Source organism: Tropicibacter alexandrii, assembly GCF_003667315.2.
Lineage (GTDB): Bacteria > Pseudomonadota > Alphaproteobacteria > Rhodobacterales > Rhodobacteraceae > Tropicibacter > Tropicibacter alexandrii.
In genome coordinates this window covers 1-113115 of the sequence record NZ_RCTZ02000005.1, presented here as the reverse complement: position 1 = coordinate 113115, position 113115 = coordinate 1, and the positions used below count along the sequence as shown (strand labels likewise).

General features: G+C 63.3%; 107 protein-coding genes and 1 tRNA gene (1 of these 108 only partly in view). 53 read left to right on the top strand and 55 right to left on the bottom strand.

Translation table 11 applies throughout. The features are described from left to right. Positions 1-338, bottom strand: the 5' portion of a protein-coding gene (locus tag D8Z78_RS08310; RefSeq protein ID WP_121629760.1) for an N-acetylmuramoyl-L-alanine amidase. It extends 871 nt beyond the left edge of the window; 338 of the gene's 1209 nt are visible here — the first part of the coding sequence; it begins with the start codon at positions 336-338; its stop codon lies off the left edge, out of view. Positions 339-414: 76 nt separating this feature from the next. Continuing rightward, positions 415-1569: a pyridoxal phosphate-dependent aminotransferase gene (locus tag D8Z78_RS08305; RefSeq protein WP_121629761.1), complete on the bottom strand. Its 1155-nt coding sequence runs from the start codon at positions 1567-1569 to the stop codon at positions 415-417. A 55-nt stretch (positions 1570-1624) separates the two neighbouring features. Between D8Z78_RS08305 and D8Z78_RS08300 the strand changes: the two genes are divergently transcribed. The 3 genes from D8Z78_RS08300 to D8Z78_RS08290 are packed head-to-tail and all read left to right on the top strand — an operon-like array spanning position 1625 to position 4149. Next, on the top strand, positions 1625-2947 hold the full coding sequence (locus D8Z78_RS08300; protein WP_121629762.1) for a M48 family metalloprotease: 1323 nt from the start codon (positions 1625-1627) through the stop codon (positions 2945-2947). A 21-nt stretch (positions 2948-2968) separates the two neighbouring features. Then, complete coding sequence (locus D8Z78_RS08295; protein ID WP_121629763.1) at positions 2969-3748, top strand: DsbA family protein; 780 nt, start codon at positions 2969-2971, stop codon at positions 3746-3748. After that, the gene (locus D8Z78_RS08290; RefSeq protein ID WP_121629764.1) at positions 3745-4149 is read left to right on the top strand and encodes a hypothetical protein; all 405 of its coding nucleotides are present in this window, start codon (positions 3745-3747) and stop codon (positions 4147-4149) included. Before D8Z78_RS08295 ends, D8Z78_RS08290 begins: the two co-directional genes overlap by 4 nt. A 52-nt stretch (positions 4150-4201) precedes the next feature. Here D8Z78_RS08290 and ispG read toward each other — a convergent pair whose 3' ends face one another. From ispG to hemA, 3 genes are all read right to left on the bottom strand, one after another. Further along, positions 4202-5329 carry a flavodoxin-dependent (E)-4-hydroxy-3-methylbut-2-enyl-diphosphate synthase gene (gene ispG / locus D8Z78_RS08285; RefSeq protein ID WP_121629765.1) on the bottom strand — a complete coding sequence of 376 codons (1128 nt, stop codon included), beginning with the start codon at positions 5327-5329 and terminating at the stop codon, positions 4202-4204. Positions 5330-5422: 93 nt separating this feature from the next. Next, a complete protein-coding gene (locus D8Z78_RS08280; RefSeq protein WP_121629766.1) occupies positions 5423-7078 on the bottom strand; it encodes a RodZ domain-containing protein in 1656 nt (551 codons plus the stop codon). A gap of 123 nt (positions 7079-7201) precedes the next feature. Next, the gene (gene hemA / locus D8Z78_RS08275; RefSeq protein ID WP_121629767.1) at positions 7202-8431 is read right to left on the bottom strand and encodes a 5-aminolevulinate synthase; all 1230 of its coding nucleotides are present in this window, start codon (positions 8429-8431) and stop codon (positions 7202-7204) included. A 377-nt stretch (positions 8432-8808) separates the two neighbouring features. Between hemA and D8Z78_RS08270 the strand changes: the two genes are divergently transcribed. The 3 genes from D8Z78_RS08270 (at position 8809) to D8Z78_RS08260 (ending at position 11353) form a co-directional block, all read left to right on the top strand. After that, positions 8809-9141, top strand: coding sequence for a 5-aminolevulinate synthase (locus tag D8Z78_RS08270; RefSeq protein WP_121629768.1), 333 nt, complete (start codon positions 8809-8811; stop codon positions 9139-9141). Between the two features lie 63 nt (positions 9142-9204). Continuing rightward, positions 9205-10575 (top strand): M20/M25/M40 family metallo-hydrolase, encoded by a 1371-nt coding sequence (locus tag D8Z78_RS08265; protein ID WP_121629769.1) that lies wholly within the window; start codon positions 9205-9207, stop codon positions 10573-10575. A 241-nt stretch (positions 10576-10816) separates the two neighbouring features. After that, on the top strand, positions 10817-11353 hold the full coding sequence (locus D8Z78_RS08260) for a hypothetical protein (protein WP_121629770.1): 537 nt from the start codon (positions 10817-10819) through the stop codon (positions 11351-11353). Here D8Z78_RS08260 and D8Z78_RS08255 read toward each other — a convergent pair. Further along, positions 11350-12225: a glycosyltransferase family 2 protein gene (locus D8Z78_RS08255; RefSeq protein WP_121629771.1), complete on the bottom strand. Its 876-nt coding sequence runs from the start codon at positions 12223-12225 to the stop codon at positions 11350-11352. The two genes, D8Z78_RS08260 and D8Z78_RS08255, sit on opposite strands and share 4 nt — an antisense overlap. A gap of 106 nt (positions 12226-12331) precedes the next feature. Between D8Z78_RS08255 and D8Z78_RS08250 the strand changes: the two genes are divergently transcribed. Beyond that, positions 12332-13081: a hypothetical protein gene (locus tag D8Z78_RS08250; protein ID WP_121629772.1), complete on the top strand. Its 750-nt coding sequence runs from the start codon at positions 12332-12334 to the stop codon at positions 13079-13081. Here D8Z78_RS08250 and D8Z78_RS08245 read toward each other — a convergent pair. The 4 genes from D8Z78_RS08245 to D8Z78_RS08230 are packed head-to-tail and all read right to left on the bottom strand — an operon-like array spanning position 13066 to position 16853. Further along, entirely contained in the window at positions 13066-14343 is a 1278-nt protein-coding gene (locus D8Z78_RS08245; RefSeq protein ID WP_121629773.1) for a glycerate kinase type-2 family protein, read from the bottom strand. The two genes, D8Z78_RS08250 and D8Z78_RS08245, sit on opposite strands and share 16 nt — an antisense overlap. Beyond that, positions 14330-15736 (bottom strand): carnitine 3-dehydrogenase, encoded by a 1407-nt coding sequence (locus D8Z78_RS08240; protein WP_121629774.1) that lies wholly within the window; start codon positions 15734-15736, stop codon positions 14330-14332. Before D8Z78_RS08240 ends, D8Z78_RS08245 begins: the two co-directional genes overlap by 14 nt. Positions 15737-15792: 56 nt before the next feature. Further along, on the bottom strand, positions 15793-16224 hold the full coding sequence (locus D8Z78_RS08235; RefSeq protein ID WP_240672051.1) for a lipocalin/fatty-acid binding family protein: 432 nt from the start codon (positions 16222-16224) through the stop codon (positions 15793-15795). Positions 16225-16229: 5 nt separating this feature from the next. Further along, positions 16230-16853 carry a GDSL-type esterase/lipase family protein gene (locus D8Z78_RS08230; RefSeq protein ID WP_121629776.1) on the bottom strand — a complete coding sequence of 208 codons (624 nt, stop codon included), beginning with the start codon at positions 16851-16853 and terminating at the stop codon, positions 16230-16232. 119 nt (positions 16854-16972) lie between these two features. Between D8Z78_RS08230 and D8Z78_RS24565 the strand changes: the two genes are divergently transcribed. Continuing rightward, positions 16973-17143, top strand: coding sequence for a hypothetical protein (locus D8Z78_RS24565; RefSeq protein ID WP_164932920.1), 171 nt, complete (start codon positions 16973-16975; stop codon positions 17141-17143). Here D8Z78_RS24565 and D8Z78_RS08225 read toward each other — a convergent pair. Genes D8Z78_RS08225 through D8Z78_RS08215 form a run of 3 tightly spaced genes read right to left on the bottom strand, consistent with a single transcriptional unit; the run spans position 17140 to position 19736 of the window. After that, positions 17140-17850 (bottom strand): RlmE family RNA methyltransferase, encoded by a 711-nt coding sequence (locus D8Z78_RS08225; protein WP_121629777.1) that lies wholly within the window; start codon positions 17848-17850, stop codon positions 17140-17142. The two genes, D8Z78_RS24565 and D8Z78_RS08225, sit on opposite strands and share 4 nt — an antisense overlap. A gap of 36 nt (positions 17851-17886) precedes the next feature. Beyond that, the gene (locus tag D8Z78_RS08220) at positions 17887-18999 is read right to left on the bottom strand and encodes a Ppx/GppA phosphatase family protein (protein ID WP_121629778.1); all 1113 of its coding nucleotides are present in this window, start codon (positions 18997-18999) and stop codon (positions 17887-17889) included. A gap of 32 nt (positions 19000-19031) precedes the next feature. Beyond that, positions 19032-19736, bottom strand: a complete 705-nt coding sequence (locus D8Z78_RS08215) for a sulfotransferase family 2 domain-containing protein (protein WP_121629779.1) — start codon at positions 19734-19736, stop codon at positions 19032-19034. Between the two features lie 247 nt (positions 19737-19983). On the opposite strand from D8Z78_RS08215, the gene D8Z78_RS08210 reads away from it, so the two are divergent. Genes D8Z78_RS08210 through D8Z78_RS08195 form a run of 4 tightly spaced genes read left to right on the top strand, consistent with a single transcriptional unit; the run spans position 19984 to position 22989 of the window. Continuing rightward, positions 19984-20280: a virulence factor gene (locus tag D8Z78_RS08210; RefSeq protein ID WP_121629780.1), complete on the top strand. Its 297-nt coding sequence runs from the start codon at positions 19984-19986 to the stop codon at positions 20278-20280. A 28-nt stretch (positions 20281-20308) separates the two neighbouring features. After that, positions 20309-21232, top strand: coding sequence for a methylenetetrahydrofolate reductase (locus D8Z78_RS08205; protein WP_121629876.1), 924 nt, complete (start codon positions 20309-20311; stop codon positions 21230-21232). Positions 21233-21241: 9 nt separating this feature from the next. Further along, the gene (locus tag D8Z78_RS08200) at positions 21242-21910 is read left to right on the top strand and encodes an HAD family hydrolase (RefSeq protein ID WP_121629781.1); all 669 of its coding nucleotides are present in this window, start codon (positions 21242-21244) and stop codon (positions 21908-21910) included. After that, positions 21907-22989 carry a methyltetrahydrofolate cobalamin methyltransferase gene (locus D8Z78_RS08195; protein ID WP_121629782.1) on the top strand — a complete coding sequence of 361 codons (1083 nt, stop codon included), beginning with the start codon at positions 21907-21909 and terminating at the stop codon, positions 22987-22989. Before D8Z78_RS08200 ends, D8Z78_RS08195 begins: the two co-directional genes overlap by 4 nt. A gap of 88 nt (positions 22990-23077) precedes the next feature. Here the strand turns inward: D8Z78_RS08195 and D8Z78_RS08190 are convergent, their stop codons facing one another. The 3 genes from D8Z78_RS08190 to D8Z78_RS08180 all read right to left on the bottom strand — a co-directional run bounded on the left by D8Z78_RS08190 (position 23078) and on the right by D8Z78_RS08180 (position 27774). Continuing rightward, positions 23078-23644, bottom strand: a complete 567-nt coding sequence (locus tag D8Z78_RS08190; RefSeq protein ID WP_121629783.1) for a class I SAM-dependent methyltransferase — start codon at positions 23642-23644, stop codon at positions 23078-23080. Positions 23645-23757: 113 nt separating this feature from the next. Further along, positions 23758-27219, bottom strand: coding sequence for a transcription-repair coupling factor (gene mfd, locus D8Z78_RS08185; protein ID WP_121629784.1), 3462 nt, complete (start codon positions 27217-27219; stop codon positions 23758-23760). A gap of 33 nt (positions 27220-27252) precedes the next feature. Continuing rightward, positions 27253-27774, bottom strand: a complete 522-nt coding sequence (locus D8Z78_RS08180) for a component of SufBCD complex (RefSeq protein WP_121629785.1) — start codon at positions 27772-27774, stop codon at positions 27253-27255. 197 nt (positions 27775-27971) lie between these two features. On the opposite strand from D8Z78_RS08180, the gene thpD reads away from it, so the two are divergent. The 3 genes from thpD to D8Z78_RS08165 all read left to right on the top strand — a co-directional run bounded on the left by thpD (position 27972) and on the right by D8Z78_RS08165 (position 30636). After that, positions 27972-28907: an ectoine hydroxylase gene (thpD, locus tag D8Z78_RS08175; protein ID WP_121629786.1), complete on the top strand. Its 936-nt coding sequence runs from the start codon at positions 27972-27974 to the stop codon at positions 28905-28907. A gap of 64 nt (positions 28908-28971) precedes the next feature. After that, on the top strand, positions 28972-29970 hold the full coding sequence (gene hemB / locus D8Z78_RS08170; RefSeq protein WP_121629787.1) for a porphobilinogen synthase: 999 nt from the start codon (positions 28972-28974) through the stop codon (positions 29968-29970). Positions 29971-30081: 111 nt separating this feature from the next. Then, the gene (locus D8Z78_RS08165; protein ID WP_121629788.1) at positions 30082-30636 is read left to right on the top strand and encodes a lipid-binding SYLF domain-containing protein; all 555 of its coding nucleotides are present in this window, start codon (positions 30082-30084) and stop codon (positions 30634-30636) included. A gap of 55 nt (positions 30637-30691) precedes the next feature. Here D8Z78_RS08165 and D8Z78_RS08160 read toward each other — a convergent pair whose 3' ends face one another. Continuing rightward, positions 30692-30961 carry an usg protein gene (locus D8Z78_RS08160; RefSeq protein ID WP_121629789.1) on the bottom strand — a complete coding sequence of 90 codons (270 nt, stop codon included), beginning with the start codon at positions 30959-30961 and terminating at the stop codon, positions 30692-30694. Positions 30962-31149: 188 nt separating this feature from the next. Between D8Z78_RS08160 and gyrA the strand changes: the two genes are divergently transcribed. Both gyrA and D8Z78_RS08150 read left to right on the top strand, forming a co-directional pair. Then, positions 31150-33876 (top strand): DNA gyrase subunit A, encoded by a 2727-nt coding sequence (gene gyrA, locus D8Z78_RS08155; protein ID WP_206169655.1) that lies wholly within the window; start codon positions 31150-31152, stop codon positions 33874-33876. Positions 33877-33977: 101 nt separating this feature from the next. Next, complete coding sequence (locus D8Z78_RS08150) at positions 33978-34328, top strand: DUF6614 family protein (protein ID WP_121629791.1); 351 nt, start codon at positions 33978-33980, stop codon at positions 34326-34328. On the opposite strand, the gene D8Z78_RS08145 is transcribed toward D8Z78_RS08150, so the two are convergent. Beyond that, the gene (locus D8Z78_RS08145) at positions 34325-35800 is read right to left on the bottom strand and encodes a carboxypeptidase M32 (protein ID WP_121629792.1); all 1476 of its coding nucleotides are present in this window, start codon (positions 35798-35800) and stop codon (positions 34325-34327) included. The two genes, D8Z78_RS08150 and D8Z78_RS08145, sit on opposite strands and share 4 nt — an antisense overlap. Further along, a complete protein-coding gene (ctaA, locus tag D8Z78_RS08140; RefSeq protein ID WP_121629877.1) occupies positions 35797-36945 on the bottom strand; it encodes a heme A synthase in 1149 nt (382 codons plus the stop codon). The genes D8Z78_RS08145 and ctaA overlap by 4 nt, the downstream gene beginning before the upstream one ends. A 218-nt stretch (positions 36946-37163) precedes the next feature. On the opposite strand from ctaA, the gene D8Z78_RS08135 reads away from it, so the two are divergent. Then, positions 37164-37490, top strand: a complete 327-nt coding sequence (locus D8Z78_RS08135; RefSeq protein WP_121629794.1) for an SH3 domain-containing protein — start codon at positions 37164-37166, stop codon at positions 37488-37490. Positions 37491-37567: 77 nt separating this feature from the next. Here the strand turns inward: D8Z78_RS08135 and D8Z78_RS08130 are convergent, their stop codons facing one another. Further along, a complete protein-coding gene (locus D8Z78_RS08130; protein ID WP_121629795.1) occupies positions 37568-38311 on the bottom strand; it encodes an RNA methyltransferase in 744 nt (247 codons plus the stop codon). Between the two features lie 177 nt (positions 38312-38488). Between D8Z78_RS08130 and D8Z78_RS08125 the strand changes: the two genes are divergently transcribed. After that, complete coding sequence (locus D8Z78_RS08125; RefSeq protein ID WP_121629796.1) at positions 38489-39106, top strand: thiamine phosphate synthase; 618 nt, start codon at positions 38489-38491, stop codon at positions 39104-39106. A gap of 33 nt (positions 39107-39139) precedes the next feature. Here D8Z78_RS08125 and olsA read toward each other — a convergent pair whose 3' ends face one another. The 3 genes from olsA to D8Z78_RS08110 all read right to left on the bottom strand — a co-directional run bounded on the left by olsA (position 39140) and on the right by D8Z78_RS08110 (position 41021). After that, a complete protein-coding gene (gene olsA / locus D8Z78_RS08120; protein WP_121629797.1) occupies positions 39140-39976 on the bottom strand; it encodes a lyso-ornithine lipid O-acyltransferase in 837 nt (278 codons plus the stop codon). Then, entirely contained in the window at positions 39973-40731 is a 759-nt protein-coding gene (olsB, locus tag D8Z78_RS08115) for an L-ornithine N(alpha)-acyltransferase (RefSeq protein WP_121629798.1), read from the bottom strand. The genes olsA and olsB overlap by 4 nt, the downstream gene beginning before the upstream one ends. Before the next feature lie 107 nt (positions 40732-40838). Next, positions 40839-41021, bottom strand: a complete 183-nt coding sequence (locus tag D8Z78_RS08110; protein WP_121629799.1) for a DUF3553 domain-containing protein — start codon at positions 41019-41021, stop codon at positions 40839-40841. A 25-nt stretch (positions 41022-41046) separates the two neighbouring features. Here D8Z78_RS08110 and D8Z78_RS08105 point away from each other — a divergent pair, with 25 nt between their 5' ends. Next, a complete protein-coding gene (locus D8Z78_RS08105; RefSeq protein ID WP_121629800.1) occupies positions 41047-41655 on the top strand; it encodes a histidine phosphotransferase family protein in 609 nt (202 codons plus the stop codon). Here D8Z78_RS08105 and D8Z78_RS08100 read toward each other — a convergent pair. From D8Z78_RS08100 to D8Z78_RS08070, 7 genes are all read right to left on the bottom strand, one after another. Continuing rightward, positions 41652-42917 carry a glutamate-5-semialdehyde dehydrogenase gene (locus D8Z78_RS08100; RefSeq protein ID WP_121629801.1) on the bottom strand — a complete coding sequence of 422 codons (1266 nt, stop codon included), beginning with the start codon at positions 42915-42917 and terminating at the stop codon, positions 41652-41654. The two genes, D8Z78_RS08105 and D8Z78_RS08100, sit on opposite strands and share 4 nt — an antisense overlap. A gap of 61 nt (positions 42918-42978) precedes the next feature. Next, positions 42979-44082 carry a glutamate 5-kinase gene (proB, locus tag D8Z78_RS08095; protein WP_121629802.1) on the bottom strand — a complete coding sequence of 368 codons (1104 nt, stop codon included), beginning with the start codon at positions 44080-44082 and terminating at the stop codon, positions 42979-42981. Beyond that, a complete protein-coding gene (gene obgE / locus D8Z78_RS08090; RefSeq protein WP_121629803.1) occupies positions 44070-45113 on the bottom strand; it encodes a GTPase ObgE in 1044 nt (347 codons plus the stop codon). The genes proB and obgE overlap by 13 nt, the downstream gene beginning before the upstream one ends. Before the next feature lie 126 nt (positions 45114-45239). Beyond that, positions 45240-45779 carry a GNAT family N-acetyltransferase gene (locus D8Z78_RS08085; protein WP_121629804.1) on the bottom strand — a complete coding sequence of 180 codons (540 nt, stop codon included), beginning with the start codon at positions 45777-45779 and terminating at the stop codon, positions 45240-45242. A 177-nt stretch (positions 45780-45956) separates the two neighbouring features. Then, a complete protein-coding gene (gene rpmA, locus D8Z78_RS08080; RefSeq protein ID WP_121629805.1) occupies positions 45957-46226 on the bottom strand; it encodes a 50S ribosomal protein L27 in 270 nt (89 codons plus the stop codon). Positions 46227-46254: 28 nt separating this feature from the next. Further along, a complete protein-coding gene (locus D8Z78_RS08075) occupies positions 46255-46809 on the bottom strand; it encodes a 50S ribosomal protein L21 (RefSeq protein ID WP_121629806.1) in 555 nt (184 codons plus the stop codon). Positions 46810-47007: 198 nt separating this feature from the next. Continuing rightward, positions 47008-47835, bottom strand: a complete 828-nt coding sequence (locus D8Z78_RS08070) for a DUF2059 domain-containing protein (protein WP_240672050.1) — start codon at positions 47833-47835, stop codon at positions 47008-47010. A gap of 307 nt (positions 47836-48142) precedes the next feature. Here D8Z78_RS08070 and D8Z78_RS08065 point away from each other — a divergent pair. From D8Z78_RS08065 to D8Z78_RS08055, 3 genes are all read left to right on the top strand, one after another. Next, positions 48143-48232: transfer RNA gene (locus D8Z78_RS08065), tRNA-Ser, on the top strand. A gap of 63 nt (positions 48233-48295) precedes the next feature. Continuing rightward, on the top strand, positions 48296-49762 hold the full coding sequence (locus D8Z78_RS08060; protein WP_164932919.1) for a tyrosine-type recombinase/integrase: 1467 nt from the start codon (positions 48296-48298) through the stop codon (positions 49760-49762). 695 nt (positions 49763-50457) lie between these two features. Next, the gene (locus D8Z78_RS08055) at positions 50458-51258 is read left to right on the top strand and encodes a ParB N-terminal domain-containing protein (RefSeq protein ID WP_121629808.1); all 801 of its coding nucleotides are present in this window, start codon (positions 50458-50460) and stop codon (positions 51256-51258) included. Positions 51259-51604: 346 nt separating this feature from the next. Here D8Z78_RS08055 and D8Z78_RS08050 read toward each other — a convergent pair whose 3' ends face one another. Next, entirely contained in the window at positions 51605-52012 is a 408-nt protein-coding gene (locus tag D8Z78_RS08050) for an SMI1/KNR4 family protein (RefSeq protein ID WP_121629809.1), read from the bottom strand. A gap of 680 nt (positions 52013-52692) precedes the next feature. Between D8Z78_RS08050 and D8Z78_RS08045 the strand changes: the two genes are divergently transcribed. Both D8Z78_RS08045 and D8Z78_RS08040 read left to right on the top strand, forming a co-directional pair. After that, positions 52693-53328, top strand: a complete 636-nt coding sequence (locus D8Z78_RS08045) for a recombinase family protein (RefSeq protein WP_121629811.1) — start codon at positions 52693-52695, stop codon at positions 53326-53328. 218 nt (positions 53329-53546) lie between these two features. Beyond that, the gene (locus D8Z78_RS08040; RefSeq protein ID WP_128910750.1) at positions 53547-54440 is read left to right on the top strand and encodes a hypothetical protein; all 894 of its coding nucleotides are present in this window, start codon (positions 53547-53549) and stop codon (positions 54438-54440) included. Positions 54441-54803: 363 nt separating this feature from the next. Here the strand turns inward: D8Z78_RS08040 and D8Z78_RS08035 are convergent, their stop codons facing one another. The 5 genes from D8Z78_RS08035 to D8Z78_RS08015 all read right to left on the bottom strand — a co-directional run bounded on the left by D8Z78_RS08035 (position 54804) and on the right by D8Z78_RS08015 (position 59966). Beyond that, on the bottom strand, positions 54804-55349 hold the full coding sequence (locus D8Z78_RS08035; protein WP_121629813.1) for a recombinase family protein: 546 nt from the start codon (positions 55347-55349) through the stop codon (positions 54804-54806). A 277-nt stretch (positions 55350-55626) separates the two neighbouring features. Next, positions 55627-56085, bottom strand: coding sequence for a hypothetical protein (locus D8Z78_RS08030; RefSeq protein ID WP_128910749.1), 459 nt, complete (start codon positions 56083-56085; stop codon positions 55627-55629). Positions 56086-56488: 403 nt separating this feature from the next. Continuing rightward, positions 56489-59056 (bottom strand): HWE histidine kinase domain-containing protein, encoded by a 2568-nt coding sequence (locus D8Z78_RS08025; RefSeq protein ID WP_121629814.1) that lies wholly within the window; start codon positions 59054-59056, stop codon positions 56489-56491. Then, positions 59049-59615 (bottom strand): biliverdin-producing heme oxygenase, encoded by a 567-nt coding sequence (locus D8Z78_RS08020; RefSeq protein ID WP_121629815.1) that lies wholly within the window; start codon positions 59613-59615, stop codon positions 59049-59051. The genes D8Z78_RS08025 and D8Z78_RS08020 overlap by 8 nt, the downstream gene beginning before the upstream one ends. Before the next feature lie 66 nt (positions 59616-59681). Continuing rightward, entirely contained in the window at positions 59682-59966 is a 285-nt protein-coding gene (locus tag D8Z78_RS08015; RefSeq protein ID WP_128910748.1) for a hypothetical protein, read from the bottom strand. Positions 59967-60330: 364 nt separating this feature from the next. Between D8Z78_RS08015 and D8Z78_RS08010 the strand changes: the two genes are divergently transcribed. From D8Z78_RS08010 to D8Z78_RS07985, 7 genes are all read left to right on the top strand, one after another. Beyond that, positions 60331-61242 carry a LysR substrate-binding domain-containing protein gene (locus tag D8Z78_RS08010; RefSeq protein WP_121629879.1) on the top strand — a complete coding sequence of 304 codons (912 nt, stop codon included), beginning with the start codon at positions 60331-60333 and terminating at the stop codon, positions 61240-61242. A gap of 93 nt (positions 61243-61335) precedes the next feature. Then, positions 61336-63021, top strand: coding sequence for a sulfatase-like hydrolase/transferase (locus tag D8Z78_RS08005; protein ID WP_121629817.1), 1686 nt, complete (start codon positions 61336-61338; stop codon positions 63019-63021). 21 nt (positions 63022-63042) lie between these two features. Then, positions 63043-64098, top strand: a complete 1056-nt coding sequence (locus D8Z78_RS08000) for a TAXI family TRAP transporter solute-binding subunit (protein WP_121629818.1) — start codon at positions 63043-63045, stop codon at positions 64096-64098. Between the two features lie 228 nt (positions 64099-64326). Then, positions 64327-66693 (top strand): TRAP transporter permease, encoded by a 2367-nt coding sequence (locus tag D8Z78_RS07995; RefSeq protein ID WP_121629819.1) that lies wholly within the window; start codon positions 64327-64329, stop codon positions 66691-66693. Between the two features lie 335 nt (positions 66694-67028). After that, positions 67029-67205, top strand: coding sequence for a hypothetical protein (locus D8Z78_RS24560; RefSeq protein WP_164932918.1), 177 nt, complete (start codon positions 67029-67031; stop codon positions 67203-67205). Further along, positions 67202-67438, top strand: a complete 237-nt coding sequence (locus D8Z78_RS07990) for a hypothetical protein (RefSeq protein WP_121629820.1) — start codon at positions 67202-67204, stop codon at positions 67436-67438. The genes D8Z78_RS24560 and D8Z78_RS07990 overlap by 4 nt, the downstream gene beginning before the upstream one ends. A 147-nt stretch (positions 67439-67585) precedes the next feature. Next, positions 67586-67843, top strand: coding sequence for a DUF982 domain-containing protein (locus D8Z78_RS07985; protein ID WP_206169654.1), 258 nt, complete (start codon positions 67586-67588; stop codon positions 67841-67843). Positions 67844-67915: 72 nt separating this feature from the next. Here D8Z78_RS07985 and D8Z78_RS07980 read toward each other — a convergent pair whose 3' ends face one another. Then, positions 67916-69313 carry an NAD-dependent succinate-semialdehyde dehydrogenase gene (locus D8Z78_RS07980; protein ID WP_121629821.1) on the bottom strand — a complete coding sequence of 466 codons (1398 nt, stop codon included), beginning with the start codon at positions 69311-69313 and terminating at the stop codon, positions 67916-67918. 273 nt (positions 69314-69586) lie between these two features. Between D8Z78_RS07980 and D8Z78_RS07975 the strand changes: the two genes are divergently transcribed. Together D8Z78_RS07975 and D8Z78_RS07970 are read left to right on the top strand one after the other, a co-directional pair. Further along, positions 69587-71047, top strand: coding sequence for a GGDEF domain-containing protein (locus D8Z78_RS07975; protein WP_121629822.1), 1461 nt, complete (start codon positions 69587-69589; stop codon positions 71045-71047). Positions 71048-71194: 147 nt separating this feature from the next. Then, positions 71195-72376: an aromatic ring-hydroxylating oxygenase subunit alpha gene (locus tag D8Z78_RS07970; RefSeq protein WP_121629823.1), complete on the top strand. Its 1182-nt coding sequence runs from the start codon at positions 71195-71197 to the stop codon at positions 72374-72376. A gap of 3 nt (positions 72377-72379) precedes the next feature. Here the strand turns inward: D8Z78_RS07970 and D8Z78_RS07965 are convergent, their stop codons facing one another. From D8Z78_RS07965 to D8Z78_RS07945, 5 genes are all read right to left on the bottom strand, one after another. Then, a complete protein-coding gene (locus D8Z78_RS07965) occupies positions 72380-73030 on the bottom strand; it encodes an aspartate/glutamate racemase family protein (protein ID WP_121629824.1) in 651 nt (216 codons plus the stop codon). Continuing rightward, positions 73027-73863 carry an ABC transporter permease gene (locus tag D8Z78_RS07960; RefSeq protein WP_121629825.1) on the bottom strand — a complete coding sequence of 279 codons (837 nt, stop codon included), beginning with the start codon at positions 73861-73863 and terminating at the stop codon, positions 73027-73029. Before D8Z78_RS07960 ends, D8Z78_RS07965 begins: the two co-directional genes overlap by 4 nt. A 104-nt stretch (positions 73864-73967) precedes the next feature. After that, positions 73968-74834, bottom strand: a complete 867-nt coding sequence (locus D8Z78_RS07955; RefSeq protein WP_121629826.1) for an ABC transporter permease — start codon at positions 74832-74834, stop codon at positions 73968-73970. 99 nt (positions 74835-74933) lie between these two features. Further along, on the bottom strand, positions 74934-76205 hold the full coding sequence (locus D8Z78_RS07950) for an ABC transporter substrate-binding protein (protein WP_121629827.1): 1272 nt from the start codon (positions 76203-76205) through the stop codon (positions 74934-74936). Between the two features lie 53 nt (positions 76206-76258). Then, positions 76259-77233, bottom strand: a complete 975-nt coding sequence (locus D8Z78_RS07945) for an ABC transporter ATP-binding protein (protein ID WP_121629828.1) — start codon at positions 77231-77233, stop codon at positions 76259-76261. A 246-nt stretch (positions 77234-77479) separates the two neighbouring features. Here D8Z78_RS07945 and D8Z78_RS07940 point away from each other — a divergent pair, with 246 nt between their 5' ends. The 15 genes from D8Z78_RS07940 (at position 77480) to D8Z78_RS07870 (ending at position 93350) form a co-directional block, all read left to right on the top strand. Then, on the top strand, positions 77480-78166 hold the full coding sequence (locus D8Z78_RS07940) for a GntR family transcriptional regulator (protein WP_121629829.1): 687 nt from the start codon (positions 77480-77482) through the stop codon (positions 78164-78166). Then, positions 78163-78993, top strand: a complete 831-nt coding sequence (locus tag D8Z78_RS07935; RefSeq protein ID WP_121629830.1) for a GNAT family N-acetyltransferase — start codon at positions 78163-78165, stop codon at positions 78991-78993. The genes D8Z78_RS07940 and D8Z78_RS07935 overlap by 4 nt, the downstream gene beginning before the upstream one ends. A gap of 214 nt (positions 78994-79207) precedes the next feature. After that, a complete protein-coding gene (locus tag D8Z78_RS07930; protein ID WP_121629831.1) occupies positions 79208-81130 on the top strand; it encodes a methyl-accepting chemotaxis protein in 1923 nt (640 codons plus the stop codon). A gap of 20 nt (positions 81131-81150) precedes the next feature. Then, on the top strand, positions 81151-82722 hold the full coding sequence (locus D8Z78_RS07925; RefSeq protein WP_121629832.1) for a chemotaxis protein CheW: 1572 nt from the start codon (positions 81151-81153) through the stop codon (positions 82720-82722). A 7-nt stretch (positions 82723-82729) separates the two neighbouring features. Beyond that, entirely contained in the window at positions 82730-83794 is a 1065-nt protein-coding gene (gene cheB, locus D8Z78_RS07920) for a chemotaxis-specific protein-glutamate methyltransferase CheB (protein WP_121629833.1), read from the top strand. After that, positions 83794-84426 (top strand): HEAT repeat domain-containing protein, encoded by a 633-nt coding sequence (locus D8Z78_RS07915; RefSeq protein ID WP_121629834.1) that lies wholly within the window; start codon positions 83794-83796, stop codon positions 84424-84426. The genes cheB and D8Z78_RS07915 overlap by 1 nt, the downstream gene beginning before the upstream one ends. Before the next feature lie 2 nt (positions 84427-84428). Beyond that, a complete protein-coding gene (locus D8Z78_RS07910) occupies positions 84429-85271 on the top strand; it encodes a CheR family methyltransferase (RefSeq protein WP_121629835.1) in 843 nt (280 codons plus the stop codon). Beyond that, positions 85268-85663 (top strand): response regulator, encoded by a 396-nt coding sequence (locus tag D8Z78_RS07905; protein ID WP_121629836.1) that lies wholly within the window; start codon positions 85268-85270, stop codon positions 85661-85663. The genes D8Z78_RS07910 and D8Z78_RS07905 overlap by 4 nt, the downstream gene beginning before the upstream one ends. Further along, positions 85660-87945 (top strand): chemotaxis protein CheA, encoded by a 2286-nt coding sequence (locus tag D8Z78_RS07900; protein ID WP_121629837.1) that lies wholly within the window; start codon positions 85660-85662, stop codon positions 87943-87945. Before D8Z78_RS07905 ends, D8Z78_RS07900 begins: the two co-directional genes overlap by 4 nt. Continuing rightward, entirely contained in the window at positions 87930-88175 is a 246-nt protein-coding gene (locus D8Z78_RS07895) for a hypothetical protein (protein WP_121629838.1), read from the top strand. Before D8Z78_RS07900 ends, D8Z78_RS07895 begins: the two co-directional genes overlap by 16 nt. 11 nt (positions 88176-88186) lie before the next feature. After that, positions 88187-88558, top strand: coding sequence for a response regulator (locus D8Z78_RS07890; RefSeq protein WP_121629839.1), 372 nt, complete (start codon positions 88187-88189; stop codon positions 88556-88558). Between the two features lie 15 nt (positions 88559-88573). Next, positions 88574-89803, top strand: coding sequence for a methyl-accepting chemotaxis protein (locus D8Z78_RS07885; RefSeq protein WP_121629840.1), 1230 nt, complete (start codon positions 88574-88576; stop codon positions 89801-89803). 68 nt (positions 89804-89871) lie between these two features. Beyond that, positions 89872-91029 (top strand): amidohydrolase, encoded by a 1158-nt coding sequence (locus D8Z78_RS07880; protein ID WP_338064675.1) that lies wholly within the window; start codon positions 89872-89874, stop codon positions 91027-91029. Positions 91030-91089: 60 nt separating this feature from the next. Further along, positions 91090-92250: an acyl-CoA dehydrogenase family protein gene (locus D8Z78_RS07875; RefSeq protein ID WP_121629841.1), complete on the top strand. Its 1161-nt coding sequence runs from the start codon at positions 91090-91092 to the stop codon at positions 92248-92250. Then, positions 92250-93350, top strand: coding sequence for a CaiB/BaiF CoA transferase family protein (locus D8Z78_RS07870; protein WP_121629842.1), 1101 nt, complete (start codon positions 92250-92252; stop codon positions 93348-93350). Before D8Z78_RS07875 ends, D8Z78_RS07870 begins: the two co-directional genes overlap by 1 nt. Here the strand turns inward: D8Z78_RS07870 and D8Z78_RS07865 are convergent. Beyond that, entirely contained in the window at positions 93325-94500 is a 1176-nt protein-coding gene (locus tag D8Z78_RS07865; protein ID WP_121629843.1) for a cytochrome P450, read from the bottom strand. The two genes, D8Z78_RS07870 and D8Z78_RS07865, sit on opposite strands and share 26 nt — an antisense overlap. Positions 94501-94589: 89 nt before the next feature. Here D8Z78_RS07865 and D8Z78_RS07860 point away from each other — a divergent pair, with 89 nt between their 5' ends. Continuing rightward, positions 94590-95606, top strand: coding sequence for a LysR family transcriptional regulator (locus D8Z78_RS07860; RefSeq protein WP_121629844.1), 1017 nt, complete (start codon positions 94590-94592; stop codon positions 95604-95606). Here the strand turns inward: D8Z78_RS07860 and D8Z78_RS07855 are convergent. Then, entirely contained in the window at positions 95516-97207 is a 1692-nt protein-coding gene (locus D8Z78_RS07855) for a methyl-accepting chemotaxis protein (RefSeq protein ID WP_164932917.1), read from the bottom strand. The genes D8Z78_RS07860 and D8Z78_RS07855 overlap by 91 nt on opposite strands. 113 nt (positions 97208-97320) lie before the next feature. Then, complete coding sequence (locus tag D8Z78_RS07850) at positions 97321-97893, bottom strand: hypothetical protein (protein WP_121629882.1); 573 nt, start codon at positions 97891-97893, stop codon at positions 97321-97323. A gap of 163 nt (positions 97894-98056) precedes the next feature. Here D8Z78_RS07850 and D8Z78_RS07845 point away from each other — a divergent pair, with 163 nt between their 5' ends. Continuing rightward, entirely contained in the window at positions 98057-98386 is a 330-nt protein-coding gene (locus D8Z78_RS07845) for an SMR family transporter (RefSeq protein ID WP_121629846.1), read from the top strand. Positions 98387-98442: 56 nt separating this feature from the next. On the opposite strand, the gene D8Z78_RS07840 is transcribed toward D8Z78_RS07845, so the two are convergent. Further along, positions 98443-99021 carry an outer membrane protein gene (locus tag D8Z78_RS07840; protein ID WP_121629847.1) on the bottom strand — a complete coding sequence of 193 codons (579 nt, stop codon included), beginning with the start codon at positions 99019-99021 and terminating at the stop codon, positions 98443-98445. Positions 99022-99353: 332 nt separating this feature from the next. Between D8Z78_RS07840 and typA the strand changes: the two genes are divergently transcribed. Beyond that, entirely contained in the window at positions 99354-101171 is a 1818-nt protein-coding gene (gene typA, locus D8Z78_RS07835) for a translational GTPase TypA (RefSeq protein WP_121629848.1), read from the top strand. 150 nt (positions 101172-101321) lie between these two features. Here the strand turns inward: typA and D8Z78_RS07830 are convergent, their stop codons facing one another. The 5 genes from D8Z78_RS07830 to recA all read right to left on the bottom strand — a co-directional run bounded on the left by D8Z78_RS07830 (position 101322) and on the right by recA (position 106701). Next, positions 101322-101591 (bottom strand): hypothetical protein, encoded by a 270-nt coding sequence (locus tag D8Z78_RS07830; RefSeq protein WP_121629849.1) that lies wholly within the window; start codon positions 101589-101591, stop codon positions 101322-101324. Positions 101592-101945: 354 nt separating this feature from the next. Continuing rightward, positions 101946-102365: an MOSC domain-containing protein gene (locus tag D8Z78_RS07825; RefSeq protein WP_420824308.1), complete on the bottom strand. Its 420-nt coding sequence runs from the start codon at positions 102363-102365 to the stop codon at positions 101946-101948. A gap of 44 nt (positions 102366-102409) precedes the next feature. Further along, positions 102410-102697 (bottom strand): DUF1330 domain-containing protein, encoded by a 288-nt coding sequence (locus D8Z78_RS07820; RefSeq protein ID WP_121629851.1) that lies wholly within the window; start codon positions 102695-102697, stop codon positions 102410-102412. Between the two features lie 57 nt (positions 102698-102754). Further along, positions 102755-105427 (bottom strand): alanine--tRNA ligase, encoded by a 2673-nt coding sequence (gene alaS / locus D8Z78_RS07815; RefSeq protein WP_121629852.1) that lies wholly within the window; start codon positions 105425-105427, stop codon positions 102755-102757. A 200-nt stretch (positions 105428-105627) separates the two neighbouring features. Beyond that, positions 105628-106701, bottom strand: coding sequence for a recombinase RecA (gene recA, locus D8Z78_RS07810; RefSeq protein ID WP_121629883.1), 1074 nt, complete (start codon positions 106699-106701; stop codon positions 105628-105630). Positions 106702-106873: 172 nt separating this feature from the next. On the opposite strand from recA, the gene D8Z78_RS07805 reads away from it, so the two are divergent. Next, positions 106874-107467 carry a gamma-glutamyl kinase gene (locus D8Z78_RS07805; RefSeq protein ID WP_121629853.1) on the top strand — a complete coding sequence of 198 codons (594 nt, stop codon included), beginning with the start codon at positions 106874-106876 and terminating at the stop codon, positions 107465-107467. Positions 107468-107510: 43 nt separating this feature from the next. Here D8Z78_RS07805 and D8Z78_RS07800 read toward each other — a convergent pair whose 3' ends face one another. The 4 genes from D8Z78_RS07800 to D8Z78_RS24555 form a co-directional block, all read right to left on the bottom strand. Continuing rightward, positions 107511-109790, bottom strand: a complete 2280-nt coding sequence (locus D8Z78_RS07800) for a hybrid sensor histidine kinase/response regulator (protein WP_121629854.1) — start codon at positions 109788-109790, stop codon at positions 107511-107513. Between the two features lie 109 nt (positions 109791-109899). Then, the gene (locus D8Z78_RS07795) at positions 109900-111069 is read right to left on the bottom strand and encodes an RsmB/NOP family class I SAM-dependent RNA methyltransferase (protein WP_121629855.1); all 1170 of its coding nucleotides are present in this window, start codon (positions 111067-111069) and stop codon (positions 109900-109902) included. Continuing rightward, a complete protein-coding gene (locus tag D8Z78_RS07790; RefSeq protein WP_121629856.1) occupies positions 111066-111845 on the bottom strand; it encodes an MBL fold metallo-hydrolase in 780 nt (259 codons plus the stop codon). Before D8Z78_RS07790 ends, D8Z78_RS07795 begins: the two co-directional genes overlap by 4 nt. Positions 111846-111902: 57 nt before the next feature. Next, positions 111903-113115: site-specific integrase (locus D8Z78_RS24555; RefSeq protein ID WP_164932916.1), on the bottom strand; the 1213-nt coding region annotated here is incomplete at its 5' end.

The following is a 113115-nucleotide window of genomic DNA, read 5'->3' as shown; positions in this document are numbered from 1 at the left end:
TCAATCGCCAAAGGCTCCGACAACTCCGCCACCAGCCGCGACCAGCCGGGACGGAACGCGCCCATGCGCAACCCGTCGATGCGCGCGCTCTGGTCCATCGCCTCGGCATCGGCCCCGGTCCAGTCAACCTCGCGGAAATCCACCACCAGCCGCCGCGGCTCATCTAGGGTAAAGACGCGCCACGGCACACCTTGGCTGAGCGCCAGCCGCAACTCGGTGCCCGAGAACCGCTTGTCCGTGAATCCGCCGCCCTCGAAGCGCGCCAGCCCCGACGCATCCTGCGCGCCAACCTGCGCCGCCCAAAGCGCCGCGCCCACCATCAGCCCAAACCTGCCCATCTGCCCTCACCGTCTTTTGCGCCGACTCTACCTGCAAACCCGGTGCCGCGCATTCACAACATCGCGCAGGCCGGGTTTAAGCCTTCGCACCCCGTTCGGCCATGAAGCGTTCCAGCCGCACCAGCCCCTCGGCGATATCCGCCGACGACCGCGCATAGGAAAAACGCAAGGTGCCCGCCCCGCGCACCGGGTCGAAATCCAGCCCCGGCGTCACCGCAACGCCCGCCTTTTCAAGGATCTCGGCGGCAAAGGCGCGGCTGTCATCGGTCAGGTGGCTGACATCGGCATAGACATAAAACGCCCCGTCCGGCGGCGCGATGCGGTCGAACCCGGCCTTCGGCAGCCCCTCCAGCATCATTTGACGGTTGGCGCGATAGACATCCATGTTGGCCTGCAACTCATCCTCTGCATCCATCGCCGCCAGCGCCGCCACCTGCGCCGCGTGGGGCGCACAGATGAACATGTTCTGCGCAAGCCTTTCCACTTGCCGAACGTTCTCCTCCGGCAGCACCAACCAGCCGACACGCCAGCCGGTCATCGAGAAATACTTGGAGAAGGAATTGATCACACAGACATCGTCGCTGATCTGCAAGGCGGTCACGGTCTTCTTGTCATACTCGATGCCGTGATAGATCTCATCCGACAGGAAGCTGGCCCCCCGCGCATGGCAAGTCTCGACCAGCGCCCGCAGCGCGGGTTCGTCCAGCATCGTTCCGGTGGGATTCGCCGGGCTTGCGACCATCAGACCCTGAAAATCGACGCCCGCAAGGTCCTCTGGCGTGGGTTGCAAGCGGTTCTCGGGCCGTGCCTGCACCTCGACCGGCTCGATATTCATCGCCCGCATGATCTGGCGGTAAGACGGATAACCGGGCGCGCCAAGCGCCACGCGATCGCCCGCATCGAACAGCGCCGAAAACGCGAGGATGAAGCCCCCGGACGAGCCCGGCGTGACCACGACCCGCCCCGGATCGAGGTCCACATCGTACCATTCGCCATAAAGCTGCGCGATCCGGCGCCGAAGCGCTGGCAGTCCCAGCGCGACCGTATAGCCCAAAGCGTCATCCTGCATCGCCTGCGCCAGCGCATCGCGCGCGCGGGCGGGCGCGGGTGTGCCCGGCTGGCCGACCTCCATGTGGATGATGTGCCGACCGGCCTCTTCGGCGGCGCGCGCCGCCTCCATCACATCCATCACGATGAAGGGATCGACCGAACCACGTCTTGAATTCCGCATGAAAGCCTCTCTAGTCTGCTGCCCACAGGCTTATGAGCGAGAGAGGCCGAGTGCAATGATCCTTCCCCGACTGCTGGCCGTGCTGTTGGCCATCGTCCTGCTCATGACGCAGCCGGTGCAGGCCGGGGTCCGGCTGTTGCGCGATGCCGATATCGAATATGCGCTGGGGCAACTGGCCGCGCCGGTGCTGTCGGCGGCAGGGCTCAGCCCCAGTCATGTGAAGATCATCCTGATCGACGACAACACGCTGAACGCCTTCGTCATCGACAGCCAGCACATGTTCATCCATTCCGGCCTGCTGATGAAGCTCGACCGCGCCGCGCAGTTGCAGGCGGTCATGGCACATGAGGCCGCGCATATCGCCAATGGCCATATCACTCGCCGCATGACCAACATGCGCAGCGCCCGTTCGGCCGCAGGTTTGGGTCTTGCGCTGGCCGCCGCCGCCGCCGCGGCCACGGGCAATGCCCGGGCGGGGCTGGGCATCGCGGCGGGCACGCAGGGCTCTGCCTTGCGCCTGTTCCTGTCGCATACCCGCGCCGAAGAAGCCGCCGCCGATGCCTCTTCGGTGCGCTATATGAGCCGGGCCGGGCTGGACGCCTCGGGCGCGGTCGAGGTGCAGGAATTGTTCATCGGCCAAGAGGCTTTGTCGATCAGCCGACAGGACCCCTACATGCTGTCGCACCCCCTGTCGCGCGATAGGTTTCGCGCCTTGCAGGGGCTGGTCGCCGCCGCCCCCGCTGGCAAGCGCGATGCCACGGCGGATTACTGGTTCGCCCGTGCCAAGGGCAAGCTGACCGCGTTCAAGCGCGCCCCCGCATGGACGCTGCGGCGGCTCAAGGAAAGCCCGTCGCAGGATATCGCGCTGATGCGCGAGGCGGTGGCCTATCACCGACAGTCCAACCTGAAAAAGGCGCTGGCCGCCATCGACGGCGCGCTGGCCGTGCGCCCGCGCGATCCGTTCCTGATGGAACTCAAGGGTCAGATCCTGCTGGAATCGCGGCAGTTCAAGGCCGCCGTCGCGGTCTATTCCAACGCCGCGAAGCTGGCCCCGCGCGAACCGCTGATACTCGGCGGGCTCGGCCGCGCGCAACTGGCCGCAGGAAACCCGCGAGGCGCACTTCAGGCGCTGGAAGCCGCGCGCGGGCGCGACAGTTCGGATTCGCGCGTGCTGCGCGATCTGTCCGTCACCTACGCGAAATTGGGCCAGCCCGGGCTGGCCTCGGCTGCCACCGCCGAACGCTACGCCCTTGAGGGACGTCTGAAAGACGCCGCGATCCACGCCAAACGCGCCATAGATCAACTGCCGCGCGGCTCTGCTGCGTGGCAACGCGCCCAGGATGTGCTATCTGCCGCCAAACAGGCAGAGCGCCGATAAGTTCTAACCATTGGAGAGACCATGCTGAAATCCCTTTCGACCCGCGCCACCCTGCGCTCTGCCACCGTTGCGCTTTGCCTGATGGCCGGGTCCGTGTCCGCGCAGGACGCCTTTGACCCCGCCACCATGACCGACACGCAGAAAGAGGCCTTTGGCGCGGCGGTGCGCGCCTACCTGCTGGAAAACCCGCAGGTCATCATGGAAGCGGTCGCCGTGCTGGAACAGCGCGAGCAGGAACAGCAGGTCGCCACCGATGCGCAGCTGGTTCAGACCCACTGGGAGGCGCTGTCGAACGATGGCTATTCCTGGGTCGGCGGCAATCCCGAAGGCGACGTGACCGTGGTCGAGTTCATGGATTATCGCTGCGGCTATTGCCGCAAGGCGCACCCGGAGGTCGAGCAACTGATCGAAAGCGACGGCAATATCCGCTTCATCGTCAAGGAATTCCCGATTCTGGGCGACGCCTCGCTGCTCTCGTCGCAATTCGCCATCGCCACGCAGATCGTCGCGGGCGACGAGGCCTACAAGCAGGTGCATGACGCGCTGGTCGCGCTGGAGGGCAATCCCGGCAAGGGGCCGCTGACCCGTCTGGCCGAGACGCTGGGTCTGGATGCCGAGGCGATCCTCGCAGAGATGGACAGCCCCGAGGTCGCGCGCCGCATCGCCGAGACACGCGCGCTGGCACAGGCGATGCAGATCAACGGCACGCCGAGCTTCGTGTTCGGGGATACCATGGTGCGCGGCTACGCGCCGCTGGCTGCCATGCAGCAGATCGTCGAGGAAGAGCGCGCGACGAATTGATCCGCCTTGCGCTGATCCTGTGCTGTCTGCCCCTCCTCGCCGGGGCAGACAGCCTGCGCGAGCGCCTGCGGGCGCTCGTGCCGCCGCCGGACCCCTACGCGCAGGAGAAGGCCGACGATCTGGCAAGGATCGCGCGAGAGCCTGTCTTGTTCACGGAGGGTCAGGCCATTGCGATGTTCACCCATCCCGATTGTGACCTGTGCGGTCACGCCGAGGCAGAGTTGCAAGCGCTTTCGAAAGCGCTTGGGGTCGGCGTCCAAATCCTGAACACACAAAGCCCCGCCAATGCTGCGCTGATGGAGCGGCTGTCACTGGACCTGCTGCCATCCTACGTCATGCCCGACCGGCTGATCCGCGGCCAGATGCCGAGCTTCGTGCTGGAACGATACCTGACCCGGTAGCACCCAAATTTCTTGAAGGAAATTTACAAGGCGCTTCGAAGCGCCTTGCGCCCTACTCTGCCGCGGCGCTGGCCTCGGCGGCTTCGATCTCGGCGGCCTTCTTCTCGACCTGTTCGACGATGTGATCCACCATCTCGGCATTCGACAGCTTGTGGCTTTGCTTGCCCGCCAGATAGACCATGCCCGCACCATTGCCGCCGCCGGTGAACCCGACATCGGTCATCAGCGCCTCGCCGGGCCCGTTCACCACGCAGCCGATGATCGACAGGCTCATCGGCGTCTTGATATGTTCCAGCCGCGCCTCCAAGGCCTCGACCGTCTTGATCACGTCAAAGCCTTGACGCGCGCAGCTGGGGCAAGAGATGATGTTCACGCCGCGATGGCGCAGACCGAGCGATTTCAGGATCTCGTAGCCGACCTTGACCTCTTGCACAGGGTCCGCCGACAGCGACACGCGGATCGTATCGCCGATGCCCATCCACAGCAGGTTGCCAAGACCGATGGCCGACTTGATCGTGCCCGAGGTCAGCCCACCCGCCTCGGTGATGCCAAGATGGATCGGCTTGTCGGTCGCATCGGCCAGCGCCTGATAGGCGGCGGCCGACAGGAACACGTCAGACGCCTTGACGCTGATCTTGAATTCGTGAAAGTCGTTGTCTTCCAGAAGCTTGATGTGATGCAGGCCGCTTTCGACCATCGCTTCGGGGCACGGCTCGCCGTATTTTTCCAGAAGGTGCTTTTCCAGCGATCCGGCATTCACCCCGATCCGGATCGAGCAACCGTGGTCGCGCGCGGCCTTGATGACCTCGCGCACGCGATCCTCGGAGCCGATATTGCCCGGATTGATGCGTAGGCAGGCAGCGCCTGCCTCGGCGGCCTCGATCCCGCGTTTGTAGTGGAAGTGGATGTCGGCGACGATCGGCACCGGGCTTTCGCGCACGATCTCTTTCAGCGCACGGGCCGAATCCTGATCCGGCACCGACACGCGCACGATATCGGCCCCCGCCTCTGCGGCGGCCTGAACCTGCGCGATGGTCGCCTTGATATCGGTGGTGACGGTGTTGGTCATCGTCTGGACCGAGATCGGTGCATCGCCCCCGACCGGCACATTGCCCACCATGATCTGGCGGGATTTGCGGCGGTAGATGTTGCGCCAGGGGCGGACATGGTTGAGGCTCATCGTGCCCTTCCTTTCACAGCTTACCCGAGACGTAATACGCCCGGGCGGCATTATCCACCCGGGCCATGCCGTGTTTCACCGAATTGTCACGGCTTATTGCCCCGGTGTTTCCGCCTTGAGGTTCAGCTCGGCGACGACCTTGGCCAGTTGCGTGTTCCGGGTCAGGTCCGCGACTTGCATCTTTTGCGTAACGGCATCCGCCGACAGCGCCAGATTGCGCCCGAACTGGCCCGACGGGCCATAGGGGCCGAAGGTCTTGCCGTTCACCGCGAAATAGACCCCGCCCGCATTGCCGGAAAAGATCACCGGCGGCTGGTCGGTCTGCGGGACGTGATAGGTGTCGCCCGCCTGAAGCACCTGCGCCAACAGCTTCTTGCCCGAAGGCGCGGTCACCTCGACCCAAGTTTCGGCGACAGCCACGACCGTCACACCGGGGCGCGCATCGGCAAAGACCTTGGGCGCGCCCGGCCCGGTCTGTGGCTGCGGCGCGTCGGCGACATCGGCCAGTTGCACCGGGGCGGACGGCGCACCGGCCACCGGCGCGGCCTGTGCAGGCCCCGACAGACCCTGCGCCACCATCACGGTGAGCAGGTCGGTGTCGGTGCCAGCCTCTGCGGGTGTGTAGCGCGCGGTCAGCGACTTGGCATCGAGCGGAATGTCGGAGACCGGGAAACCCGCCTTGCCCGCCGGGCCATAGACTGTGCCCGCCACGTTGAAATACAAGGCACCCGCCTCGCCCACGACCATGCGCGGCGCCTGCGCGTTGCGCGGCACCTCGACAACGTCGCCGGGGGCGAGATTGCGGCTGAGGATGACCTGCCCGTCCTGATCCTTGACCTCGACCCAAGCGGCTCGCGCGGCAATCAGCGACACGCCCGATTGCGGAACGGCAGCACCGCCGGACAGGGTCTGGGCCAGCGCGACCGGGTCGCGGCTGCTGTCCTGCACGCGCGGCAAGCCCGCGCTGCCTCGGAAAACACCCACGCTGTCCGGGTCCAACGTCGAAATCGGCGCATCGCGCGCCACCAGCACGGGCACGTCCAGCGCCTGCGGGCGGTAAAGGCGGTCGAATGCCTCGGACGAGGGCGGTGTGAACAGGCCCGCGGTCTGTTCAGCCTCGGCTGTGTCGTCGCGCGGCGCGGTGGCGGCGTCAAGCGGGTCAAGCTGCGACAGCACAACCGGCGTCTGGTCGACCGGGGTGACCTGCACGCGCTGGATTTCCTTCAGAACCGACCAGCCACCATAGCCGATGCCCGCAATCAGGGCGATCAGCACCAGCGACGAGCCCACGGCACCCGGTTCGATCCGCGACAGGAAACTGTCGGATTTCGGGGCAAAGGGCAGTTTCGGGTCAGAGAGCGGGTTGCGCGGACGGGCCGGATCGACCTCGGCCCGGCGCGTTGGCTTGCGCACGACCGATGCGTCCTGAGACATGCCATGGGCGACGGAAAACCCGCTTTCCTTGCAGAACGCGCCAAACGCCTCATCCGGGTCCATGCCAAGATAGCGCGCATAGGAGCGGACGTAACCGGCGATGAAGCCCGGCGTGTCGAAGGCGCCGGGATCGCAATTCTCAATGGCAGAGATGTAGCTGGCCTTGATGCGCAATTCGCGCTGCACGTCGAGCAGGGATTTCCCGAGGGTGGCGCGTTCGCCGCGCATGACATCGCCCAGCTTCAGGGCGAATTCATCCTCCTGATGCGTGGCATCAGTGCCCTCATGCTGATCCTGGGTGATACGCCCGATCATGCGGTCTGCCCCATTTGCCCTATCCCCGTGCCTGCCCGGTGCTCCGGGCCCTCACGATTCGTGTGGCCCGGTTATTGATGGTAGCTTAGCACAAGGCAAGGGATTCGACAGCAATTACAGGGTTTAGCCCGCCAGTTCGGCACGATTCAGCGCACAGTGGCTCCAGAGTTGATCCATGCCGCGGATCAGCGTGTCCATCTCGCTGGGGCCATGCACCGGCGACGGGGTGAAGCGCAAACGCTCTGTCCCGCGGGGCACGGTGGGGAAGTTGATCGGCTGCACGTAGATGCCAAACCCTTCCAGCAGCATGTCCGACAGCTTCTTCGTGTGGACCGGATCGCCGACGATCACGGGCACGATATGGCTGCCATGATCGATGATCGGCAGGCCCATCCCCTTGAGCCGGGTCTTCAGGATCTTTGCCCGTTCCTGATGCAGGTCGCGCAGCTTTTGCCCCTCGGACGTCTTCAGGAAGGCCACCGACGCCTGCGCACCCGCCGCCAAAGCCGGCGACAGCGAGGTCGAGAAGATGAAGCCCGGCGCGTAAGAGCGCACGGCATCACACATTTTTGCCGAGGCGGCGATGTAGCCGCCCATCACGCCATAGGCCTTCGCCAGCGTGCCGTTGATGATGTCGATGCGGTGCATCAGCCGGTCGCGTTCGCACACGCCCGCGCCGCGCGGGCCGTACATGCCCACCGCGTGCACCTCGTCGATATAGGTGAGCGCGCCGAATTCGTCGGCCAGATCGCAGATTTCCTTGATCGGGCCGAAATCGCCGTCCATCGAATAGACCGATTCAAAAGCAATGAGTTTCGGCGCGGCAGGGTCATCCGCCTCCAGCTTGGCGCGTAGATCGGCCACATCGTTATGCTTGAAGATGCGCTTGGCCCCGCCATTGCGGCGCACGCCCTCGATCATGGAGGCATGGTTCAGCGCATCGGAATAGATGATGAGGCCGGGGAAGAGCTTCGGCAGAGTCGACAGCGTCGCGTCGTTGGCGACATAGGCCGAGGTGAACAGCAGCGCCGCCTCCTTGCCGTGCAGATCGGCCAACTCAGCCTCCAGCGCCTTGTGATAGACGGTGGTGCCGGAAATGTTGCGCGTGCCGCCCGAGCCCGCGCCGGTGGCGTCGATCGCCTCGTGCATGGCGGCCAGCACGACCGGGTGCTGCCCCATGCCAAGGTAGTCGTTGCCACACCAGACGGTGATCGGCTGTTCGGAGCCATCGGGTTTGGTCCAGACCGCGTGCGGGAACTGGCCCTTCTTGCGCTCGATATCGATGAAGGTCCGATAGCGGCCTTCCTCATGGAGACGGTTCAGGGCTTCGTCGAGTTTCGCGGTGTAGTCCACCGGGCTCCTCCTTCTTGTCTTTCGGGCCCCTTCCAAAAGCAGCCCCCCGAGCGGTGCAAGTCCGCATTCAATTTTGTGAATAACTATAGCCCGAGGGCGAAGTTGTCCACTGTTTAGAACCGGACCATGCGTCGCGACTTGATCTAGCGCAAAAGATTACTGTGATGCATTCCTATTTTCGTCGCACCCCGCCCCGTGGGCGCCCGCCCCGGACACTATCGGAAACAGGCGAGCGAATCCCTAACATGCGGTCCGCCGCGCGGGTGTGACCCGTATCACCTATCGAAAAGTCGATACATCGTAGGAATACCGTACTGCCCAAACACACGTAAGGCGGGCATATTTCCAGCATTGCCATTCCTCATTTCGGTATCCCCATGTATTCCACCCTGCCCGCCCCATTGGTGGCCCCGGCCCTGATCCTCGCCACCGCCATCGGTTACGCGATCATGACAGTCGGGATGAAGGCCACCTCTTCCGGCCACTTGCATATCGGCATCTTTCTGGCGGTCCTCGGATTCGCCGCTGCATTCCTTGCCGAGATCGTCCTGATGCGCCGCATCGACCTGTCCATGGTCTACGTTCTGATCGTCGCAGCCGAAACCATTCTGGTTCTGGCCTATGCCGCATGGATCGGCGAGGGGCTTGGCGTTCGACAGGCATTGGGGGCCGGCATGGTGCTGCTCGGCCTGATCGCCGTCACCGCCTGATCGTCTGGACAGTCCCGACCTCTCTGCTAGGGTTCCCGTGAACTTCGTCTGAGGGGGCTACTCATGACACTGGACGCCACGCTGGCCCGCATCGATGCAGGCCTGCCCGCCGCGATCGAGCGGCTGTTGGAATTGCTGCGCATTCCGTCGATTTCCACCGATCCGGCTTATGCCGCCGAATGCGACCGCGCCGCCGATTGGCTGGTCGCCGATCTGAACGCGCTCGGGATCGAGGCGGAAAAGCGCAAGACGCCGAAACACCCGATGGTGGTGGGGCATGTGCCGGGCGACGGTCCGCATATCCTGTTCTACGGGCATTATGATGTGCAGCCGGTCGATCCGTTGACCCTGTGGGACCGCGACCCGTTCGACCCGGCCATCGAGGACACCGCCAAGGGCAAGGTCATCCGCGGACGCGGATCGTCGGATGACAAAGGCCAACTGATGACCTTTGTCGAGGCCTGCCGCGCGTGGAAAGAGGTGCATGGCACCCTACCCTGCCGCATCACCTTCTTCTTCGAGGGCGAAGAGGAAAGCGGCTCGCCCTCACTGGTGCCCTTCCTCGAGGCCAACAAGGACGAGTTGAAGGCCGATATCGCGCTGATCTGCGACACCGGCCTGTTCGAATCGCGCGTGCCTGCGATCATGACGCAGCTTCGGGGCCTGTGCGGCGAGGAGATCATCCTGACCGGCCCGGACAAGGACCTGCATTCCGGCATGTATGGCGGCGCGGCGATCAACCCGGCGCGGGTGCTGACGCGCATCCTCGGCAACCTGTTCGACGACACGGGCCGCATCCAGATTCCGCATTTCTATGACGGCGTGCCGGACCTGCCCGAGGATATCGCCGCGCAATGGCAGGCGCTGAACTTCGACCATGGCAGCTTCCTTGGCGATGTGGGCCTGTCGACGCCTGCCGGAGAACAGGGTCGCACCCCGCTGGAGATGCTCTGGTCGCAGCCCACCGCCGAGATCAACGGCATCATCGGCGGCTATACCGGCGACGGGTTCAAAACGGTGCTGCCGTCGCAGGCCTCGGCCAAGGTATCCTTCCGTCTGGTTGGGAGCCAAGACCCGCACGCGATCCGCAAGAATTTCCGCGCATGGGTCGAGGCGCAACTGCCCGACGACATCAAGGTCAGCTATGTCGAACACGGCGCCTCTCCGGCCAGCCAGATGGCGACCGACCACCCTGCCTTTGAACAGGCGCGCGCGGCGCTTGGCGCGGAATGGGGCCATGAGGCGGCGTTCACCGGCTGCGGCGGGTCGATCCCCGTGGCGGGGTACTTCAAGTCGATCCTCGGCATGGACACGATGCTGGTCGGCTGGGCCAAGGATGACGACCAGATCCATTCGCCCAACGAGAAATACGATGTGGAAAGCTTTCACAAGGGCATCCGCAGCTGGGCCCGCATCCTGGACGCGATCCGGTGATCGGACGCAGCCTGTGATCTGGATCACAGACAGCCACCACCGATTCGCATCGCAGCGAGCGGTCCGTCGCCGCATGGCTGGGTGACCCTGCGTCACCTCTCTGGATGGACCGCCCGCCTGCCCCATCGGCCGGGCGGCCTATCCAAAAAGGTTAAAATCATAAGCATTCGAGAGCCGGAATGTGGCGATCTCGCCAGATTCCGTCGCCGTTTGGCCCAAATCCCTATCTAGAAATGAACTCATGCAACGCACGTTTCGAAAACTTTCCCATGCCGACTTTCGCCAGAGAGTTAAGGTTGTCGACCCGGCCTACTACCGTTGGGGGGATGGCGCCAATCGCGTCGATCACACACGCCAGCGCCCGGTGGCCTCGGCGCTCATGGGGTTCGGCTGGGCCTATCTGACGATCACCATCGCCAACAACCGCGAGATGATCGAGTCGTCGTTGCAGCAAGGCAACCTGCCCGTCGAATACCATTCCTGGGTGTTCTCGGGCCTCGCCGCCTTCATGGGGATCACCGGCGTGATGCTGGCCCTGCACTTGGCCCGCTACCTGCTGAAATCCGGCGGGAAAAAGCGCAATTCCGGTGGCATCCTGCTAGGCGCGCTTGGGGCGATGATCCTTGTCTACACGCCCGCAAGCGTCTGGCAGACCGGCATGGGCATGCTCGACGACAATTCGCGCGGGCTGATGATGCAGGCCAGCGCCACCGTCGAAGAGGTCCTGCCGAATGTCGATTTCGGCAAGGTAACCTTCGTCTCGTCGCAGGGCCGCTAAATCGCGCCGATGAACCGATCCGGCAGCCGATACTGGCCCGGATAGTCCGGTCGCTTGAATTCAAAGAACCCGGTTTCCCCCCGCGGGCCAAAGCTGCGCGCCATGCGCTTGCGCACCCAACCCAACTCGAACTCCTCCTGCATCTCCAGATCGGCAAAGGCCTCGAACACCGCGCGGTCCTCGCCGCGCGCCGCTGCGAACCAGTGCCGCCCGATGGCGGTGTCCTGTATGCCGGTGCCGATTTCCTCGGTCACGCGATTGCGGGCGTTCATCACCTCGACATAGTTGCGGAAGTCGCAGAATTTCAGGTGAAACAGGTACAGATCATCGGGCGCGATCAGCTTGTCGAACTGGGTGAAATGACCGCCCCGCGCGATCTTGGCGCCGTGGCTGACGATGCAGGGCTTGGAATAATGCGGCGCAAGGCGAACATGGCGGCGCGGTCCGATGATGGTATCGGTGATCTCCTGGTCCTCGATATCGATGCGGTGGATCACCTCCAGCCCCAGCGGCGTCAGGATGCGCTTGGGCTTGGTCTGGGCAAGATAGTCGAGCAGGGTCAAGCCCCTCTCCGGATCGACCACCACCAGTTCATCGACATCGCCGACGATGACGTGGTTGTAGTAGCAACGCAGCCCCTGAACGATATTGTTCAGCATCCGCCAGCGTTTCATGTCGAAGTTCGGATGCGGGTCGCCGGGAATGCCGATGATGTTGCAGCCCTCGGCAAGCTTGGCGACCTCGGCCCCGCGCCCGTGGTTGACCACGTAGCAATTCTCGCGCCCCAGCATGTCGCCGTAATGACGCAGCCATGCCTTCAGGAAAAACGCGTCATCACGCACCATCGTCAGCGCGGCGGCCACGGTCTGCATCTGCTCTGCCCCTCTTTTTCCATGCAGGATACCGTCAAGCGGCGCCAAGGTGAATCGCATTTTCAGGCGATGCGCCCTAAGATCAGATGAAAAGAGGGTTACGGGCATGATCGGGCAGGATTTTCGCGAAATTGGCTGGCAAGTCGTGCCCGGCCCCGTGCCGCCCACACGCTATCAGGTGTTTGGCGAGCGGTCGTCGGGCACGAATTACGTCAAGCGCCTGCTGGGCCGCAATTCCCCTCTGCGCCCGATGGAGGAATTGGGCTGGAAACACGGCTTTCCCCATATGACGGCCATCCCCGAACATGTTGCGATCGTGGCTTGCGTGCGCGATGCCCGCGCGTGGAGCCTGTCGATGCATGCCAAGCCGTGGCATTGCCCGCCTCAGATGCAAGCCCTTGAATTTTCGGACTTCATTCGCGCAGAATGGGCCACGGTCGCGGACCGCCCGCGCTACTTCCCGCAGGTGGCAGAACTGGGTGGCGCGGGACAACCCTTGCAACACGACCGCCACCCGCTGACCGGCCTGCCGTTTGAGAACCTGTATGCGCTGCGCCGCGCCAAGCTGGCGGCGCTATTGGGGTTCTTCAATCGCGGCTGCACGCTGGTCTTCTGCCGGATGGAGGACGTGATCGCCCGCCCCGAAGCGTTCCTGCAAGATGTGCATGACAGGCTGCAAGTGACTGGCCTCGCACAGGAATATCGCCCCGTCCACAAGCGGCTCGGGTCGAAATTCGCGCCAGCAATCGATCCGCGCCCGGCGACGCCGAAGGCGATGTCAGAGGCCGATCTGGCGTTTCTACGCGCGCAGGTCGACCCGGATCAAGAAGCGATGCTGGGCTACGGCGATGCCTGAGGCCTGACCAGCATCGCCCTGAAATCATTGACATTCGTGCCGGTCGGACCGGGCACGAACAAGTCGCCAAGCGCGTCGAACGCGCCCCACGGATCCTGCGCGCGGGTAAAATCGCCCGGATCGAGGCCAAGCGCGCGCAGCCGGGCAAAACTGCTCCCATCGGCGAAGGCACCGGCATTGTCCTCGGACCCGTCGATCCCATCCGTATCGGCGCCCAGAATGGTGGCGTTCACGCCCTCGATGGCGCCCGCGAGTCCCATCAGGAAAGCCGTGTTCCGCCCGCCGCGACCGGGCGCATCGCCCAGCGTGACAGAGGTCTCGCCGCCCGACAGGACAAGCACCGGCGCCGTAAACGGGCGGTTGCGCAGGGCAATCTCGCGCGCGAGCGCGGCATGCATCAAGCCGATATCCCGGGCCTCGCCCTCGATGCTGTCCGACAGGATCACCGAGCGCAGGCCAAGCGCCTCGGCGCGCGCGGCGGCAGCCTCGAGCGAGAGGCGTGCAGAGGCTACAACATGCACCTCGTTCCGGGCAAAACGCGGATCATTGGGCAATGGCGCGGTAGAGGCATCGTTTGAGATATGCGCCATAACCTGTTCCGGTATCTTGATATTTCGCGCTCGGATCATCGAAAGCGCGTCAACGCGGGTCACCCCGTCGGGCACGGTCGGGCCAGAGGCGACCTGCGCCGGATCGTCGCCCGGCACATCGCTGACCACCAGCGACAAGACCCGCGCCGGATGCGCGGCCAGCGCCAGACGCCCACCTTTGACCCGGCTGAAATGCTTGCGAATGGCGTTCATCACACCGATCGGCGCGCCGCTGGACAACAGGGCCTTGTTCAACGCCTGCTCATCCTCCAACGCGAACCCCTCGGGCGGCGCGGGCAGCAGGGCCGAACCGCCGCCGCAGACCAGCGCAACCACGAGATCGTCCTCCGTCAGGCCCTCGACCGCCCGGAACACCGCCTCGGTCGCCTCCATCCCGGCCGCATCGGGCACTGGGTGCGACGCCTCGATCACCGGCAGGTCCCGGCATGGCACCGCGTAGCCGTAGCGCGTGACGACGACCCCCTCGACGGGGCCGTCCCACAGGGTTTCGAACGCCGCCGCCATCTGGGCCGCGCCCTTGCCGATGGCGACAACCACGGTGCGCCCCTTTGGGCGCGCGGGCAGTGATTGTTTCAAGCATTTCATCGGATCCGCCGCCGCGACAGCCGTGTGAAACAGGTCGGTCAGGAGCGCGCGATCATCCATCGGCATGCGCCTGTGCCAGTGCCTCGATCCGGGTCAGCACCTCTGGGAGTGGCGGACAAGAACGCCGCGTCTCCAGCGAGACATGCAGAAGGAACTGGTCGCAGGTCGCCACGATCTCGCCCGAAGGCCGCTTCATCTCGTGCCACAGGCGCAGCTTCTTGCCCTGCCCCAACATGACCCGCGTTTCGACGATAAAGTCTTCTCCAGCAAGGGTTTCCGAGAGATACTTGATGTTGGTTTCGGCGGTGAAATAGCTGTTGCCCGCATCGATATAGGCGCGGTCCGCACCGACATGCGCCATCAATTCCTCGGAGGCGTCCGAGAAGACCTGCCCATAGCGCCCCTCGTTCATGTGGCCGTTCACATCGGTCCAATCGACCGGCACGGTGCGGCGCACGGTCACCAGCGGCACCCCGTCCGCCAAAGGCCCGCGCAGGCTGTCATCATGGGCTCGGATCAGCGCACCGGCGGCGGCCTCTTGCCCTTTCAAGGCGCGCAGGATCGCGACGAGGTTGTTGTCGCGCAGGCGCTCCAGCTCGCGGATCGAATGCGCGCCGGATTGGGCGTCGGATTGTTCTGTGATCAGGTCGACCAGCTCGTCGGTGAACTCGGGCACATCCGTCAGTTTGGTCCAAGGCCATTGCAGGCACGGACCGAACTGCGCCATGAAATGCCGCATGCCCGCTTCGCCACCGGCCACGCGGTAGGTTTCGAACAGGCCCATCTGCGCCCATCTCAGGCCAAAGCCATAGCGGATCGCGTTATCGATTTCCTCGGTCGTGGCGATGCCGTCCTTGACCAGCCAAAGCGCCTCTCGCCAGACCGCTTCGAGGAACCGGTCGGCGATATGCGCGTCGATCTCGGCCCGGACATGTAGCGGGTACATACCGATGGCCGTCAGGGTTTCTTTCGCTTTTTCAACGATCTGCGCGCCGGTCTTGGGACTGGGTACAAGTTCGGCCAGCGGCAGCAGGTAGACCGGGTTGAAAGGATGCGCGACGAGGATCTGCTCAGGGCGCGCGGCCCCCTCCTGCAATTCCGAGGGCTTGAAGCCGGAGGTCGAGGACGCAATGACGGCATCAGATGAACAATGGGCCTGAAGCTCTTGAAAAACCTTGTGTTTCAACTCAAGGCGCTCGGGCACGCTTTCCTGTATGTAGCTTGCGCTCTCCACCGCCTCAGCCAAGGTTGCACAATGGGTGATCGCCCCGCACGCGGGCATCGGTGCCTCGTAGAGCATCGGCAGCGCGCGGGCCGCATTGGCCATCACTTCGGACATCTTGCGCGCGGCGTCCGGGTCGGGGTCGTACAGGCGCACCTCCCAGCCCATGAGCGCGAACCGCGCCGCCCAGCCGCCGCCGATGACGCCACCGCCGATGATTGCCGCTATTTTTTGCATGATCCCTCCCTGCGCTCGTTTCGCTCAGAGAACCCGGCGCCGTCGGGAAAGGCAAGTCATCCCGCGACGCGGGACAGGTCGTAGCCGTACCATGTCAGGATTTCGCGCGCCGCGCGCAGCCGTTCGCCCGGTTTGCCGGCACGATCCATGATCCAGACCCGTGTACCGTCGGGATTGCCAAGCGCAGCGGTGCGGTTGTCGGCATCGATCCAGTGGACCCAGACCGGTTCCCCCCCGATCGTCAGCCGGCCCGCGGTGGTTTGCGCCACCGACAGGACCGCACCGTCGATGGCGACCCGATCCGGCCCGAACCGCAACCGCGTGCCCGGCCGGATTCCCGCCCCCTGCACCACCACCCAGTCGCCAGACAGGCGCGACAGGTCCGCATCGACCTGCGAGGCAATCGGCGCGGTCGGGTTGCGTACGGGGATCGTGACCGGAGGCAAGGCTGCGGGCGCGGCACAGCCAGCGAGCAGGATCAGCGGCAAGAGCCTCAAAACAGCCCTCGCACGACCTGCGCCATGACGGCGCCAAAGCCGCGCTGCACCTCGGGTTCCCAATGCACGCCATCCTTGTCGGACACCACCACGTGATCGCCCGCCCGCAGGAAGGCACAGCCGTGGCGTGCGGCGATCTCTTCGAGGAACCCATCCAACCCGATCTGCCGCGCCTCGGCCCCGGCAAAGACGTCGGCCAGTGTGCCTGTTTCGCGCACCGGCGCGGGCGTAATCAGCAGGATTCTGTCCACCACCCCCTCGGCGCGCGCCAGCACGATATGCCGCTCGACCGAACGCGCGATCTCATGGGCGGACACGGCGAAGCGCGGCTTGAGGTCGTTGGTCCCCAGCATCAGGATCATCAGGTCAAGCGGCTTGTGGCTGTGCAGGACCGCTGGCAGCACCGCCAGCCCGTTGCGGGCGCCGCCCTCGACATGATCCTCGTGGACGGTGGTGCGGCCCGGCAGGCCCTCGGCGATGACCGTGTGATCCGGCCCCAGATCGGCGGCCAGAACCTCGGTCCAGCGGTCGGCGCGCGCGGCGCGCTCGGACTGGCCCGCAACCCTCATCGGCAAGGTGCCATGCGTGTTGCTGTCGCCGTAGCACAAAATAACAGCCATCTTCCCCCCATCCCCAAGGCAATTTACCGAAAACCTCGGCAAAGCCTTCTCCTTGCACGAAATCCGCCTTAAAGCACGGGCAAAATCAAGTCCTCACCCGCAAACACCCGGACCGATTCATGCTGGATGACAGCCCCTCGACCAACCGCCTTGCCCGCTTGTTCGCCCTGCACCGCACGGAGCAAGAGGCGCTTGAGGAACCCGAACTGCGCACGCGCTTCGACGACGGGCTGAGCGACGAACAGATCGCGCAATGGCAGGCTGCCGCAGTGGCGTCGCTGCGGCGCTAACCCTTGAAGCCGGTGGCGACGACGAATTTTTCCGAGGAGTCCGACCGGCTCGCCGGTGGTTTGAAATTCGCCACCTTTGCGAAACGCTGTTTCAGGATCTGCTGAAGGCTGCCCTCGGCCCCACCGGCCAGAACCTTGGCTACAAAGGTGCCGCCCTCTTCGAGCACGTCAAAGGCCAGTTCCGCCGCCGCTTCGCACAGCGCGATGATCCGCAGGTGGTCGGTCTGCTTGTGGCCCGAAGAGGCCGCCGCCATGTCGGACATGACCACATCGGCCTTGCCGCCCAGCCATGCCTTGACCTGCTCATCGGCCCCGTCGGCCATGAAGTCGAGCTGGTGTAGTTCGCAGCCCGCAATCGGCTCGATCTCTTGAAGGTCGATGCCAAGGATCGTGCCCTGCCGCTTGCCCGGCTTGTCGCCAAGTGCGTTGACCCGCTTCACCGCCACCTGACACCAGCCGCCGGGGGCGCAGCCAAGGTCGACAACCCGCGCGCCGGGCACAAGAAACCGGTACTTGTCGTCGATTTCCAGAATCTTGAAGGCAGCGCGCCCACGATACCCCTCGTCGCGCGCGCGCTTGACATAAGGGTCGTTCAGCTGCCGTTGCAGCCAGCGTGTGGACGACAAAGACCGGCCACGGGCCGTCTTGACCTTGACCTTGAGATCGCGCTGCCCGCGCCCGGAACTGTTCTTGGGTCCCTTTGCCATAGCCTGTTCGTGTCCTTCCTTCGCGGTAGACCGCCCCTATAGCGGGCCATCCTCCAGAACGCCATCCGCCGACATCTGCGCATAGAGCAATCCCTCGCGCAGGCCGCGATCCGCCACGGACAGCCGGTCCGTCGGCCAGATCCGCAAGAGCGCCTGCAAGATCGCCGAGCCCGACATGATCAGCGCATGCCGATCCGGGCCGATGCGCGGGTCGCGGCGACGCCCCGCCGGGCCCATGGTCAGGTATCTCTGGATCACCGCCTCGATCTGGTCCGAGGACATGCGCAGCCCGTCCACCTTGGTTCGGTCATAGCGGCGCAGCCCCAGATGCGAGGCGGCGACCGTGGTCACGGTGCCGGACGTGCCGACGATCTGAAAGCCCTCGCGCGCCTGTTCATCCCGGTAAGGGGCGAAATCGGCGAGATGTTCCTCGAAATACCAGCTCATCAGCGCATAGCGCGCGGCGTCGTCCTGCACGTCGGAGAACTGGTCGCGCAGCGTGGCGACGCCCAAAGGCACCGAAATCCAGTCCACCACCTTGGCCGTCGGGAACGGCGTTTCCGGCGGGTGGAAGCCCGCATGCAGGCGCATGATCGCACGAGGACGTTCGCGTGGCTCGACCTTGGACAGATCGATCCAGACCAGTTCGGTCGAGCCGCCACCGATATCGACGACCAGCAGCTGTTCCGTCTTGGTCGAGACCAGCGGCGCACATGAGATGACCGCAAGGCGCGCCTCTTCCTCGGGCTGGATGATCTCCAGCCTCAGGCCGGTTTCACGGCGCACATGGCGGATGAAGTCGCGGGCGTTGCGCGCGCGGCGGCAGGCCTCGGTGGCCACCAGACGCATGTTATGGACATTGTGGCGGTCGATTTTCTGTTGGCACACGCGCAGGGCCGAGATCGTCCGGATCATGGACGATCGGCTCAGCCGACCTGTCTTTTCCAAGCCATGGCCCAGTTGGACCGACTTGGAAAAACTGTCGATCACATGGAACTGGCTGCCCTTTGGCTGGGCAATCAGCATGCGACAACTATTTGTACCCAGATCCAACGCGGCATACAGCGCATTGGGATCGGGCGGTACAGGCGCGGGGCTCTCGACCGGTTTCGGGAAAGCGCCCGCAGCCTCGGGACGCTTGGGCGCCATGGTTTTCGCGCCTCTCCGATATCAACTTGGGGTCAGGATACGCGCGCCGATGGTATCGCGCAAGCCTCGTGACGCCGCGACCCGAGCGGGTTCTGATAAAACGCCGACAAATGTTCGTATTCCTGTTCGAGAAAGGGCCGGATCGCGTCGATCGTCGCCGGGGCAAGATCGTCCAGCGTCAGCGTTTGGTCCGACCTGTTGCCCCGCGGCATGGTGACGAACTGGCCCGTGCGCTTCGACAGGTCCTGCGCAAGCTGGCCCAGCTCTTCGGTCTTGTAGACGCGGTCGTAATTGCCGAAATCCCGTCCAAGGAAATGCCACGCCCCCATGGCGTGATGCTTGATCGAGGAATTCACCGACTTGTAGTCCGTCAGATTGGCAAAGAACTCATCCGGGCTGGGGTCTGGGTTCAGATGCGACCATTTCGGGTTTTTCCGCAGTCTGCGGCTGTTGGCGACGTCGCCGAATTGCACGACGCGGTTGGTATAGACCGACATGAGGCGCTTCACCGGGTCGCGCACCACGCAAAACCGCCAGTAATCGGAATACCGCGCCCAGCGGAAGCCGCGAAACCGGCGCGTCGGAAAACGGCCGTGCCACGTGTAGATGTCGATCTGGTCCTCGGGCGGAACGGTGAAATCCGGATCGAGCCGCGCCAGCGCCTCCTTGACCGAGGAACAGCCCGCCTTGGGCAGCGCCATATAGGCGATCTTGTACGCGTCGACGGTGATGGCCATGCTCGAGCCCCTTTTCGGTCGCTTTCGATTTCCTGACCTTCGCCGCCGCCCAGTTTTGCGGGCTTGTCTTGGCCGAAGGTTAATCTGCCTCATGATTTTCGTGAAAACTTAGCCGATTGCCCCCCATGGCACAATGATCGCGTTCGACATACCCTGTCGCAAGCGTCACCCCTTGGGTCGAAAAACGACGCAGGCCATGCCCGCATCACCAGTATTGAGTGCGCAGCGAACAAAGGAATCAGGTTTCATGACCGACCTCACCATCGTCTACTGGCGCGACATCCCGGCCCAGGTCATCGTCGGCAAGGGCCGTCGCGGTGCCAAGGCCGTGCTGTCCGAGCGTTTCGAGCAGGCCATCGACCGCGCCGCGATGAAGGTGGGGGCCTCGGATACCGATGCCTACCTTGCCGAATGGCGCAAGGTGGCCTCCGGCACCGTCGAGGGCGACCCGAGCGAGGCCGCACAGGCCGAAATCGCCCGGATCGAGGCCGAGTATGACACCGACCGCCTGAAGGCGCTGATTGCAAACGACGGTTGGGCATGAGCCCCCGATGACCCTGAAGGAGGCCGTGATGGCATTGCTCAATTTCCGCAAGCGCGAAGAAAAGCCCGCGAACGGCAACCAGCACCTGGAGGCTTTCCTCAAGGGCTATTCGATCGAGGTGATGCCGCGCACCGCCGAAAAGGTCGAGGATTTCCGCGCCCTGCTGCCCGACGGCACCCGCGTCTACATCGCCCATATCGAGGGCACGCCGATCGCCGACATGGTGGCCACCGCGCGCCGCCTCTCTGATGCCGGCATGAACGTCATGCCGCATTTCCCCGCCCGGATCATCAAGGACAAGGCCACGCTGGCCGACTGGATTTCGATGTACCAGAACGAGGCCGGTGTGAAGCAGGCCCTGCTGCTGGCCGGTGGCGTAACCACCCCGCATGGCGAGTTCGACAGCTCGATGCAGCTGATGGAAACCGGCCTATTCGACAGGGCGGGCTTTACCCGCCTGCACGTCGCCGGTCACCCCGAGGGCAACAAAGACATCGACCCCAATGGCGGCGACGCCATGGTGATGGAGGCGCTGCGCTGGAAGCAGGCCTTCAACGAGCGCACCGATGCGGAAATGGCCTTGGCCACGCAGTTCGCCTTTGACGCCGATCCGATCATCGCATGGGCCAACCGCCTGACCGCCGAGGGCATCAAGCTGCCGATCCATATCGGCATCGCCGGTCCGGCCAAGCTGCAAACCCTGATCAAGTTCGCCATCGCCTGCGGCGTCGGCCCCTCGCTGAAGGTTCTGCAAAAGCGCGCCATGGATGTGACCAAGCTGGTCATGCCCTATGAGCCCACTGACGTGCTGACCAAACTGGCCGCGCACAAGGCCGCGAACCCCGATTTCAACATCGAGCAGGTGCACTTTTTCCCGCTGGGCGGGATCAAGTCGAACGCCACCTGGGCCATCGAGAACGGCGGCGACAGCACCCGCCCGGCCAACGGGTAAGCGGAACGGATGGCGGGACCTGCGCTTCTCTTCGATCTGGACGGCACCATGCTGAACAGCGATGCGATCCACATGCAGGTCTTCGCCGACATGATGGGGCCGCGCGGGTTGGACGTGACCGAAACGTTCTACATGACCCATGTGCATGGTCGGCTGAACGTGGACTTCTTTGCCGAATTCCTCCCGAATGAGCCTGACCCGCAGGCGCTTTCGGACGCGAAGGAGGCCGAGTTCCGCGCCCGCCTGCCCCGCCCCTACCCCGCCATGCCCGGCGTCAAACGGCTGGTCGAGCGCGCCCTGCGCGAGGACTGGCCGCGCGCCATCGTCACCAACGCGATGCGCCTGAACGCCGAGGCCATGCTGGAGGCCATCGGCCTTCGCGACGCCTTCGACATTCTCGTGATCGGCGAGGAATGCCCCCGGGGCAAGCCGCATCCCGACCCGTACCTCACCGCGATGAAGATGCTGGGCGTCAGCCCGGCGCAGTCCATCGCCTTCGAAGACAGCCCCTCGGGCGTGCGCGCAGCCTGCGCGTCCGGGGCCTACACCGTGGGCATCCGCTCGCAATTGTCCGACCAGACATTGCGGGTGAACGGCGCCCATACCACCTTGGCAGATTTCAACGACCCGGCGCTGGACGACGTGCTTCAGCGCTTCGACAGAGAGGCAAGAACATGACCCGCACCATCATCGAGTCCGGCACCAAGACCGCCATCATGGGCTTTGACCAGCCCTTTTGCGTGATCGGCGAGCGCATCAACCCCACCGGCCGTAAGATCCTGAATGTCGAGCTTGAAGCGGGCGATTTCAGCCGCGTGCAGGCCGACGCGATCGCGCAGGTCGCCGCTGGCGCCACCGTGCTGGACATCAACTCGGGCGCCGTGTTTTCCAACAAGATGGCCGAGGATCCCCGCTACGCCGACAACAACTTCGTCGAGCCGGACCTGATGCGCCAACTGGTTGAAAAGGTGCAGGAAGTCACCGATTGCCCGCTGTGTATCGACAGCTCGGTTCCCGGTGCGCTCGAGGCCGGTCTGGCCGCCGCCAAGGGCCGCCCGCTGCTGAACTCGGTCACCGGCGAGGAAGAGCGTCTGGAACTGGTTCTGCCGCTGGTCAAGAAGTACAACGTGCCGGTCGTGGCGATTTCGAACGACGACACCGGCATCTCCGAAGACCCCGAAGTGCGTTTTGCCGTGGCAAAGAAGATCGTCGAGCGCGCCGCCGATTTCGGCATCCCCGCGCATGACATCGTCGTCGACCCGCTGGTCATGCCGATCGGTGCGATGGCGACCGCTGGCCTGCAGGTCTTCACCCTTGTCCGTCGCCTGCGCGAAGAACTGGGCGTGAACACCACCTGCGGCGCGTCGAACATCTCCTTCGGTCTGCCGAACCGTCACGGCATCAACAACGCCTTCCTGCCGATGGCGATGGGCGCGGGCATGACCTCTGCGATCATGAACCCGGTGGCGCTGCCGGTGAACGCCAAGGCGATTGCCGAAAAGCGCGCGGCCGTCGCGGCTGCGGGCATCATCCTGCCGGAAGACATGGAAGACGAAGATTTCGTGCAGATGTTCGGCATGGGCTCGACCCAACCGCGCGCCGGCAAGGAAATGGAGGCGATCCGCGCCGCCAACTTCCTGACCAACAATGACGATGGCGGTGCGGCGTGGATCGAGTTCAACCGTCAGGCCCCGAAAGCCGGGCAAGAGGGCCGTGGCCGCGCCGGTCGCACCGGTGGCCGTCGCCGTCGCGCCTGAGCCAAGCGGGGTTGGGGGCTCTGCCCCCGGCCTTCGGCCTCCCCCGAGGTATTTCGGGACCAAAGAAGCAAGGGGTCTGATCCAGTGATCAGGCCTCTTTCTTTTGGGCAAGCGCCCATGCGCTGATGGGCATGTCCTCTTCGTTGTGCAGAACGTCGGTCTCTTTGTCATAGACAGGCGGAAAAGGCCCGATCAGGTTGCGCATCGCCGCCCAGCGGTTGCCCCATTGCTCGGCCACGATATCGTCCGGTTCGAAACCGCACTCGATCAGGAAATTCTTTAGCCCCCGCGCCGACCAGCGCGTGTTGTCCACTGGCGCCGCGTGCAGCGGGACGAAGAATGGCACCGCGACAAGGAAATAGCCGCCCGGGCGCAGGGATTGCCAGACATTTCGCGTCGCGCGATAGGGGAAATCCAGATGCTCCCAGACCTGATCGGCGATGATCAGGTCGAACTGGCCGATCTCGCCATCCTGATCGCGCAGCGGCCCGTCACAGATGTCGTATTCCGGGTATTGATAGTTGAAGTAGCTGCGAAACGGGAACCTCTCACCGAACTTGCCGGAAATCTCGGCCACGTCCAGAGTTTCCGGTTCCAAAGTGCGGATCAACGTCCGACAGGCTTTCGCCATCACGATCCGGTTGATGCTTGCCATGCTGCCTCATGCTCTTTCGGCCATCAGGCGACAGCCCGCCGCAAAGGTCAAGCCCTGCATGAAGTGCCCGTTTTCGGCCCTGAAACGCCCGCCCTTGTCGGGTTTCGTGCGCCTCAGGCCTTTTTCTTGACGGTACCGGCGGCCTCAGCGAGGTCGCGGGCAATGGCAAACGCGCCTTGGATCTTGGCCTTGTCGGTGGACCAGTCGCGGCGCACGATGATCTTGTTGTCCTTGATCTTGGCCAGCCCGTCCTGCGCCTTGATGAAGGCAACCAGCCCTTCCGGCTTGGCAAACTTGTTGTTGTGGAACTGGATCGTCGCGCCTTTCGGCCCGCCATCCAGTTTCGCGATGCCTGCACGCTTGCACATCGCCTTGATACGCACAACCAAAAGAAGAGTGTTCACCTCGCGCGGCAGCTTGCCAAAGCGGTCGATCAACTCGGCGGCAAAGCCTTCGAGTTCGACCTTGGTGGTCAGCGAAGACAGGCGGCGATAGAGGCCCAGACGCACATCGAGATCGGGCACGTAATCCTCAGGGATCAGCACCGGCACGCCCAGATTGATCTGCGGCGCCCATTGCCCATCGTCCTCGGTCAACCCGTCCATCTGGCCCGAGCGGATCTTGGCAATCGCCTCCTCCAGCATGGACTGGTACAACTCGTAGCCGACATCGCGCATCTGGCCCGATTGCTCCTCGCCCAGAAGATTGCCAGCGCCACGAATGTCAAGGTCCTGGGAGGCCAAGGAAAAACCAGCGCCGAGCGTGTCGATGCTGCCCAGAACGCGCAGGCGCTTTTCGGCCGTGGCGGTCAGCTTGGCGCGCGGTTTCGTGGTCAGGTAGCAATAGGCGCGGGTCTTGGACCGACCGACCCGACCGCGAATCTGGTAGAGTTGGCTGAGACCGAACATGTCGGAACGGTGCACGATCATCGTGTTGGCCGTCGGGATATCCAGGCCGGATTCCACGATGGTCGTCGCCAGCAACACGTCGAACTTGCCGTCGTAGAAGGCGTTCATACGGTCATCCAACTCGCCCGCGGCCATCTGGCCATGCGCCACCACGTAGGACAGTTCGGGCAGCTGATCCTTGAGGAACTGCTCAACCTCCGGCAGGTCCGTCAAGCGCGGCACGACGTAGAAGGACTGCCCCCCGCGGTAATGTTCGCGCAGCAGCGCCTCTCGGATCGTGACAGGATCGAACTCGCTAACATAGGTGCGGATGGCCAGCCGGTCGACCGGCGGGGTGCCGATGATCGACAGGTCACGCACGCCGGTCAGCGACAATTGCAAGGTGCGCGGGATCGGCGTTGCGGTCAGCGTCAGCACATGGATATCCGAGCGCAGCTGCTTCAGCCGCTCCTTGTGCTGCACGCCAAAGTGCTGTTCCTCGTCGATGATCAGCAGGCCGAGGTTCTGGAAGCGGATGCCCTTCGCCAAAAGCGCATGCGTGCCCACGGCGATATCGACCGTGCCCTTTGATATCCCGTCACGGGTCAGACTGGCCTCTTTCGTGCCGACAAAGCGCGACAAGGGGGCGACTTGTACCGGAAATCCCCGAAATCGTTCCGCAAACGACTTGTAGTGCTGACGCGCCAGCAGCGTCGTCGGCGCAATCACCGCCACCTGGACGCCCGACATTGCGGCGACGAAGGCGGCGCGCATGGCCACCTCGGTCTTGCCAAAGCCCACATCGCCGCAAATCAGCCGGTCCATCGGCTGGCCAGAATGCATGTCGGACATCACGTCCTCGATAGCGCCCAGCTGGTCATCGGTTTCCGTATAGGGGAAGCGCGCGGCGAAGCTTTCATAAGCGCCCGGCGGTGGGTCCATGATCGGGGCCTTGCGCAAGGCACGCTCGGCGGCGATGCGGATCAGACGATCCGCCATCTCGCGGATGCGTTCCTTGAGCTTGGCCTTCTTGGCCTGCCACGCACCGCCGCCGAGACGGTCCAGCAGGCCCTCTTCATGGCCGTATTTCGACAGCAGTTCGATATTCTCGACCGGCAGGTAAAGCCTTGATCCTTCGGCATATTCAAGGCTGAGGCATTCATGCGCCGCGCCCGCTGCGGTGATGACTTCCATGCCCTGATATCGACCGATACCGTGATCCACATGCACGACCAGATCGCCGGGGGTCAGCGACTGGTGTTCGGTCAGGAAGTTCTCGGCCTTGCGCCGCTTCTTCGGCTGCCGGATCAGACGGTCACCCAGAACGTCCTGCTCTGACACGACGGTAAGGCGAGCACCGTCATACGGCGCGTCGAACCCGGCTTCCAGCGCCCAGACTGCAAGGTACAGCCCCCGCTTACCGATGCGCGTGCCGTTCGAGATCGGGATGACCTCGGCCAGCCCCTCATCCTCGATCAACCCGGTCAGGCGCTCGCGCGCGCCCTCGGAATAGGAGGCGATGACCACCGGACCATCCTGCATCTTTGCGGTCACATGCGCGGCCAAAGCCCCGAAAAGACTGATGTTTTCTTGCTGCCGTTCAGGCGCGAAATTGCGCCCGATGCGCCCGCCCGCATCCACCACACCGGGGCCCGTGGCCTGCGGAAGCGGGTGAAACTGCACCTGCCTGCGGCCCTGCAACGCCGCCTCCCATGCGGGATCGTCGAGATACAGCAAGCCCGGCGGGATCGGCTTGTAGACCGAGCTGCCCATGGTCTTTTTCTGGCTCATCGCATGCTGGCGCGTGCCATACTGATCCTCGATACTGTCCCAGCGCGACAGGCGCGCAGGCGTCATCTGGTTGTCCAGCAGCACCGGCGCGCCCGGAAGGTAGTCGAACAGGGTCTCGAGCGTGTCATGGAAGAAGGGCAGCCAATGCTCGACCCCGGCATGCTTGCGACCCGCACTAACCGCCTCGTATAGCGGATCGTCGGTGCCCGCCGCGCCGAATTCGATCCGGTAATTCTGACGGAAGCGGAGGATCGCCGCCTCGTCGAGGATCACCTCGGACACCGGGGCCAGTTCGACGACATCCAGCTTTTGAGTGGTGCGCTGCGACACCGGATCAAACCGGCGCGCGCCATCCAAGACATCGCCAAAGAAGTCGAGCCGCACCGGTCCGCCATCACCCGGTGGGAAGATATCGATGATGCCGCCGCGAATGGCGTAGTCCCCGGGTTCGGTCACTGTCGGCGCTTGAGAAAAGCCCATTCGTACCAAAAACGCCCGTAATCCGCCCTCATCTACCCTGTCGCCGACCCGCGCCGAAAACGCCGCGTCGCGCAGGACGGACCGTGCGGGCAGCTTTTGCATGGCCGCCGACAGCGTCGTCAACAGCACAAAACGAGACGGCCCGCCCTGCACCAGCCCCGCCAGCGTCGCCATGCGCGCCGCCGAGATATCAGCATTGGGCGACACCCGGTCATAGGGCAGGCAATCCCATGCCGGGAAGGTCAAAACCGGCATGTCAGGCGCAAAGAAGGCCAAGGCCTCGCGCATCGCCGCCAGCCGCTTGTCATCGCGGGCAACGTGGATGACGGGGCCACCGGTCTTCTCGACCTCGCGCAGGACAAGCGTTGCGTCAAAGCCCTCGGGCGCGCCGCCCGTGATGATCCGATCCTGTGCCATGCGCTGAGTTCCCCTGCCGGTGCCTCGGATGCCCTAGAGCACCTGCACCATCATGTTCTGGTACATGCCCCAGAAAGCCGTGATGAAGATCGCGACCATGCCCACCAGTTGCGACAGCACGCGATGGATGCGCAAGCGGCGCCACAGCGCCTCGCCCTGCCCTTCGCCCGCAACGATGCGGCGCGACGTGGCAACCGACATCAGGAAGACAACCGTCATCGGCGCCGCCAGCAGGAACACCGCCTGCGCGAATTCTACGTCATACCAGAAGCCCAGCATGGCCAGCATCGTCAAGAGCGCCGCGATCATCGCCGCCAGCCACAGCCCCGCCTCGTCGATGATGAAGAGCAGCCGGTTGGCATTGATGCGGGCGAGATCCTCGAGGTCCTGTTCGGCCTTGCCGCCATTGCGTTTGGCGCGCGCGACCATGTCGAAGGGCACGCCGATCACCCAGTGGCTGGCCGAGGACCAGACGACCGCCAAGACGATCCAGAACCACAGGTTTGAAAATGATCGCATGTCGATCATGTCAAAAACGGTTCCGTACCAGTCCATGCCTGCCGCCTCGATCTTCTTTGATCCGCGTTCTAGCGCGGGTCACGGCAAATGCCCAGAGGCTTGTGACCACCGCTCGGCTGCCAGTTGCGCAACCCTGCGGGAAATTCGTTTGGAACAAATCGCGCGGCCCCCGCGCTGACAGGGCAGACACCTGCATATCAGGTGAAACGGAAAACCAATCTCAGGAGACGACCATGCCGCTGGAATATGCGACGCAAACCGCCTGCGCGGACGAATATCCGACGCGTCGGCAAACACCGGAAAAATGGATGGAACGCAAGGACCCGGTTCTCTGGAATGACTGGACCCAAAGCGCGCCGATCACCAAGGGTCAGGCCCAGTCTTTCGAGCGCAACGGGTATCTCGTGCTGCGCAACCTGTTTTCCCCCGAAGAGGTGACGGCCCTGATCGACCGCGCCAACCGCCTGCGCGAAACGCTGGCCGGCGCCCGCAGCGAAGAAGTGGTGACAGAGCCGGAAACCAATGCGGTGCGCACGATCTTCCGCCTCGACCACAAGGATCCGCTGATGGCGCGTCTGGCCGCCGATCGCCGGATCGCGGGGACCGCACAGTTCTTGCTGGGCGACGATGTCTACCTGCACCAGTCGCGCCTGAACTACAAACCGGGCTTCACCGGCAAGGAGTTCTACTGGCATTCGGATTTCGAGACTTGGCACGCCGAGGATGGCATGCCGCGCATGCGCGCCGTGTCGGCCTCGGTGCTGCTGACGGACAACCGGGCCCATAACGGCGCACTGATGCTGATCCCCGGATCGCACAAGACGTTTGTCTCGTGCCAGGGCGAAACGCCCGAGGACAACCACAAATCCTCGCTGAAGAAGCAGGAGGTCGGCACCCCCTCGCAGGCCACGCTGCGCGACATGGCCCGGATGTACGGCATCGACGATGCCGAGGGACCGGCTGGCACGGTCGTCCTGTTCGATTGCAACACCCTGCACGGCTCGAACGGCAATATCACGCCCGATCCGCGCTCGAACGCGTTCTTCGTCTACAATGCCGTGTCGAACGCGCCCGAGGCACCGTTTGCCGCCGACGCGCCGCGTCCCGGCTTTCTGGCCGAACGCAAGGTGCCGGACGCGATCAAGGTGCAAAAGGGTCGCCTCGCCTGAGGCACCTTGGACTGGACAAGGCGGCGGGGCGCGGGCATTCCTGCATCAACGACAGGAGACAGACATGCGCCCCAGCCTAGCCCCCTTCCCCGCGACCCGCCTGCGCCGCCTGCGCAAATCCGGTGCGATCCGCGCATTGGTGCAGGAAACCACGCTGAGCCCGGCCGATTTCATTTGGCCGGTCTTCGTGCGTGACGGCGAGGGCGTGGTCGAACCGATCCATTCGATGCCGGGCGTGAACCGGCTGTCGGTCGATAAAGTGGTCGAGGCCGCGCGCGAGGCGCATGCGCTTGGCATCCCGGCGATCTGCCTTTTTCCCTATACCGACCCGGCGCTGAAGACCGCCGATTGCGCCGAGGCGTGGAACCCCGACAACCTGTCCAACCGCGCCACCCGCGCGATTAAGGCCGCCGTGCCGGACATCGCCGTGATGACGGATGTGGCGCTGGACCCGTATAACATCGACGGGCATGACGGCTTTGTCGAGGATGGCGAGATCGTCAATGACCGCACGGTCGAGGCGCTGGTGAAACAGGCGCTGAGCCAAGCCGAGGCCGGGGCCGACATTATCGGACCCAGCGACATGATGGACAACCGCATCGGCGCGATCCGGAGCGCGCTGGAAAGCGCAGGCCATCAGAACGTGTTGCTGCTGACCTATGCGGCAAAATATGCGTCCGCCTTCTACGGCCCATTCCGCGATGCGGTGGGCGCGTCGGGCGCGCTGAAAGGCGACAAGACCACCTACCAGATGAACCCCGGCAATGCCGACGAGGCCATGCGCCTGATCGAGCGCGACCTGTCCGAGGGCGCCGACATGATCATGGTCAAGCCCGGCATGCCCTATCTCGACATCTGCCGCCGCGCCAAGGACCTGTTCGGCGCTCCGACCTTTGCCTATCAGGTCTCGGGCGAATACGCGATGCTGGCAGGCGCGGGCGAGCGCGGCTGGGTCGATGGCGACAAGGTCATGCTGGAAAGCCTCATGAGCTTCAAACGTGCCGGATGTGACGGCATCCTGACCTATTTCGCCCCCGCCGCGGCAAAGCTTCTCAACGGGTAGCGGAAGCCCGCCCATGGCCCACGTCATGTGGTGACATGCGGCGGCTTTCGGCCTATAAACTGCGACAACCGGCAAGATAGCCGGACGAGGCATCGGCAAGGAACAGGACAGATGACTTTCACGAGACGTGAATTTGCCTTCGGGCTTGGCGCGACGGCGCTGCTGGGTGGCTGTGCAAACGGCGTGGGCAGCCGGGGTCCGGCAACGATCGACGCCCGCGTGAACGCGACGCTCAGCCAGTTGTATTCCGATTATCCCGCGACCCAGCAGCTGGGCGCGAAATCGGTGGGCATGCTGGTAATGCCGCTGGTGACCGAGGTCGGCCTTGGCATCGGCGCAGGATATGGGCGGGGTGCGCTGCGGGTCGGCGGCGCGACGGTGGATTACTACTCGATGGCCAAGGCCTCGGGCGGATTGCAGATCGGCGGGCAGCAATACAGCCACGTCCTGTTCTTCATGACCGAGGACGCGCTGCAGAACTTCCGCCGCTCGCCCGGCTATGCAGCCGGTGCGAACATTGAATATGCCACCCCCTCCAAGGGCGAGACGCTGGCCGCCGAGACGACCACCTCGCTTGCGCCGGTGATTGCGGTGATCTTTGGCCAGTCGGGTTTGCGCGTCGGCGCAACGCTCGAAGGGGTGAAATACACCCGGATCATCCCCTGATCCGCTTGGACCATACCCAAAGCGCCATCGCCCCGCATTGGGGCGATGCCACTAATTAGTGGTAGGTGAATTCACCCACGACATTGCGCCATTCGCCGGGCGAGATCATCTTGCGATGGGTGAAGCGGACCGAATGCAGCGGTCCCTCGATACTGTCCTGCCAGAATTCGATGAATTCGAACAGCTTGGGGTGATCCGGCGCCAGATCGTAATCCTGCCAGATGAACGTGTTCAGCACATGTTTGTAATCGGGCATCCGGTAGTAGAATTCCGCCGTGGTCAGCCCGTATCCTTTCAACATCAGTTCCGTCTCTGAGACCTGCATTGCGCACCTCGCTTTTCTTATGAGAAAAGTCTGCCGAGCGAATCTTTACTTTTCAATAAAAACAGTATGTTAGCAGCCGACACTCATGGCTGCCAAAATGACGCCTGGACCCACCATTGCACGCAATCCCTTGGGTCTGATATAAGGCTTCCAACAAGATATGGCATAGACAAAAGCAGGCCAGCACCGTGAGCGATACGCCCGAACCCCCTGAGAACGAAGAGAAAATTCCGCCGACCCCGCGCGGTCCGTCGATCTCTATCGAAAATGAGATGAAGGCGAGCTATCTCGACTACGCCATGAGCGTGATCGTGAGCCGTGCGATTCCCGATCTGCGCGATGGCCTGAAACCTGTGCATCGGCGCATTCTTTATGCGATGTATGAAGGCGGTTACACGCCCGACAAGTCGTACCGCAAGTCCGCGAAGTCCGTGGGCGAGGTGATGGGCAACTATCACCCGCATGGCGACAGCGCGATTTACGACGCGCTGGTGCGCATGGCGCAGGATTTCTCGATGTCGCTGCCCTTGATCGACGGTCAGGGCAACTTTGGCTCGATGGATGGCGATCCGCCCGCCGCAATGCGTTACACCGAAAGCCGTCTGGCGAAATCCGCGCTGGCGCTGCTGGCGGATATCGACAAGGAAACCGTCGACTTTCAGGACAATTATGACGGCAAGGAGCGTGAGCCCACGGTTTTGCCCGCGCGCTATCCCAACGTGCTGGTCAACGGCGCCGAGGGCATCGCGGTCGGCATGGCGACGCGCATCCCGCCGCATAACCTTGGCGAGGTTGTCGATGCGACGCTGGCGCTGATCGAGAATCCCGACCTGTCGACGGAACAGCTGATCGAATACATCCCTGCGCCGGACTTCCCGACAGGCGGCGTGATCCTTGGCCGGTCTGGCGCGCGCAAGGCCTATCTGGAAGGGCGCGGCAGCGTCATCATCCGCGCCAAGACCAAGGTCGAGGAGATCCGCAAGGACCGCTGGGCCATCGTCATCCAGGAAATCCCCTATCAGGTGAACAAGGCCACGATGATCGAAAAGATCGCTGAGGCCGCCCGCGATAAAAAGATCGAGGGCATCGCCCACGTTCAGGACGAATCCGACCGCGACGGCGTGCGCGTGGTGATCGAGCTGAAGCGCGACGCGACGGCCGAGGTGGTGCTGAACCAGCTTTACCGCTTTACCCCGATGCAGACCTCCTTTGGCTGCAACATGCTGGCGCTGAACGGTGGCCGCCCTGAACAGCTGACGCTGCGCGGTTTTCTGACCGCCTTCATCGACTTCCGCGAAGATGTCGTCGCCCGCCGCACCGCCTATCTGCTGCGCAAGGCGCGCGAGCGCAGCCATGTGCTCTGTGGTCTGGCCGTGGCCGTGTCGAACGTGGACGAGGTCGTGGCGACGATCCGGTCGTCTGCCGATGCCGCCGAGGCCCGCACCCGCCTGATGGAACGGCGCTGGCCCGCGCATGAGATCCTGCCCTATATCGCCCTGATCGACGATCCGACCCACAAGGCGAACGAGGACGGCACCTATAACCTGTCCGAAACGCAGGCCCGCGCGATCCTCGACCTGCGTCTGCAGCGCCTGACCCAGTTGGGGGTCAAGGAAGTCACGGACGAACTCGAAGACCTCGCCGCCAAGATCAAGGACTACCTCGACATCCTCTCCTCGCGCGAACGCATCATGTCGATCATCTCGGACGAGCTGACGCAAGTGCGCAGTGATTTCGCCGTGCCGCGCCGCACCGAGATCACCGACTGGGCCGGTGACATGGACGATGAGGATCTCATCGAACAAGAGGACATGGTCGTCACCGTTACCGCTGGCGGCTATATCAAGCGCACCGCGCTGGCCGATTTCCGCGCGCAAAAGCGCGGCGGCAAGGGGCTGTCGGGCGGTGGCTTGAAAGAGGACGACGCGGTCACGACCCTGTTCGTCGCCAACACCCATACGCAACTGCTGTTCTTCACCACCGATGGCATGGTCTACAAGCTCAAGACATGGCGTCTGCCGCTGGGCAGCCGTGCGTCGCGCGGCAAGGCGATCGTCAACATCCTGCCGATCCCGCAGGGCGTGTCGATTGCCGCGATCATGCCGGTGGACCGCCCGGAAGAGGACTGGGACGATCTTCAGATCGTCTTCGCGACCTCCAAAGGGTCCGTTCGCCGCAATCGGCTGTCGGATTTCACCAACGTCATGCGCAACGGCAAGATCGCGATGAAATTCGAGGGCGAGGATGAGAACACCCGCCTGATCAACGCGCGCATCTGTTCCGAAGACGACGACGTGATGCTGGTGACGAATTCGGGCCGGGCGATCCGCTTCCCCGTGCCGGATGTGCGGGTGTTCAACTCGCGCGCCTCGACCGGGGTGCGCGGCATCCGGCTGCACAATGGCGACGAGGTCGTGTCCATGTCGATCATCCGCCATTTCGACGCCGAAAGCGATGAACGCGCCTCGTATCTCAAGATGCGCCGCGCCATGGCTGGTCTGACCGACGAGGATGCCTCGGACGAGGAAGGCGACGCAAACGCGCCGCTCGCGCAGGACCGTTATGCTCAGATGTCGGCGGCTGAGAACCTGATCCTGACGATCACCGCCGGTGGCCTTGGCAAGCTGTCGTCGAGCCACGACTACCCGGTGCGCGGGCGTGGCGGTCAGGGCGTCACCGCGTGGGAGAAATCCATGCGCGGCGGTGACATCGTGGCCAGCTTCCCGGTGGAACTCGACGACCAGATCATGTTGGCCACCTCGACGGGCCAGTCGATCCGGGTGCCGGTGGATGGCATTTCGTTTCGCTCGCGCAGCGCCGGCGGCGTGAAGGTGTTCAACACCGGTGCTGGTGAGACGGTGGTGTCCGTGGCTTGGATCGCCGATCAGGGCGAGGACGACAGCGAAGAAGAATAATCCGGGATAGGATGGGTTTAACCCATCCTACTTTGGCCCCTTGCCTCTTAATCGGACGGAAAGACATCTCATGGCACGATCCCTTGCGGAGGAATCGTGCCATGAACCTGTATACCTGCTCCATCGACCTGAAGAATGACGCCCGCGCGTTGGTTTTCGCCAAGGCCTGCGAGGACTGGATGTCCCATCTCATGCAATCCGGCGTGATAAAGGCTTGGACGCTATACCGGCGCAAGCTGAACCTTGCCTCGGATCGCCACCGTGATTTCCTGCTGCAGATCGAGGTCAAGGACCTGACCCAGTTGGATCAGGCCTTTCGCACGTTGGGGCGGCATGACGACACGATCGACGCCTTGTACCGCGCCGTCCACGAACAGATCCTGACCGCCGATTTCGGGTTGTACCGCCCATTCCCAGACACGGAACGGGCGGAACGCATGGCCCTTCTTTAAAGGTCGTAGAGGTCGCGGAACTTCTCTTCGAGATAGTCCAGCAGCGGTGCCTCGGACGGAGCCGCGCCGCTGGCCCTTTCGATCACCTCGCGCGGCGTAAAGCGCCCGCCATGGGTCTGAAGGGTCGACTTCAGCCACGTGGTAGCGGCTGTCGTATCGCCCCGGGACAGCTGATCATCGAGGTCAGGCACCGCCACCCGCAGCGCCTGATGCAGGCAGCCCGCATAGACATTGCCCAGCGAATAGGTCGGGAAATAGCCGAACAGGCCCGCCGACCAGTGCACGTCCTGAAGGACCCCGTTCGACGGCTTGTCCACCGCAAATCCGAAATCCGCCGCGAAGCGGTCGTTCCACGCGGTTTCCAGATCGCCCACGGCCAGATCACCCGCGATCAGGGCGCGTTCCAGATCGAAGCGCAACAGCACATGCAGGTTATACTGCAATTCATCCGCCTCGGTGCGGATATAGCCATTCTTGACCTGATTGACGGCGGCATAGAACGCCTCCTCATCCGCAATCCCGAAATCGCCGAACGTGTCGCGCATCTGCCCGAAGAGCCAGCCGGTAAACGCGCGCGAGCGACCCAACTGGTTTTCGTAGATCCGGCTCTGGCTTTCATGCACGCCCATCGACACGCCCCCGCCCAGCGGCGTCAGGCGATAGGCCGGGTCGATATTCTGCTCATAGCTCGCATGGCCGACCTCGTGGATCGTCGAGTAAAAGCAGTTGAACGGATCGAGTGCATTGGTCCGCGTGGTGATGCGCACATCGTCGCCGCTGCCTGAACTGAAGGGATGCACGGCTTTGTCGACGCGCCCGCGTTTCAGGTCATAGCCAAAGGTCCGGGCCAGAGTCCGGGCCAGCTTCATCTGACCATGCTCGTCGAAGGTGCCCTGCACACCAGCCTTTGCAGGTTGCGCCAGCACGGCCTCGCGCAGCGCCACGAGGCGCGGACGCAGCGCGCCGAACATAGCCTCGAGATCGGCCGCCTTGGCGCCCGGCTCGTAATCGTCGAGCAAAGCGTCATAGACGCTGCCACCATCGGCCAGCGCGGCGCCCTCTTCCTGACGCAGCGCGATGATCTCGCTCAGGGTCGGCGCGAAGGCGGCGAAATCGTCATCGGCGCGCGCCTCGGCCCAGATCACATGCGCTTGGCTGACCTTCCGGGCGATGGCCGAGGCCAGCCGTTCAGGCACGCGCGTCGCGCGGTCATGCGCACGACGGATATGGCGCAACTGGGCCTTGGCCACGTCATCGAGCCCGCCTTCATCGATGGCGGCCAGCCACTCGCCGATGCGCGGGCTGACGCGGCGCTGGTGCAAGACCGCCTCCATCGCGGCGCGCTCGTCGCTGCGCTGATCGGCAGCACCGCGCGGCATCATGGTTTCCTGATCCCAGCTCAAGCGACCGGCGATCTGGGCCAGCGCCTCGGTGTCGCGCTGGAAGGTCATCAACTCGTCAAACGCACTCATGCGGTCTTCCCCCGGATCGATTGCGGAACAGGATAACGGGCGGCAAAGCGCGCCCGCAGGATCAGCGCCCAGAGCACGACCGCCCCGAACTGGTGCACGATGGCGATCTGCCAAGGCGCAAGATAAAGCACGGTCACGATGCCCAGCACCATCTGCAGGACCAGCATGGCAAAGACCGCGTTGAAACGGAACCGGGTGTCGCTGTTCGGCGACTTGCGCGCCCGCAGCCAGACGACGATGCCAAAGACGAACAGCAAGTAGCCCGCGACCCGGTGCATGAACTGCACCAACCCGGCATTCTCGAAGAAATTGCGCCAGACCGGCTCGATATCGAACGGATAGGGCGGAAAGATGCCTCCTGCCATCAAGGGCCAGTCATTGTAGCTGCGCCCCGCATCGATCCCGGCCACCAGCGCCCCCAGCAGGATTTGCAGGAAGGTGAAGTGCAACAGGCCCGTAGACATCGAAAACAGCTTGGGCTCGGCGCTGCGCCGCGCCTGCATCAGGTCGCGTTCCTCGCGCCCCAGCGCGTAGACATACCAAGCGATGAAGCCGAGGATCACGAAGGCCAGCCCCAGATGGGTCGCCAGCCGATAGGAGGCCACGTCCAGCATCTCTCCGCCCAGACCCGAGGACACCATCCACCAGCCCACGGCCCCTTGCAGCCCACCCAGAACGCCGATGCCGAACAGGCGGCCCGTCCAGCCCGTGGGGATCTTGCGCGCCGCCAGAAAGCCAAAGAACCCCAGCGCCCAGACAAGGCCGATGGTCCGGCCCAGCTGCCGATGGCCCCATTCCCACCAGTAGATGAACTGGAACTCGGACAGGCTCATGCCCTTGTTCTGCAACTGGTATTCCGGGATCTGACGGTACTTGTCGAATTCCTCCTGCCAGGCGGCGTCGCTCATCGGTGGCAGCGCGCCGGTGACGGGACGCCATTCGGTGATCGACAGGCCGCTATCGGTCAGGCGCGTCAATCCGCCCACCGCGATCATCACCACCACCATGACGAACAGCACCATCAGCCACACGCGGATCGCGCCCCGCGCGCCGCGTTTGCCCGCGTCGATCATGCCCCCGCGCGCCGGTGCCACCGGCTTGCCCGTCTCTGTGACCTCTTCGAAGAGTTTGCGTTTCTCGGCCATCTTGGTCTCCAATTTCAGGCGGACACTAGTGCCGCGCCCCGCCCGCTTCAAGCGGATGCGACACGGCGTCCTGCGCTTGGCGCGGGGTCCGCAGGGTCAGGAATACCTCAGTAATGGTTTCCGGACTTATGCGCCGGGGCTGTGAGACGTAGATTGAGGGCACAAGTTCAACGACACGATCCTTCTTCCCAAGCCCTTGCCCCAAAAGGAACAGACCCATGAAAAAGTTCATTGCAGCCGCCATCCTCGCCGCCTCCGCCCTGTCCGCTTCGGCCGCCGCCGCCACGCAGGCTTATGTCGGCAATGTCCATCTGAACGCGCGCTCCGGCCCCGGCACCAACTACCACGTGATCGGCACCTTCAACCCCTGCACCCCGGTGCATGTGGTCGCCCAAAAGTGGGGCTGGGCCAAGGTCGCCTACAAGCACAACTACTACTGGGTGTCGGCCCAGTACCTGAGCGGCCATTCCTGCCATTACGCGCCGAAGCCGACCTACAAGAAGAAGCCCTACAAGAAGCATTACAACAATGGCTACGGCTACTGAATTTCCCCTGCCGGTTTTCTCCTCCCTGACCGGCACGGCCGACTGCGGATCACCCATCGTGGTGGTCCGCTTTTTCGTCAGCCTTTATTCTTCCAGCGTACGATCTGGCGCATCATGCCATGCAGCATCTGTACGTCGGCGCGGGTCAGCGGCAGGCGCGACCACATGTTGCGCAGGTTGATCTTCATCGCGGCGACCTTGTGATCCGGAAAGAAGAAGCCCGCCTCCTCCATCCGGTCCTCGTAATGCCGCGCCAGATGCTCGATCTCGTCATGGTTGGCGAATTCCGTCCCGGCCATGACCTCCTGCACCGGGACAGACTCGCCGCTGACGCGCATCCATTCATAGGCACACAGCAGCACGCATTGCCCAAGGTTGAGCGAGGCAAAGCTTGGGTTGACCGGCACCGAGATGATCGCATTGGCCCGGCTGATATCGTCATTCTCAAGGCCCGCGCGTTCGGGTCCGAACAGCACCGCCACCTTCTCGCCGCGCGCAATCCGGGTGCGCGCCTCGATCATCGCCTGTTCGGGTGTGAACACGGTCTTGGTCATGTCGCGCGGCCGGGCCGTGGTGGCCATGACATAGGTGCAATCGGACAGCGCGCCGGGAAGATCATCGGCCAGAACCGCCTCGTCCAAAAGCCGCCCGGCACCGGACGACATCGCTACGGCCTTGGGGTTCGGCCAGCCGTCCCGAGGTGCCACGATCCGCATCCGGTCCAAGCCGAAATTCCACATCGCCCGCGCCGCCGCGCCGATATTCTCGCCCATCTGCGGTCGCACCAGCACGAAAGCCGGTTGGGGAACACCCGTCGCCATCATCCGTCTCCATCAAACCAAGGCCCCGCCTAAGCGCCCCCTGCCCGCCTTGCAAGCCCCTCCTCGCTTCTTCTTGGTCCAAATACCCGCGCCGCAGGCGTCCGCACCCGCCACAAATCCTTATGGTCAAACCGGAATATCCACGCTATCACGCGTCTCCGAGACAGGAGCACGACCATGGCCACCGAAGACGCCCCGCAGATCTACCTCGTGACCCCGCCGGATTTCGAGCTGGGGTCCTTCCCCGCCACCTTGTCGGGCGTTCTGGACACGGTCGAGATCGCCTGCCTGCGCCTGAGTCTCGCCACCCGTGACGAGGACCGCCTGATGCGCGCCGCCGATGCTGTGCGCGAGGTCGCCCATCGCCACGACGTGGCGCTGGTGATCGACACGCATGTGGTGCTGGCGCAACGGCTCGGCCTCGACGGCGTACACCTGCTGGATGGACAGCGCTCGGTGCGCAGCGCCCGCAAGGAGCTTGGCCCCGATGCCATCGTCGGCAGCTGGTGCGGCCAGTCGCGCCATTCCGGCATGGAAGCGGGCGAGTTCGGTGCAGATTACGTGGCGTTCGGCCCGGTCTCGGGTGCCTTGGGTGATGGCGAACTGGCGGAACGCGACCTGTTCCAATGGTGGTCCGAGATGATCGAAGTCCCCGTCGTCGCCGAGGGCGGCCTGACCGAAGAGTTGATCCGCGACCTCGCCCCCGTGACCGATTTCTTCGCCATCGGCGAGGAAATCTGGAACAGCGACGACCCGCTCGCCACCTTGCAGGCCTTCCGCGCAGCGATGGGCTGACCCCGTCCCGGGCTTGACCCGGGACCGCCCGACCTAGCCCATAGCCTCGATCCGGGCCGTGTCGAACCCGCCGCGCACCTGCATTTCCAACCGTTGTGCCAAGGCCTTGCGGTCCGGCACATCTGCCACGCGGATCGGGTCGTGATAGATCAGCGTCACCGAGCCGTGCCGCGTTTGCGCCAGCATCAGGATCAGCGACGGCGCGAAATCCGCGCCCCCCCACCAGCCGTAGAAATACGGCTCCTTGCCCGGCGGGGCTTGGTAGACCACGCTGACCGCCTGCACCTGCAAACGATCCCGCAGCCCGTCGGTCAAGAACGCCGCGAACAGCGTCGTCTTGAACGGCAAGACGCGCTGGTTGTCGGTCGAGGTGCCCTCGGGGAAAAACAACAGCCGGTGCCCGTGCAAGAGCCGCTCTTCGAAGGCGCGGGTCTGCGCCTGCGCCTCGCGCCGGTCGCGCTTGATGAACAGTGTCCCCGTGGCCCGCGCCAGCCAACCGATCCCGGCCCAGCCGGCGACCTCTTCCTTGGCGACGAAATAGACGTTCTTGCGGCTGTTGAGCACGAAGATGTCCAGCCAGGACGAATGGTTGGCCACCACTGCCCCCGGCCCCTTCATGCGCGGGCCGCGCATCCGGACCTTCAGCCCCATCACGCGCAACGTGGTGCGGCAGACGGCTTGCGTGATCCATGGGGTCACGGGGCGATCCATGCCGCAGATCGGTTTTTCCACCAGCCGCACCAGCAACAGCAGCGCGAGCCCGCCGAAATTCACCACCGCAATCACCGGCAGACGCAGCGCCACCAGCACCCAACCCATCGGCGTCACGGCAAAGACAGGATGCGGCGTGTCCCCGTCCCACGTGCTCATGCGCGCCCACCCGTATACATGTCGCGCTGCCGCGCGTTCATGCGCGCCGTGTCCATGACAAGGCAGACATCCGTGGTGTTGAAGGCATGATCGACAAACGCCCCCTCGCCCACGCAACCGCCGAGCCGCAGATAGGCCTTGATCAGCGCCGGCATGTCCCGCATCGCGGCGGCGCGGTCGATCCGGTCCTCGGGCATCAGGTCCATCTCCTGATAGGCGCGCGCCCGGACGCGCAGCCCCTCGGGGGCAAGATGGCGGTGATGCAAAAAGGCCAGCGGCTGCGCGATGCGCGCCACATCCGTGCCGTGGAAGGACGCCGTGCCGAACAGCACCTCGATCCCGTGATCCAGCACATAAGCCGCAAGCCCCTGCCACAACTGAAACATCACCCCGCCGCCGCGATAATCCGCATGCAGGCAGGAGCGCCCCAGTTCCAGCAGCCTGCGCCCGGACCGGTGCAGCGGATCGAGGTCGTATTCGCCCTCGGTATAGAAGCCGCCCGCCCGCGCAGCCTGATCGGCGCGCATCAGGCGATAGGTGCCCACGACCGCGCCGTCCCGCATCGGGTCCGACACCAGCAGGTGATCGGCGAAAGGATCGAACCGGTCACGCTCCAGCCGTGCCGCATGATCGACCAGATCGCCATCGCCGCCCAGTTCCTCGACGAAGACCTCGTATCGCAGGCGCTGCACGGCGTGCAGGTCCGCCGCATCCCGCGCCAGCCGCACCGTGAATTGCTGAGCTTGAACCGTCATGATCGCCCGCCTCCTGTTGGCGCGCTTCTAGGCCGAGGTCCGAAAAAACGCAACGTCGCACGGGATCGCAGATCGGTTAACCATTCGGAAAGATGTACTACTTTACCCTAGCTTTCGTAGACCGGAAGGAGCCCGACACGTTGACCGTCGATTACAACCTTGCCTTGTTCGCGAAAATTGACGGTAATGCGGCCACCGATGTTGGATTGCACCTGACCAAGGCCCCATTCCGGTTGGTCCGGGTGCCGGACCAGTTGACCAGGTTCCAGTAACGCGTTCAGATCAGTCATCGAATATCTCCCCAAAGGAGCCAAAATGCCGCAAACCAGTGCCACCCTCGCCGCCCTGATTGGATCGCGCCTGTGCCATGACCTGATCAGCCCGATCGGGGCCATCCAGAACGGGCTCGAACTGATCGCGTTGTCCGGTGGTGCGGATGAGCATAGCCCCGAGATGGCCCTGATCCAGGACAGTTGCAATAGCGCAGCCGCCCGGATCAAGTTTTTCCGCGTCGCCTTCGGCAGTGCCGAATCCCACCAGTCGCTGGGCAGCCGCGAAGCTGCCGCCACGCTGGCCGCCAACACCGAAGGATCGCGGCTGAGCGCGGAATGGCTGCCACAGGGCGATTTCCGCAGGCAGGACGTGCAACTGGCCTTCCTCGCCTTCCTGTGCTGCGAAAGCGCGCTGCCCGTGGGCGGCAACGTTCGGCTGGATCGTGACGCGGCGGGCTGGTCGGTCACCGCCACCGGGCGGCGGATCGCGCTGGACGAGATCTATTGGGATCACCTCAATGGCGTGGCGCAACTGGGCGAGATTGCGCCAAACCGCGTGCAATTCGCGCTACTGGCCTTGCTGGCCGACGAGCGCGGGCAAAAGATCATGGTGACCTGCGACGAAACGCAGATCACCATCAAGATCGCCTAGGCGCGTACCGTTCCATCACCGACAACCAGATACTTGAAGCTGGTCAGTTGTTCGGCACCGACCGGCCCGCGCGCATGCATCTTGCCCGTGGCGATGCCGATCTCGGCCCCCATGCCGAACTCGCCCCCGTCCGCGAACTGGGTCGAGGCATTGCGCATCAGGATCGCGCTGTCGAGCCGCTGGAAGAAACGTGCCGCCGCCGTGTCATCCTCGGTCAGGATGCAATCGGTGTGGGACGAACTGTAGTGCCGGATATGGGCAATCGCGCCGTCGACATCGTCGACGACCTTGGCGGCGATGATGCTGTCGAGATATTCGCAGCCCCAATCGGCCTCGGTCGCCTTGGCGGTGCCGGGGATCGCGCTCAGCTTTTCGTCGGCGCGCACCTCGACCCCAGCATCGACCAGCGCCTTGATGACGCCTTGGCCGATCGTGTCGACCACATCGCGATGGATCAGCAGGCATTCGGCGGCCCCGCAGATGCCGGTGCGGCGGGTCTTGGCGTTCATCACGACCTTGAGCGCCTTCACCGGGTCGGCCTCCTTGTCGATATAGATATGCACGATGCCTTCGAGATGGGCAAAGACCGGCACCCGCGCCTCGCGCTGGACCAAACCAACCAAGCCCTTGCCGCCGCGCGGCACGATCACGTCGATATAGTCGACCGCCTTGAGCATCTCCTGCACGGCGGCGCGGTCACGGGTCGGAATGCGCTGGATCGCGTCCTCGGGCAGACCGGCCTTTTTCAGCCCCTCAACGAGGCAGGCATGGATGGCGCTGGCCGAATGGAAGCTTTCCGAGCCGCCCCGCAGGATCACCGCATTGCCCGCCTTCAGGCACAGCGCGCCCGCATCCGCCGTCACGTTGGGGCGCGACTCGTAGATCACGCCGACCACGCCCAAGGGCGTGCGCACGCGGCTGATATGCAGGCCCGAGGGCCGATCCCATTCCGAGATCACCTCGCCCACCGGGTCCTTCTGCGCGGCAACCGCGCGCAGCCCGTCAGCCATGGATTTGATCCGCGCCTCGTCCAGCATCAAGCGGTCGAGCATCGCATCGGACAGGCCCTTGTCGCGGCCAAAGGCCATGTCCTGCTTGTTGGCCTCGATGATCTGGGCCGTCTGCGCGACGATCGCATCGGCGGCGGCCTCCAGCGCCAGTTGTTTTGCCTCGGCTGGGGCGAAAGCGAGCTCGGCTGCGGCCAGTTTGGCGCGCGCCCCGATGTCCTGCATCATTGCGGGGATGTCGGTCAGGTCTTTCATGACGTGTCTCGCTTTGGTTGAGGTGGGATTTGGGTATTTTTAAAGAGAAGAAACAGGGCCGTCAAAGCGCCATGTCATCCCGGTGGATCAGCACCGCGCGGCCCGGATAGCCGAGGATGGCCTCGATTTCCGAACTGTGATGGCCTGCGATGGCGCGGGCCTCGGTCGCGGTGTAGCGGGTCAGGCCCTGGCCCAGCGTGGTGCCATCCTGCGTCCGGATCGTGACCGGATCACCGCGCCCGAAACTGCCGGTGAGGCTGGCAAGGCCTGCGGGCAGCAGGGATTTGCCTTGGCCCAAGGCCTTGGCCGCGCCGGCATCGACGGTCAGCACACCTTGCGGTTTCATTGCCGCGATCCAGCGCTTGCGGGCGGCGTGCGGATCAAGCTGCGGCGCAAACCACGTCGCGCGCGCGCCATCCTCCAGACGGGCGAGCGGGTGCATCTCTGCTCCGTGGCAGATCACCATGGCGCAGCCCGAGGCGGTGGCGGTCTTGGCCGCCATCAGCTTGGTGATCATGCCGCCCTTGGACAGGCCGGACACGCCCTCGCCCGCCATGGCCTCGATCTCCGGGGTGATGCGGTCGACGGTGGCGAAGTGCTGCGCGTCGGGGTTGGTGTTGGGATTGTCGGTGTAAAGCCCGTCCACGTCCGACAGCAACACCAGAACATCCGCGCCCACGGTCACGGCGATCTGCGCGGCGAGCCGGTCATTGTCGCCATAGCGGATCTCGTCCGTTGCGACGGTGTCGTTCTCGTTCACGATGGGCACCACGCCAAAGCCCAGAAGCGTGCCCAGCGTGGCGCGCGCATTCAGGTAGCGGCGCCGGTCGGCGGTATCCTCAAGCGTCAGCAACACCTGCGCGGTGGTCAGGCCGTGGGGGGCCAGCGCCTCTTCCCAGGCTTGGGCGAGGCCGATCTGGCCGACCGCCGCGGCGGCTTGGGATTGCTCAAGCGGCAGGTCGGGGCCGGGCAGACCAAGAACCCGCCGACCCAGCGCAATGGAGCCGGAGGACACCAGCACCACATCCGCGCCGCGCGCCTTCAGCGCCGAAATGTCCTGTGCGATCGAGGCCAGCCAGTCGCGGCGCAGCCCCGTCGCGCGATCCACCAGCAGCGCCGAGCCGATCTTGACGACGATGCGCTGCGCATCGCTCAGGGACGCCACGATCCGTCCTCCTCCTCGGGGTCGACTGGTTTGTCGGCCTCGCGGCGTGCGTCCACATGCGGGCGCAGGGCGCGCAGCACCTCGGTCACGCCCTCTTTCGAGGCGCCGGACATCAGCATCACATTGCTGGCACCGGCCGCGTGCAGCTCGTCACGCAGAAACGCGCGTTCCTCGTCATCCAGCGCGTCGATCTTGTTCAGCACGGTGACGCGGGGCTTTTCGGACAGGCCCTCGCCATAGGCGTCGAGTTCGTCGCAGATGGTCTGGTAATCCTCGATCAAGGTGCCGGAGGTGCCGTCGATCAGGTGCAGCAGCACCGCCGAGCGTTCCACGTGGCCAAGGAAGATATCCCCCAGACCCCGCCCCTCATGCGCGCCCTCGATCAGGCCGGGAATGTCGGCGACGACGAATTCGGTATTGTCCACGCCCACGACGCCCAGATTGGGGTGCAGCGTGGTAAAGGGATAATCGGCGATCTTGGGGCGCGCGTTCGACGTCGCCGCAAGGAAGGTGGACTTGCCCGCATTGGGCAGCCCGACCAGACCGACATCGGCGATCAGCTTCAGGCGCAGCCAAAGCGTGCGCTCGACCCCGTCCTGCCCGGGATTGGCGCGGCGCGGGGCTTGGTTGGTCGAGGTCTTGAATTGCAGGTTGCCCCAGCCGCCATTGCCGCCCTTGGCCAGAAGCACGCGCTCGCCCAGCGTGGTCAGGTCAGCCACGACCGTTTCCTCATCCTCGTCGAGGATTTCGGTGCCGACGGGGACGCGCAGCACGATGTCCTCGCCATCCTTGCCGGTGCGGCCACGGCCCATGCCGCCCTGCCCGTTCTGCGCGAACCAATGCTGCTGATAGCGGAAATCGATCAGGGTGTTCAGCCCGTCCACGGCCTCGACCCAAACGCTTCCGCCCTTGCCACCGTCGCCGCCATCGGGGCCGCCGAACTCGATGAACTTCTCCTTGCGGAAGGAGATGCAGCCATTCCCCCCGGACCCGGAACGGATATAGACTTTGCAGAGATCGAGGAATTTCATGATATCGGGCTTTCGGACAGGGTCAGGCGCGGTTTAGCGGGGTTTCAACGCGCTCTCAAGCGCCATAAGGAAAACGCCCGGACCTCAGGGGCCGGGCGAAGCGGTGTCCTGCACTGTCTGCGCGCCTCAGCGCAGCTTGCGCAGGTAGGTCCAGGTTGGGATCTTGGCCGCGCGGGCGACGGAATAGGTTTCGGCATCGCCGATATATTCGAACCCCGCATGGGTCAGCACCCGCGCCGAGGCGGGGTTGTCCTGAAAGGTGATCGCGAACATCGTTGCGTTGCCCAGCGGATTGGCATCGACAAGCGCCTGCACCGCATCCGATGCGATGCCGGTGTTCCAAAACGCGGGCGCGACCCAATAGCTGACCTCGGACTGGTCGGCATCCAGACGGGTCAGCGTGACCAGCCCCATCAATTCGGCCCCGCCTTGGCGCGTTGCGTCCAAAGCCCACACATGTTCGTCGCTCTCGGGCGCGGTGACCCGGGTGACAAAGGCCTCTGCCGCGGTGGGCGGCAAGGGATGCGGAATGGATGACGTCATGCGCGCGACGCGTTCGTCGCTGGCATAATGTTCGATCAGGCCACGGTCCGACAGGCGGACGGGACGCAGATCGAAGCGTTCGGTTTCGAGAACCGGCATGGAAACGGTTTCAAGAAGGCTCATTTGCACTCTCCTCCTGTGCAAGTGCCACAGGTACTGACATGGGCATGACCGAGAGGGGTATCATCCCCGTCTGGCCAATTTGTGACTTTTTCCGACCCGATGCGAAAAACCTGGAACAACGAAAAAGGGGACCGGCGATGCCGATCCCCCTCGTGTCACGAAAACCTTGAGGTCGGCTTACTCGGCGGCCTCCGCCACCGGAAGCACGTTTACGAAGGTACGGCCCTTGAGGCCTTTCTTGAACTCGATCGCGCCCTCGACGGTTGCAAACAGCGTGTGGTCGCGGCCCATGCCAACGCCCTCGCCCGGCCAGAACTTCGTGCCGCGCTGGCGCACGATGATGTTGCCGGGGATGACGGACTGGCCGCCATACAGTTTCACGCCGAGGCGGCGACCCGCAGAGTCGCGACCGTTACGGGAGGAACCGCCTGCTTTTTTATGTGCCATGAGTGTCTCTCCTAATTTCTACGGGCCCTCAGGCCAGTTCCTTGGCCTGTTCAACCCATTCGGGCTTGACCTTGGTGGCCTCGAAGGTGTCCGCGTCGACAGCGGCCAGCTGGGCGAAGGTGGTGATGCCCGCCTCGTTCAGCTTCTTCGCGGCGGCGGGGCCGACACCGGTGATCTGGGTCAGGTCGTCACCACCGGCAGCAGCCGCAGGCGCAGCGGCGCCCTTCGGTGCGGAACCGGTTGCGACCTTCACGCCCGACTTGTCCGCGCCATCGGCGAGGATCTCGGTCACGCGGATCAGGGTCAGCTTCTGGCGGTGGCCCTTCGTGCGCTGCGAGCTGTGCTTGCGGCGGCGCTTGACGAAGTTGATGACCTTGTCGCCCTTGATCTGGTCGATGATCTCGGCCTGCACGGCGGCACCGGCAACAAGCGGTGCGCCCACAACGGTGTTGTCACCGCCGAGCATCAGAATTTCGTTGAATTGGACGGTTTCGCCCGCATCGGCTGCCAGCTTTTCCACCCGGAGAACATCACCGGACTGGACCTTGTACTGCTTGCCGCCGGTTTTCATCACCGCGAACATGCGCGTCTTCCTTTTCTCAACCGCGTCCTTCGGTGCCCGGTTTCGGGACTTTCGGCCTGCACGGGGCAGCGCCACCTTCGAACTGCGCGCCCCTCTCGGGGCGTTCGTTTCACCAAAAACAAAAGGCGGGGTTATGCGCCCCGTCCTTGAGTGCCGCGTCTCTACGCGCGCGGACCGGTCTTGTCAACCATCTTCGGCCTAGAGATCCTGACCTTGCATCTGCCCGGCCAGCGACAGGCCCAACGCATACGAGATCTCATCATAGGCGGCACCAAAGGCGTTGAAGAGCGCGCGGTTCAGGTCGCGCCCCGCCTCGGTTGCGGACAAGACGATATAGCGGTCCAGCGCATCGTCGGGCAGCGGCTCGTAGGCCAGCATTAAAAAGGCATACAGCCATTCCTGCGTATCGGACCGGGTCTCGGCCTCCTGCGCCCAGACGTCCTGAAGGATGTCGGATTCGCTCATGACGAAGGCACCGCCATCGACCATGCCATTATAGAAGCGCAGCGAGGCGTTCAGCGCCGAGGCCACGTTGCCTTCGAGCAGGTCGTTGCTGTCGATGAACGTCTCGAGCTGCTGCTGGCGCGCGTCATCCGGATCGGCCTCGCGAAAGGCGGCGCGGGCGGCCTCTTCGACGCGCGGCTCGATCATGGCACGGCGCGCTTCGAGTTCCAGCTCGACGATGCGCGCCCCCGGCTCAGACTGGAAGAAGGACACAAGCGGCGCGATGTCGGTCTCGGACAGCTCTTGGGCAAAACGCGCCTCGACGATGGTGCCCATGCGTTCCGTATCGTAGATCTCCGAGATCAGGTTCGACCACGCCGCCGTGCCGGTCGGCAGCATCTGCTCGGCCAGCTCGTCGCCATATGCCAGCCCCTCCTCGCGCATCACCGTGATCATCTCGTCCAGCCGCAAGGCTTCGTAGAGATCCTCGACCTGCGCCGCCTGCCCCGGCATGGCCAAGGCGACGGTTCCGCAAAGGACGAGTCCACCGATCCAGTCGCGCCGACCTGTCTGCCTGCCCATATAATCTGTCCTCCTGTTCGCTGCCTTCAGAATTAGGCGAAATCCGGCCCGGCAACAAGCAGCCGACAGGAGCCATGGGCAAGGCTTTGCCGAGCCTGCCCGCCTTGGCGCGCCCTGCCCGAAACGGCGGCAGAATGCGAAGACCGGCCTGCCATCCGGCCGCGCGCCCTTTCGCCAGCCGTTCACCAGACAGAGGTGCCGGACGCGAAGCGATGACGCGCCGCGAAGAGAATGCGGAAAATGACAAATTCCCTGTTGCGCCCGGTTTGCGGATTGTCTAAACGCCGCCCTACCAAGACCAAGGCGCGGAGAGGTGCCGGAGTGGTCGAACGGGGCGGTCTCGAAAACCGTTGTCCCTTCACGGGGACCCAGGGTTCGAATCCCTGTCTCTCCGCCATTACCCCTAAGTCATTGATTTGTAAGGTTGAAAATGGGTGTGGTACAACGCACCTTGTGGTACATGACGGACCACAGAAAGCCCCGCAAGATCACCTCAGGTTCGCCAGAGCCTGACATGAAGAATTTGAAGAAACCCCGAGGAAAGGGGTATTCCCTCCGCATGGACACGCCCGCCGTTCTGGTCGGGACGCACAACCCTTGGACGAACGAACCCTTTCGCAAAACAATTTCGCTCGGGTTGAACACAAGAAGTCACGCTGAAGCCATCCGCCTGCGCGACGTGCGCATCGGCCAGATCAGGCAGCTTGAAGCAGATGCCATGGCCAGCAAGGGCCGACGGGGGATTGGCCGGATCATCGACCTGAGCCCCGAGAGCGCCGCTGAGTGGCGACAGATGCGGGCAGAGGCTTCGGACCCCACCGAGATCGACTTCGTTCTAACGGAGCATCTGGAACGCGCTGACGAGGCGGGGAAGAGCAAGGAGGCGCAAGCCTTCGGAAAGATGGTTTTCCGGGGTGCCCTGCCCCTCGCACACGCGCTTGAGAAGTATCTGGAGGACCGCAGCGAGGGGAACCCCTACGGCTTCGACACACTGGCTACGACAACGGCGCTGGACGTCAGGACGGCGGTCAAGCACCTTACCAAGCACATCGGCACCGAGAACCCGACCCTGCACGACGTGGACCCCGACACGGCTTTCAAGTTCCGCATGGAGTACCTGCCACTGGTCGCCAAAGTTAGGCCCAAGACCGTTGCAAAGCATGTGACCCTGCTGCGTGGCCTTTGGGCTTGGGCCATCGAAGATAGGAAGCTCTTGCGCAACAAGAAGGGCCACCCCATACCGAACCCTTGGAAGGTCGAGGAAAGAGGGACACCGAGAAAGAAGTCGAGCAAGCGTGCGGCGGATGAGACCCGTACTGCCTTCAAGCCAGACGAGGTCAGCAAGCTACTCAGCGGATCGCCGCAGTGGGGGTCGCGTCAGGGGGACCTCCTCCGGCTCGCACTGGCCACAGGATGCCGCGCTGACGAAATCGGCTCACTCAAGTTGATGCACGTCAAGACCGACGCGTCAGGGTTTCAGATCGCAAAGGGCAAGACGGACAATGCACGCCGCTTTGTGCCCGTGGTCGAGGCCGCGCAAGACTTGCTCGCGGCGAGGATGGGACTGGCGGAGGCTGCACAAGCCGACATGCGCCCCGAGGACCGACGATTGTTCCCAGAGTGGCCCCTGAAACCGACGACGCAGAAAGCCAACTCGGTGTCGCAGTGGTTCACCCGATATCGCAGAGCCACGCTCGGCACAGAGACCGACGGCAAGCTGGCCATGCATTCGTTCAGGCACACGTGGCGCACGATGGCCCGACGGGGCGGTGTCCCTGAGGATCGCATCTACGAGCTTGGTGGCTGGGCAGCAGAGGCCAACTCTGCCAGCGTATACGACCACGGGCTGACCGAGGAGAACCTCAGGGAGGCACAGCAGGCAGTCTGGGAGGCCCTGCGCAAGGCAGGCTACCTAGAAGCGTTCTGACCGACCTGCAGGGATTAAGTCACACCATCGCACGGATAACCGTGTGGGGCCTCTCTGATGGCACTCGAAAGCTGAAGTTTTACCCAGCTCGATGCCGCCCTCTTTCCTTCCTTTCGCGGGGGGTAAGGGGGGCATCTATGGATCGAGCTGAAGGGATGATCTGGTCAGCTATAGCTAGGGCTATGGCTACACCTCCCCCCACCACCAAGTGGGGGATGGAAGCTAGAGCTGGACTGAGGTCAGCTATAGGTAGCCTCAGCTGTGCTTGTCAGTCGTGATGGGCGCGACGTGGTCGGAGTGACGTGGCTGGGCCTCAGCCGCCCAATGCTTTCCTCCATAGGGTCAATGAAAGCCTACGGGCTTGACCTGAAGCATGCCCATAGCTGGACCTAGGGCCTGCCTGCCAGTCGTGGTGGACGCGACGTGGTCGGTGTTGCCACAGCTCAGCTCAGGGCAAGCTGGTGCATTGCCCATGATCGCCTTCAGCAGGCCCAAGGCAGGAACGCTACAGAGGGCTTAGGCTGGCCTTGGTTTTCCCATGAGCCTAGCCGCCACGGGCAAAACGACCATCAACGACCACAGCCACAGCGGGTCGCGAAGGCAACCCCAAGGGTGCAGCCTTAGAGGGTGCATTCTGTACAGCCGTGTGCGGCGCTGCCAGAGGCCCCATCAACATCGTTACGAAGGATATCCGCATGAGAAATCAACAGGCTAGACCGAGAAGACCCAAGAAAACGACCATCGCGTTGCGCGACCTGCGTCTTGATCCCGACAATTTCCTGCCAAAGCGCACAGGCGGCATCGTGGACCACCACGTCCAAGACTTGGCCGAACGCATCAAACGCGGCGTAGAACTGGACCCAATGTTGGTCTGGCAGCACCCGGAAGATGGGAAGACCTACATCATCGAAGGACACCACCGCTACTACGCCTACAAGGCCCGCAAGTACAAGAAACTGCTGACTGTGCGCGTCTTCGAAGGCACCTTGGAAAGCGCGAGATTGCAGGCCAGCTATAGCAACACCAAGGCCAACCTTCCGCTGACGGCGAAGGAGAGAGCGGACACGGCGTGGTGGCTGGTGTGTTTCTGGGACGAAGAGAAGGGCTACACATACTCGAAGGACGATACCGCCAAGGCATCCGGCGTGAGCAAGAGCCAGATCGCCGTCATGAGGCGGACACGCAAGCTGCTGACCGAGATGCAATCGGGCTTTCCGAAGGAGTGGCACTTGGCCCAGTGGGCCGTGCGTGACATTGATGCGCAGTTCGACACGGACGAAGACGACGATGCCCGCACGCAAGCGGCAGCCGACGCACTCGACGCGGAGATCGGCAACGCGCTGACCAAGGCCAAGCACCGCTACCCCAGAGCGATTGGTCGTGTCCTGATCCGTCGCTTGGGCAAGGACAGCCGCATGGTTTTCGACTGGATGCAGACCGACGACATCGAAGGCGATTTGCTGGACGAAGACGAAGACATCGAGTGGCCCTTCTAGACCCGGCCATTTTCACGGCGCAAATATCTGAGCGGCTTACCATATAGGTCGAGCGCTTCTGTTTCCCCCCTCTGCATGTCAGGGGGCCGGGGAGCATAGGTGACACAGCTTCACAGAGCTGCAAGGAAGGCCCGTCTTTGCGCTGCCGGGTGTTGCCAGTGCCGACCAGAGCTGAGGCCACAGCAGGCCCCAGCGAAGGCTGTGTGGGGGCCTCAGTTGTCCATGTCGAGAGGCCACGAGGCGACCCTTCTAGGGGTCAGTTGCAGATAGGGGCGGAATCCTGCGCTAAGGTAGCGCCACGGTTCTGCGGTGCGGAAAATGACCGCAGTGAGCCCTTAGCGGAGGATCATGCCCCTCGCGAGGTCACAAGAGACATCAGTTCGGTAAATGAGGCTGCGAGATGTCGAATACTTTCGGTCGAATCAATGTTTGTCATGTCAAAGCAGACAACCCCTTTTGCCACGCCTTGTCGAAAATCAAATGCGATAGCCTCTCCCGCGCCGTTGCTTCCGATCACCACAAGGCCGGGGAAGAATTCGGCAAAGGTGCCTTCGCGCAAGAAATGTGCTACCAATGCTGTATTATCCAAAACTAGCCATTGTGGATCAATCGATAGTGGGCCTTCGCCGCCGTTACTAAAGTTCAGGTAGGATAGATAGTCAGCAGGCAGGGGATGTGCGGAGGCAGCAATCAGACCCGCAATTTCACTTTCCGTAGCACCCGCTTCGATTTGCCAGTCTTTGTCTTCCAGCATCAACCCTCTCGATTCACTAAAGTGCCACGTCGCGGCAAGCTAACTCATCGTCGCTATGGCAGCAAAGTCCGCATAGCCGACCTTCGCTGTCCCCACTGAACTACTGGTTGCTTTGGCCAAAAACGCTGTCAGGCAGATCAAAGGCTTACGGGACGCATAATCCTGCAAGTTCAAGTGGAACAGCGGCACTGAATCTCCTTAGCGCAGGATTCCCCTATCTGCAACTGAGCCCTTCTAAGCTCAGCCCTGTGAGCGCCCGCAGAGGCCAGCAGAATGTCCCAGCGTCGGGCCACCAAGTTGTACTCCCTACCACCGTCACCGGGGTCTACCCGCTCAACGAAGCAAGGGCGATTGGCAAAGGCCGCTGACAGGCGTTGGACGTAGAGACTGCCGAGGAAGGGGATGTAGATGTACATGCGTGTATCCTTGTCGAGGTTCACGCAAGGCCTTGTGATCTATGCGACTTTGCATTGGTGGCCTTGCCTCTAGGCGTAGCAGCGGTAACCCGAAGCTGCAACCCGGTATTGTCACCTCGTCAGCCTGCCTCTTCACTTTTGTCCGCTGGGGTATGGGTTAACGGACATATCAGATTGACTCGGAAAGGGTGTCCGCAAGGGTTGACTTCCATCATCGGACATAAATATCAACGGACACAACCCAATCGGACAACAGGAAGCACCATGCCCCAGACCATACTCTACGCCCGCGTCAGCACGACCGACCAGACCTTGGCACACCAGAAGACCCAAGCTGAGAAAGCGGGGTTCAAGCTGGACGAGGTGGTCGCAGACCACGGGGTCTCAGGCGTCAGCACCGTCCTGAGGGAACGCCCCGAGGGCAAGCGGCTCTTCGATAAGCTGCGGAAAGGCGACGTGCTGGTGGTCCGCTGGGTGGACCGGCTGGGGCGCAACTACCAAGACGTGACCGACACGATCCGCGAATTCATGCGCCGGGGCGTCGTGATCCGCACGGTGATCAACAACATGACCTTCAACGGGGCCACGACGGACCCCATGCAGGAGGCCGTGAGAGACGCTCTCATTGCCTTCATGGCAGCGACGGCACAGGCACAAGCTGAGGCCACGAAAGAGGCCCAGAAGGCGGGCATAGAGGCAGCCAAGGGCATCACCGGGAAGTACCGGGGCAAGAAACCGAGCTACGACCGTGACACGCTCTCCCAAGTGCAGACGATGGCCGCACAGGGAGCCGGGACCACGACCATAGCCAAGGCCACTGGCCTCTCCCGTCAGACCGTGCTGAGGATCAAGGACGACCCCGTGGCGGCTGAGGCAGCTCTGGAGCGGTGGGGAGCGTAGTCCTGCCGATAGAACCCAACCCATCGGCTCATGCTCATTCTTACAAGCCTGAAACAAGCCCACGGTTGGCTTGTGTTGGCCCCTTCCTTTGCATTCGAGTCTAGGTAGCCCATCGGGGCGACATCGTTAGGCAGGCATTGAGACTGTAGTCTCAGCCCCAGACCGAAAACGAGTGAAACTCCTGCTGGTGAACCGTTCTGACGGGGAGACGAAATGCCATGACAAAAAAGCCATTCACGAGGTTCTCCGTCAGGGTCGACGACAAACCAAAACAACTCTTCAAAGCACGGTGCACGAAGGACGGAACCATACTTCTGGTCATGGCCCACGGCGACACAGTGACTGACGTAGGTGAAATCAGCAGTATCTCGGGCGCTGGAGTAAAAGAACAACGATATTCAATACATCCCAGCCCGAAAGCAGACCTCGCGACCATCAAGCAGACCCTGACGCTGGACGGCGGCAAGGAGGTTCACTCGATACTCAACTCTTGGCCACTGAAGAACGGCGGCGTTCAACCTATCTACTCCCGTCTGGCCGTGAACTTGGGCGCAATCAAGTATAACTGCCACCCCGGAGCCAAGGACGCCGTAAGGAGCCTAGGGCGGCTAAACCCACTCGAAAAATCGCTCATATACAATGTCGCTGTCGCTCCTGCTGAACTGGACGCCGCACTCCCATTCGATACACCGACCCGACAACTCAGCTGCAAACTCGATCGCTTCAAACTCATCGTTTCGTGGACATACGCGCATGTGCCGACCCACTGGCAGCACGGCAGACTGTTTCACTTTGTGAGTAAAGCACCATCTGAGGTGGGGGGTACTTACAACCCATTCGACAAAGGATATGTTTATGAGGGCCTCGATGCTGCGGGGGCAGCAAGGGAGATAACAAGTTCATTCTTCACACTCAACTGGTGGGCCATCTACCTCGCTTCGAAGGTGACCTACGATCCCTTCCTGCATGTCTTCAGGATACTTGGTCCGAGCATTGGATCGCTGGATGAATACTTGGAACTGGCAAGGTCAAAATTGCCGCCCCATGCGTTACAGCAAGCCGCAGCCGGTTACCCTGATGAGGTCACGGCACCGATCAAGAGACCAAGTTGAAGTGAGCGAGATTGAACTGTCGCTTTCGGCAATAACTCCCCGTCAACCGCAACCCTGAGCCACGAAGCCACATCGCTTGATTGTGGTCAGCGGGTCGATAGTTGAAGAGCTCAATATGTAGTACGTCTTGAACCATCGGCGAAAATGTACCACATGTAGACAGTAAGCCACTGAGAAATATAGGATTTATGAAATTGAAGTCGTATCCCTGTCTCTCCGCCATAAAATTTCAACGCCATACAAGCATCTGATTTTAAACAGAGGCGCGTGGCGGCGAAATTTGTCACCATACCCTTTTATCACAATAGTTTTGCATACCTGTGGTTCGCCGAACCAGTCTCGTCGCCCAAACCACACGTCTTTTCAGGCTGAAGTGATCCGATGAACGGACCTTTCGGATATCCCCAGATCACGGGCAATCTGCCGCTTGCTCACACCTTGCCTCAAGAGCGCCTGTGCTTCCCCTGAGAGGCGCTGGGCAGTCGGAGCCCGTCCCTTGTACTTCCCGTCAGCCTTGGCCTTCTGGATGCCCTCACGCTGCCTCTCAAGCATCATCTCGCGTTCAAACTGCGCCACCGAGCCCAGAACGTTCAGCATCAACTTGACCGTTGCCGTGGTCGTGTCCAACCCAAGGCTCAGGATGCGCAAGCCAACGCCCTTGCCGTCCAACTCTTCGATGATCTCGCCTAGGTGACGGACGGACCGGGCCAGACGATCCAGCTTGGTCACGACAAAGATGTCATCTTCCCGGCAAAATGCCATTGCCTGCCTCAGTCCCTCTCTTTGTGAAACGGAACTGGTTTGTTCCTGCCACAGCCGTTCACAGCCTGCGGCTTTCAGGTCGTCTATCTGGGCCTCAAGCCCGGCTTTCTGTTCCAGTGTTGATGTACGAGCATAGCCAACCAGCATGGTTTGCCTCCTTCTCTGCCAATGATGTCTTAGGGTTTGCGGCAGGGTGTCTGCCAAAAGCCGAAACCGACTTCATTGTGCGCCTATCCCGCTACATTGCAGGGCTGACACTAGCGGCCTAGTCCTTGCCGTTCGAAGCGACCGTTGATTCAGCACCGCACCGTCATCAATGCGGCCATTCGTGCATCGCGCAGCATTCTCGATGGGTGACGGTCGGCAAGGCGTACTAAGCGCCAATTCGCAGCGGGTGCGCTAATGTCGGCAATGTGCGCAAGGCTCAAAAATGTTGATAGACGACTGATATGTCACAACCAAGTGCTGACTCGATCTTTCTTACGGCATTATCCGATACTTTCCCTATGTTCGGATTCATAGCGCACAAGGCAATGCGACCGAAAGCCTGATGAAACTCGTAGACCAGTTCATTAAGTGCGACGGGTGTCGAACAGCAAGGCATTGAATAGGCGTCAAGTCGAAATCCTGTCTCTTCATCAAGGTCTGAGGACATAGTCTCGCCCCACCAATCAAAGTCGATATCAGCACTGCATCGAGGACAGGTGACCGTTTCCAGATTCGCACCACAGTCAAAAAACTGGACATGCTCATTCTGAATAATTTCGATTTCATCGGCATCGGGCATCAATTCTTCCAAGATTTCGAGAGCGGCCTTGGCATTTCCCGGCGGCGGTACATGCTCTGGCATTTTGGGAACGAACAATATCCAATTGTCAGACATTTTTTCGCCTTTGCTTACTATTACATAATCCAACTACCAGACCTTCTTACAGTTTGCAGCATCGGTCAATGTGGGCTCGAAGCGGTCAAGCGGCGCTGCGGCGAACAAGACCTCAGCCTTGGGCGAGATCTCCGTCGCTCTCGGCCCAATCCTAACGTCCAAAGCAAATGTCGACACGGCACCGAAGCGCAACGACAGCGATCATTCACGCATCGCACTGCATTTTCGGACCGTCGAGCTCGACAGCGCGGCCAAAAATGCAATTCGCTGCGTTGTCGACAATCGCAACTTCGGGGCGGACGCCGCGACAATCCTAGCACCACGGCTCTGGCTGCCTATGCCCTCGGCAAGCGCGTTCAAAGACATCAGGAGCAACGACCAGCCAAGTGGACATTTCCGACTCTCAGCTTTCTCCAAAGGTCGTTGACACCATTCGAGACAAACTGTCGGAGTTGTATGGTTTATTGAGGACCGGCGTTTTTGGAAACCGGCTCAGCAAATCCTCGCTTGCTCCGTACCCGGTCGCCAAAATAGTCGGAATACCCAATTCCAAGCATTTTTCGATGATCGGGATCGACGTTTCGTCACCCAGATTCACGTCAAGCAGGGCGAAAGAGATGGTGCGCTTTGAAAGGATCGCCAACCCGTCCGCGACTGAACTTGCCGTATGCACGTGTTCCGCGCCCATAGCGGAGAGCATGTCGGACGCATCCAGCGCGATGACCATGTTGTCTTCGACAACCAGACAATGCCCATGCAGCTGAACCTCGGGCGTCTCGACCGATGTCACGCTCTGCACTGATTGATTTGTTTCCGACGCGGGTCGAACGTGGAACGAAGGCAGTACGAAATCCGCTTCGAAACCCGTGACATGGTAACGGGTGTCCGCTTGCCCCTTCAGCTCGAATGGGATGGACCGTTCTATGATTGTCGTCCCGAATCCGCGCCGCTTCGGAGCTTGAACAGGCGGTCCGTTTTCTTCACGCCATGCCAATTTCGCAATCCCGTCAGGCTGCAACCGCACATCAAGGTTGACGCGACCCGATGAATCGTTGAGCGCGCCATATTTGGCAGAGTTGGTCACGAGTTCATGAATCACCAGAGCCAGCGTGGAAAAAGCGGTGGGCGACAGGTCTATCTCGTCGCCGGTGATGCGCACGCGAGAGGCCTTGGAGGTAAGAAACGCTTTGATCTCGGTTTCAACGAGAGAGCGGAACGAAACCCAGCTCCATTCGGTCTGCGTAAGCTGGTCATGCGCACGGGCCAGAGCGAAAATACGGTCTTCGAGGACGGATCGGTATTCATCCAAGTTTCGCGCATCTTCCTGCCCTTGCGAGACAAGGCCGCGGATCAGGTTCAAAATGTTGCGGACCCGATGGTTCAGTTCCGCAACGAGAAGTTCCTGCTGGTTCTGGGCCAGTTTGCGCACCGCGTTGCGTTCATCGGCCATTTTTAGCACGACTTCCAGCAGCGTCACGCGAAGCGCATCAGCCGCCCGCAGCTCCGCAACGCGCCACGGTGCCGATTGGCCGCGCACGACCTCTCGCCAAGCGTCGAAACTTTTCCTTGGTGTCAAACGCACGCCGTTCGGGCCAAGCTCGACTGGTTTCTCTGGATTACCGGCCCAATTGACGGATTCTGCAATCTCACGCCGAAACAAGACAAAATAATCGCGCGGCGTGCGCGACACGGGCAGCGCCATGATCCCCGCCACGCGATCAGAAAATCCTTCGGCGTTGGGGTATCGAGAAGACAGCGCGTTGGTTTGGTAAACCTGACCGGAGGGGGTCGTGTTCAAGAACCGAGCCAGCCCCAGGAATTCTTCTTCGGTCGGGGCGGAACCGGTGGATTTATACTCGCCCTCGGTAAAGATCGCTGCACCGTCGAAGGGAACAACCTCCCGGATGTTCTCGGACAGAACCTCGAAGGTGTCGAACATGGATTCGCCGCCCGAAAGCTGCGCCATCAGCCTGTCGTGCAACAAACGCGCACGGTCTGTTTCGGCCAATTCCGTGGTGAGTTCCACCTGCGCGAGCTGATAGTTAAATAGCTCCGAGAACAGCTCGATCTCACTGCGCAATTCATAGCTGATATATCTGGGCGACTGATGGTGGCACGCAAAAAGGCCCCAAAGTTTCCCGTTCCGAATGATCGATACGGACATCGACGCTGCAACGCCCATGTTGCGAAGATATTCCAGATGGATCGGAGAGACCGCGCGCGTCACCGCAAGCGACAGGTCCAGAGGCCGACCATTGGGATCGAGCGAAGGATGGATGGGGTAGGTCTTGGCGTTGACGTCCGCAATGATCCGAAGCGGGCTGCGAAGATACAGCGCGCGGGCCTGTTTGGGAATATCACTGGCAGGATACCGAAGGCCCAGATAGGCGTCCTGATCGGGCTGGCAGATTTCGGCAATGACCGTGCCCGTATCATCTTCGTTGAAACGATAGGCCATCACCCGGTCAAAGCCTGACATGAGCCGGATGGCCCGCACCGCCTCGCGCGCCATGTCTTCGACCTTATCGTGCCGCTTGACCCGTTCGATCAAGGCCCGAACGGTGGAGCGATCAAGGTCTTTCTGATCGGCGACGTCACGCGGTTCGAATTCGAAAATGATGTTGTGGTCGCTTTGGCTGATGGAAATATCGAAAAGGCGTTCGTCCTCCAAAGCCGGGTATCCAAAAACGCGTGCAGCACCTGCTTGGTAGCTCAGCACCTGCATCTTCGATCTGAGGTGATGGACGGTTTCCCGAGAGAACACGTCCGAAAACCGTGACCCGACAATGTCTTGCGCGGCAAGGCCCAGCAGATCGGCGCAGTTTTCCGAAGCATATGTGATGATCCAGTCGGCAGAGAGCGCGATCAGACAGCCGTAGCTCTGCACATGTCCGAGAATATGAATCGGCTCTCGGTCGCAGTTGGTCAGGTCAACGTTTTCCTGCCGCGCGTTTGGCTCTGGATCACGCATGGACCTCTCCTTTCGTCATTTGCGGCGCGAGGGCACACATGTGATAAAGCTTGAAAATGCGGTCGGCATCGCAAACGATCTGATCCGCGACATCGCCGACCGACGGCATCCCATTCGCCGTCTCGCAAAACGATTTCCAGAGCTCGATGTAGCTTGGCGCGGAAAAATAGGCATCGGCCTGACGCACGTCCGGATCATCCGCGTCAAGCCATCTGGTCCGCAGCACTTTTGTACCCAACCGTGACCCTGCTATGACGTAATCAATGGCCAACGGATGCAGCGATCCGACCTCCATCGCATCACGATGCGCCCACGCGGCGATCGCGCGCAGATCGGTTTCAGCGCGTGCCAGAAGGTCGTCAATGCATTCCGCTATGGTCGACCGCGCTGCATGCGGTGCGATGGCCCTCAGAGCGACTGACTGCATTTGCAGGAAAAGCTCGAAACCATCGCGCGTTCTGAGGTCGAACCGAGACACAGTTCGGTCGAGGTCCTCGTGCGACGCCCGTGTTTCCGTCTGCAACCGCAAACGCAAGGTGCTGTGTGGTGTCTCGGTCATCGCGCAGGTAGGTTATTTTTGGCTCGAAGGCGCAGGATACAGCCAGATGCACACGGCGACAATGTACTACGACATACCAATGGGTTTTTCCTGGCGCCCACGACCTGTGTCGACATGGGACGTGAGGCCAGTGTCCTCATTGGTTCTGTCCCGCCGCCCCTGAGAGTTGAATCGGCAGACTTCGTTGGTCTGGCAAAAAGCGGCAGCGACGGCCTGCGGAAAGCCCTTCAGCCCGTCCCGGGTTCTGTCAGGCATGGCAGCGCCCCCGAGCGCGAAGTTCAGACCGGGATCGGAGCTGTCGCTGTGCAGCGACAGGGCGAAGGGCGTGCCGAACCTGTCGCCGAGCGCCATCTCGCGGCGGGCTGGCGGGAGGATGAGGACCGCTGGCAGCGCCGCGATCTCTCGGCCGCCTTTAACTAACCCCTCCCGTGACATTTCTTTCAGAAATGCACGGCCGGGCAGTAGACCAAGCCCCCGGATTTTGGAAAGCGACAGACGAGGCCTTTCCCGGCCCACGCCATCAGCGTGGATAGCTTCACAAGATATCGAACGTGCTCAGACACTTCCCAAGCTCCGGCCAGTCAGCTGCCGCTGAGGACCTGCGCGCTGTATCGCATGGCACAACCCGGGCAGCAGCCCCCGCGCCCCTTGATCTGACGCGACCGCCCCGTCAAAGTTGCGGCCAAAAGGGCCGGGAATGTTCAACCAGATACGCATGCGCCACATCAGGTGCTTTCTTGCCGTGGCGCGCGCCGGGTCCGTCACCCATGCCGCCCGCGTTCTGAATTCCTCGCAACCCGCCGTGTCGCGCACCTTGGCCGAGATCGAGCACATCATCGGCCAGCCCCTGTTCGACCGCACGGGGCGCGGGTTGCACCTGACCGAGGCCGGACAGCGCCTGTCGCGCCATTTCGACATCGCCCTGACCCAGATCGAAACCGGGGCCGCCGCCGCATCGGGGGGTGGCGCCAATGCGCGCGTGGCCTTTGGCTTGCTGCCCAACGTGGCCCGCACCGTCGCCGTCGACGCGGTCGGCAGCTTCAAGACCGCCTATCCCGAAACAGATATAGCCCTGCATTGGGCTGGCGTGGTCGAACTGATCGCCAAGATGGCGCGCGGCGATCTGGATTTCATCCTTGGCCGCCTGCTGTCACCCGAACATCTGCAAGGCGTCACGTTCGAGCAGCTCTATACCGAGGAACTGCTCTTCGTCGCCCATCACACCCATCCGCTGGCACAGCCCGGTGCGCATCCCATGCTGGTGGATTTCGAGGATCAACTGATGATCGTGCCCCTGTCCGACACGATCATCCGTCGCGAGATGGACAAGTTCCTGCGGGCGCGCGGCATCCCCCCTTTTGCCAACCAGATCGAGACCGTCTCGTTTGAATTCACACGCACCTTCCTGCGGCACAACATGGCGGTGGCCTGCCTGCCCAAGGGTGCGATCCGTCGGGAACTGTCCGAGGGCACGCTGGTCGATCTGGGGATTCGCGGCGACGAGTTGATGTCGTCGGTCGGGCTGTCCTTCATGCGCGACCGGGACCTGTCGCCCGAGGCCGAACTGCTGGCGCAGCATGTGCGCGCCGCATCGCAGCAATTCCATGATATACCAGATCAGTTATAGCTATGGCATGAGTTTTATTTCAAAATGCTGAAAAAATACGCCTTACTGGTCTGACATCGCCCGTCGAAGGCGATTCAGGGAGGAAAACCAACGATGGCGCAGCCGAAGAATATCCTTTTCATCATGTTCGACCAGCTGCGCTGGGATTACCTGTCCTGCTACGGCCACCCGCATCTGCACACGCCGAACCTCGACCGGCTGGCCTCGAAAGGTGTGCGGTTCAACCGCTGCACCATCCAGTCGCCGCTGTGTGGCCCGTCGCGCATGTCGACATATACGGGCCGCTACGTGCACAGCCACGGCGCCAGCTGGAACAACACCCCTCTGAAGGTCGGCGAGCTGACGATGGGCGACCACCTGCGCGATCTGGGCATGGGCTGCTGGCTGGTGGGCAAGACCCACATGGCCGCCGATGCCGAAGGCATGCGCCGTCTGGGTCTGGAACCCGACAGCGTGATCGGCGCGCGGGTCAGCGAATGCGGCTTCGACGTGTTCGAGCGCGATGACGGTATGCGTCCCGACGGGCCCGATGGCCTGTATGACGCGGGCGGCGCGCTGAAATACAACGACTACCTGCGCGGCAAGGGCTATCAATCCGACAATCCGTGGCACGACTTTGCCAACAGCGCCCGCGATGAGGATGGCAATGTGCTGTCCGGCTGGTTCCTCGAAAACTCCGACCTGCCCGCGAACATCCGCGAAGAGGACAGCGAAACCCCCTACCTGACCCGCCGCGGCATCGCGTTCATCGAACAGGCCGACGGACCTTGGCTCTGCCACCTGTCCTATATCAAGCCGCACTGGCCCTATATCGTGCCCGAACCCTATGCCAGCATGTACGGCCCCAAGGATTTCCTCGACCCGGTGCGCAACAACGCGGAACGCGAGACCGATCACCCGATCTTCAAGGGGTTTCAGAACAACCCGGTGGGCAAGGCGTTTTCCCGCGACGAGGTGCGCGCCAAGGTGCTGACCGCCTATATGGGGTTGATCAAGCAATGCGACGACCAGATGGGCGTGCTGTTCGATTTCCTCGAACGCACGGGCCGGATGGAGGACACGATGATCGTCGTGACCTCGGATCACGGCGACTTCATGGGCGACCACTGGATGGGGGAAAAAACCTTCTTCCACGAGGCCTCGGTCAAGGTGCCGCTGATCATTTACGACCCCGCGCCCGAGGCGGATGCGACCCGTGGCACCACCAGCGACGCGCTGGTCGAATGTCTCGACTTCCTGCCCACCTTCGTCGAAGTGGCGGGCGGCGATGCGTCGAAACTGGATCACATCCTCGAAGGGCAATCGCTGCTGCCGCTTCTGCGCGGCGGTGACGCGCCCAAGCGCGACTACGTGATCTGCGAATACGATTTCTCGGCCAGCCCGCTCTGCGACCGGCTGGATATCGCACCCAAGGACGCGCGGATGTTCATGATCGCCGACCATGATTGGAAGATGATCCATTTCGAATCCGGCCACCGGCCCATGCTGTTCGACCTGAGGAACGACCCGAACGAGCTGGTCGATCTGGGCGGCGACCCGGCTTTTGCGGACACCATCGACCGGCTGTATGATGGGCTGTTCGACTGGACGGCGCGCCCCGCCGCCCGCACCACGATCAGCGACGATACGATCCGCGCCGCCCGCAAGAAAGGCGCGGCCTTCAAGGGCGTGCTGATTGGTGTCGTGGGCGAACACGATCTGCCAGAGGATTTCACGCGCAAATACACGGGCCGCACGGCCCCCGACATGACCCGCCGCGACCCGGTTCCCGGCGAGTAAACGACCACAGGGAGGAAACCGATGAACATTATTAAAACCAGCTTCGCGGCGCTGGCCGCGCTTGCCCTTGCCAGCACCGCGCAGGCGCAGGTCAACCTGAGCGCCGAAACATCCAGCGCCGGCAACTCGCCGCACCTGATGATGACCCACCTTGCGGATGTGACCGCGCGGGCGGGCATCGCCAACCTGCAAGTGCAGGAAGGCCAGACCGCGACCAATTCCATGGTCAACGTGGCCGAGGGCAAATCCGACATCATCACCGCGCCCACCATTCTGCATTTCCTGCTGGAAAAAGGCCGTGGCCCGTTCTCGGCGCAGGGGGAAAACGGTGCGGCGCTGGCCGCCAAGGTGCAGGCCATCGCGCCCTATAACGCGGGGGCCTACGGGCTGATCACCCCAGTCGCCACCGGCATCACCAAGTACGAGGATCTCAAGGACAAGACCGTGTGGAACGGCCCGCCGCGCGGTGCGGCACTGACCATGGGGCGCCAGACCATCCTGTTCGGCTCCGGCGGCTTCAAGGATGGCGAGGATTACAAGGGCTTCCAGACCAATTGGGGGCAGTTGCCCTCGGTGCTGGTCGATGGCTCCGCCGAGGCCGTCATGGTGCCGATCACGCAGCCCTCGGACCGCGTCGTGCAGATGCAGTCCACCGGCGACGTGAACATCATTTCCGTGCCCAAGGCGATCTGGGAAAGCGAAGGAATGCAAAGGTTCCTCTCGGCCCCCGGCAACGCGCCGGTCGAGGTCAAATGGGAGGATATGGGCTATGGCGAGGGGTCGGGCGTGCACCTGATTTCCGAGGATGGCATCTTCCGCTCGCCGGGTGTGCCGTTTGCCACCTATGTCCGCGCCGATCTGGATTTCGACACGGTCAAGGCGATCACGGCGGAATACATCGCCACGATCCCCGAGCTGAAAAAGCGCGCGCCCTATGGCGGGACGGTGAATTTCGACGTGCTCGACGCCAAGGCCACCGGCTTCTGTGGCGGTCTGTCGTTGAAATACCACCCCGGTGCCGTCGCCGCTTGGGAAGAAGCGGGCTATGACGTGCCCGACTGCGCCGAAGTGCAGTAAATGCCAAGGGGGGCCGCGATCCGGCCCCCTGTTCCCGATACCGCGATCAGGCTTGCCTGATCCAGCGCAAGGCACGTTCAGCAGGGCAAGCCGACCGCGGGTGGCGCGGATTACGCCACCCATGGGGGCGGTCAGCGCGTTGCCAACCTGCGGATGGCTGAAACACCAGGCACAGGTTCGGCCAGTTGTCTGACTTCCCGTCTCAGACCCACCCATGAGGGACCCACCATGACCACCCAATCCGACACGATCCTGCCGCCGGTCAACCGCGCCCTGCCCGTGGCGCGGGTGCTTGGGTTGGTGCTCGTCACCATCGGACTGTTCAACACCATCCCCTCGATACCGGGGCTGGATGAATGGGTGACGGACATGGTGGGCAACCCCGGCTTCGTGATCCGCAAGTTCCCCTACGAATTCCTCTACCCCATCGCCTTCGTGCTGATGATGGTCATCGTTGCCACTCGGCATTCCTTTTATGAACAGGACCGCGAGCGCGGGCCGGGTCGGCGCGGCTTTGCCATGGTCATGGATATCGCCTTGGTGATGATGGCCGTGGCGGTCGCCCTGACCTACGTGATCGAAATCGACTCGATCTGCCTGATCGACCAGTTCACCGGCGAGCGCGCAGAGCTGATCGCCAAGGCGCTGGCCGAGGAAAAGGAATTCGCGGCGCTCTATGGCCTGCCCGAACCCACATCGGTCGACGATCCGTCCTGCATCAACGATACCGGCATCTGGATTTTTGCCATCGTCGGCGCGGGAATTTCCGTCTTTCTCGCCTATAACGTCCGCGTCTGGGGGCTGCCGCTGGTGGCGGTGGCGATCTTTATCGCGGCCTACACGCTGCTGACCGTGGCGATCTGGTACATCTTCGGTGCCGAGGACATGAACAAGTACCTGATCACCAAGCTCGGGGGGGAACCACGCGCCCTGATGGATGGCCGCCCCAATGTCGAGGATGTGCTGGTCAACACCTCCCAAGGGCTATTGGGCCGGTTCATGGGCATCCTGCTGTCCTCGGTATTCCCCTATATCGTACTTGGTTCGCTGTTCGGGATTTCCGCCGGGGGCCAGTCGCTGATCAAGATCGCCTTCCTCTGGACCCGCAAGCTGCGCGGCGGGCCTGCGCATGCCGCCATCGTATCCTCTGCCCTGTTCGGCACGATTTCCGGCGGTCCGGTGGTCAACGTGCTGTCCACCGGCGTGCTGACCATTCCGATGATGCTCAAACGCGGCTTCACCCGCAATTTCGCAGGCGGGGTCGAGGCGGCGGCGTCGTCCGGTGGGCAGATCATGCCCCCGGTGATGGGTGTCGCGGCCTTTGTCCTGTCGGCCATGACCGTCACCCCCTATCGCGAGGTCATCGTCGCCGCGATCCTCCCCGCCGCCGCCTATTTCGGCGTGCTCTTTTTGACGGTGGTCTTTCAGGCCCGCAAACAGGGCATCCAGCCTGTCGGCGAAAAGACCCCGGACATGCTGCTGAGCCGTCAGGACATTCTGAACCTCGTGATGATCTTTGCCCCGATCCTGCTGATCCTGTTCCTGCTCATCACCCCGAAAGAAGCCATCGGCTGCGGCCCCATCGCGGCGCTGATGGGGATCGAGACCATCGTCACCGGCGAGGCCTGCCGCGCCCCCGACCTGCCCTTTGTGTTCCAGCTGGTGCAGAACTCGGCGGGCGATGCGGGGTCGGCGGGCTGGTGGGCCTGTATCCTGCTGGTCTGCCTGTTCTTCCTCGATCCGGATGTGCGCAAGAAACCCGGCCAGATCGTCGGCGCCTTGGCCGATGCGGGCATCCTGATCTCGACGCTCTACCTGATGTTCCTGTCCGTCTCGGTCATCGACTTCTGCCTGAACTTCACCGGCCTGTCGGGCTTTATCGCGCGTGACGTGCTGGGCCTGTTGCGGATGTTCGGCGACGAGCTGTCCCAAGGCGGCATGTTCCTGTTCCTCGCGTTGTTCGTGACCATGCTGCTGGCGATCCTTCTGGGCATGGGCATGCCCACGGTGCCCGCCTATGTGAACGTCGCCCTGCTGATGGGGCCGCTGGTGATCGGGCTGGGCATCGCGACCTTCACCGCGCATATGTTCATCTTCTTCTTTGCCGTGGCCTCCGCCATCACACCGCCCGTCGCCGTCGCCGCCTTTGCCGCCGCCTCGATCACCAAGGGCGACCCGATGCGCACTGGCTTTGCAGCCGTGGGCGCGGGCATCGTCATGTTCATCCTGCCCTTCATCTTCGCCTTCTACCCGGAACTGCTGCTGATCGACGCCGCCAAGATCGACCCGAACAGCACCGGCGGAGCCTTCCTGCCCGGCTATTCGGCGGGCATCGACTGGGCCGGCCTTGCGCTGCTGCTGGCCCGCCTGTGTCTGGCGCTGTACCTGATCGCCAGCGCGCTGGCCCGGTTCGACGGCGCGCGCCTGCGCAGTGCCGAGATCGTCCTGCGCCTTGCGCTTGCCCTCGGCGTTTTGATGCGCGCGCCAGAGCTGTACGCGCCCGCCATCGGCTTGGCGCTGTGCGCCATTGCGTGGCATCATATCCGTGCAAGGCGCAGCGAAAGCCTCACAGACGGCGCGCAAAGCCCGATGTGAGGCCCGTCGCTGCGCTGTGGCATGAGCAATACCCCATCCCCTCACCACCCAGCGAAGCCGACCCCGCACTGTGGTCGGGATCTTCGAGCCGCCCGTCCTGTCGCCCAATATCAGCCGCACCGAGGCAGCGCCCGCGATCCGCATCATCAAGCTTTGACTGAGGGAATTTCTCTGCGCCCCTTGCCGCCGGGGGCGTGCCGCCCCACCTGTAAGAGGCTTACGTTTTTTCTGTTCGACGGGACGCTTCTGCTTGTGCGGTCGTCGCCGCTCGACCCGGATCGACTTTGCCATGCTGCCGCAATTCCGCGGGCAGCACGACCCGGGAGGCGGCGCACATGGCCCATGACAACACGAGACGGTTCAAGCCCGGACCGGGGGGTGCGCCCGCCATGCAGGGCCATCGGACGATCGCCGGTCTTGCGACGGCAGACCAAGGGCAGGCCCACCTGACCATGTGCGGGATGGCTGCTCAGCCTGACCGGATCACCCTCGAAGAGCCTGTTCTGTCATGAGCGGGGGTTTCGAGGACATGTTCGACGGAATGCGGCTGCATGACGGCAAGGCCCCGAAGGCCCGCAAGCCCGGCAGCACCCCAAGAACGCAAAGCGCGGGGCCCAAGACGGCCTTGGACAAGACGTCGACCGCGGCGTGGGAAATCCTCGACGAGGATGCCCGCGCCCGTGCCGAGAAGACCGCAAGGCTCAAGGCCGCGCGGCAGGCGCGCGACGGTGACAAGACGGACTGACCCGGTCACCCGGCCCGTTTAAGGCCGTGGCAGGTCCTTCCCAACCAACAAACCCGGCATCGCCCGCGTGGCGGTGCCCGCGGTGGCAGGCCCGGCGTGCGTATCAAGCCGCCGGCCCCATCGCATCGAGACTTCAAGGATATCAAGATGATGGAAATACAATGGGGTCAGCCGATGACCCTGATCGCGCCTCAGGATGGACGCGCGGAACGCTTCAGCACGATCGAAAAGGCGCGCTACTGGCTGCGTCGCAAGTGGCCGGTCAGCGATGAGACCCGTGACATCGCGCTGGACCGGATAGACGCGGCGATGGATTGCATGCGCCCGGTCGAGGACGCGCGCCATGCGTTCCTCGTGGCCGCGCTTCGGGCCGGGTTCCGCCCCGACCGTCTGCACGCCGCCTGACACGAGACGAACCACCATGACAAAAGGGCGGAGGCCAGCCAGCCTCCGCCCTTTTTCGTTTGCGGAACCGGATCAGCCCGGCAGGGTGATCGCCTTGGCATTGACGAATTCGTTCATGCCGAAGCCACCATGTTCACGGCCATAGCCGCTATCCTTCACACCGCCAAAAGGCATTTCCGGCGTTGCAAGGTTGAAGTGGTTGATGAACACCATCCCGGTGTCGAAATGCGCCCGTGCCAGTTCCAGCGCCCGGTCCTCGTCCTTGCTGAAGATGCCGCCGCCCAGCCCGAAGCGGCTGTCATTGGCGATGCGCATGGCGTCCTCGTCATCCTTCGCGCGGATCACCGAAGCGACCGGCCCGAACAGTTCCTCGTCATAGGCTGGCTGGCCCGGCGCGACCTCGGTCAGCACCGTCGCGGGATAGTAATAGCCGGTGCCATCGGGGATTTTGCCGCCCACGGCGATGCGTGCGCCCTTGGCAACGGATTGCTGGACCTGCTCGTGCAGCGTGTCGCGCAGATCCCCGCGCGCCATCGGGCCGAGATCGGTATCCTCGCGTGTCGGATCGCCCAGCGTCACGTCGCCCATCGCCTTGATGTACCCGTCGATGAAGGCGTCATAGACCTTGTCCGTCACGATGAACCGCTTGGCGTTCACGCAGGTTTCGCCGTTGTTGAAGATCCGGCCCGTGACGCAGGTTTTCACCGCAAGCTCGACGTCGGCATCTTCGAGCACGAGATAGGCATCGTTCGACCCAAGCTCCATCACCGATTTCTTGAGATGTTCACCGGCCTTGGCGGCGATCTTGCTGCCCGACCCGGCGCTGCCGGTCATCGTCACCCCGCGCACCAGCTTGTGGCCGATCAGGTCGTCGGACTGGTCGTGGTCGATCAACAGGACGGTGAAGAGGTTCTTCGGCAGGCCAGCCTCTTCGAAGATGTCGCGCAGCATAAGCCCGGACCCGGTGCAGTTGCTTGCGTGTTTCAGCAACACCCCGTTGCCTGCCATCAGGTTCGCGATGGCGTAGCGCACGGCCTGATAGGCGGGGAAGTTCCACGGCTGGATGCCATAGATGACGCCGATGGGGGACTTGGTGATCACGCCCTTGCGCCCGTCCTGTATCTCGCGCGTTTCGTCGGCCAAGATCTCGGGCCCGGCCTGTGCCGTCCAGTCGCAGATGGCGGCGCACAGTTCGATCTCGTTGCGGCTATCTTCCAGACGCTTGCCGACCTCGCGGGTCATCAGCGCGGCAAACTCTTCCTTGCGCGCGCGCAGTCCGGCACCGATGGCCTTCAGGACCTCACCCCGCTCTTTGTGGGTCTTGTGTCGCCAATCGGTGAAGGCGGCGTGGCAGGCTTCGAGGGCAGAGACCATCTCGGCATCGGACATCAGCGGATAGCTGTCCAACTGCTTCTCGGTGGCCGGGTTGGTCGTCGTGATGGCGCGGTCGGCGCTGTGAGCGTCCTTCATATCTTGTCCTTTCGAATGCGTTCCTCACCGCCCAACGCCCGCTGATCTGCGGCGTTCCGCGCCCGTGGTCACGAGCGGTTGAACGCGCGCGGTCGGCGCGCCGACACCCGCGCCCGCGCCCTGCCCTGCGCGTGCCTCCGTGCCACATCCACTGTGCCAAATTCGCCGAAAACCCTGAGAAACCACCGGAGCGCCGCTAACCGGAGGCAGATTTTACCTTCTGTTAACACATCCCAAATACATCATTAGGCTTTAGACCGTGCGAAGGTTCCGATGACCCACCTGATCGATCCAGCCACCGAACGGGTGTTCAAGCGGGTGCTCGCCCCGCTTGCTTTCGTCATTCTGGCCACGGGTCTTTATCACAACGCCTACCTGACCAATATCGGGACCGGGGTATCGCTGCAGCCGATTTCGGCCTTTTGCTACTCGGTCATCCTACTGGCCGCCATGACGCGCCGACGCGACAGACCGGCCTATGCGGTGGCGACCGTGCTGCTGAGCCTCGCCCTTGGACTGTCCGCATGGCGCATCACGGAGGCGCTGTTTCCCGGCATGACCGATGCGGTCGAGACCGTGCTTCCTGCGCTTCGCCTCGACGGCGTCACCGGTCAGGGCAGGTTCGCGATCGAGACCGCATCGGTGGCCGCGGCGCTGTCGCTGACCTTGTTGTCAGAGCGGGTGTCGCTGCGCGCCGCAGGATTGTTGACCGTGGTCTCGATGAGCGCGGGCAGCTACGTGATCGCCCATTTCGCGGTCCACTTGCTGTTCTGGAACCTCGACGCTTCGATCTTTTCCATCCTTGCGTTGATGGCGTGCAACGCGGCCCTGTTCATCCGCTATCGCGCCACGGCCCCGGTCAAGGCGCTGCACTGCCGCCGCACGCGGGCGATGCTGTGGCCGCTGCTGCTTGCCTCGCAGGCCCTGCCATGGGGGGCCGCGTTCAAGATCAGCCAAGCCTATGACCTGTCGCCCAGCCAGATCCCGGGGATCGAGGCGGGCTTTGGCCTGACCTCGGCGGCCTTGATGGCGCTGTCGTTCTGGGTGGCCGACATGGTCGGGCAGAATCAGGCCGCCATGGAAAAGCTCGCCTTCTCGGACCCGCTGACGGGTGCCCTGAACCGGGCGGGGTTTCACCGCGATCCAAGACATCGGCGCCCCTCGTCTCTACTGCTTCTGGACCTCGACCATTTCAAGACGATCAACGACACCTATGGCCACGATGCCGGGGACGAGGTGCTCAAGCGCGTGGTCGCGACCGCGAAGGACCTGTTCGGCCCGGCCCGCACGGTGACCCGCTGGGGCGGTGAGGAAATCCTCGTCTGGGCGGAAGCGATGCCGGACCGGGCGCTGGCCAAGATCGGCGAGCAGTTGCGCGCCGCGGTCGAGGCGCTCGACCTGTCCGACCTCGCAGGCGATGACGTGCCGGTGCCGCGGATCACCGCCTCGATCGGTTACGGACGGTTCGATCCGGCCCATGAGACGATCCGCGAGGCGGTGAAGACGGTCGATACCGCGCTTTATGTCGCCAAGCATTCCGGGCGAAACCAATGCGTCAGCGCCATCGGGCGGATCAATGCCCCGGTTCTTTCGGTCATGGATTTCGTCAAATGCGATGCCTGCATGGCGGATGCCCGGGCGCATGGGCGTCCCGATCAACCCTGCAACCGCCGCTGCATGGCCCTGACACAGCTTGATGAGGACGCGCCTGCATTGCAACGGCACTCCGCCTGAGCCGCGTCCAAGGCCGGATCGGCCTGACGCGATACCCCCCCGGACACGTCCTGTCAGGCCAGCGCCGGACTGCCTGCGCCGCCGTGCCTCTTGCATGCGTGCCAGCGTGTTTCTAAGACAGGTACGACCAGCGGGAGGAGCACGACCATGACCATCACTCAGGAAGAGCGCGGGATCATCCAGCGCGTGCTTGACCACGCCGAGGCCGGCACCACCGACATGCTGGACGGCGTGATGACGCATCCGGTGTCGAACTATTTCGACCCGGACCGGGTCAAGGCCGAGACCGAGACGCTGTTCCGCACCTTCCCGATCATCATGGGGCATGTGTCGCAAGTGGCAGAGCCGGGCGACTATTTCACCAATGACGATCTGGGCGTGCCGCTGTTGATCACCCGCACGCAGGCCGGTGACATCCGCGCCTTCTACAATGTCTGCCGCCACCGTGGCGCGCGGGTCGAGGACAAGCCCTGTGGCAAGGCCCGCACCTTTTCCTGCCCCTACCACGCCTGGACCTACGGTCTGGACGGCAAGCTGCGCGGCGTGCCGCAGCAATTTGGCTTCGAGGGTCTCGACAAGTCGAAACATGGGCTGGTGGAACTGCCTGTCTTCGAACGGTTTGGTCTGATCTGGGTCGTGCCCAGCCCGCAAGAGGACGAGATCGACATCGACGTCTGGCTCGCGCCCATGGCCGAGCAATTGCAGGGCCTGAGCCTTGACACCCATGTGATCTACCGCACGTGGAGCCTGAACCGGAACATGAACTGGCGCATCGCGCTGGAAGGGTTTCAGGAAAGCTACCACTTCTGCTACGCCCACGCGAAAACCGCCTGCCACGCCTATCTGGACAACCAGTCCGTGCATCTCAGCTATGGCGCGCATGTGCGCCATGCCGTGCCCTTGCCGAAGATCCTCGACCTCAAGGACGTGCCCGCCGAGGACTGGACCTATCGCCCCTATTTCCTGACGCAGAACTACCTGTTCCCGGCGAATTTCGCGCAGGTGCAGACCGATCACGTCTATATCCACACGATCATCCCGACCGGTCCGGACACCTGCATCTTCAACTGCATGATGCTGATCCCCGAGGAACCGAGGACCGAGAAGGCCGAACGCTACTGGGCGAAGAATTACGACCTGATCCGCATCGTCTTCGACGAGGATTTCGTGATCGGCGAAGGCATCCAGAAGGGCTTTGCCACTGGCGCGAATACAGAGTTCCTCTTCGGCAGCTTCGAATGCGGTCTGCAATACGGGCGCCGCGCAATCGACGCCGCTTTGGCCGGTGAGTTGACGGTGCCGGTCAAATCCAAGATGGCGGCGGAATAGCCGTCACCCCTTGAGGTAATCCAGCGCCGCCTTGGCCAGATGCGCCGAGGCCGCGACGCCGTCGATCAGCGGGATCTGGCATTGCGCCTGCAATTGCGCGCGCAGTGGCCCCATGCCCGCGCAGCCCAGAACGGCGCAGGCGGCCCCATCCTGCACGCGGGCCAGTTCGACCTCCTGTGCAATGCGCGCAATGGTTTCGGGCGCGCCCTCGTCGATGACCAGCACCGGCAGGCCGCTGGCCCGGACAGAGGCCCGCGCGCCGTCCCAACCTGCATTGACGATGTTCTCCTCGATCACCGGGATCGACACGGCCATCGACGTCACCACGGAAAACCGCAGCCCGAGAAGCGCCGCCATCAGGTAGGACGCCTGCCCGATCCCCAAGACCGGGCAATGCGCTTGGGCCTGCGCTTCAGCCAGCCCGGTATCGTCGAAACAGGCGATCACGATGGCATCGGCATCCCGTGCATCGGCCAGACGTTTCAACAGGCCGGGCACCGCCGCCGCGCCGTCCTCGGCGCCCTGTATCGCCGGTGGTCCGTCCTGATTGGTCAGGCCTGTCACCTCTGCCTCGGGCAAGGCTGCCTGCGCCACGGCAACGATCCCATCGGTCATGCTGACCGTGGCGTTGGGGTTGATGTAGGTGAGCTTCATACCCCCTGCCCCGCATCCGACCCCAGCCGCGCCCGGCGCCTGTTGAGGATGACCGCCGTCAGGATAAACACCGCAATGATGCCAAAGGAAAACAGCGTGGTCAGCGTCCCCAGCGCGTAGATCACCGGCGTCGTGACATTGGTCGTCATGCCGAAGATCTCCAGCGGCAGGGTGTTGTAGCTGCCCGCCGTCAGCAGCGTCCGGGCAAATTCGTCGTAGCTGAGCGTGAAGCCGAACAGGGCCACCCCGATCAGCGATGGCGCGATGATCGGCAGCACCACGAAGCGGATCGTCTGCCAGGCGGTCGCGCCTTGGTCGCGCGCGGCCTCCTCATAGCTTTTGTCAAAGCGGTTGAAGACCGCGAACATGATCAGCAGGCCGAAGGGCAGCGTCCATGTCAGCTGAGAGCCAAAGCCCGAGGTCGCCCAGTGAATCTTGAACCCAAGCTGGTTGAAGATCAGCCCGACCCCTAGCGAGACAAGGATCGACGGGATCACCAGCGATGTGATGGCGGCATAGAATAGCACCGCCGAGCCGGTGAACCGCTTGCGAAACGCCAGCCCCGCCATGACCGAGACAACCACCGTCGTCACCATGACCATCAGCCCAAGACCGAAGCTGCGCCGGAACGCCCCCCAGATATCGCCCACCGCCTGTTCCTGAAACAGGTCGCGGAACCAGTGCAGGGACACGCCGTTCATCGGAAAGGTCAGGCCCCCCTGCGGGCCTTGGAAACTCAGGATGCCGATGGTCAGGATCGGGCCATAGAGAAACAGCACGAACAGACCAAAGAACGCGGCGAGAATGTAGAAAGAGCGCGGACGGCGTTCCATGGTGTCACGCGCCCCGGGCCTGACCCGGGGCCTCCTCTTCGAAATGGGCCGGGAGGTCCCGGGTCAAGCCCGGGACGGGGGGACGCAAGGCGGCAGGCATGGGATCACAGCTCCTTTCGGATGTTGACGAAGCGCAGCAGGATGGCAATCACGATCAGCACGGTGCACAGCAGCACCACGGCGGTCGCGGCGGCGCTTGGGTATTGCAGCAGCGCGATGTCGTTGGAGATCAGCCGGCCCACATTGGCGCGCTGCGATCCGCTCATGAACCGCACGGTGATGAAATCGCCCATCACCAGCGTCACGACAAAAATCGTCCCGATCATGATGCCCGGCTTGGTCAGCGGAACGATCACATGCACCAGCGTCTGAAAGCCGCTCGCGCCATTGTCCCGCGCCGCCTCCAGCAGCGATTTGTCGATCCGCATCATGGTGTTGAAGATGGGCACCACCATGAACAGCGTATACAAGTGCACAAAGGCGAGGATCACCGAGAAATCGGAATAGAGCAGCCATTCCAGCGGCTCATCGATGACCCCCCATGAGATCAGTGTCTGGTTGGCAATCCCGTTGCGCCCAAGGAACGGAATCCAAGAGATCATCCGGATGATGTTCGACGTCCAGAACGGGATCGTGCAAATCAGGAACAGCGCGATCTGCACCGTCAGGCTGCGCACGTGGAAGGCCAGAAAATACGCCACCGTAAACCCGATGGACAGGGTCAACGCCCATGTGATGAAAGCGTATTTGAAGGTCGCCCAGAACACCTTGTAGGTCACGGGCGAGCCGAACAGGAATTCGTAATTGTCCCACAGGAAGGCGGGATAGATCGAAAACTCGGTCGCGCCCCAAAAGCTGACGATCACGATCATCACGATGGGGGCCAGCAGGAACCCCACCAGCACCAGCGCCAGAGGTGCCGCCTGCAACCATCCCAGCACATGCCGGTTCTTCAGGATATTCGCCGCCATCGGACCTCCGCGCCCCTGCCTGTTTCTTCTTGGTTGAAATACCCCGGGGGTGCGGGGGCAGAGCCCCCGCGGATCGCCGCCGTCAGGCGGCGAAACCCATTACGCTGCGATGAACTCGTTCCACTTGCGGACCATGTACTGGTTCTCGTCCATCACCGCGTTCCAGCAGGCGACCGAACCCATGCGTTCCTGGAACGAGCCGCCATCGCGCACATCGCCCGCCTTCGCCAGCACGTCGCCGGTGGGCGAGGTGATGTCGCCGGTCGCAGGCTTGCCCTCGAACCAGTAACCCCACTCGTTTTCCGACATGAACTGCTTCGAGGTCTCCGGCACCGCCGAGTAATAGCCCTGACGCATCAGGTAGCCACCGACCCAGCCGGACAGATACCAGTTGATGTAGTCGTAGGCTGCATCCAGCTCCATGCCCGACAGCGAGGACGACAGGCCGATGCCGCCGCCCCAGCTGCGATAACCCTCTTTCAGCGGCTGGTAGACGCAGTCGATGCCGCGCGACTTGACCGCGGTGATGGCGGGCGACCACATAGACTGGATCACCACTTCGCCCGAGGCCATCAGGTTCACGCTCTCGTCGAAGGTCTTCCAGAAGGCGCGGAACTGACCGTTCTGCTTGGCCTCGGTGAAGATCGCCATGGTCTTGTCGATCTCTTCGCGGGTCATGTTGCCCTTGTCGCCATACTGGATCTCACCCATGGCCTCGCAAACCATGGCCATGTCCATGATGCCGATCGAGGAAATGTCGAGGATCGAGGCCTTGCCCTTGAACTCGGGGTTCAGCAATTCGGTCCACGACTCGATGGGGCGACCGATCAGGTCGGGGCGGATGCCCAGTGTGTCGGCATTGTAAATCGTCGGGATCAGCGTCATCCAGCCGGTCTCTGTCTCGGCAAAGGAGGTGCCACCGGGGCCATCGACGAAGCCGACGGTGTGCGGCGCTGTGCCTTGGGCAATCGTGGACTCGGGCGTCAGCTTGCCATCGCGAAAGATGCCGACGATCTTGTCGTAATTGGCGATCTTCGAGGTATCCATCGCTTGCAGGTTGCCGGTCGGCCAGACCTTCTTGCAGATCCAGTACTCGATATCGGCGATGTCAAAGCTGTCCGGCTGGGTGGCCGCACGCTGCGTGACGCTGTCGGAATCCAGCGCCGTCATTTCCAGCGTGAAGCCGAGGTCTTCCTTCACCTTGTTGGCCACGTCGTTCAGGTTCGACACGCCGGTGCCGAACTGGCGCAGGACGATGTCCTTGGTCTCTTGCGCCCACAGCATCGGGGCGGGCAGCGTGGATGCGGCCATCGCGGCACCGCTGGTCTTCAGGAACGAACGGCGGGAGTAGCCTACCTTGGGTTTTGCCATAGTCTCTGTCCTCTCTGTTGGACGGGTTTCGATGGGGTGGTTTGGTGGCCCGATCAGGCCCGGAGGCGGTGCAGCCGCCCCTCGTCCCATGCGAGCTTGACCGCATCGCCGGGGGATTTCGGTGAGGTAAAGAATTGCTCCTCGGGCATCAGCGCGAGCACCTCGTCGCCGCCTTCGGTCAGGGTGGTGACGGCCACGGAGGCGCCTTGGTATTCGACCGCCGTCACGGTGGCGGCCATGCCCTGATCGGCCAGCGTCACCGCATCGGCGCGCACGGTCGCCTTGCCGCCCTCCAGCGCGATCACGTTATGCCCGCCGATGAAACGCGCGACGAATTCGGTCACGGGGGTCGCCCAGACCGCGCGCGCGGGACCGGCCTGCTCGATCACGGCGTTGTTCATCACGACGATCTCGTCGGCCAAGGCCAGTGCCTCGTCCTGACCGTGGGTGACGTGGATGAAGGTGATGCCCAGTTCCCGTTGCAGCTTTTTCAACTCGGCGCGCATGCGGATGCGCAGGAACGGGTCGAGCGCCGACAAAGGCTCGTCCAGCAGCAGGACCTTGGGCTGCGTGACCAGCGCGCGGGCCAGCGCCACGCGCTGTTGCTGACCGCCCGACAGCTGCGCAGGCAGGCGGTCGGCAAGGCGCGTCATGTCCACCAGTTCCAGCAGCTCATCGGCCTTCTTGTGGCGCGTGACCTTGTCCACGCCCTTCATGCGCAGCGAAAACGCGACGTTGTCGCGCACCGACAGATGCGGGAACAGCGCATAGTTCTGGAACATCATCGCCGTGCCGCGCTGCGCGGGGGCAAGGGTCGACACATCTTGGCCATCCAGCAGGATCGAGCCGTCCGACACGTCCTCGTGCCCGGCGATCATGCGCAGGGTCGAGGATTTGCCACAGCCCGACGGCCCCAGCAGGCAGACATAGCTGCCCGGCGCAAAAACATGGTTCAGATCACGCACGGCCACCGTGTTGCCATAGCGCTTGGTCACATGAACCAGTTCCAGATCGTATCCCGTCCGCATGCCACCCTCATCGAATTGACGAGCTCAGCATGGGATCGGCTTTTCGTCCAAGGGCAGGAATTTCCTATCCGCACCACGGCGAAAACAGGAAGTGCCCAAATTTTGAACGGTTGCGGCTTGGCTGTGCACAAATTCGGGCACAACTTTGTATACAATTTCCGATGCAACCAAGTTTCCTCTCCGCGACTTGTCCCCCTGACGCCGAATCGCGAAGATGCGAAACAGAGAGAGAAGTGGCAGGTCGGCATGAACAGTCTCAACACCAAGGTATGGTCCGCGGAAACGGTATCGGCCGATCTCGAACGCGCGATCCACGAACACCGCCTGCCGCCCGGCACCAAGCTGGGCGAGGATGAGTTGGGCGAGGCCTACGGGATCAGCCGCACCATCGTCCGCGCTGCCCTGCTGGCGCTGTCACACCGCCACCTCGTCGAGTTGAAGCGCAATCGCGGCGCCTTCGTCGCGCAACCCTCGGTGCGCGAGGCGCGCGAGGTCTTCGAGGCACGGGCGCTCTTGGAACCAAGGACCGCATGGTCCGCCGCGGAACGGATGACGGATGACGGGCTTGCGCTGCTGCACGAAAACATCCGGCAGGAACATGCCGCGCTTGACGCGGGCGAAAACGGACGGGCGCTGTATCTGTCCGGGCAGTTCCACATCGAGATCGCCCGCATCGCCGACCAGACCACGATCGAGGGCTTCATCTCCGAACTCATTTCGAGATCGTCCCTGATCATCGCGCTTTACTGGCGCAGGCGTGCGGCCATGTGCGAAACCCAAGCCCATCACGCCTTGTTGGACGCCTTTGAAGGACGCGACGGCGCGACGGCAGAGCAGTTGATGAAAAGCCACCTGCTCGATCTCATCGCCTCGCTCGACCTGCGCAACGTGACGCAGCCACCGGCCTCGCTGCGCGAGGCGCTGAACCGATGACGCCCCTGTTCCGCACCGCGTCCCTGCCCGAGGTTCGGCTGATGCTGGATTGGGCCGCCGCCGAGGGGTGGAACCCCGGTCTGGAGGATGCGGAGGCGTTCCATGCCACCGATCCCGAGGGCTTCTTCCTCGCCGAAATCGACGGTCAGCCCGTTGCGGCCATTTCGGTGGTGAATCTGTCCGACAGCGTTGCGTTTCTCGGCCTGTACCTGTGCCTGCCCGCCTTTCGCGGAGAGGGCATCGGCTACGGGCTGTGGCGTCACGCGCTGGGTCATGCCGGCGCGAGAACCGTCGGTCTGGACGGAGTTCCCGCGCAAGAGGCGAACTATGCCCGCTCCGGGTTCGTGCGCACTGGTCAATCCGCGCGGTATCTGGGCCACCTTGCCGCCCCGGATCAACCGGCCGACCTGATCGAGGCGGAGGATCACGCCGCCATCTTCGCGCTCGACCACGCGGCCACCGGCATCGCCCGTCCGGCCTTCCTGCGCGCATGGGTCCGCCAGACCGCCACCCGCAAGACCGTGGCCTTGCGGGACGACGGCACGCTGATCGGCTTTGCCACCGTGCGCCAGTGCCGCGACGGCTGCAAGATCGGCCCGATCGTGGCCCCGGATGCGGACCGCGCGCTGCGATTGGCGCGGCAGGCCGCCGCGCTGTCGGGCGAATCCCCCGTGATGATCGACCTGCCCGCGTCGAACACGCATCTGGCGACCGCCCTGCACGACCACGGGTTTTCGCCCGTCTTTTCCACCGCCCGGATGTATCGCGGCACCGCCGTTTCCGCGGGCGCGACGCTTCAGGCGATTGCCAGCATGGAACTGGGATAGCCTTTGGAAAACGGCCCTTTGCGGCCCAAAGCTCATGTCATTTCCACCGCCGTTCGACAGCACCTCGCTACCGCATAGGTTGCGAACGATGTGGTGTTCCAAGTTTAACCGTCAATTCATTTCCACGCGGTACCCCTACGGCAACGGCTCCATCCGCATGCCTCGCGCGAATGCTTGTGGCGCCAGCGCAACGGCATTGAAAAAGGGCGCCCGCATGGCATTGGTCAGCAAACACAAAACCGCAACCGGGTCCGTCACCGTGGACGAGACCGCAAAGACCCCGACACGCGGCAGCGTGACCGTCGATCAAAAGCGCCAGCGCGCCCGTACACTGGCCCGCCAGCAACAGGCGGCAGAGCGCATCGCCGAGGCCACCGTACGTCTCGGTGGCGGTGTGACAGAGGCGGCGGCAGCCACCGAACAGCTGTCGCAATCCATGATGCAGATCGCCTCTGGCGCGGAACAGGCCGCCTCCGCCGCCGAAGAAAGCGCCGCCGCGATGACCCAGATCAACCGGCGTGTCGCCCTGCAGCAAGAGGCCGCCGAGATGTCCCGGGACACCACCGCGCGGCTTCAGGTCCTGATCGAGGATACCAGCAGCGGCATCGTCAAGCTGGTGGAGAATGTCGGCCGCGCCTCTGACCGGCAAAACGCATCGGTCGCCCTAATGACCGAGCTGGAAAGCCAGACCAACAACGTGATCGACGCGGTCAATCAGGTGATCCGCATCGCCGACCAGACCAACCTTCTGGCGCTGAACGCCGCGATCGAGGCGGCCCGCGCCGGAAAGCATGGCAAGGGGTTTGCGGTCGTGGCCGATACGGTGCGCACCTTGGCCGAGGCCTCGGAATCGAACGCCACCAGCATCGAGGAGCTGATCAAGCAGATCCAGGCCGGGGCGCAGCGCATCTCGGACGGGGTGCAGCAATCCGCCACCCGTGCCGCCGACGAGGTCGAAAAGGGCAAATTGGTCACCAGCCAGCTTGCCACGATCCGTCAGGACATCATCATCATTTCGACCGGCGCCAGCGAACTTGCCTCGGCGGCCATCGAGATGGGCACCGCCGCCGCTCAGGCGCAGCGGGGCGCAGAAGAGGTCGCCGCCGCAGCCGAGGAGCAGTCCGCCGGTGCCGAAGAGGCGCGCAAGGCCGTCGACCAACAATCGCAGGCCCTGCAGGAAGCTGAGCGGGCAGCCAACGATCTCGACCTGCTGTCCGAGGAACTGAAGAACTCGACCGATATCGCCAAATCCGCCGAGGAAGTCGCCGCCGCCGCCGAGGAACTGTCTTCGACCATTCAGGAACTGAATCGGTCCAGCTCCGAGATCATGGCCGCGATCAGCCAGATTTCCGAAACCGCCGCGACCCAAGCCGCCGCCGTCGAAGAGGGCGTTGCCGGGATCGCACAGATCGAGCGCAACGTGCAGATGGCCACCGCCCGCTCGGCGGAGGCGCTGACCAAGGGCGAAATGATCGGCAACCTGCTCACCGAGAACCGCGCGACCGTCGACGAGATCATCGCAGGCATCAATTTCGCGATGGAGGCCGGGCGCACCTCGGTCACCGAGATTCAGGAACTGGAGCTGATCAGCCGCAAGATCGACAAGATCGTCGATGCGATTTCCAACGTCGCGATCCAGACCAGCATGCTGGCGGTCAACGGCGCCGTCGAGGCGGCCCGGGCCGGCGAATACGGCAAGGGGTTCGCCGTGGTGTCGACCGACATCCAGAACCTCGCCAATGACGCCGCCGAAAATGCCGAGCAGATCAAGGACATGGTCAAGGGCATCCAGGACCAGATCGGGATCGTGCGCGGCGACCTTCTGGGCATTGCGGATGCCTCGATGACCGAGGTCGAGCGCGCGCGCGTCACCACCGACCAGTTGGCCAGCGTGTTGGCGGATATGCAGACCGTGCTGGATGGAAACCGCGACATTCAATCCGCATCGGAAGAAGTGTCCAGCGCCGTGAGCAATGCCAAGGCCGGGATGGAACAGATCGCCGCCGCCGCCGAAGAGGCTCAGAGCGCCACGGAGGAAGCCTCCGCCGCCGCACGTCAGCAAAACGAGGGGGCCGAGGAGCTGGCCAGTGCCATCGATCATATCGCTGCTGTCGCCGACGAGTTGCAGACCGCCTGAACGCCTGCCGGGAGGGCACCATGACCATGAGCGAAACCCTCAAGTTCGACGACGACCGGGACGAGACCGAAGGCGCCGCCGACATCCGTCAGTTCGTCAGCTTTCATCTTGGCAAGGAATGCTTCGGCTTTCCGATCGAAACCGTGCAAGAGATCATCCGCGTACCGACGACCGTGTCGGTGCCCCTGACGCCGCCGGTTCTGACCGGGCTCGCAAACCTGCGTGGCGAGGTGCTTCCGGTCCTCGACCTGCGCACGGCGCTGGATCTGCCGCCGCGCGCCCCCGATGATGCCAGTCGGGTGATCGTCGTCGATGCCGGGCAACGGGTCGGGCTGATCGTCGATCGCGTGGCCCGGGTGCTGAACGTCGATCCACAGCGCATCGAGGACGCCCGCGACGACGATGGCGCGCTGTCCTCCGACGTGCTCCGCGGCGTCGCCAAGGGCATCGCGGGCATCGACATGCTGCAACTTCTGGATGTCCGCGATGTCGTCCGCAGGCAATTCCCGGATCGCGAAGTTTCCGTCACCGGGCCGGGTCTGGGGGCCGGAAAACGCGCCGATCCTCTCGAGGTCGAAACCGAGGAGGAGATGATCCAGCTGGTCAGCCTGCTTCTGAACGGCGAGGAATATGCCTTTCCGATTGGCCAGGTCGACGAGATCGTCCGGGTTCCCGAACAGATCGCCCAAGTTCCCAAGAGCCAATCCCACGTGCTCGGGCTGATCACCTTGCGCGACCGCCTGCTGCCGATCGTCAGCCTGCGCCGCCTGTTTGGGCTGCCCGATACCGATCGGGCCGACCACAACCGGGTCATGGTCATCACCCTTGGCACCACGCCCGCGCGCCGCGTCGGCATGGTGGTGGACCAGGTCCGCGAGGTCCTGCGCATCCGGGCAGAGACACGGGACAAGCTGCCCGGCGTGTTGCGCCGAGGCGACCGGGACGAAATCGAGGCGGTGTGCCAGTTGGACGACGGCCAGAGGCTTGTCTCGATCCTGTCCGCCACGGCCCTGCTCGACCTGCCTGCCGTGCAGGAGGCCTTGGCGCTTGAACAAGACAGCCGCGCCGAAACCGGCATGGACCCCGACACCGAGGAGGAGGCCGAGATGGGCTTCGATGCGACGGACGAGATGCAGTTGGTGGTCTATCAGCTGGATCAACAGGAATACGGCGTCAACATCCACGACGTTCAGGAAATCATCCGCGTCCCCGAGCAGCTGTCGCGCGTTCCCAACGCGCCCGCCACGGTCGAGGGGATCATCAACCTGCGTGGGTCGGTCCTGCCGGTCGTGGAATTGCGGCGGATGTTCTCGCTCCCCGACCTGCCCCGCCATGACCGCCAGCGCATCCTGGTCCTCACTGTCGACGGCAAACGAACGGGTTTCATCGTCGACTCGGTGACCGAGGTGCTGCGCATACCCGGCGCTGCGCTGGATGCCGCGCCAAGGATGCCGAACCATGCCGACCATCTCGTCCAGCAGGTTGCCAAACTGGATGCCGGGCGGCGGATGCTGCTGATCACCCATGCCGAAACACTTGTCGGCGCCGGCGACCTCGCCGACGTCACCCGACCGGAACCTGCTATAGCCTGACCTTTAGATGCGCCTGCTTATCGTTGACGACTCCGCCCTGATGCGGACCCTGCTGACAGAATGTTTTGCAACCGACCCGGATATCGAGGTCAAGACGGCGCGCGATGGCGAAGATGCGCTGACCAAGTTCGCTCAACTGCGCCCGGATGTCGTCACGCTGGATATCAACATGCCGCGCATGGACGGCCTGACCTGCCTTGCCCACATGATGGAAATCGAGCGGGTGCCGGTGATCATGGTCTCTTCGCTGACCACGCGCGGCGCACTGGCCAGCTTCGAGGCGCTCGAACTGGGGGCGACGGATTTCGTCGCCAAACCGGGCGGCACCGTCTCTCACAATATCCGCGAGGTCTTTGCCGAGTTGCGCGCCAAGGTCCGCAGCGCCGGGCGCAAGCGGCGGCCCGCACGGCGTCAGGCCCCGCCCGAGCCGAAGGAACGACGCGCCCCTGCAAGATCCGCCGCCCAAACGGAGGCCCGCCCCGAACTGGTGCTGATCGGGGTCTCGACCGGCGGACCAGCCATTCTGGGCGACATCCTTGGCGCTTTGCCGGCCAGTTTTCCGGTGCCGATCCTCATCGCGCAGCACATGCCGCCGCGCTTTACCGGCGTCTTCGCCGACCGGCTCAACAGCACCTGCGCGCTGCAGGTGTCGGAATTGACCAAGCCCTGCCCATTGCTGCCGGGCCAAGTGCACGTGATTTCCGGCGGTGGCGATGCCGAGGTCACGATGCGCTTCCGGCGGCTGGCCGCGACCCCGGTCGCAATCGACGACTCCTACAGCTGGCATCCGAGCGTCTCGCGCATGGTCGCCTCGGCGCTTGAGACACTGCCCGCGACCAAGCTGATCGGCGTGCAGTTGACCGGCATGGGCGACGACGGCGCGCGGGAGTTTGCCCGGCTGCATGCCGAAGGCGGCCTGACCATCGCCGAATCCGAAGACAGCGCCGCGGTCTTCGGCATGCCGATGAAACTGATCGAATACGGCGGCGCCACAGAAATCCTGCCCAGCGGACAGATCGCCGAGCAACTCATCGCCTGGACATCCCGGGTGCGCGTGAAAAGGACCGCCTGATGCCGCTGATCCCCCAGTCCGAACCCTCTGCTTCCAAATCCGCCCGCAAGACGAGCCGAAGCACCCTGCAAAGACAGCTGGCCGACGGCAGCGAGTCCAAACGCCGGGCCGCCGCCCTTGGCCTCGCCGAGATCGACGGCGCAGCACCGTTGCTGCTGGCCCGGCTCGCGGACGAACCGTCGCCGCTGGTGCGGGCCGCGCTCTTCGATGCGCTGGCCGAGCAGAACGATGCCGACACGGTGCCCGGGATCATCGACCTGCTGTCCAGCGACACGGCCGAAATGCGCAACGAGGCGGTGACGCTCCTGCAGAAGATGTCGACGGCGGTCGCCGGCCATATGGCGCCGCTGCTGCAAAGCCCGGACCCGGATGTGCGCATCATGGCGGTGGACATCCTGCGGCTGCTGCCGCATCCCGATGCGCCGCTGTGGTTGCGCGACCTGTTGATGCGCGAAACCCATACCAACGTGGTCGGCACCGCCATCGACCGGCTGACCGACATAGGCGGGCCGGAACATCTGGCGGCGCTGCGCGAGGTAAGCACGCGCTTCGCCGACGAGCCCTATATCCAGTTCGCCGCCGACACCGTCATCGCCCGGATCGAGAACATCGCAGCGGGGTCCGCCGGATGACCATGGCCGTCACAGCCTTGACGTTGGACGAATTCAAGCAGTTCCGGGAATACTTCTACAAGAAGACCGGGATCGAGTTCGACGACTCCAAGCGCTACTTCGTGGACAAGCGCATCTTGCGCCGGATCGAGGCGACCGGCGCCCGATCCTTCCGCGAATATTTCGTCCATATGCGGTTCGAGGCCAGCCAGTCCGAGTTTCAGGAACTGGTCAACCAGATGACCGTGAACGAGACGTATTTCTTTCGCGAGGATCACCAGTTCCGCGTTCTGGTCAGCGACGTGATGGACGAGGTGGTGCACAATCGACGCCGCCGAAAGGGACCGATCCGGCTTTTGTCCCTGCCCTGCTCCACTGGCGAGGAACCTTATAGCATCGCGTTGCACCTGATCGAGGAATGGCCCGGCCTTGCCCAGCACGATGTCGAGCTGTCGGGCTGCGATATCGATACCGTGGCGCTGGGGAAATGCGAGGACGGGGTGTTCGGCGAACGCTCGGTCCAGCATGTCCCCCCGGCGATGCTCAAGCGGCATTTCACCCCGCTGGCTGGCCGGCGCTACCGCATTTCGGACCAGATCCGCGATGCGGTGCGGTTCTTCCCGCGGAACCTGTCCGATCCGCAACAGACGCGCGCCCTGAAAGGCTATGACGTCATCTTTTGCCGCAACATGTTGATCTACTTCGACGATCAGTCCCGCCGCCGGGCCGCCGACACCTTGTTCGACGCGCTCAACCCCGGTGGATTCCTGTTTCTGGGTCATTCGGAATCGATGAGCCGAATGTCCTCGCTCTACACGGTCCGCAAGTTCACGGACGCCATCGTCTACCAGAGGCCCTTGTCATGACAACACCCGCCGCCCACCGACCCACGGCGCTTGTCGTCGACGACGCCACGACCGTCCGGATGTACCATCGCAGCCTGATCGAAGCGGCGGGGTGGACCGTGATCGAGGCTGAAAACGGCATGGAGGCGCTGGAACGCGCGCTGGATCGCACCATCGACCTGATGCTGATCGACGTGAACATGCCGGTGATGGATGGCTATCGATTCCTCGACGCCGCCCGGACCATGCCGCATACGCGCGACGTCCCAGCGGTGATGATCTCGACCGAGGCACAGGTGCATGACGCCGAACAGGCCTTTGCGGCCGGGGCCAATCACTACCTCGTCAAGCCGGTCAAACCGAACATCCTGTCCACGCTCTTGTCCTTCTTTCCGGCGGAGGAACGCGCATGAACCCCTTGCTCGAACAATTTCTGACCGAAGGCCGCAGCTTGCTGGAGGAGGCCTCGCTGGCGCTGCTCGCGCTGGAGGCCGCGCCTGCGGACAAAAACCATCTTGCGGCGCTGTTCCGCGCCGTACACACGATCAAGGGGGCGTCCGGCCTGTTCGAGATCGCGCCCTTCACCAAGGCCGTGCATGCGGGCGAGGACCTGCTGGACGCGGTGCGCGAGGGCGACGTGCCATTCACCCCGGATCTTGCGGACATGCTGTTGATGCTGCTGGATCAGGTTTCGGACTGGCTGGACCAACTCGAAGCGCATCAGGAGCTCGCCGATGGCGCCGATGCCAGCGCGGATCGGCTCGCGGCGAAATTGCGCCAACCGCTGACCGAGGACAGCGATACGCGCACCGACACGCCGGGGGGCGCGGCCCCGCCCCCTGCCACCGGCGTCTGGCCGGACGATATGGCCACCGAGGACAAGCAGCGCTGCGCCGGGGAACCCGAATGCTGGCGGATCGACTATACGCCCGATGCGAACGCCTTCTATTCCGGCGATGACCCGCTTTTGACGGTGATGAACACCCCCGGTCTGCGATGGGTTGGCACGGTCGCGCCGGAGGTCTGGCCGGAGCCGGGCCGGATGGATCCGTTCGAGGCGCGACTGGGGTTCGCGGCGGTGGCCTGCGCAGACGAAGTCGCCCTGCGCGCGCATTTCCTGTATGTCGAGGATCAGGTCCAGCTAACCCGGCTGAGCACGGACGCAACAGCCCGGTCCGAGATCGATGGCGATACGCTGGCGCTCGCGCGTGACCTGATCGGCTCTCAACGGCGGCTGCTGGCCGCGCAGGGCGCCGAGCAGACCGCGCCCGCACGCATCGCGGTCGCCCGCCGTATGCTGATCGCCATCGCCCGGCGCTGCGATACCGGCGCGCTGCAAGACATCCGCGCCAGCCTGACCGGGCTCGACCCCGAGGCCCCAGAGGCCGAAACGCGCCTCGATGGCCTCGCCGAGGCGTTGGGCACGCAGCTTGCCCAGCCCGCAGCGCCGAACGAGCCGCAGCCCGACCTCGAACCCGATCTGGGCCCGGTCGAGCCGAAGACCGAAAGTCGCAAGGCGATCTCCATCCGGGTCGATGCCGACAGGATCGACATGCTCATGAACCTCGCGGGCGAGTTGATCGTTGCCAAGAACGCCCTGCCCTTCCTCGCCCGCCGCGCCGAACAAGGTGTACCAAGCAAGACGCTGGCCCGCGAAATCAAGAGCCAGCATGACGTGATCAACCGCATTGCCGACGAATTGCAGACCGCCGTGATGAAGGTGCGGATGGTGCCGGTCGGCACGGTTTTCGGGCGGTTCAACCGGCTTGTGCGCGACCTGTCGCGCAAGCTGGACAAACGCATCCGACTGGTGGTCGAGGGCGAGGATACCGAGGCCGACAAATCCGTGGTCGAGGAACTGGCCGACCCGATGGTTCACCTGATCCGCAACGCGGTGGATCATGGGCTGGAGACGGTCGCAGACCGCCGCGCCTCGGGCAAGTCTGACGAGGGCACAATCCGCCTGAAGGCCTACCAGCAGGATGACAGCGTCATCATCGAGGTCAGCGACGACGGGCGGGGGATCGACCTCGATCGCGTCCGGGCGAAGGCCTTGGAAAAGGGGTTGGTCGATGCCGACACCCTGTCGGCCATGGCGGACGCGACGGCGTTGCAGTTGGTCATGGCACCCGGCCTGTCGACGAAGGAGCAGATATCGGACCTGTCGGGGCGCGGCGTCGGCATGGATGTCGTCGCCAGCATGGTCCGCCGGATCGGCGGCACGATTTCCCTGAACAGCACCGCAGGCCAAGGCACCACCGTCCGCATCGCCTTGCCCTTGTCCATGGCGGTCCAGCGCCTGATGATGATCGAGGTCGATGGCGGCTACTACGGCGTTTCGGTCGATGCCGTCGTCGAAAGCCAGCGCCTGCCACGAGACCGGATTCACCGCCACCGCGACAACGAAACCGTTCTGCTGCGCCAGCGGATGATCCCGCTGTTGCATCTGCGCGACCTTTTCGGCTGCCCGCCGGACACGTCTAAACGCGATATCAACCTCATGGTCGTAGAGGTGGACGGGAACGAGGTTGGGCTGGTCGTGGATCGGTTCCATGCCGGCGTGGATGCGATCGTCAAACCCATGGAGGGCCTTTTGCGTCATTCCGAATGTTTCTCGGGGACCGCCTTGCTGGGCGACGGATCGGTCCTGCTTGCCCTCAATCTGGCGGAGGTGATCCGATGCCGCTGGACCTGAAGGACGGCCGCGCAACCCTGACCGGCCATTGCGAGATCGTCGAAGCCGAGGACCTGTATGCATGGATCTGTGCGCAGGACGATCCCGTCGTCGATCTAAGCGCTGTCGGCCACGCCCACACGGCCATATTGCAGGTGCTTTTGGCGACACGTCCCCGCATCGTCGGAACGGAAGGACGCTCTGACTGGACCGGTTTGCTGACCGGCACCCTGACGGTCGCCCCCACGTAGGAAGGAACGAGATGAGCACGATACTCCTTGTCGATGACAGTTCGACGGTGCTGATGAGCATGAGCCAGATGTTGCAACGCTTCGGCTATCAGGTGGCCACGGCCATCAGCGCAGAAGACGCTTTCAAGAAGGTGCAGGGGGGCCTTTCCTTCAACCTGATGATCACCGATTTCAACATGCCGGGCAAGAATGGCGCCGATTTGATACGCGCGCTGCGCGGCAGCCCGAAACACCGCTTCACACCGATGCTGGTGCTGACCACCGAGTCGCAGCGCGAGCGGCGGGACGAGGCCAAGTCGGCCGGTGCGACGGGTTGGCTGGTAAAGCCCGCCGACCCGGTCCAGCTTCAGGGGGCGCTGAAGAAACTGCTCCCCAACGGCTGAAGGGGAAGATACGCCATGACATTCATCGTCAGAACGTCGATCCTGATGGCGATCACGGAAGCCGCGTTTTTCCTGCTGTCGGTCGGGCAGATACCCGGGCTGGGCGCGGCTTTGGCCCTGTCGATCGTGGGCCTGAACCACGCGCTGGGCCAACTCGCCCCGGCGCGCGTGCCTGAGCCCGCCACCGGCGAAACCGATACTGCGGCCGACGACGACCCAACGGACACCTGGCAGGTTCCGGTCAGCGCCCCTGCGCCGGACACTGCCCCCTGGGCCCGGGATCTTCCGCAGATTTGCCAGATTTTGGCCAATCAGGCCCGCAACGTGATCGGCGACACCGAGGGGGCCAGCACGTCCTTCGTCCAGAGACTGACCGCCATCGAAGACCGCATGGTTCACCTCAACGCCAAGAGCACCGAGGCACTGGCTTGGGTCGAACGCGTCGAATACCTCGCCGCGCGGCACGAAACCGAACGGCGCGATCTCGACGCCGCCATTCAACAGGCGCAGGATTCCAGCCAGGTGGTGACCGAGGTGATGACCCTGTCGCGTCAGGCGCTTGGCACCGTGCACACGACGGTCAGCAACCTGCGCAAGGAGGTCGAGCATATCGGCAGCATCGCCAAGGCGATCAACATCCTCGCCATCAATGCCGAGATCGAGGCGGCGCGGGCCGGGGATCACGGCGCGGGTTTCACGGTGATCGCCGGGGAAATCCGCAAGATGGCCAACGAAACCCAAGGGTTGACGGTCCGGCTGGAACCGCTGATTTCCAGCGCGCGCACGGTTCTGGACAGGTTCTCAAGCGGTACGAACGGCGAAGGCGCGTCTCCCGAGGACAATATCGAGGACAAGCTGGAACTGCAGCGGGCGGTTCTCGACGACGCGCGGGGCAAGCTGGCCGCACTGGCCCGCGAATTCTCGGAACTGATCGAGAAAGAGCAGGAGACGTTGCGCCGTCAGAACGCGGCCGGAAGCGAGATTCAGACGGAAATCCTTGCGGCCCTCGCCACGATCCAGTTTCAGGACATCGTCCGACAGCAGATGGAGGGGATCATCGGCTCTGTCGACCGACTGTCGCATATTGCCTCGAACGGACCCGATATCGATCCTGCCGCGCTGAGCGACCTGATGCAGGACATGTCCGAACGCTATGTCATGCAATCGCAGCGGGCCGCCCACCAGTCCGCCTCGGGCACGAACGCGGCTGACAAGGACGAACTGCTCGCCATGGAGTTCTTCTAGCCCCCGCGCGCATTGGTCAGCCGGATCGCGCATGCTACAGACGGGACAGACAAATCCCGGAGAGCAGCATGACCATGTCGTTGACCCCGCAGGACCTCGATGCTTTGACCGCCTTGCGACGCGATCTTCACCGTGCGCCAGACCTGTCCGGGGACGAAGCCGCGACCGCGGCCACCGTTGCAGAGGCCCTCGCCGAAACCGGCCCCGACAGCCTGATCACCGGCTTGGGCGGCAGCGGCGTGGCGGCGATATATGCCGGCGCGCGCCCCGGTCCAAGCATCATGATCCGCTGCGAACTGGACGGTTTGCCGATCTTCGAAACCGGCACGGCACCCTACAGGTCGACCACCCCCGGCAAGGCGCATCTGTGCGGGCATGACGGACACATGGCCATCGTGCTCGGGCTGGCGAAACATCTGGGTCGAAACCGTCCCGCCTCGGGACGTGCCATCGTGCTGTTCCAACCCGCAGAGGAAACCGGCGCCGGCGCCGCCGCAGTCATCTCGGACCCGAAATTCGACCAGATCCAGCCGGATATCTCCCTCGCGTTGCACAACTTTCCCGGTCTGCCGCTGGGCCATGTGGCGATCACGTCCGGGGTGATGAACTGCGCGTCTCGCGGGATGAAACTGATCCTCGAAGGGCGCACGGCCCATGCGTCCCAACCCGAAACCGGCGTCTCGCCCGCGCCTGCCATCGCGCGGCTGATCACTCGCCTGACCGCCTTGGGCAAGGGCGGCACGCCCTCTGATCCGGAGTTCTCTCTGGTGACGATCACCCATGTGCGCATCGGGGAGCCGGCCTTTGGCATTGCCCCCGGACGGGCCGAACTTTGGCTGACCTTGCGCACACAACGCGACGACCGCATGGCGGCACTGGTTCAGGCAGCGGAGAGCGAGATCACAGATGCGGCGCGTCCGGACAACCTGTCCGTCACCATCGGATATCATGACATCTTTGCGCATTGCGAAAACCACCCCGAGGCGGTCGACATCTTTCGGCGCGCCATCGAGGACGAGGCCTTCCCCGAAGCAAACATGCCGTTGCCGATGCGCGCCTCCGAGGATTTCGGGCGCTTCGGCAGTTGTTCGAAATCCGCCATGGTGCTGCTTGGCGCGGGCGAAACCACGCCCGCCCTGCACAATCCCGACTACGACTTTCCCGATGCGCTGATCCCCGACGGCGTGCGCCTGTTCGGTCGCTGCCTCCGCAATGTGCTCGGCTGATTGCGTCTCGTCACGGCTTTGGCTACCTCAGGGAAACGGTTTCAAGGAAGGCCATCCGAGATGATGATGATCGACGATCCCTACACGGATATCCGCGACGGTGTACGTGCCCTCTGCGCCCAGTTTCCGCCCGAATATCACCGCAAGGTCGACGAGGCGCGCGGCTATCCCGAGGCATTCGTCGATGCGCTGACCCGCGAGGGATGGATGGCCGCGCTCATCCCCGAGGAATTCGGCGGGTCGGGCCTTGGCCTGCTGGAGGCCAGCGTCATCATGGAAGAGATCAACCGCGCCGGTGGCAATTCTGGCGCGTGTCACGGCCAGATGTACAACATGAACACGCTGGTTCGCCACGGCTCAGACCGGCAGAAGGCCGAGATCCTGCCGAAACTCGCCAGCGGCGAGTTGCGCCTGCAATCGATGGGCGTGACAGAGCCGACGACGGGCACGGACACGACCCAGTTGAAGACGACCGCAGTCAAGAAAGGCGACCGCTACGTCATCAACGGGCAGAAGGTCTGGATCAGCCGGGTGCAACATTCCGACCTGATGATCCTCTTGGCGCGCACGACCCCCTTGTCGGAGGTGAAGAAGAAATCGCAGGGCCTGTCGATCTTTCTGGTCGACATCAAGCAGGCGATGCAATCCGGCATGAGCGTCAAGCCCATCGCCAACATGGTCAACCACGAGACCAACGAACTGTTCTTCGACAATCTGGAAATCCCGGCGGAGAACCTGATCGGCGAAGAGGGTCAGGGCTTCAAATACATCCTCACCGGGCTCAACGCCGAGCGCGCGCTGATCGCCGCCGAATGCATCGGGGACGGCTACTGGTTCACCGACAAGGTGACCGAGTATGTCAGCCAGCGCGAGGTGTTCGGCCGCCCCATCGGCCAGAACCAAGGCGTGCAATTCCCGATCGCCGAGGCCTATATCGAGGTGCGCGCCGCCGACCTGATGCGCTATCAGGCCTGCGCGCTCTACGATGCGGGCAAGCCCTGCGGGGCCGAGGCGAACATGGCCAAGATGCTGGCGGCCAAGGCGTCATGGGAAGCGGCGAATGCCTGCCTGCAATTCCATGGCGGGTTCGGTTTCGCCTGCGAATACGACGTCGAACGCAAGTTCCGCGAGACGCGGCTGTATCAAGTTGCGCCGATCTCGACCAACCTGATCCTGTCTTACGTGGCCGAACACGTGCTTGGCCTGCCGAGGTCGTTCTGATGCGCGCACTCGACGGTGTGACCGTCGTGGCGGTCGAACAGGCCGTGGCCGCCCCTTTTGCCTCGGCCCGGTTGGCGGACGCGGGCGCGCGGGTCATCAAGGTCGAACGGCCCGAGGGCGATTTCGCGCGCGGCTACGATGACGTGGCCGCCGGACAATCGAGCTATTTCGTCTGGCTGAACCGCGGCAAGGAAAGTGTCTGCCTCGATCTGGGCTCGGATGCGGGCAAGGCCGCCCTGACCGAGCTGATCGCGGGCGCCGATGTGCTGATCCAGAACCTGAAGCCGGGCGCATTGGCGCGCCTCGGCTTTGGCCCGGCCGATCTGCGCGCGCGGCATCCTCGGCTGATCACCTGCTCCATCTCCGGCTATGGCGACGACGGCCCCTTGGCCGACCGCAAGGCCTATGACCTGTTGATACAGGCGGAATCCGGGTTGTGCTCGATCACCGGCGGCCCATCCGAACCGTCGCGCGTGGGCGTATCGGTCGTGGACATCGCCACGGGGGCGACGGCGCATGCCGCAATCCTCGAAGCGATGATCCGGCGCGGCATCACCGGCGAGGGCGCGGATATCACCGTGTCGATGTTCGACGTCATGGCCGAATGGCTGACCGTGCCCCTGTTGAACCACGAGGGCGGCAAGAGCCCGAAACGCGTCGGCCTCGCCCATCCCTCGATTGCGCCCTATGGCGTATTCCAGCCGAAGAGCGGCGCGCCGATCCTGATCTCGATCCAGTCGGATCGGGAGTGGCGGGCGCTGTGTTCGCAGTTCATCGGCGATGCCGGGATGGGCACCGATCCGCGCCTCGCCACCAATCTGGCCCGCGTCGAGAACCGCGACCTGACCGACCGGATCGTTGCAGAGGCCTTCGCCCGTCTTGATGCCGCCGACGCCATCTCGATCCTGACCGAAGCCGGGATCGCGCTGGCCTCGGTCAATGACATGGCCGGACTGGCGGCCCATCCGCATCTGCGCAGGATCACGCTGGAGACACCGGGCGGCCCGGTCAACCTGCCAGCGCCGGGGGCGCAGTTCATCGGAGAGCCGCGCGCCTATGGCCCCGTGCCCGCGCTCAGGTCAGACGCACCGGAAGATTGAGCGGTCCGCGAAATCCGAACCCCTTCCAGACCACGCTTTCCGGCTCGACCAGACGCATGTTCGGAAACTTGTCGAAGATCATCGGGATCAGCGTCCGCCCGACCATCATTCGCGCCATATGGGTGCCCATGCAGTGATGCGGCCCTGACCCAAAGCTCTGATGCGGCGCGGGCTTGCGCAAAGCATTGTAGAGGTGCCCGTCTTCGAACACCTCTTCGTCGTGGTTGGCACTGGCCTGACAGGTCATCAGCACCGTGCCCTTGGGGATGTCGCAGCCCCGGATTTCCGTGTCCTCCAGCACCAGACGGCTGGAGACCTGAATCGGCGCAACCCAGCGCACGCCCTCCTCGAAGGCCGCCTGCCAATTGCCGCTGGCCTTGATCTCTTCAAGTTGGCCGGGGTTGCTGAGCAGGCCGTAAAGGATGGTCAAGGCCGCGTCGCGCGGTTCGTTGATCCCGCCACCGATGGCGATCTTGATATTGGCAACGATCTGGCTTCGCGGGATCGGGTTTTCGGCGTGAATCATGACCGACAGGGCCGACTGGTCGGGCGCATCCCGCAGACGTTTTTCATTGGCCGCGATATTGGCATTCATCGCCACATTGGCCTTGGCCACACGTTCGAACGGCTCGTCGAACCAGCCGAAATTGCCCGCCCCGTCGATCAAAGCCTGCGACCAATGCTGCATCTCCTCGTCCGAGGCGTCCGGCATGCCCATCGTTTCGGCAAGGATGCGCGCGGCCAGGGGCCCCGCCAACATCGGGAACAGATCGATCACCTCGGTCTTGGGCAGCCGATCCAGATATTCCTCGGCGAGCCGCTCGTACATCGGGCCCCAGATGGTCTTGAGGTTGCGCGGGCTGAAGGTCGGCATCATCGCATTGCGTTCCGCGAGGTGTTCCGCGCCGTCCTTGCGCATCAGGGTATGCGCCTCGAAAGCCTTCTCCATCGGGGTCGACGGATCGTTCGAGCTGAACAGTTCCGGATGGTCCTTCACATGGCGACAGTCGGCGGCCTTGGTCAACAGCGTGCGCTTGACCGAGGGCACCTGCACGACCGGGGTCTCTGCCCGCATCTGCCGGTAGACCGGATAGGGGTTGTCGATCATCTGGTGAACGGTGACGTCCTCGCGGACCGGTGCCATGGCCATCTCGGTGCTCCTCCCTTTGGGACACTGGATAAGGGGCCGCCAATCATGCAACAATTGGATAATGCTGATGCAGACTATCGAATTTTCGAATGGAGCTACCCTTGGCCGAGCCGTCATCGAACATGGATCTCGCCGCGCTGCGCGTTCTGGTCTTGGTCCACCAGTTGCGCTCCTTCACCAGCGCGGCCGCGCAATTGGACGTGAACCAATCCGCCGTCAGCTACACGATCGAAAAGCTGCGGCGGTTCTTTGGCGACCCGCTGTTTTTCCGCCAAGGCGGACGTGTCATTCCAACCGAACGTTGCGACGGGCTGGTGGTGCAGGCGATCGATCTACTGGCGCAATTCGACCGCATGGCGGCGCCTGCCGTTTTCTGCCCCAGCGAGGCCGAAGGCACCGTGACCGTCGCGTGCAACTACTATGAGCGTCTGCTCTGGCTGCCGACCATCCTGCGCAACCTGCAACGCGAGGCGCCGGGATTGCGGCTGCGCCTCGTGCAGGCGACCCATTTGGGACCCGACCTGCTGAAATCCGGCGAAGCGGACCTGCTGATGGGCCCGATCGTTCCGGAAGCCAGCGACTATTTCTGCCGCACACTGGTCGATGACCGGTATGTCTGCGTCATGGATGCGGCAAACCCCTTGGCCCCAGCCCCGCTCACGGCCGCAGACTACCTTGCGGCGCGGCACGTGACCGTCAGCTACGGTGCCGATTGGCGATCGGGATACATGCGCGACCTCGAAGCGGAGGGTCACGCCTTGAACACCATCATCGACGTGCCAAGCCCCGCCGGGATCGACCAGCTGCTGGCGGGGACCGACCTGATATCGACCATTCCCGCGCGGCTGGCGGCGCAGCTGACAGGACAGATGGTCCACCTGCCCTGCCCGTTTCCAGCTCCCTTCCGGATATCGCTGGTCTGGACCACGCGCACACATCACGCGCCGATGCATGCATGGCTGCGCAAGTCACTGGTCGATAGCGTCCGGACCACGCTGCACGCCACGACGCAGGATCAGCCCGCCCGTACCGACCGGGCCGCCGAAGCGGGCGCCGGGGCCATGTCCGGCGCGCCCGACGCATCGGTGATGAAGACCGCGACCTGATCGGCCAGCCCGCCCGCATCGCTCTTGAGCATATGCGCGGCGGCGGTTGCCTCTTCGACCATGGCCGCGTTCTGCTGGGTCACGCGGTCCAGATTGGCCACGCCGACATTGATCTCGTCCAGACCGCGTGCCTGTTCCCCGGCCCCCTGCGCGATCTCTGCGACCATGTCCGAGATTTCGGCGACCTTGGTCACCATTTCCTGCAGCGCATTGCCTGCACGCTCCACCAGTTCGACGCCGCTCTGAACCTGTTCGGTCGATCCGATGATCAGGTCCTTGATCTGTTGCGCCGCCTCTGCCGATCGCTGGGCAAGCCCCCGCACCTCGGAGGCTACCACGGCAAAGCCCTTGCCGGACTCGCCGGCGCGCGCCGCCTCGACCCCCGCATTCAAAGCCAGAAGGTTCGTCTGGAAGGCGATGTCGTCGATCACGGTGATGATTTCCGAAATCTGGTCCGAACTTTTTTCGATCTCGCCCATGGCCGAGATCGCCTCGCGCATGATCTCGCCGTTGCGGGTCGCGATTTCGCGGGCGTTGCGCACCGTTGCATCGGCATTGCCGGCATTCTGGGCGGCAGCATTGACGCTGTTGAGCAATTCCTCGAGCGCGGCGGCAGATTGTTCCAGCGTCGCCGCCTGCGTTTCGGTGCGCTGCGACAGATCATCGGATGCGCGCGAGATTTCCTCGGCAGAGCCGGTGATGTTCGTTGCGCTCTGCCGGACCTTCAGGATCGCGGTCCGAAGGGAGGCGACGGCGCGGTTGAAGTTGTTTCGCAGCGCCTCGTATTCGGAGGGGAACGTTTGGGTGATTTCCTGCGCCAGAACCCCCTCCGCCAGCCGGTCAAGGGCCTGCGACAGTTCCTCGACCACGCGCGTCTGTTCCTCCATCTGGCTGGCCCGTTGCGCGTCGGCATCGCGATTTGCCTTCAGCGTCGTCGTCAGATCCTGAAGGTTCTGCGCCATCGAACCGAATTCATCGCGGCGCGCGGTCATTGCCAGTTCGAGATCATAATCGCCCTTGGCGACCGTGGCGATTGCGCCGGTCATCTGGTTCAGGGGTCGCCCCAGCGTCCGGCGCAGCAGCAACGTGGACAGCAGCGACAGGACGACGAACAGACCAACCGCGATCATCAGGATTTCGAGGTTCTGGCTGCGCACCGCGGCCAGTTGCACATCGGCGGAGAACGCCATCGCCATCGCACCGATCACATCACCGCCGGGTTCGGCATAGATCGGCTCGGCCCGCATCAAACCGGACTCGCCCGACACCACGGCAGCATCCGCAAGGGCGGCGGCGGCAAGCGCGGCCAGTTCTCCGGACAGGTCGGGGTCATCGGCGACGCCACTTTCGGCCAGCACATTGCCCTCGAGATCGAGGACCAAGCCCCCTCTGCCAAGATCGCCCGCAAGCGCGAGACTGTTGTCGATGGTCTCCTGCACTTTCGGGAGTGACTTGAAACGGATCGGCTTGACCAGTGCCTCGGCAGTGGACAAGGACGCCTTGTCAAGTTGCTCGATCACCCCGTGTTTGGCCAGACCCTCTGTCAGGCGTGCGGACTGGTAGGCCATGGTGCCGGCGACGACCACCGTCGTCACCGCCATGATGCCGGCGCAACGCAGAAAAACCGAGTGCAGGGCCATGCCCCAAACACGTGTTCTGTTCGATTTGCTCATTGTATCCCCCAAAACAAAAGACTGCGTTGCGCCTGCCGTGGTCACATCAACAGTTCAGCATCGACCCCCACGGTCATCGCGCCAATCGGTGCCCCCGTGGCGGGATCGGTGATCGTCACCGAGATCTGGGCCTGATAGGTCTGGCTCGATTCATCGAACTCGATTTCCGAGAAGTGATGCGCCCCGGCGCCGACGGCATAGGTCTGTTGCCACTTGTCCTCGTCGCCCTGCCAGTAATCGGAGGTCGCGTCGGAGGCGGCGACGTTCAGGCCCACCCCATCCATGATGAAGATCTCGGTCACCGCACCGCCCATCGCCTCGACCTGCGCCCGCAGGTAATCGGAGGCCGCGTTGAACAGGACAGGGTCGATCGTCGGCGTGGCACTGGTGCCCACCTCCGCGCGCCAAGCCTGATCGAGTTCGTCGATCCGGGCGGCGTCATAGCCAAGGGTCGTGACGTTCTGGCCATTGATCGCATCGATCACCACGGGGCTGGCCGCCCAGCCCATGATATGTTCGGTCAGAAAGCCCTGCATGGCCTCGACGGGTTCTGCCGCCTGCGCGGCGCCGGACAGCGTCGCAAGGAAAGTCGTCAGCATCAGTGCGCGTTTCATCTTTACCTCCAGTTGGAATGACATCCCGAACCTTAGGCGCGGGCGTCCTTCCAGCTGGTTAAGTATCGGTAAAATTGGAAATACCTTTTCCGAGCGGTCTTGCGGGGATTGCAATTCCCGTACCGGGCTGACTAGCTGGACACACGCACTGCCGGAGCCCGCCATGCCCTATGTCATCCTTGCGCTTGCGATCATCGCGGAAACCATTGGAACCACGGCACTTCAGGCCAGTCAGGCCTTTACCCGCCCGCTGCCGTCACTGGTAGTCGTGATCGCCTACGCGGCTGCGTTCTACCTGCTGGGACATGCGCTGAAATACTTCCCCGTCGGGCTCGCCTACGCGCTGTGGTCCGGCCTCGGAATAGTGACAATTGCAGCAATCGGCCTTTTCGTCTTCGGTCAGCGGCTGGATTTGCCTGCCATCATTGGAATCGGACTGATCCTCGCCGGCATCCTCGTCATCAATCTGTTTTCGGACACCACGCCGCATTAGACATGAAAAAAGCGCGCCCCCGAAGGGACGCGCCGTAGATCTCGACTTGGACAAGATCAGAAGCGGAAGTTGCCGCGCAGCATGAAGGTCTGCGCTTGGGCATCGACCCCGGTGCCACCGATGTCGTTGAAGTTGTGGCCAAGCGCCTCGCCCCCGACAGAGAAGTTGTCGGTGACCTTGTATTCGACGCCGACACCGCCGACGGCACCAGTGGAATCACCGATCGACGTGTCGATCTGGGCGGCACCGGCCGTTGCATAGACCAGCGTCCGGCCGAAGTCATAGCCGCCGCGCAGCTTGAGCCGCTGCACATTGTCGACATCGACGCCGGCAAGGTTCACGTCGCCGCCATCCTGGTATTCGTATTCGCCACCCACGACGAAATCGCCGAGGTCATAGTCATAGCCGATATGGCCGGCAAAAGTTTGGTCGTTGTCGCTGGCACCGCCCGCTTGCGCGTCGAGGTTGCCATAGCTCAGACCACCGTAGAAGCCGGTCCAGTCGCCGCCATAGCTGACGGGGGCCGGTGTTGCGGGCTGCACGACCACCGCGTCCGGCGGCGGCATGTCGGCGCCACCTGCAAATGCGGTGGTCGCGGTCAGGGAAGCGACTGTCGCAATAAGAATGCGTTTCATGGAGCACGTCCTTTCTGTCTGCTCTGATCCGTTGGCGCTGATTTGTTTTGCGCCTCGTGATACCTGCTCAACTATGGGCTCTGCCGCGAAGTTCCACTTCACAAGCATTTGATAAGCGGAAGTTTTCCGGACTCGAGGCTCGGATGAGCGGGGCTTGGCTCAAAGCCCTGCCCGGCACGGTGTTGGATCGGCGAACAGCCGCCGGTTCCCGCCTTTTCCGAGACATTCCCGGGCTGGTGCGACCATGCCACACCCAATCGCCCGTTTTTCTCTGGCCTTTTGACCCAGACCCGGCTAGGGGCCTGCCAACCCCTGAAATAAGGACGAGACCCATGGAATTGCGCAATGTCGCGATCATCGCCCACGTTGACCACGGCAAGACAACCCTGGTTGACGAGCTACTGAAACAATCCGGCGCCTTCCGCGCCAACCAGGCCGTGGCCGAGCGCGCCATGGACAGCAACGATCTGGAACGCGAGCGCGGGATCACCATCCTTGCCAAGGCGACCAGCGTCGAATGGAAAGGCACGCGGATCAACATCGTCGACACGCCCGGCCACGCCGATTTCGGCGCCGAGGTGGAACGCATCCTGTCGATGGTCGACGGTGTGGTACTGCTGGTGGACGCCGCCGAAGGCCCGATGCCGCAGACCAAGTTCGTGACCTCGAAGGCGCTGGCGCTTGGCCTGCGCCCCATCGTGGTGCTGAACAAGGTCGACAAGCCCGACGCGGAACCCGACCGCGCGCTGGACGAAGTGTTCGACCTGTTCTCGAACCTCGACGCCGACGAGGACCAGCTGGACTTCCCGCATCTTTATGCCTCTGGCCGCTCCGGCTGGTGTGACGCCGAACTCGATGGCCCGCGCAAGAACCTCGACGCGCTGTTCCAGTTGATCGTCAACCACGTGCCGCAGCCCAAGCAGGTGAAAAAGCGCGATGACGACTTCACCATGCTGGCAGTGACGCTGGGCGCCGACCCGTTCGTGGGCCGGATGCTGACGGGCCGGGTCGAATCCGGCAAGCTCAAGGTTGGCCAGACCGTGCAGTCCATCAGCCGCATCGGTCAGAAGATCGAACAGTTCCGCGTGACCAAGATTCAGGCCTTCCGCGGTCTGCAACAGCAGGACATCGAAGAGGCCGAGGCAGGTGACATCGTCTCCATCGCCGGGATGACCAAAACGACCGTCGCCGACACGATCTGCGCGCTGGCCGTGGACACGCCGCTGGCAGCCCAGCCGATCGACCCGCCGACCATCACCGTCACCTTCGGCATCAACGACAGCCCGCTGGCGGGCCGTGACGGCAAGAAGGTGCAATCGCGCGTGATCCGGGACCGCCTGTATAAAGAGGCCGAAACCAACGTCGCGATCCGCATCAAGGACACCCCCGGCGGCGAGGCCTTCGAGGTGTCGGGCCGTGGCGAACTTCAGATGGGCGTCCTGATCGAAAACATGCGCCGCGAGGGCTTTGAACTGTCGATCTCGCGCCCGCAGGTCATCATGAAAGAGATCGACGGCGTGATGAACGAGCCCGTCGAAGAGGCCACCATCGACGTCGATGACGAATACTCGGGTGCCGTGATCGAAAAGATCACCGGCCATCGCAAGGGTGAACTGGTCGAGATGCGTCCCTCGGGCGCGGGCAAGACCCGGATCATCGCCCATGTGCCCTCGCGCGGTCTGATCGGCTATCACGGCGAGTTCCTGACCGACACGCGCGGCACCGGCGTGCTGAACCGCGTCTTCCATGGCTGGACCCCGCACAAGGGTCCGATCCCGGGCCGTCGTCAGGGCGTGCTGATCTCGATGGAAAACGGCGAGGCCGTGGCCTATGCGCTGTGGAACCTCGAAGATCGCGGCAAGATGATGATCGGCGCACAGGCGCCCGTCTATCAGGGCATGATCATCGGCGAGCATTCGCGCGACAACGATCTCGAAGTGAACCCGCTCAAGGGCAAGAAGCTGACCAACGTCCGCGCCTCGGGCACGGACGAGGCCGTGCGCCTGACCACGCCGATCACGCTGTCGCTGGAAGAGGCCATCGCCTATATCAACGACGACGAACTGGTCGAGGTCACGCCGAACGCGATCCGTCTGCGCAAGCGGTATCTCGATCCGCATGAGCGCAAGCGCATGTCGCGTCAGCCGTAAACGCCTGACAGGTCAACGAAAACGCCCCGGTCGCAAGACACGGGGCGTTTTTCTTTGGGCGCGGGTCTCGGGCGCGTATCCAGTGCCCAGAAAAGCGAAGAGGCGCGGGGTGGCAGTCCCCGCGCCTCTCCTTAGATGAAAAAATGCAAATTACTTGCAGGCCGCCTTGCGGGCGATGTAGTGGCCCGGCGATTTCATGTGCTTGCTCTCTTTGTAGACGGCGGGGTACCACACCTTCACCATCTGGCCGTCCTGCCACTCCCACTCGGTGTGGGACGCCATGATCAGCTCCTTGGAGTAGGAATAGGTGGCCGGAACCCAGACTTTGTCGTAGCACGCGACGACTTTGCCTTCCCAGGCAAAGGCCGGAGCGGCCAGGGTCGACGCGGCAAGGATGGCGCCAGCAAGAACTTTTTTCATGATCTTTCTCCCAAGAAAAATTGAAGGTGAGAGAAGCTTAGCCAAGATTTTCGCGGGGGCGCGACAGGAATTCCTGACCTAGACCGGCAAAATCGTCCTTTGACCCCGAATTTGGTCCAAAAACCGGGAATCTGTGCCTGTCCTGCCATAGTTTCCAAATGCTTTTGCCCCGAACTAGGGGTTGTGGATATTTCCAATTCGGAAACAATTCTTGGTATCGAAAAAATTATGCCTCTTCGGGCACCTGCCAGCCCCAAAATGACACGAATCAGTCGCTTTCCGAAGCCGCTTTGCAGCGGCAAGCGAGCGCCTGCCGATCTTGGAAAAACCCGCGGCGAAATTACGCCGAACACTTCAAAGAAGAACTGTAACTTCCGCCCCGGTCGGCAAAACACCGCCACTGAGGACCTCGGCACACCACCCGCCATGACCGCGCATGGCATTGTACCCACCTGCCCCCAACACCGTTTCCATGCGCGAACAGGGCGCGCAGGGCACAGTCAAGGACAGTTCAACATCGCCGATGCGCAAACCAAATTCGCGTGCAGCGGTCAGATTGAGCCCGCTCACCACGATATTGCGCCGCAAATCTGCCGCCGACACCTCCCGCCCGGCCAAGGCCGCAATCACCGGAAGATGCTCTGCCTGTATCAAGGTGACGGCGCGTTTGCCAAGCCGCCCGTGATCGCCCAGCAACCCGTCAGGCGTGACCTGTGCCTCTGCCACCACGGTCATTCGCTCCTTGCGTGCAGAGCGCAGGCCGATCCATTCCACTTTCCCGGCATGCGGGAAAGTGCGCCTCAGATCGGCCAATGTCCTCACTCGGACGTCTCGACCACCAGCAGCTCACGTTCGGACGCGCCGCGCGCATGGCTGAGCGCCTCTTGGTAGGCGTCGGAGTGGTAGCAGTCGACAGCCGCCTCCACCGAGGGAAAGCGCGCCACGACGTTTCTAGGCCGGTCCTTGCCTTCGAGTTGCACGTAACGTCCCCCGCGCGCGATGAAACTGCCGCCATGTGCGGCGATGGCCGGCCCGGCAAGCTTGGCATATTTGCCATAGGCTTCTTCATCGGTGACGGTGACATGAGCGATCCAGAGAGCGGGCATGGCGATACCTTTCCTTATGGTGTGACGCTGTCCCGGGCCTGACCCGGGACCTCGGTCTTAGCCGGCGATCACGGCTTCTGCGGCCTTGATGGCGGCATCGGCAGCGGAGGCATCCTTCGCCCCGCCTTGCGCCATGTCGGGACGGCCACCGCCGCCCTTGCCCCCCATCTCTGCCACGGCGGCCTTGACCAGATCCACGGCGCTGACGCGGCCCGTCAGATCATCGGTGACACCGGCGGCCACGGCAACCTTGTCACCATCGGCGATCAGCAGCACCGCGCCCGAGCCGATGCGCGCCTTGTGCTCGTCGATCAGCGGCGGCAGGTCCTTTCCGGTCACGCCCTTCAACACCTGCGCCACGAATTTCACACCGTCGATCTCGCGCGTCTCACCGCCCGTGGCATCCTGCGCGCCCCCAGCCATGGCCAGCTGGCGACGCAGGGTCGCGACCTCGTTGGTCAGGTCCTTGACCTTGGTCAATTCGGATTTGATGCGCTCAACCATCTGATCCGGCGTGGTTTTCAGCTCGGATGCAAGGGTCGCCACGACCGCGCGCTGCGCCCTCAGATAGGCCTCGGCCCCCGGTCCGGTCAGCGCCTCTATCCGACGCACCCCGGCGCTGGAGGCACTGTCGCCCAGCAGGACAAACGCGCCGATATCTCCGGTCGCCGCCACATGCGTACCGCCACACAATTCGATCGAATAGGTCTGGCCGTCGTTGCCCTTACCCGAGCCGGTCTGACGGCCCATCGACACCACGCGCACCTCGTCGCCGTATTTCTCGCCGAACAGCGCCTGAGCGCCGATGGCACGGGCGTCGTCGGGCGTCATGATCCGGGTCGAAACAGGCGTGTTCTGGCGGACATAGGTGTTCACCTCGTCCTCGACGCGCTGCAACTCCTCCGCCGACAGCGCCTTGCCATGGCTGAAGTCGAACCGCAGGCGATCCGGCGCATTCAGCGAGCCGCGCTGCGCCACGTGGTCGCCAAGCGCGCCGCGCAGCGCCTCGTGCAGCAGGTGGGTGGCCGAGTGATTGGCACGAATGGCCGAACGCCGCTTGTGATCGACCTCCAGCCCCAGCGCGTCGCCCTTCTTGATCGTGCCATTGGTCACGCTCACCGCATGGGCAAAGATCTTGCCCCCGCCCATCTTCTGGGTGTCGGTGACGTCGGCCCCCTCATCCTCGTTCTCCAGACGGCGCAGCCAGCCGGTGTCGCCGACCTGACCGCCGCTTTCGCCGTAGAACGGCGTCTGGTTCAACACGACCACACCGGTCTCGCCCGCCTTCAGTTCCGCAACCTCGGCCCCGTCGCGCACCAGCGCCAGCACCTGCCCCTCGGCGGTTTCGGTGTCGTAACCAAGGAAGTCGGTCGCGCCGTGCTTTTCGGCCAGTTCGAACCAGACGGCGGAATCGGCCGCCTCGCCCGAGCCCTGCCATGCGGCACGGGCCTTGGCCTTCTGCTCGGCCATGGCGGCATCAAACCCGTCGGTGTCCACGGACCGGCCCTTTTCGCGCAGCGCGTCCTGCGTCAGGTCCAGAGGGAAGCCGTAGGTGTCATACAGCTTGAACGCCGCCTCACCGGGCAGCGCCGCATCCTCGGGCAGGCCCGCCAATTCGTCATCCAGCAGTTTCAGCCCGCGATCCAAGGTCTGCTTGAAGCGGGTTTCTTCCAGCATCAAGGTCTCTTCGATCAGCGCCTGACCGCGCTGCAATTCCGGATAGGCGCCACCCATCTGGCGCACCAAAGCGGGCACCAGCTTGTGCATCAGGGGATCGGTCGCGCCCAGCAGATGCGCGTGGCGCATGGCACGGCGCATGATCCGGCGCAGCACGTAGCCGCGACCATCGTTCGACGGCATCACACCATCGGCAATCAGGAAGGACGTCGAGCGCAGGTGGTCGGCGATCACGCGATGATGCATCTTGCCCGGCCCGTCCGGGTCGACGCTGGTCGCATGGGCCGAGGCCTCGATCAGCGAGCGCATCAGGTCGGTGTCGTAGTTGTCATGCTTGCCCTGCAATAGGGCGCCGATCCGCTCCAGCCCCATGCCGGTATCGATCGACTGCATGTCCAGCGCCTTCATCGAGCCGTCCTCGAACTGCTCGTTCTGCATGAAAACAACGTTCCAAATCTCGATGAAGCGATCGCCGTCTTCCTCGGGGCTTCCCGGAGGGCCACCCCAGATGTGGTCGCCGTGATCGTAGAAAATCTCGGTGCAGGGGCCACAAGGCCCGGTCGGCCCCATCTGCCAGAAATTGTCGGAGGTCGCGATGCGGATGATCCGATCCTCGGGCACACCGACCTTCTTCCAGATCTCGAAGGCCTCGTCATCGGTATGATAGACGGTGGTCAGCAGCCGCGAGGGGTCGATGCCGAATTCTTTCGTCACCACTTCCCAGGCAAAGGGGATCGCCTCGGTCTTGAAATAGTCGCCGAACGAAAAGTTGCCCAGCATCTCGAAGAACGTGTGGTGCCGCGCAGTATAACCCACATTGTCCAGATCGTTGTGCTTGCCCCCCGCCCGCACGCATTTCTGCGCGGTGGTCGCGCGGACATAGTCGCGCTTCTCGACGCCGGTAAAGCAGTTCTTGAACTGCACCATGCCCGAGTTGACGAACATCAGCGTCGGGTCATTGCGCGGGACAAGCGGGCTGGACGCCACGATCTGGTGTCCCTGCTTTTCGAAGTAGTTCAGAAAGGTGGAACGAATGTCGTTCAGGCTGGCCATGACGCGCCCCTCAAGTCTTGGGTTTGCGCTTCATGTATCGCTCCGCAGACGCACTGTCCATAAGGGTGCGGGGCACAGCTGCCCGCCAACTCTTCTTTGGTCCAAAAATACCTTGGGGGGTGAATTGGCCGAAGGCCAAGAGGGGGGCAACGCCCCCCTCCCCGGTCGACGCGCAAAGCGCGCCGAAACTCATGCGACGATCAATCCTCGTCGTCGACCATATCCGGATCGTCTTCCGGCATGTGAAAGTCCAAACCGTGCGCCGCACGGATCTTGTCCTCGATCTCCAGCGCGACGCGGGTGTTCTCGCGCAGGTAATTCTTGGCGTTCTCACGCCCCTGCCCGATCCGCTCGTCGCCATAGCTGAACCACGCGCCGGACTTGTCCACGACACCAGCCTTCACACCAAGGTCCAGCAGCTCGCCCATCTTCGAGATGCCTTCGCCATACATGATGTCGAATTCAACCTGCTTGAAGGGCGGCGCCACCTTGTTCTTGACGACCTTGACGCGGGTCTGATTGCCCACGACTTCGTCCTTGTCCTTGATCGCGCCGATGCGACGGATGTCGAGACGGACGGAGGAGTAGAATTTCAGCGCGTTGCCGCCGGTGGTGGTTTCGGGCGAGCCGAACATCACGCCGATCTTCATGCGGATCTGGTTGATGAAGATCACCATGCAATTGGACCGGCTGATCGACGCCGTCAGCTTGCGCATGGCCTGGCTCATCAGGCGGGCATGCACGCCGACGCTGCTGTCGCCCATATCGCCTTCAAGCTCGGATTTTGGCGTCAGCGCCGCAACCGAGTCGACCACGACGAGGTTGACCGCGCCGGACCGCACCAGTGTGTCGGTGATCTCAAGCGCCTGCTCGCCCGTGTCGGGCTGCGAGATCAGCAGTTCGTCAAGATTGACACCCAGCTTCTTGGCATAGCTCGGGTCGAGCGCGTGTTCGGCATCGACAAATGCGCAGACACCGCCCTTTTTCTGTTCCTCCGCAACCACATGCAGGGTCAGGGTGGTCTTGCCGGAGGATTCGGGCCCGTAGATCTCGATGATCCGCCCCTTGGGCAGACCGCCGATCCCCAGCGCGATATCGAGGCCCAGAGAGCCAGTCGAGGTCGACTCGATATCCTTGAGCGCGTTCTCACCGCCCAGTTTCATGATCGAGCCCTTGCCGAACTGCCGTTCGATCTGGGCCAAGGCGCTGTCGAGCGCCTTTTGCTTGTCCGCGTCGCGCTTGTTGCTCATAGAAAGGAGATCTGCCGTTGCCATTTGGTTCGGGTCCTTATTCCACATGCCGATGGTCACGGCAATCAATAGGTTTGTTCACCTCTTGTTCACCAACCTTAATGGGACCAAAACGTGAACAGTTCAAGTCAAATCTTTCCTTTCGCAGCTTGCCGCAGGAGGGTTAAAGATGTGTTGACGCAAGATGGAGTCAGCGATGCTCGTTTTCTGGAAACAACGGCTTGTCATGCTGGCCGTGCCCAAGACGGGGACATCCGCCTATGCCCGCGCGCTGGCGCCGCACGCATCGATGGTGGTCAACGACCCGCCCGAGCTCAAACACGCGCCGATCTATCGCTACAACCGTTTCTTCAGACCCATGTACGAAAAAATGGGGGCCGAGCACATGGATATCCTGGCGGTCATCCGGGAACCGATCGACTGGCTGGGGTCGTGGTATCGCTATCGCCAACGACCTTTCCTCGCCGGGCGCCCCACCTCGACCCAAGGCATGGATTTCGATACGTTCTGCCAAGCCTACGCGACAGGCGAGAGACCGCCATTTGCGAATGTCGGCTCGCAGGCGAAGTTCATCGAGCCGAGGCCGAACGGTGTCTCGGCCACGCATCTGTTCAAATACGAGAACCAGTCAGGGCTGCTGGATTTCCTGTCGGACAGGCTGGGGGTCGAGATCGACTTGCCGCGCGCCAATGTCTCGCCCAAGGCCGCTCTGGCGCTGTCGGACGAGACCGAAGCCAAACTGCGCCGGAAATGCGCCGATGATTTCGCCGTCTGGGAAAAGGCGGTCTAGGCTTGGGTAGGATGGGTCCTAACCCATCCCACATTCGATCGGCTCAGTTCAACTGCTGGTGCACGATTTCAGTCAGGTCGGACAGAGAGAACGGCTTGGCGAGGAACACAGAGTTCGGTATCTCCTCGCTGCCCTCGCCGAACACATCCTCGGCATAGCCGGACACGAAGACCACATTGGTGTCAGGCCGCGTTTCACGCGCCTTGCGCACCCAAGTCGGTCCGTCCATGCCGGGCATCACCACGTCCGTCACGAAGATGTCCACGTGCAGGTCGGCATCCTCCAGCTTGTCCAGCGCATCCTCGGCGGTCTCCGCCTCGATCACGGTATAACCGCGCAAGCGCAGCGCACGCGCCGCGAAGGCCCGCACCGGTGCTTCGTCCTCCACCAGAAGCACGACCCCGGAGCCTTTCTGCGGCAGCTTGCGCGCCGGCGCCACCTCCGTGGGAACGGCCTTTTCGACGGGCGCCTCATGCGCAGGGAACAGCAGCGTAAAGCAGGTGCCCTGCCCCACCACGCTGTCGACAAAGATGAAGCCGCCGGTCTGCTTGACGATGCCGTACACCGTGGACAGGCCCAGCCCGGTGCCCTCGCCCGGGCGCTTCGTGGTGAAGAAGGGCTCAAAGACCTTTTGCAGCTTGTCCTTGGGGATGCCCGTGCCCTCGTCGGTGATCCGGACCGAGACATAAGTCCCCGGCGCCACCACCGCCCGATCACGAGTCAGCGGTTCGCGCAGCACGCGGCGTTCGGTTTCCACGACGATTTCGCCGCCATCGGGCATGGCGTCGCGGGCATTGACCACGAGGTTCATCATGACCTGCTCCAACTGACGGCGGTCGCCGCGCACCGGTGGCAGGACGGGGTCGTGTTTCAGCGTCAGGCGGACCTTCTCGCCCACGAGACGGTTCAGCAGATGTGCGAGATCCGACATGGTGTCGCGCAGGTCCATGACCTCGGGCTGCATGGTCTGCTTGCGTGAAAAGGCCAGCAATTGCCCGACCAGAGCTGCCGCGCGATTGGCGTTCTGGTTGATCTGAACCAGATCGCCATAATCGGGGTCGCCCTGATCGTGGCGCAGCAAGAGCAGGTCGCAATGGCCTGAAATCGCGGTCAAAAGGTTGTTGAAGTCGTGCGCGACCCCGCCCGCAAGCTGGCCGATGGCCTGCATCTTCTGGCTTTGGACGAATTGCGCCTCGAGCGTTTTCAACTCGGTCGCGTCGTTCAGCACCGCCACCAGTGCAGTCACGCCATTCTCGACCACGCGGTTCAGCGTGACCTGCACGAAGACCTCGCAATCCTCGCGCGTCAGCCGCAGGAATTCGGAGCGGTGCAGGTCGCGGCCCTCGGCGGCTTCCTTGAGCCAGTCCTTGATGGCGCGGCCCAGCCCTTCCATGTGCTCGACAAGGTTGCCGGGCTTTTCGCGGCTCAGGTTGAGCATCCGGCGCGCCTCGGAATTGGCGCGCAGGATCGTCCCGTCGGGCGACACCTTGATCAGCGGCACCGGCAAGGTCTCGAACCCGCTGCCCGGCTCGGGCTGTTCACTGTGATCCGGCAGGGGCGCAAGCGTCACTTCGAGACGGCCACCGCCGATATCGCTGGTCTGGACAAGCACCTTCTGGCGGCCATCGCCAACCGTCAGCTGATGCACCCCGCCATTGCGCAGGGGCAGATCGAGGAACACCTCTTCGAGCCGCTTGGGCCGCTGGCCCAGCAATTCGCGCGCCGCCGCGTTCAGGAACAGGATTGCGCCGTTGCGCCCCAATGACATGACCGGGCTGCGCAATTCGCGCGGGACCGCCCCGCGCGAGATCTCCGCCTCGAACCGCCACAGCACGAGACGGGGCGAAAACACCCGGACCTGCACGCGATAGCCTTCGGCATGGCTGGTGATGTCCTCGGAGGCCGCACCGGAGCTCAGCGCCTTTTGGTAGAGCCGGTAAAGGATGCCTTCGGAACTGGCGAAAATCTCGCGCAGCACCTCTGCCAGATGCGCCTGCGGACGGGGCGCAAAGCGCTGCCGCGCAGTCTGGTTGGCGTAGAAAATCTCGCCCTCGGAATCGGTGATGAAGCAGAACGCGGTTTCACGATCGATGATTTCGGCGACGAGGCCGCGTTTGCGCACCGCGCGGCGGCGTTGCAGCATGTCGAAGGTCAGCCAGCCCACGGCAATCGCACCAAAGGTGCCGGTCGCCGCCAGCGCCGCCACCTGTGCCACGCGGTAATCCACGATAACCGACACCACGAGCGACATGCAGGCGAATATCAGCAGCAAGGCGGCCCCGGCCACCGGTGAAAACACCCATCTCTCTGCGTTCGGCCGCATTCCGATATCCACGCTCTTCCCCCGTCCGGTTCCAGGTCCGATCTCGATTCGGTCCCCGTCATTCGAAGCAATTCCCGTTAATGCGACGTTAACCCAATCAAAGATTCTCTCAATAGTTGCGTTGCGTCGCATCTTTTCGGGTGAGGCAGGCCACGAAAAAGCCGTCTCCGCCGTCTTCGGGCAGGAATTGCCGCGAGGTGGTGACGGACCAATCCGGGTTCCGACCTAGGAAGGCGTTGATCTGGTTGTCGTTTTCCTCGGCAAGTACGGAACAGGTCGCGTAGGCGAGCACGCCGTCCGCGCTCACCAACTGCGCACAGGTCTCCAGAATGTCGGCCTGAACTTGCCTCAACGTCACGAGATCCGTGGCGTTCAGACGCCATTTGCCTTCGGGCGACCGACGCCACGCCCCGGACCCGGAGCAGGGAACATCGCACAGCACCAGATCATACTGGCCGCGAGGGCGGTCGACGGGCTTGATATCGGCCCCGGCGCGCGCGGCGCGGGCGGGCAGATCGGACATGCGGCGGGGATTGGCGTCATGCGCCTCGATCGTGCCGCGCGTCCGGGCCGCCATGGCCAGCGACTTGCCGCCACCCCCGGCGCAATAGTCGAGCACGCGCAGGCCCGGTTCCAGGGGAAGCATGGCACAAACTGCCTGGCTTGCGGCGTCCTGCAACTCGACAAGCCCGTCCGTGAAGGGGGCGCTGTTGGCGATCTTGCGGGCGCCTTCGGTGACCTGCAAGGCGGTCGGCGCAAGGGGATGCGGCTGCGCCTCGATCCCGGCCTCGGCCAGGGTGGCGATGGCATGATCCACGTCTGTTTTCAGCAAGTTGGCCCGCAGAAAGACCGGCGCGCGCTGGCGCAGGGCCTCGGCGATCCCGGCAGCGGCGTCGCCATGGCCCGCGACCAGCCGCTCGGCGATCCAGTCGGGCAGATCCCAGCCCTCGTAGCCTTGGGGGGCATGGCCCGTGCCGTCGTCGGGCGCAAGGGGCGCAGGCGCGTGGCCCTCGCCGGTGAACAGGGTTTCGGGCGCGATGCCTTGCGCGCGCAGCAGGCCCAGCACCCGGGCGCGGCCCGTCTCTCCGCCGCCCAAGGCCGCGGTTGAGCGCCACATCCGCAGCACGTCAAAGACGTGGTCGCGCACGGCGGCGCGGTCCTTTGACCCGGCATAGCGCGCGCCCCGCGCCCAGTTGGTCAGGGCCTTCTCGGCGGCGTCGCCCGCGATCACGCGGTCCAGCACCTCGATGGCGGCCTGAAGGCGCGCCGCCGGGGTCACAACGCGCCCCGCTCGAATCCGTCCCCGACCGCCGTCAGCCGCGCGAATTTCTGCGGCCCCAGCATGTGCGAGCCCGACCAGACCAGCCCGTCGCGCGCGATTTCGGCCAGCGCGTTGCGGCGCGTCTCGGCGGCCTGCGCGCCATCGGTGTCATACATCGGCGACAGCGACGGATCGGGCAGTTGCAGCGCCTCCGAATGGACGATGTCGCCCACCAGACGCAAATTGCCGATCTTCAACCCGCAATGGCCATTCGTATGGCCCGGCAGGTGCCATAGCGTGATGCCATGGCCCAGATCGGCGCCGTCCTCGAACAGGCTGAGCCTGTTCGCCCGGTCGATGACCTGCGCGCCGGGGCCGTCGGTGTCACGCCATTGCACCGCCTCAAGACGGTGCATCAGCACCTGCGCCTGCGGAAAGACCAGCCGGTTGCCGTCAAAGCTGCCGCCCACATGGTCGCGATGCAGATGGGTATGGATGATGCGGGCAATATCGCCCGGCGCGATCTCCAATTCGGCCAGAAGCGCCGCCAGACGCCCGGCTTTGGGGCCGAACTGCGTCCCACAGCCGGTATCGACAAGGTCGATCCCGCCCGCATGGCGCAGCACATAAGCGTTGAATTCCGACGCGATGCCATCCAGCCCGGCGCGCTCCAGCCGCGCGTCACAGGTGGCCGTGTCCAGCGCGGGAAAGACCTCCGGGCCGAACACGGTCTCGCCGTCGGTGAGGCAAAGAACCTCGACCTCACCAACGGTGTAGCGATCCACGCCCCGCATCAGCCGATCCGGTAGTTGGGGGACTCGCGCGTGATCTGCACGTCGTGCACGCCCATATCAAGTATTCCTTTTCAATAACTTACAGAACACTTGCACCTGCCCTGCATCTACTTTTTCCCAATGCTGCTGCTGCCGCCCATTCATCTTGGACCTTTGTGTCGTCCAATCGAAGGTCGATTGCGCAATGCTTCTGTACTTCTGGCCACCATTCTTCTTCAAGTGCTTTCCGAACCGGGTCGAGATGCGCGAGCTTCTGCGCAAATATATCAGCGTTGTACGGCTTCCGTCATTTTGCCGAAACTGCCGCCGCTCTTTGCTGTCAAAGACGGAAATATGACCAACAGCCATGGAAAGGCTCCTCGCTGGCACTCGCATCTCAAGCCAGTCAATGAGTGTGTGCCGGAAAGAGTACCAGTTCACACGCTTTGCTTTCTCCTCGCCAAGGGCGCGCTTTGCAATGCGGTGAATGATCTGCGTTCCGTTGCGGCCAGTGAGCCCTTGAGATCGGTAGTGAATGAGATGCAGGTCAGGTCCGGCAGAAGACACCGCCTCCGGCACGACCCAAAACATGGGACCCGTCACCGGGATGACGGGCTTCACCTTCCGAGTTTGAAGCTGCCCGCTGGGAAGCGTGTCGATAGCATCGAAATCCCAAAGAACTTGGTCGATGCGCATTTGAGTAAAGACACCGCTTCTGCTGGCGCAGCCAAGCTCAAGCAACATCATGTGGAGATGATGCCGACATTTACACGCGTGGATCAGCTTGCCGATTTCTTCGAAGGTAAGGTGCCGACCCTTCGGTGTCCTATCAATTGGCGCGGTCGTCCCAGGAACCCGGATCGCCGGAACTGGGCTCGGGCCAACGACGATACGTTCGTCAATAAGAAAGTTGAGGGTCGCCGCAGCGATATCGACGATGTCCTTGATAGTGTTGCGCGAGAGCGGTTCGGTTCTTGCGCCCTGCTTCTCGTCGCGATTGTCCCCAAGCCACGGAGGTATTTTTTTAACTTCATCGCCGATCATACGATCGCGCATCGCGCGGATCGCATCCGGCAGTTGGCTCGCGGGGACTTTTGCAAGCATAGGTTTGAAATAGAGCTTGTAAAGTTCGTCCAAACGTCGCTGGCGCCCCAAGGAGAGAGTCGGCTTCTTTTCACGCTTGTAGAAATGCCACAACTCTTCAAACGTCGGCTTGGACGTGTCGCGGTTTGATGCCGCTCCTTTGATAGCATTTATTGCAGCAAAGGAGACGAACCATGGGACTGAAACG

Excerpts from the sequence above, each read along its gene's own strand:
- D8Z78_RS07800 (WP_121629854.1), bottom strand. The coding sequence starts at position 109,790 with ATGCGGCCGAACGCAGAGAGATGGGTGTTTTCACCGGTGGCCGGGGCC.
- D8Z78_RS07950 (WP_121629827.1), bottom strand. The coding sequence starts at position 76,205 with ATGGCAAAACCCAAGGTAGGCTACTCCCGCCGTTCGTTCCTGAAGACC.
- rpmA (WP_121629805.1), bottom strand. The coding sequence starts at position 46,226 with ATGGCACATAAAAAAGCAGGCGGTTCCTCCCGTAACGGTCGCGACTCT.
- D8Z78_RS07860 (WP_121629844.1), top strand. The coding sequence starts at position 94,590 with ATGGAGCTACCCTTGGCCGAGCCGTCATCGAACATGGATCTCGCCGCG.
- D8Z78_RS08190 (WP_121629783.1), bottom strand. The coding sequence starts at position 23,644 with ATGGCAAGCATCAACCGGATCGTGATGGCGAAAGCCTGTCGGACGTTG.
- D8Z78_RS07900 (WP_121629837.1), top strand. The coding sequence starts at position 85,660 with ATGAACCCCTTGCTCGAACAATTTCTGACCGAAGGCCGCAGCTTGCTG.
- D8Z78_RS08245 (WP_121629773.1), bottom strand. The coding sequence starts at position 14,343 with ATGCCGATGGATGATCGCGCGCTCCTGACCGACCTGTTTCACACGGCT.
- D8Z78_RS07970 (WP_121629823.1), top strand. The coding sequence starts at position 71,195 with ATGACCATCACTCAGGAAGAGCGCGGGATCATCCAGCGCGTGCTTGAC.
- D8Z78_RS07975 (WP_121629822.1), top strand. The coding sequence starts at position 69,587 with ATGACCCACCTGATCGATCCAGCCACCGAACGGGTGTTCAAGCGGGTG.
- D8Z78_RS08125 (WP_121629796.1), top strand. The coding sequence starts at position 38,489 with ATGGCCACCGAAGACGCCCCGCAGATCTACCTCGTGACCCCGCCGGAT.
- D8Z78_RS08305 (WP_121629761.1), bottom strand. The coding sequence starts at position 1,569 with ATGCGGAATTCAAGACGTGGTTCGGTCGATCCCTTCATCGTGATGGAT.
- D8Z78_RS08105 (WP_121629800.1), top strand. The coding sequence starts at position 41,047 with ATGCCGCAAACCAGTGCCACCCTCGCCGCCCTGATTGGATCGCGCCTG.
- D8Z78_RS07875 (WP_121629841.1), top strand. The coding sequence starts at position 91,090 with ATGATGATGATCGACGATCCCTACACGGATATCCGCGACGGTGTACGT.
- D8Z78_RS08030 (WP_128910749.1), bottom strand. The coding sequence starts at position 56,085 with ATGTCTGACAATTGGATATTGTTCGTTCCCAAAATGCCAGAGCATGTA.
- D8Z78_RS07885 (WP_121629840.1), top strand. The coding sequence starts at position 88,574 with ATGACATTCATCGTCAGAACGTCGATCCTGATGGCGATCACGGAAGCC.
- D8Z78_RS07905 (WP_121629836.1), top strand. The coding sequence starts at position 85,268 with ATGACAACACCCGCCGCCCACCGACCCACGGCGCTTGTCGTCGACGAC.
- ispG (WP_121629765.1), bottom strand. The coding sequence starts at position 5,329 with ATGAGCCTCAACCATGTCCGCCCCTGGCGCAACATCTACCGCCGCAAA.
- D8Z78_RS07840 (WP_121629847.1), bottom strand. The coding sequence starts at position 99,021 with ATGAAACGCATTCTTATTGCGACAGTCGCTTCCCTGACCGCGACCACC.
- D8Z78_RS08040 (WP_128910750.1), top strand. The coding sequence starts at position 53,547 with ATGACAAAAAAGCCATTCACGAGGTTCTCCGTCAGGGTCGACGACAAA.
- D8Z78_RS08265 (WP_121629769.1), top strand. The coding sequence starts at position 9,205 with ATGACACTGGACGCCACGCTGGCCCGCATCGATGCAGGCCTGCCCGCC.
- D8Z78_RS07805 (WP_121629853.1), top strand. The coding sequence starts at position 106,874 with ATGCTCGTTTTCTGGAAACAACGGCTTGTCATGCTGGCCGTGCCCAAG.
- D8Z78_RS07990 (WP_121629820.1), top strand. The coding sequence starts at position 67,202 with ATGAGCGGGGGTTTCGAGGACATGTTCGACGGAATGCGGCTGCATGAC.
- D8Z78_RS08295 (WP_121629763.1), top strand. The coding sequence starts at position 2,969 with ATGCTGAAATCCCTTTCGACCCGCGCCACCCTGCGCTCTGCCACCGTT.
- D8Z78_RS08280 (WP_121629766.1), bottom strand. The coding sequence starts at position 7,078 with ATGATCGGGCGTATCACCCAGGATCAGCATGAGGGCACTGATGCCACG.
- D8Z78_RS07945 (WP_121629828.1), bottom strand. The coding sequence starts at position 77,233 with ATGCGGACGGGATACGATCTGGAACTGGTTCATGTGACCAAGCGCTAT.
- D8Z78_RS24560 (WP_164932918.1), top strand. The coding sequence starts at position 67,029 with ATGGCCCATGACAACACGAGACGGTTCAAGCCCGGACCGGGGGGTGCG.
- obgE (WP_121629803.1), bottom strand. The coding sequence starts at position 45,113 with ATGAAATTCCTCGATCTCTGCAAAGTCTATATCCGTTCCGGGTCCGGG.
- D8Z78_RS08150 (WP_121629791.1), top strand. The coding sequence starts at position 33,978 with ATGAACCTGTATACCTGCTCCATCGACCTGAAGAATGACGCCCGCGCG.
- D8Z78_RS08195 (WP_121629782.1), top strand. The coding sequence starts at position 21,907 with ATGACCCGCACCATCATCGAGTCCGGCACCAAGACCGCCATCATGGGC.
- D8Z78_RS08250 (WP_121629772.1), top strand. The coding sequence starts at position 12,332 with ATGATCGGGCAGGATTTTCGCGAAATTGGCTGGCAAGTCGTGCCCGGC.
- D8Z78_RS07830 (WP_121629849.1), bottom strand. The coding sequence starts at position 101,591 with ATGAAAAAAGTTCTTGCTGGCGCCATCCTTGCCGCGTCGACCCTGGCC.
- D8Z78_RS08260 (WP_121629770.1), top strand. The coding sequence starts at position 10,817 with ATGCAACGCACGTTTCGAAAACTTTCCCATGCCGACTTTCGCCAGAGA.
- D8Z78_RS08110 (WP_121629799.1), bottom strand. The coding sequence starts at position 41,021 with ATGACTGATCTGAACGCGTTACTGGAACCTGGTCAACTGGTCCGGCAC.
- D8Z78_RS08135 (WP_121629794.1), top strand. The coding sequence starts at position 37,164 with ATGAAAAAGTTCATTGCAGCCGCCATCCTCGCCGCCTCCGCCCTGTCC.
- D8Z78_RS08015 (WP_128910748.1), bottom strand. The coding sequence starts at position 59,966 with ATGGCGCTCGGCGACAGGTTCGGCACGCCCTTCGCCCTGTCGCTGCAC.
- D8Z78_RS08070 (WP_240672050.1), bottom strand. The coding sequence starts at position 47,835 with ATGGGCAGGCAGACAGGTCGGCGCGACTGGATCGGTGGACTCGTCCTT.
- D8Z78_RS07855 (WP_164932917.1), bottom strand. The coding sequence starts at position 97,207 with ATGGCGGTGACGACGGTGGTCGTCGCCGGCACCATGGCCTACCAGTCC.
- D8Z78_RS08300 (WP_121629762.1), top strand. The coding sequence starts at position 1,625 with ATGATCCTTCCCCGACTGCTGGCCGTGCTGTTGGCCATCGTCCTGCTC.
- D8Z78_RS08200 (WP_121629781.1), top strand. The coding sequence starts at position 21,242 with ATGGCGGGACCTGCGCTTCTCTTCGATCTGGACGGCACCATGCTGAAC.
- D8Z78_RS07985 (WP_206169654.1), top strand. The coding sequence starts at position 67,586 with ATGATGGAAATACAATGGGGTCAGCCGATGACCCTGATCGCGCCTCAG.
- ctaA (WP_121629877.1), bottom strand. The coding sequence starts at position 36,945 with ATGGCCGAGAAACGCAAACTCTTCGAAGAGGTCACAGAGACGGGCAAG.
- D8Z78_RS07960 (WP_121629825.1), bottom strand. The coding sequence starts at position 73,863 with ATGGAACGCCGTCCGCGCTCTTTCTACATTCTCGCCGCGTTCTTTGGT.
- D8Z78_RS08005 (WP_121629817.1), top strand. The coding sequence starts at position 61,336 with ATGGCGCAGCCGAAGAATATCCTTTTCATCATGTTCGACCAGCTGCGC.
- D8Z78_RS07940 (WP_121629829.1), top strand. The coding sequence starts at position 77,480 with ATGAACAGTCTCAACACCAAGGTATGGTCCGCGGAAACGGTATCGGCC.
- D8Z78_RS08060 (WP_164932919.1), top strand. The coding sequence starts at position 48,296 with ATGACGGACCACAGAAAGCCCCGCAAGATCACCTCAGGTTCGCCAGAG.
- D8Z78_RS07925 (WP_121629832.1), top strand. The coding sequence starts at position 81,151 with ATGACCATGAGCGAAACCCTCAAGTTCGACGACGACCGGGACGAGACC.
- D8Z78_RS08145 (WP_121629792.1), bottom strand. The coding sequence starts at position 35,800 with ATGAGTGCGTTTGACGAGTTGATGACCTTCCAGCGCGACACCGAGGCG.
- hemB (WP_121629787.1), top strand. The coding sequence starts at position 28,972 with ATGCGCCCCAGCCTAGCCCCCTTCCCCGCGACCCGCCTGCGCCGCCTG.
- D8Z78_RS08035 (WP_121629813.1), bottom strand. The coding sequence starts at position 55,349 with ATGCTGGTTGGCTATGCTCGTACATCAACACTGGAACAGAAAGCCGGG.
- D8Z78_RS08075 (WP_121629806.1), bottom strand. The coding sequence starts at position 46,809 with ATGTTCGCGGTGATGAAAACCGGCGGCAAGCAGTACAAGGTCCAGTCC.
- D8Z78_RS08270 (WP_121629768.1), top strand. The coding sequence starts at position 8,809 with ATGTATTCCACCCTGCCCGCCCCATTGGTGGCCCCGGCCCTGATCCTC.
- D8Z78_RS08025 (WP_121629814.1), bottom strand. The coding sequence starts at position 59,056 with ATGCGTGATCCAGAGCCAAACGCGCGGCAGGAAAACGTTGACCTGACC.
- cheB (WP_121629833.1), top strand. The coding sequence starts at position 82,730 with ATGCGCCTGCTTATCGTTGACGACTCCGCCCTGATGCGGACCCTGCTG.
- D8Z78_RS08160 (WP_121629789.1), bottom strand. The coding sequence starts at position 30,961 with ATGCAGGTCTCAGAGACGGAACTGATGTTGAAAGGATACGGGCTGACC.
- thpD (WP_121629786.1), top strand. The coding sequence starts at position 27,972 with ATGCCGCTGGAATATGCGACGCAAACCGCCTGCGCGGACGAATATCCG.
- D8Z78_RS08220 (WP_121629778.1), bottom strand. The coding sequence starts at position 18,999 with ATGGCGCCCAAGCGTCCCGAGGCTGCGGGCGCTTTCCCGAAACCGGTC.
- D8Z78_RS07880 (WP_338064675.1), top strand. The coding sequence starts at position 89,872 with ATGACCATGTCGTTGACCCCGCAGGACCTCGATGCTTTGACCGCCTTG.
- D8Z78_RS07995 (WP_121629819.1), top strand. The coding sequence starts at position 64,327 with ATGACCACCCAATCCGACACGATCCTGCCGCCGGTCAACCGCGCCCTG.
- D8Z78_RS07895 (WP_121629838.1), top strand. The coding sequence starts at position 87,930 with ATGCCGCTGGACCTGAAGGACGGCCGCGCAACCCTGACCGGCCATTGC.
- D8Z78_RS08130 (WP_121629795.1), bottom strand. The coding sequence starts at position 38,311 with ATGGCGACGGGTGTTCCCCAACCGGCTTTCGTGCTGGTGCGACCGCAG.
- recA (WP_121629883.1), bottom strand. The coding sequence starts at position 106,701 with ATGGCAACGGCAGATCTCCTTTCTATGAGCAACAAGCGCGACGCGGAC.
- D8Z78_RS07965 (WP_121629824.1), bottom strand. The coding sequence starts at position 73,030 with ATGAAGCTCACCTACATCAACCCCAACGCCACGGTCAGCATGACCGAT.
- D8Z78_RS08085 (WP_121629804.1), bottom strand. The coding sequence starts at position 45,779 with ATGAGCCTTCTTGAAACCGTTTCCATGCCGGTTCTCGAAACCGAACGC.
- D8Z78_RS07910 (WP_121629835.1), top strand. The coding sequence starts at position 84,429 with ATGGCCGTCACAGCCTTGACGTTGGACGAATTCAAGCAGTTCCGGGAA.
- D8Z78_RS08055 (WP_121629808.1), top strand. The coding sequence starts at position 50,458 with ATGAGAAATCAACAGGCTAGACCGAGAAGACCCAAGAAAACGACCATC.
- D8Z78_RS07930 (WP_121629831.1), top strand. The coding sequence starts at position 79,208 with ATGGCATTGGTCAGCAAACACAAAACCGCAACCGGGTCCGTCACCGTG.
- D8Z78_RS07845 (WP_121629846.1), top strand. The coding sequence starts at position 98,057 with ATGCCCTATGTCATCCTTGCGCTTGCGATCATCGCGGAAACCATTGGA.
- D8Z78_RS08165 (WP_121629788.1), top strand. The coding sequence starts at position 30,082 with ATGACTTTCACGAGACGTGAATTTGCCTTCGGGCTTGGCGCGACGGCG.
- olsB (WP_121629798.1), bottom strand. The coding sequence starts at position 40,731 with ATGACGGTTCAAGCTCAGCAATTCACGGTGCGGCTGGCGCGGGATGCG.
- D8Z78_RS08045 (WP_121629811.1), top strand. The coding sequence starts at position 52,693 with ATGCCCCAGACCATACTCTACGCCCGCGTCAGCACGACCGACCAGACC.
- D8Z78_RS08205 (WP_121629876.1), top strand. The coding sequence starts at position 20,309 with ATGGCATTGCTCAATTTCCGCAAGCGCGAAGAAAAGCCCGCGAACGGC.
- D8Z78_RS08010 (WP_121629879.1), top strand. The coding sequence starts at position 60,331 with ATGCGCCACATCAGGTGCTTTCTTGCCGTGGCGCGCGCCGGGTCCGTC.
- D8Z78_RS07865 (WP_121629843.1), bottom strand. The coding sequence starts at position 94,500 with ATGGCCATGGCACCGGTCCGCGAGGACGTCACCGTTCACCAGATGATC.
- D8Z78_RS07820 (WP_121629851.1), bottom strand. The coding sequence starts at position 102,697 with ATGCCCGCTCTCTGGATCGCTCATGTCACCGTCACCGATGAAGAAGCC.
- D8Z78_RS08215 (WP_121629779.1), bottom strand. The coding sequence starts at position 19,736 with ATGGCCATCACCGTCGACGCGTACAAGATCGCCTATATGGCGCTGCCC.
- D8Z78_RS07935 (WP_121629830.1), top strand. The coding sequence starts at position 78,163 with ATGACGCCCCTGTTCCGCACCGCGTCCCTGCCCGAGGTTCGGCTGATG.
- D8Z78_RS08100 (WP_121629801.1), bottom strand. The coding sequence starts at position 42,917 with ATGAAAGACCTGACCGACATCCCCGCAATGATGCAGGACATCGGGGCG.
- D8Z78_RS08020 (WP_121629815.1), bottom strand. The coding sequence starts at position 59,615 with ATGACCGAGACACCACACAGCACCTTGCGTTTGCGGTTGCAGACGGAA.
- D8Z78_RS07790 (WP_121629856.1), bottom strand. The coding sequence starts at position 111,845 with ATGCGGGGCGTGGATCGCTACACCGTTGGTGAGGTCGAGGTTCTTTGC.
- D8Z78_RS08230 (WP_121629776.1), bottom strand. The coding sequence starts at position 16,853 with ATGGCTGTTATTTTGTGCTACGGCGACAGCAACACGCATGGCACCTTG.
- D8Z78_RS07915 (WP_121629834.1), top strand. The coding sequence starts at position 83,794 with ATGCCGCTGATCCCCCAGTCCGAACCCTCTGCTTCCAAATCCGCCCGC.
- D8Z78_RS07980 (WP_121629821.1), bottom strand. The coding sequence starts at position 69,313 with ATGAAGGACGCTCACAGCGCCGACCGCGCCATCACGACGACCAACCCG.
- D8Z78_RS07870 (WP_121629842.1), top strand. The coding sequence starts at position 92,250 with ATGCGCGCACTCGACGGTGTGACCGTCGTGGCGGTCGAACAGGCCGTG.
- olsA (WP_121629797.1), bottom strand. The coding sequence starts at position 39,976 with ATGAGCACGTGGGACGGGGACACGCCGCATCCTGTCTTTGCCGTGACG.
- D8Z78_RS07850 (WP_121629882.1), bottom strand. The coding sequence starts at position 97,893 with ATGAAACGCGCACTGATGCTGACGACTTTCCTTGCGACGCTGTCCGGC.
- D8Z78_RS08050 (WP_121629809.1), bottom strand. The coding sequence starts at position 52,012 with ATGCTGGAAGACAAAGACTGGCAAATCGAAGCGGGTGCTACGGAAAGT.
- D8Z78_RS08000 (WP_121629818.1), top strand. The coding sequence starts at position 63,043 with ATGAACATTATTAAAACCAGCTTCGCGGCGCTGGCCGCGCTTGCCCTT.
- D8Z78_RS08180 (WP_121629785.1), bottom strand. The coding sequence starts at position 27,774 with ATGGACTGGTACGGAACCGTTTTTGACATGATCGACATGCGATCATTT.
- D8Z78_RS08255 (WP_121629771.1), bottom strand. The coding sequence starts at position 12,225 with ATGCAGACCGTGGCCGCCGCGCTGACGATGGTGCGTGATGACGCGTTT.
- mfd (WP_121629784.1), bottom strand. The coding sequence starts at position 27,219 with ATGGCACAGGATCGGATCATCACGGGCGGCGCGCCCGAGGGCTTTGAC.
- D8Z78_RS07955 (WP_121629826.1), bottom strand. The coding sequence starts at position 74,834 with ATGGCGGCGAATATCCTGAAGAACCGGCATGTGCTGGGATGGTTGCAG.
- D8Z78_RS08225 (WP_121629777.1), bottom strand. The coding sequence starts at position 17,850 with ATGGCAAAGGGACCCAAGAACAGTTCCGGGCGCGGGCAGCGCGATCTC.
- D8Z78_RS08210 (WP_121629780.1), top strand. The coding sequence starts at position 19,984 with ATGACCGACCTCACCATCGTCTACTGGCGCGACATCCCGGCCCAGGTC.
- D8Z78_RS08240 (WP_121629774.1), bottom strand. The coding sequence starts at position 15,736 with ATGCAAAAAATAGCGGCAATCATCGGCGGTGGCGTCATCGGCGGCGGC.
- D8Z78_RS07890 (WP_121629839.1), top strand. The coding sequence starts at position 88,187 with ATGAGCACGATACTCCTTGTCGATGACAGTTCGACGGTGCTGATGAGC.
- typA (WP_121629848.1), top strand. The coding sequence starts at position 99,354 with ATGGAATTGCGCAATGTCGCGATCATCGCCCACGTTGACCACGGCAAG.
- D8Z78_RS24565 (WP_164932920.1), top strand. The coding sequence starts at position 16,973 with ATGCTGGATGACAGCCCCTCGACCAACCGCCTTGCCCGCTTGTTCGCC.
- alaS (WP_121629852.1), bottom strand. The coding sequence starts at position 105,427 with ATGGCCAGCCTGAACGACATTCGTTCCACCTTTCTGAACTACTTCGAA.